Source organism: Actinopolyspora lacussalsi, from assembly GCA_030803735.1.
Lineage (GTDB): Bacteria > Actinomycetota > Actinomycetes > Mycobacteriales > Pseudonocardiaceae > Actinopolyspora > Actinopolyspora lacussalsi.
Genome location: JAURUC010000001.1, coordinates 2,359,656 through 2,474,998, shown reverse-complemented (window position 1 = coordinate 2,474,998; position 115,343 = coordinate 2,359,656). Strand labels below are relative to the sequence as shown.

The 115,343-nt window shown below is 67.9% G+C and carries 103 protein-coding genes, 2 pseudogenes and 1 riboswitch (1 of these 106 only partly in view); of the genes and pseudogenes, 70 read left to right on the top strand and 35 right to left on the bottom strand.

Annotated elements, in window-relative coordinates; all coding sequences use genetic code 11:
- Positions 1–668: 668 nt before the first annotated feature.
- The 5 genes from J2S53_RS10985 (at position 669) to J2S53_RS10965 (ending at position 6,347) form a co-directional block, all read left to right on the top strand.
- Positions 669–1,475 carry a GNAT family N-acetyltransferase gene (locus tag J2S53_RS10985; protein ID WP_456240879.1) on the top strand — a complete coding sequence of 269 codons (807 nt, stop codon included), beginning with the start codon at positions 669–671 and terminating at the stop codon, positions 1,473–1,475.
- A 39-nt stretch (positions 1,476–1,514) separates the two neighbouring features.
- On the top strand, positions 1,515–2,960 hold the full coding sequence (locus tag J2S53_RS10980) for an FAD-binding oxidoreductase (RefSeq protein ID WP_456240878.1): 1,446 nt from the start codon (positions 1,515–1,517) through the stop codon (positions 2,958–2,960).
- Positions 2,961–3,021: 61 nt separating this feature from the next.
- Positions 3,022–4,227, top strand: a complete 1,206-nt coding sequence (locus J2S53_RS10975; protein ID WP_456240877.1) for an acyl-CoA dehydrogenase family protein — start codon at positions 3,022–3,024, stop codon at positions 4,225–4,227.
- A 290-nt stretch (positions 4,228–4,517) separates the two neighbouring features.
- Positions 4,518–5,780, top strand: a complete 1,263-nt coding sequence (locus J2S53_RS10970; protein ID WP_456240876.1) for a 3-deoxy-7-phosphoheptulonate synthase — start codon at positions 4,518–4,520, stop codon at positions 5,778–5,780.
- Between the two features lie 9 nt (positions 5,781–5,789).
- Complete coding sequence (locus tag J2S53_RS10965) at positions 5,790–6,347, top strand: flavin reductase family protein (RefSeq protein ID WP_456240875.1); 558 nt, start codon at positions 5,790–5,792, stop codon at positions 6,345–6,347.
- 452 nt (positions 6,348–6,799) lie between these two features.
- On the opposite strand, the gene J2S53_RS10960 is transcribed toward J2S53_RS10965, so the two are convergent.
- From J2S53_RS10960 to J2S53_RS10950, 3 genes are all read right to left on the bottom strand, one after another.
- On the bottom strand, positions 6,800–7,132 hold the full coding sequence (locus J2S53_RS10960; protein WP_456240874.1) for a hypothetical protein: 333 nt from the start codon (positions 7,130–7,132) through the stop codon (positions 6,800–6,802).
- Positions 7,116–7,355 (bottom strand): DUF397 domain-containing protein, encoded by a 240-nt coding sequence (locus J2S53_RS10955; RefSeq protein ID WP_092979792.1) that lies wholly within the window; start codon positions 7,353–7,355, stop codon positions 7,116–7,118. The genes J2S53_RS10960 and J2S53_RS10955 overlap by 17 nt, the downstream gene beginning before the upstream one ends.
- Positions 7,356–7,812: 457 nt before the next feature.
- Positions 7,813–8,706 (bottom strand): helix-turn-helix domain-containing protein, encoded by an 894-nt coding sequence (locus J2S53_RS10950; RefSeq protein ID WP_456240873.1) that lies wholly within the window; start codon positions 8,704–8,706, stop codon positions 7,813–7,815.
- 223 nt (positions 8,707–8,929) lie between these two features.
- Here J2S53_RS10950 and J2S53_RS10945 point away from each other — a divergent pair, with 223 nt between their 5' ends.
- Complete coding sequence (locus J2S53_RS10945; protein WP_092979795.1) at positions 8,930–9,769, top strand: SAM-dependent methyltransferase; 840 nt, start codon at positions 8,930–8,932, stop codon at positions 9,767–9,769.
- 227 nt (positions 9,770–9,996) lie between these two features.
- On the opposite strand, the gene J2S53_RS10940 is transcribed toward J2S53_RS10945, so the two are convergent.
- Positions 9,997–11,178 (bottom strand): 8-amino-7-oxononanoate synthase, encoded by a 1,182-nt coding sequence (locus J2S53_RS10940; RefSeq protein ID WP_456240872.1) that lies wholly within the window; start codon positions 11,176–11,178, stop codon positions 9,997–9,999.
- Positions 11,179–11,263: 85 nt separating this feature from the next.
- Here J2S53_RS10940 and J2S53_RS10935 point away from each other — a divergent pair, with 85 nt between their 5' ends.
- The 8 genes and pseudogenes from J2S53_RS10935 to J2S53_RS10900 all read left to right on the top strand — a co-directional run bounded on the left by J2S53_RS10935 (position 11,264) and on the right by J2S53_RS10900 (position 20,867).
- Complete coding sequence (locus J2S53_RS10935) at positions 11,264–12,619, top strand: adenosylmethionine--8-amino-7-oxononanoate transaminase (RefSeq protein ID WP_456240871.1); 1,356 nt, start codon at positions 11,264–11,266, stop codon at positions 12,617–12,619.
- A 5-nt stretch (positions 12,620–12,624) separates the two neighbouring features.
- A complete protein-coding gene (bioD, locus tag J2S53_RS10930) occupies positions 12,625–13,350 on the top strand; it encodes a dethiobiotin synthase (protein WP_456240870.1) in 726 nt (241 codons plus the stop codon).
- A 155-nt stretch (positions 13,351–13,505) separates the two neighbouring features.
- Positions 13,506–14,734 (top strand): annotated as a pseudogene (locus J2S53_RS10925) (RNA-guided endonuclease InsQ/TnpB family protein); the annotation flags it as partial.
- 147 nt (positions 14,735–14,881) lie between these two features.
- Positions 14,882–15,844 (top strand): FAD-dependent oxidoreductase, encoded by a 963-nt coding sequence (locus J2S53_RS10920; protein WP_456242770.1) that lies wholly within the window; start codon positions 14,882–14,884, stop codon positions 15,842–15,844.
- Between the two features lie 120 nt (positions 15,845–15,964).
- A riboswitch (TPP riboswitch) is annotated at positions 15,965–16,074 on the top strand.
- 34 nt (positions 16,075–16,108) lie between these two features.
- Complete coding sequence (locus J2S53_RS10915) at positions 16,109–17,164, top strand: thiamine ABC transporter substrate-binding protein (protein ID WP_456240869.1); 1,056 nt, start codon at positions 16,109–16,111, stop codon at positions 17,162–17,164.
- A gap of 107 nt (positions 17,165–17,271) precedes the next feature.
- Entirely contained in the window at positions 17,272–18,837 is a 1,566-nt protein-coding gene (locus tag J2S53_RS10910) for an ABC transporter permease (RefSeq protein WP_456242769.1), read from the top strand.
- Positions 18,837–19,973 (top strand): ABC transporter ATP-binding protein, encoded by a 1,137-nt coding sequence (locus J2S53_RS10905; RefSeq protein ID WP_456240868.1) that lies wholly within the window; start codon positions 18,837–18,839, stop codon positions 19,971–19,973. Before J2S53_RS10910 ends, J2S53_RS10905 begins: the two co-directional genes overlap by 1 nt.
- A gap of 66 nt (positions 19,974–20,039) precedes the next feature.
- The gene (locus tag J2S53_RS10900) at positions 20,040–20,867 is read left to right on the top strand and encodes a class I SAM-dependent methyltransferase (RefSeq protein WP_092978408.1); all 828 of its coding nucleotides are present in this window, start codon (positions 20,040–20,042) and stop codon (positions 20,865–20,867) included.
- A 68-nt stretch (positions 20,868–20,935) separates the two neighbouring features.
- On the opposite strand, the gene J2S53_RS10895 is transcribed toward J2S53_RS10900, so the two are convergent.
- The 4 genes from J2S53_RS10895 to J2S53_RS10880 all read right to left on the bottom strand — a co-directional run bounded on the left by J2S53_RS10895 (position 20,936) and on the right by J2S53_RS10880 (position 26,454).
- Positions 20,936–23,158: a terpene synthase family protein gene (locus tag J2S53_RS10895; protein WP_456240867.1), complete on the bottom strand. Its 2,223-nt coding sequence runs from the start codon at positions 23,156–23,158 to the stop codon at positions 20,936–20,938.
- A 310-nt stretch (positions 23,159–23,468) separates the two neighbouring features.
- Positions 23,469–24,329, bottom strand: a complete 861-nt coding sequence (locus J2S53_RS10890; protein ID WP_092978416.1) for an ABC transporter permease — start codon at positions 24,327–24,329, stop codon at positions 23,469–23,471.
- A complete protein-coding gene (locus tag J2S53_RS10885; RefSeq protein WP_456240866.1) occupies positions 24,326–25,306 on the bottom strand; it encodes an ABC transporter ATP-binding protein in 981 nt (326 codons plus the stop codon). The genes J2S53_RS10890 and J2S53_RS10885 overlap by 4 nt, the downstream gene beginning before the upstream one ends.
- On the bottom strand, positions 25,306–26,454 hold the full coding sequence (locus J2S53_RS10880; RefSeq protein ID WP_456240865.1) for a LolA family protein: 1,149 nt from the start codon (positions 26,452–26,454) through the stop codon (positions 25,306–25,308). Before J2S53_RS10880 ends, J2S53_RS10885 begins: the two co-directional genes overlap by 1 nt.
- Before the next feature lie 218 nt (positions 26,455–26,672).
- On the opposite strand from J2S53_RS10880, the gene J2S53_RS10875 reads away from it, so the two are divergent.
- The 4 genes from J2S53_RS10875 (at position 26,673) to J2S53_RS10860 (ending at position 30,220) form a co-directional block, all read left to right on the top strand.
- Entirely contained in the window at positions 26,673–27,380 is a 708-nt protein-coding gene (locus J2S53_RS10875) for a response regulator transcription factor (protein ID WP_456240864.1), read from the top strand.
- A 63-nt stretch (positions 27,381–27,443) separates the two neighbouring features.
- Positions 27,444–28,838: a sensor histidine kinase gene (locus tag J2S53_RS10870; protein WP_456240863.1), complete on the top strand. Its 1,395-nt coding sequence runs from the start codon at positions 27,444–27,446 to the stop codon at positions 28,836–28,838.
- Between the two features lie 98 nt (positions 28,839–28,936).
- Positions 28,937–29,794, top strand: a complete 858-nt coding sequence (locus J2S53_RS10865; RefSeq protein ID WP_456240862.1) for a (deoxy)nucleoside triphosphate pyrophosphohydrolase — start codon at positions 28,937–28,939, stop codon at positions 29,792–29,794.
- Positions 29,795–29,914: 120 nt separating this feature from the next.
- Positions 29,915–30,220, top strand: coding sequence for a YciI family protein (locus J2S53_RS10860; RefSeq protein WP_092922188.1), 306 nt, complete (start codon positions 29,915–29,917; stop codon positions 30,218–30,220).
- A gap of 282 nt (positions 30,221–30,502) precedes the next feature.
- Here J2S53_RS10860 and J2S53_RS10855 read toward each other — a convergent pair whose 3' ends face one another.
- Positions 30,503–30,691: a hypothetical protein gene (locus J2S53_RS10855; protein ID WP_130468088.1), complete on the bottom strand. Its 189-nt coding sequence runs from the start codon at positions 30,689–30,691 to the stop codon at positions 30,503–30,505.
- A 288-nt stretch (positions 30,692–30,979) separates the two neighbouring features.
- Between J2S53_RS10855 and typA the strand changes: the two genes are divergently transcribed.
- From typA to dapC, 8 genes are all read left to right on the top strand, one after another.
- Complete coding sequence (gene typA, locus J2S53_RS10850; protein ID WP_092978423.1) at positions 30,980–32,887, top strand: translational GTPase TypA; 1,908 nt, start codon at positions 30,980–30,982, stop codon at positions 32,885–32,887.
- A 282-nt stretch (positions 32,888–33,169) separates the two neighbouring features.
- On the top strand, positions 33,170–34,885 hold the full coding sequence (locus tag J2S53_RS10845; RefSeq protein ID WP_456240861.1) for an ABC transporter family substrate-binding protein: 1,716 nt from the start codon (positions 33,170–33,172) through the stop codon (positions 34,883–34,885).
- 106 nt (positions 34,886–34,991) lie between these two features.
- Complete coding sequence (locus tag J2S53_RS10840; RefSeq protein WP_456242768.1) at positions 34,992–36,212, top strand: threonine synthase; 1,221 nt, start codon at positions 34,992–34,994, stop codon at positions 36,210–36,212.
- A 74-nt stretch (positions 36,213–36,286) separates the two neighbouring features.
- Positions 36,287–37,222: an N-acetyl-1-D-myo-inositol-2-amino-2-deoxy-alpha-D-glucopyranoside deacetylase gene (mshB, locus tag J2S53_RS10835; RefSeq protein ID WP_456240860.1), complete on the top strand. Its 936-nt coding sequence runs from the start codon at positions 36,287–36,289 to the stop codon at positions 37,220–37,222.
- Positions 37,212–37,598, top strand: coding sequence for a hypothetical protein (locus tag J2S53_RS10830; protein ID WP_092978427.1), 387 nt, complete (start codon positions 37,212–37,214; stop codon positions 37,596–37,598). The genes mshB and J2S53_RS10830 overlap by 11 nt, the downstream gene beginning before the upstream one ends.
- A gap of 6 nt (positions 37,599–37,604) precedes the next feature.
- The gene (locus J2S53_RS10825) at positions 37,605–38,474 is read left to right on the top strand and encodes a hypothetical protein (protein WP_456240859.1); all 870 of its coding nucleotides are present in this window, start codon (positions 37,605–37,607) and stop codon (positions 38,472–38,474) included.
- A 180-nt stretch (positions 38,475–38,654) separates the two neighbouring features.
- A complete protein-coding gene (gene fdxA / locus J2S53_RS10820; RefSeq protein WP_092625686.1) occupies positions 38,655–38,975 on the top strand; it encodes a ferredoxin in 321 nt (106 codons plus the stop codon).
- Positions 38,972–40,117 (top strand): succinyldiaminopimelate transaminase, encoded by a 1,146-nt coding sequence (gene dapC, locus J2S53_RS10815; RefSeq protein ID WP_456240858.1) that lies wholly within the window; start codon positions 38,972–38,974, stop codon positions 40,115–40,117. The genes fdxA and dapC overlap by 4 nt, the downstream gene beginning before the upstream one ends.
- A 184-nt stretch (positions 40,118–40,301) precedes the next feature.
- Here the strand turns inward: dapC and J2S53_RS10810 are convergent, their stop codons facing one another.
- Positions 40,302–41,282 carry a CHAD domain-containing protein gene (locus tag J2S53_RS10810; RefSeq protein ID WP_456240857.1) on the bottom strand — a complete coding sequence of 327 codons (981 nt, stop codon included), beginning with the start codon at positions 41,280–41,282 and terminating at the stop codon, positions 40,302–40,304.
- A gap of 91 nt (positions 41,283–41,373) precedes the next feature.
- Positions 41,374–42,363 carry a 2,3,4,5-tetrahydropyridine-2,6-dicarboxylate N-succinyltransferase gene (gene dapD, locus J2S53_RS10805; protein ID WP_130468082.1) on the bottom strand — a complete coding sequence of 330 codons (990 nt, stop codon included), beginning with the start codon at positions 42,361–42,363 and terminating at the stop codon, positions 41,374–41,376.
- A 139-nt stretch (positions 42,364–42,502) separates the two neighbouring features.
- On the opposite strand from dapD, the gene dapE reads away from it, so the two are divergent.
- Positions 42,503–43,594: a succinyl-diaminopimelate desuccinylase gene (gene dapE / locus J2S53_RS10800; RefSeq protein ID WP_456240856.1), complete on the top strand. Its 1,092-nt coding sequence runs from the start codon at positions 42,503–42,505 to the stop codon at positions 43,592–43,594.
- A 90-nt stretch (positions 43,595–43,684) separates the two neighbouring features.
- Here dapE and J2S53_RS10795 read toward each other — a convergent pair whose 3' ends face one another.
- Entirely contained in the window at positions 43,685–44,689 is a 1,005-nt protein-coding gene (locus tag J2S53_RS10795) for a slipin family protein (RefSeq protein ID WP_456240855.1), read from the bottom strand.
- Between the two features lie 255 nt (positions 44,690–44,944).
- On the opposite strand from J2S53_RS10795, the gene J2S53_RS10790 reads away from it, so the two are divergent.
- The 6 genes and pseudogenes from J2S53_RS10790 (at position 44,945) to J2S53_RS10765 (ending at position 48,401) form a co-directional block, all read left to right on the top strand.
- A complete protein-coding gene (locus tag J2S53_RS10790; protein ID WP_456240854.1) occupies positions 44,945–45,814 on the top strand; it encodes an LOG family protein in 870 nt (289 codons plus the stop codon).
- Positions 45,815–45,837: 23 nt separating this feature from the next.
- Positions 45,838–46,407: an LOG family protein gene (locus tag J2S53_RS10785; RefSeq protein WP_456240853.1), complete on the top strand. Its 570-nt coding sequence runs from the start codon at positions 45,838–45,840 to the stop codon at positions 46,405–46,407.
- Between the two features lie 132 nt (positions 46,408–46,539).
- Positions 46,540–46,875, top strand: coding sequence for a PadR family transcriptional regulator (locus J2S53_RS10780; RefSeq protein WP_092922166.1), 336 nt, complete (start codon positions 46,540–46,542; stop codon positions 46,873–46,875).
- A 35-nt stretch (positions 46,876–46,910) separates the two neighbouring features.
- Positions 46,911–47,240: pseudogene (locus tag J2S53_RS10775) on the top strand (DivIVA domain-containing protein); the annotation flags it as partial.
- Between the two features lie 133 nt (positions 47,241–47,373).
- Positions 47,374–47,835 carry an SRPBCC family protein gene (locus J2S53_RS10770; RefSeq protein ID WP_456240852.1) on the top strand — a complete coding sequence of 154 codons (462 nt, stop codon included), beginning with the start codon at positions 47,374–47,376 and terminating at the stop codon, positions 47,833–47,835.
- Positions 47,832–48,401 (top strand): DNA-3-methyladenine glycosylase I, encoded by a 570-nt coding sequence (locus tag J2S53_RS10765; protein ID WP_456240851.1) that lies wholly within the window; start codon positions 47,832–47,834, stop codon positions 48,399–48,401. The genes J2S53_RS10770 and J2S53_RS10765 overlap by 4 nt, the downstream gene beginning before the upstream one ends.
- Before the next feature lie 85 nt (positions 48,402–48,486).
- Here J2S53_RS10765 and J2S53_RS10760 read toward each other — a convergent pair whose 3' ends face one another.
- Positions 48,487–49,275, bottom strand: a complete 789-nt coding sequence (locus J2S53_RS10760) for an enoyl-CoA hydratase-related protein (RefSeq protein ID WP_092978452.1) — start codon at positions 49,273–49,275, stop codon at positions 48,487–48,489.
- Positions 49,276–49,724: 449 nt separating this feature from the next.
- Here J2S53_RS10760 and J2S53_RS10755 point away from each other — a divergent pair, with 449 nt between their 5' ends.
- Positions 49,725–49,892, top strand: coding sequence for a DUF3117 domain-containing protein (locus J2S53_RS10755; protein ID WP_019853228.1), 168 nt, complete (start codon positions 49,725–49,727; stop codon positions 49,890–49,892).
- 195 nt (positions 49,893–50,087) lie between these two features.
- Positions 50,088–51,662: a leucyl aminopeptidase gene (locus tag J2S53_RS10750; protein WP_456240850.1), complete on the top strand. Its 1,575-nt coding sequence runs from the start codon at positions 50,088–50,090 to the stop codon at positions 51,660–51,662.
- Positions 51,663–52,025: 363 nt separating this feature from the next.
- On the opposite strand, the gene J2S53_RS10745 is transcribed toward J2S53_RS10750, so the two are convergent.
- The 4 genes from J2S53_RS10745 to sigE all read right to left on the bottom strand — a co-directional run bounded on the left by J2S53_RS10745 (position 52,026) and on the right by sigE (position 55,736).
- A complete protein-coding gene (locus tag J2S53_RS10745) occupies positions 52,026–52,433 on the bottom strand; it encodes a sec-independent translocase (protein WP_456240849.1) in 408 nt (135 codons plus the stop codon).
- A 90-nt stretch (positions 52,434–52,523) separates the two neighbouring features.
- Positions 52,524–54,113, bottom strand: coding sequence for a S1C family serine protease (locus J2S53_RS10740; protein WP_456240848.1), 1,590 nt, complete (start codon positions 54,111–54,113; stop codon positions 52,524–52,526).
- A 208-nt stretch (positions 54,114–54,321) separates the two neighbouring features.
- Complete coding sequence (locus tag J2S53_RS10735; RefSeq protein ID WP_456240847.1) at positions 54,322–55,065, bottom strand: zf-HC2 domain-containing protein; 744 nt, start codon at positions 55,063–55,065, stop codon at positions 54,322–54,324.
- Positions 55,062–55,736, bottom strand: coding sequence for an RNA polymerase sigma factor SigE (gene sigE / locus J2S53_RS10730; RefSeq protein ID WP_456240846.1), 675 nt, complete (start codon positions 55,734–55,736; stop codon positions 55,062–55,064). The genes J2S53_RS10735 and sigE overlap by 4 nt, the downstream gene beginning before the upstream one ends.
- Before the next feature lie 560 nt (positions 55,737–56,296).
- On the opposite strand from sigE, the gene J2S53_RS10725 reads away from it, so the two are divergent.
- Positions 56,297–56,842, top strand: a complete 546-nt coding sequence (locus J2S53_RS10725; protein WP_456240845.1) for an O-methyltransferase — start codon at positions 56,297–56,299, stop codon at positions 56,840–56,842.
- A gap of 324 nt (positions 56,843–57,166) precedes the next feature.
- Here J2S53_RS10725 and J2S53_RS10720 read toward each other — a convergent pair whose 3' ends face one another.
- The 3 genes from J2S53_RS10720 to J2S53_RS10710 form a co-directional block, all read right to left on the bottom strand.
- Positions 57,167–58,306: an Mrp/NBP35 family ATP-binding protein gene (locus J2S53_RS10720; protein WP_456240844.1), complete on the bottom strand. Its 1,140-nt coding sequence runs from the start codon at positions 58,304–58,306 to the stop codon at positions 57,167–57,169.
- A 96-nt stretch (positions 58,307–58,402) separates the two neighbouring features.
- The gene (locus J2S53_RS10715; protein ID WP_456240843.1) at positions 58,403–58,951 is read right to left on the bottom strand and encodes a DUF1003 domain-containing protein; all 549 of its coding nucleotides are present in this window, start codon (positions 58,949–58,951) and stop codon (positions 58,403–58,405) included.
- On the bottom strand, positions 58,944–60,242 hold the full coding sequence (locus J2S53_RS10710; protein WP_456240842.1) for a magnesium transporter MgtE N-terminal domain-containing protein: 1,299 nt from the start codon (positions 60,240–60,242) through the stop codon (positions 58,944–58,946). The genes J2S53_RS10715 and J2S53_RS10710 overlap by 8 nt, the downstream gene beginning before the upstream one ends.
- 248 nt (positions 60,243–60,490) lie before the next feature.
- Between J2S53_RS10710 and J2S53_RS10705 the strand changes: the two genes are divergently transcribed.
- The 6 genes from J2S53_RS10705 (at position 60,491) to pstB (ending at position 66,840) form a co-directional block, all read left to right on the top strand.
- The gene (locus J2S53_RS10705) at positions 60,491–61,450 is read left to right on the top strand and encodes an HpcH/HpaI aldolase/citrate lyase family protein (protein WP_456240841.1); all 960 of its coding nucleotides are present in this window, start codon (positions 60,491–60,493) and stop codon (positions 61,448–61,450) included.
- Between the two features lie 373 nt (positions 61,451–61,823).
- On the top strand, positions 61,824–62,303 hold the full coding sequence (locus J2S53_RS10700; protein WP_456240840.1) for an HAD family hydrolase: 480 nt from the start codon (positions 61,824–61,826) through the stop codon (positions 62,301–62,303).
- A gap of 421 nt (positions 62,304–62,724) precedes the next feature.
- Positions 62,725–63,819 carry a phosphate ABC transporter substrate-binding protein PstS gene (locus J2S53_RS10695; protein ID WP_456240839.1) on the top strand — a complete coding sequence of 365 codons (1,095 nt, stop codon included), beginning with the start codon at positions 62,725–62,727 and terminating at the stop codon, positions 63,817–63,819.
- 115 nt (positions 63,820–63,934) lie between these two features.
- Entirely contained in the window at positions 63,935–64,882 is a 948-nt protein-coding gene (gene pstC / locus J2S53_RS10690; protein WP_456240838.1) for a phosphate ABC transporter permease subunit PstC, read from the top strand.
- Positions 64,882–65,970 (top strand): phosphate ABC transporter permease PstA, encoded by a 1,089-nt coding sequence (gene pstA, locus J2S53_RS10685; RefSeq protein ID WP_456240837.1) that lies wholly within the window; start codon positions 64,882–64,884, stop codon positions 65,968–65,970. Before pstC ends, pstA begins: the two co-directional genes overlap by 1 nt.
- A gap of 90 nt (positions 65,971–66,060) precedes the next feature.
- Complete coding sequence (gene pstB / locus J2S53_RS10680; protein WP_130468070.1) at positions 66,061–66,840, top strand: phosphate ABC transporter ATP-binding protein PstB; 780 nt, start codon at positions 66,061–66,063, stop codon at positions 66,838–66,840.
- 141 nt (positions 66,841–66,981) lie between these two features.
- Here the strand turns inward: pstB and J2S53_RS10675 are convergent, their stop codons facing one another.
- Positions 66,982–68,457 (bottom strand): MFS transporter, encoded by a 1,476-nt coding sequence (locus J2S53_RS10675; RefSeq protein ID WP_456240836.1) that lies wholly within the window; start codon positions 68,455–68,457, stop codon positions 66,982–66,984.
- A gap of 124 nt (positions 68,458–68,581) precedes the next feature.
- On the opposite strand from J2S53_RS10675, the gene J2S53_RS10670 reads away from it, so the two are divergent.
- The 5 genes from J2S53_RS10670 to J2S53_RS10650 all read left to right on the top strand — a co-directional run bounded on the left by J2S53_RS10670 (position 68,582) and on the right by J2S53_RS10650 (position 73,238).
- Positions 68,582–69,802 carry a cytochrome P450 gene (locus tag J2S53_RS10670; RefSeq protein WP_456240835.1) on the top strand — a complete coding sequence of 407 codons (1,221 nt, stop codon included), beginning with the start codon at positions 68,582–68,584 and terminating at the stop codon, positions 69,800–69,802.
- A gap of 5 nt (positions 69,803–69,807) precedes the next feature.
- Positions 69,808–70,455: a TetR/AcrR family transcriptional regulator gene (locus J2S53_RS10665; protein WP_456240834.1), complete on the top strand. Its 648-nt coding sequence runs from the start codon at positions 69,808–69,810 to the stop codon at positions 70,453–70,455.
- A 62-nt stretch (positions 70,456–70,517) separates the two neighbouring features.
- Entirely contained in the window at positions 70,518–70,718 is a 201-nt protein-coding gene (locus J2S53_RS10660) for a ferredoxin (RefSeq protein ID WP_456240833.1), read from the top strand.
- A complete protein-coding gene (locus J2S53_RS10655) occupies positions 70,715–71,902 on the top strand; it encodes an NAD(P)/FAD-dependent oxidoreductase (protein ID WP_456240832.1) in 1,188 nt (395 codons plus the stop codon). Before J2S53_RS10660 ends, J2S53_RS10655 begins: the two co-directional genes overlap by 4 nt.
- 94 nt (positions 71,903–71,996) lie before the next feature.
- Positions 71,997–73,238: a cytochrome P450 gene (locus tag J2S53_RS10650; RefSeq protein WP_456240831.1), complete on the top strand. Its 1,242-nt coding sequence runs from the start codon at positions 71,997–71,999 to the stop codon at positions 73,236–73,238.
- A gap of 202 nt (positions 73,239–73,440) precedes the next feature.
- Here the strand turns inward: J2S53_RS10650 and J2S53_RS10645 are convergent, their stop codons facing one another.
- On the bottom strand, positions 73,441–74,103 hold the full coding sequence (locus tag J2S53_RS10645) for a pentapeptide repeat-containing protein (protein WP_456240830.1): 663 nt from the start codon (positions 74,101–74,103) through the stop codon (positions 73,441–73,443).
- Between the two features lie 258 nt (positions 74,104–74,361).
- Here J2S53_RS10645 and J2S53_RS10640 point away from each other — a divergent pair, with 258 nt between their 5' ends.
- From J2S53_RS10640 to J2S53_RS10630, 3 genes are all read left to right on the top strand, one after another.
- Entirely contained in the window at positions 74,362–77,937 is a 3,576-nt protein-coding gene (locus J2S53_RS10640; RefSeq protein ID WP_456240829.1) for a patatin-like protein, read from the top strand.
- Positions 77,938–78,018: 81 nt separating this feature from the next.
- Complete coding sequence (locus J2S53_RS10635; RefSeq protein WP_456240828.1) at positions 78,019–79,059, top strand: CPBP family intramembrane glutamic endopeptidase; 1,041 nt, start codon at positions 78,019–78,021, stop codon at positions 79,057–79,059.
- 324 nt (positions 79,060–79,383) lie between these two features.
- The gene (locus tag J2S53_RS10630; protein ID WP_092922102.1) at positions 79,384–79,908 is read left to right on the top strand and encodes a general stress protein; all 525 of its coding nucleotides are present in this window, start codon (positions 79,384–79,386) and stop codon (positions 79,906–79,908) included.
- Between the two features lie 327 nt (positions 79,909–80,235).
- Here the strand turns inward: J2S53_RS10630 and J2S53_RS10625 are convergent, their stop codons facing one another.
- From J2S53_RS10625 to J2S53_RS10615, 3 genes are all read right to left on the bottom strand, one after another.
- On the bottom strand, positions 80,236–81,072 hold the full coding sequence (locus J2S53_RS10625) for a CAP domain-containing protein (protein ID WP_456240827.1): 837 nt from the start codon (positions 81,070–81,072) through the stop codon (positions 80,236–80,238).
- A 953-nt stretch (positions 81,073–82,025) separates the two neighbouring features.
- On the bottom strand, positions 82,026–83,111 hold the full coding sequence (corA, locus tag J2S53_RS10620) for a magnesium/cobalt transporter CorA (protein WP_456240826.1): 1,086 nt from the start codon (positions 83,109–83,111) through the stop codon (positions 82,026–82,028).
- A 569-nt stretch (positions 83,112–83,680) separates the two neighbouring features.
- A complete protein-coding gene (locus J2S53_RS10615) occupies positions 83,681–84,109 on the bottom strand; it encodes an NUDIX hydrolase (protein WP_456240825.1) in 429 nt (142 codons plus the stop codon).
- A 145-nt stretch (positions 84,110–84,254) separates the two neighbouring features.
- Here J2S53_RS10615 and J2S53_RS10610 point away from each other — a divergent pair, with 145 nt between their 5' ends.
- From J2S53_RS10610 to J2S53_RS10590, 5 genes are all read left to right on the top strand, one after another.
- Positions 84,255–84,416 (top strand): hypothetical protein, encoded by a 162-nt coding sequence (locus tag J2S53_RS10610; protein WP_175530102.1) that lies wholly within the window; start codon positions 84,255–84,257, stop codon positions 84,414–84,416.
- 156 nt (positions 84,417–84,572) lie between these two features.
- Entirely contained in the window at positions 84,573–85,145 is a 573-nt protein-coding gene (locus J2S53_RS10605) for a PH domain-containing protein (RefSeq protein ID WP_092922096.1), read from the top strand.
- 222 nt (positions 85,146–85,367) lie between these two features.
- Positions 85,368–86,228, top strand: a complete 861-nt coding sequence (locus J2S53_RS10600) for a PHP domain-containing protein (protein WP_456242767.1) — start codon at positions 85,368–85,370, stop codon at positions 86,226–86,228.
- An 80-nt stretch (positions 86,229–86,308) separates the two neighbouring features.
- Positions 86,309–87,142, top strand: a complete 834-nt coding sequence (locus J2S53_RS10595; RefSeq protein ID WP_456240824.1) for a RecB family exonuclease — start codon at positions 86,309–86,311, stop codon at positions 87,140–87,142.
- A 3-nt stretch (positions 87,143–87,145) separates the two neighbouring features.
- Complete coding sequence (locus J2S53_RS10590; RefSeq protein ID WP_245780187.1) at positions 87,146–87,583, top strand: hypothetical protein; 438 nt, start codon at positions 87,146–87,148, stop codon at positions 87,581–87,583.
- A gap of 455 nt (positions 87,584–88,038) precedes the next feature.
- Here the strand turns inward: J2S53_RS10590 and J2S53_RS10585 are convergent, their stop codons facing one another.
- Both J2S53_RS10585 and J2S53_RS10580 read right to left on the bottom strand, forming a co-directional pair.
- The gene (locus J2S53_RS10585; RefSeq protein ID WP_456240823.1) at positions 88,039–89,247 is read right to left on the bottom strand and encodes an Rv3212 family protein; all 1,209 of its coding nucleotides are present in this window, start codon (positions 89,245–89,247) and stop codon (positions 88,039–88,041) included.
- Between the two features lie 181 nt (positions 89,248–89,428).
- Positions 89,429–91,057 (bottom strand): DEAD/DEAH box helicase, encoded by a 1,629-nt coding sequence (locus J2S53_RS10580; RefSeq protein ID WP_456240822.1) that lies wholly within the window; start codon positions 91,055–91,057, stop codon positions 89,429–89,431.
- Between the two features lie 744 nt (positions 91,058–91,801).
- On the opposite strand from J2S53_RS10580, the gene J2S53_RS10575 reads away from it, so the two are divergent.
- Both J2S53_RS10575 and J2S53_RS10570 read left to right on the top strand, forming a co-directional pair.
- Positions 91,802–92,521, top strand: a complete 720-nt coding sequence (locus tag J2S53_RS10575; RefSeq protein WP_456240821.1) for a ferritin-like fold-containing protein — start codon at positions 91,802–91,804, stop codon at positions 92,519–92,521.
- Positions 92,522–92,775: 254 nt separating this feature from the next.
- Positions 92,776–93,000: a DUF3107 domain-containing protein gene (locus tag J2S53_RS10570; RefSeq protein WP_092922084.1), complete on the top strand. Its 225-nt coding sequence runs from the start codon at positions 92,776–92,778 to the stop codon at positions 92,998–93,000.
- Positions 93,001–93,147: 147 nt separating this feature from the next.
- Here J2S53_RS10570 and J2S53_RS10565 read toward each other — a convergent pair whose 3' ends face one another.
- The gene (locus J2S53_RS10565; protein WP_092978517.1) at positions 93,148–93,501 is read right to left on the bottom strand and encodes a DUF4873 domain-containing protein; all 354 of its coding nucleotides are present in this window, start codon (positions 93,499–93,501) and stop codon (positions 93,148–93,150) included.
- 226 nt (positions 93,502–93,727) lie between these two features.
- Positions 93,728–94,459, bottom strand: coding sequence for a TetR/AcrR family transcriptional regulator (locus tag J2S53_RS10560; RefSeq protein WP_092978521.1), 732 nt, complete (start codon positions 94,457–94,459; stop codon positions 93,728–93,730).
- 76 nt (positions 94,460–94,535) lie between these two features.
- On the opposite strand from J2S53_RS10560, the gene J2S53_RS10555 reads away from it, so the two are divergent.
- The 3 genes from J2S53_RS10555 (at position 94,536) to J2S53_RS10545 (ending at position 96,918) form a co-directional block, all read left to right on the top strand.
- Positions 94,536–95,435, top strand: coding sequence for an AurF N-oxygenase family protein (locus J2S53_RS10555; RefSeq protein WP_456240820.1), 900 nt, complete (start codon positions 94,536–94,538; stop codon positions 95,433–95,435).
- Positions 95,432–96,343, top strand: a complete 912-nt coding sequence (locus J2S53_RS10550) for an alpha/beta fold hydrolase (RefSeq protein WP_456240819.1) — start codon at positions 95,432–95,434, stop codon at positions 96,341–96,343. Before J2S53_RS10555 ends, J2S53_RS10550 begins: the two co-directional genes overlap by 4 nt.
- A 215-nt stretch (positions 96,344–96,558) precedes the next feature.
- Entirely contained in the window at positions 96,559–96,918 is a 360-nt protein-coding gene (locus J2S53_RS10545; protein ID WP_092922069.1) for a hypothetical protein, read from the top strand.
- A gap of 80 nt (positions 96,919–96,998) precedes the next feature.
- Here J2S53_RS10545 and J2S53_RS10540 read toward each other — a convergent pair whose 3' ends face one another.
- On the bottom strand, positions 96,999–97,634 hold the full coding sequence (locus tag J2S53_RS10540; RefSeq protein WP_092922066.1) for a TetR/AcrR family transcriptional regulator: 636 nt from the start codon (positions 97,632–97,634) through the stop codon (positions 96,999–97,001).
- 452 nt (positions 97,635–98,086) lie between these two features.
- On the opposite strand from J2S53_RS10540, the gene J2S53_RS10535 reads away from it, so the two are divergent.
- The 4 genes from J2S53_RS10535 to J2S53_RS10520 all read left to right on the top strand — a co-directional run bounded on the left by J2S53_RS10535 (position 98,087) and on the right by J2S53_RS10520 (position 102,754).
- On the top strand, positions 98,087–99,067 hold the full coding sequence (locus J2S53_RS10535; RefSeq protein ID WP_456240818.1) for a DUF3152 domain-containing protein: 981 nt from the start codon (positions 98,087–98,089) through the stop codon (positions 99,065–99,067).
- Between the two features lie 328 nt (positions 99,068–99,395).
- Complete coding sequence (gene moeZ / locus J2S53_RS10530) at positions 99,396–100,598, top strand: adenylyltransferase/sulfurtransferase MoeZ (RefSeq protein WP_130468055.1); 1,203 nt, start codon at positions 99,396–99,398, stop codon at positions 100,596–100,598.
- A gap of 477 nt (positions 100,599–101,075) precedes the next feature.
- Positions 101,076–101,882: a TIGR02569 family protein gene (locus tag J2S53_RS10525; RefSeq protein WP_456240817.1), complete on the top strand. Its 807-nt coding sequence runs from the start codon at positions 101,076–101,078 to the stop codon at positions 101,880–101,882.
- Positions 101,883–101,926: 44 nt separating this feature from the next.
- Positions 101,927–102,754, top strand: a complete 828-nt coding sequence (locus J2S53_RS10520) for a uroporphyrinogen-III synthase (RefSeq protein WP_456240816.1) — start codon at positions 101,927–101,929, stop codon at positions 102,752–102,754.
- A gap of 94 nt (positions 102,755–102,848) precedes the next feature.
- Here J2S53_RS10520 and J2S53_RS10515 read toward each other — a convergent pair whose 3' ends face one another.
- Positions 102,849–103,148 carry an MGMT family protein gene (locus tag J2S53_RS10515; protein ID WP_456240815.1) on the bottom strand — a complete coding sequence of 100 codons (300 nt, stop codon included), beginning with the start codon at positions 103,146–103,148 and terminating at the stop codon, positions 102,849–102,851.
- Between the two features lie 91 nt (positions 103,149–103,239).
- On the opposite strand from J2S53_RS10515, the gene J2S53_RS10510 reads away from it, so the two are divergent.
- The 3 genes from J2S53_RS10510 (at position 103,240) to J2S53_RS10500 (ending at position 110,719) form a co-directional block, all read left to right on the top strand.
- Positions 103,240–106,464: an ATP-dependent helicase gene (locus tag J2S53_RS10510; protein ID WP_456240814.1), complete on the top strand. Its 3,225-nt coding sequence runs from the start codon at positions 103,240–103,242 to the stop codon at positions 106,462–106,464.
- Positions 106,461–109,955 (top strand): ATP-dependent helicase, encoded by a 3,495-nt coding sequence (locus tag J2S53_RS10505; protein ID WP_456240813.1) that lies wholly within the window; start codon positions 106,461–106,463, stop codon positions 109,953–109,955. Before J2S53_RS10510 ends, J2S53_RS10505 begins: the two co-directional genes overlap by 4 nt.
- 149 nt (positions 109,956–110,104) lie before the next feature.
- The gene (locus J2S53_RS10500; RefSeq protein WP_092978545.1) at positions 110,105–110,719 is read left to right on the top strand and encodes a hypothetical protein; all 615 of its coding nucleotides are present in this window, start codon (positions 110,105–110,107) and stop codon (positions 110,717–110,719) included.
- A gap of 16 nt (positions 110,720–110,735) precedes the next feature.
- Here J2S53_RS10500 and J2S53_RS10495 read toward each other — a convergent pair whose 3' ends face one another.
- From J2S53_RS10495 to J2S53_RS10485, 3 genes are all read right to left on the bottom strand, one after another.
- Positions 110,736–111,302, bottom strand: coding sequence for a hypothetical protein (locus tag J2S53_RS10495; RefSeq protein WP_092978547.1), 567 nt, complete (start codon positions 111,300–111,302; stop codon positions 110,736–110,738).
- A gap of 64 nt (positions 111,303–111,366) precedes the next feature.
- Positions 111,367–111,738: a DoxX family protein gene (locus J2S53_RS10490; protein WP_456240812.1), complete on the bottom strand. Its 372-nt coding sequence runs from the start codon at positions 111,736–111,738 to the stop codon at positions 111,367–111,369.
- A 206-nt stretch (positions 111,739–111,944) separates the two neighbouring features.
- Positions 111,945–113,111, bottom strand: a complete 1,167-nt coding sequence (locus J2S53_RS10485; RefSeq protein WP_456240811.1) for a glycoside hydrolase family 43 protein — start codon at positions 113,109–113,111, stop codon at positions 111,945–111,947.
- 455 nt (positions 113,112–113,566) lie between these two features.
- Here J2S53_RS10485 and J2S53_RS10480 point away from each other — a divergent pair, with 455 nt between their 5' ends.
- From J2S53_RS10480 to J2S53_RS10470, 3 genes are all read left to right on the top strand, one after another.
- Positions 113,567–114,553, top strand: coding sequence for a potassium channel family protein (locus J2S53_RS10480; RefSeq protein WP_456242766.1), 987 nt, complete (start codon positions 113,567–113,569; stop codon positions 114,551–114,553).
- Positions 114,554–114,727: 174 nt separating this feature from the next.
- On the top strand, positions 114,728–114,982 hold the full coding sequence (locus J2S53_RS10475; RefSeq protein WP_456240810.1) for a hypothetical protein: 255 nt from the start codon (positions 114,728–114,730) through the stop codon (positions 114,980–114,982).
- Positions 114,983–114,987: 5 nt separating this feature from the next.
- Entirely contained in the window at positions 114,988–115,221 is a 234-nt protein-coding gene (locus J2S53_RS10470; RefSeq protein WP_245780190.1) for a hypothetical protein, read from the top strand.
- An 18-nt stretch (positions 115,222–115,239) separates the two neighbouring features.
- Here J2S53_RS10470 and J2S53_RS10465 read toward each other — a convergent pair whose 3' ends face one another.
- Positions 115,240–115,343 carry the end of a neutral zinc metallopeptidase gene (locus J2S53_RS10465; protein WP_456240809.1) on the bottom strand. The gene runs 856 nt beyond the window's last position, so the window shows 104 of its 960 coding nt (coding positions 857–960); the start codon falls outside the window, past its right edge; the stop codon is at positions 115,240–115,242.

The following is a 115,343-nucleotide window of genomic DNA, read 5'->3' as shown; positions in this document are numbered from 1 at the left end:
GATCGGAGTGGTATTCATCGTGAAACTCGCATGCCGTATCCGGAGGAATGGGGAGGTTGAACGGCCGGGGGCAGTGGGATAACCCGATCTTCGGGAAGTAATCCTGAAGTAGGAAGCAGTAGGTTACTGTTGTTCCGATGTGGCCGGTGTCACGTCGGTATTTCGCCCTGTTCGGAGTGGGATGCCCGGCGGATCGCCGGAACGGACATCGCGGTAAACGAGCACTCTCGTGCTTGTCGGACAAAAAATCGAAGGTGCGTCCAGGGTGGCCCTGGGCGCACCTTTTTGTTTTTTCGCGCAGTGATTTGAAACACTTTTTCGTTGTTCTGGCTAACATGTGGAATCTCGCCGTTTGTCGAGTGGTGCGGTTCGCGTGAACGCCGTTGACAAACAAGGATGGTTGTCATCTTATGGAACTTGCGCTGATCGCGGGGTTCTCGAGGTTCCGGATATTTTTCGTTCAATTAATCGTGGAAGGTGAGAACATGAATCATGCGTATGCGGATGTGCTTGCCCAGGGTAGTGGGTCGTTTCGCCTCGACAGGTTGGTCCGCACCGCGGGAGTGTGTGAAGGCGTGGTTACTGGACCGGACGGAATAGCCGTAGGAACCGCGACTCTGCGACACCTATCGGGCCACCAACAGGCCGATACGACGCTCGTGGACTACGTGCTTGAGCACACAGCGGATCTCGGCAGTGAAGTCGCTCCGGTGCTCGGAGCACTGGTCGAGCAGGCCTTCGCGGACGGGTCACGCCGGGTTGAGCTGAGGTGCTCGCTGGAGGACGTGGAACGGGCGAGGGCAGCGCTGGGTGCCGGGATGCGCTATGAAGGGATCACGCGAGAGCCGGAAACCTTGGGAAGAGCCGTGTTCTCTCGATTATCCCACGACGTCGGTACCCCGATACCGCCCTGCTTCCCTGAGCTGCAGGCGGGTGGCTTGTCCGACGGTGTAGTACGTCTGCGTGTCACACACCCCGAGGATGCGCGAGCGCTGTACGAGGAGCAGGCGAATCCGGAGGCGAAGCGGTTCGCGCTCGTCGAACCACTCACCGAGTGGGACATCGCAGAGAAAGCCGTTCGTGCGCGAATGGAGTGGTTGACCGGCCCACAGGGATTGATGACCATCGTTGACGCGGCGACCGGTCAGCCTGCGGGGAAACTGGCCCTGCGTTCCGTTGTCCCGCCGAAGGTGGCCGACGTCGGTTACGGTGTCCTCCCCGCCTATCGGGGACGCGGATTCGCCGCACGAGCCCTCAAATTAGCGACGACGTGGGCACTTCGGGGGGCGGGTTATTCCCGACTCGAACTCGGCGTAAAGCCGGAGAATCAGGCTTCCCTGGCCGTTGCCCTGGCAGCTGGATATCTGCCGGACGGTGTCCGTAGTAACCGTCTCCGCAATCTCGACGGCACGTTCAGTGACGAGATCCATTTCGCCGCGACCGAGTCGGCACTGAATCTCGTCACATACGCCTGATACCGCCCACTTCCTCGATGACTTTGGGGGTAGCCATTCATGTCTGTCACCTCAACCACCACAACCTCCCTGATCGATATCGCCACCACGCTGTTGGGACCGGAACGCGTGTTTCACCACCAAGGAGCACAGGGTCCCAACGTGAGTTTGTTCCCTTCTCGGCAGGTGCCTGCCACCCTCCGCCCCTCATCGGTCGACGACGTTCGTCAGTTGCTGGAACGAGCGAACGACACGAGCGCACCGGCGCCCATGCATGTCGTCAGTACCGGCAGGAACTGGGGATTGGGCTCACGGGAACCCGTTGCCGACGGCACGGTCCTGCTGGACGTCGGCGAGTTGGACACCCTGCGCGCCCTTTCCACCGAGGGAGGCTGGGCGATCGTGGAACCCGGTGTTACCCAGGGCGAGCTCGCAGCGAGACTGCGCGGGACTGATCGGATGTTGAATGTCACCGCGTCCTCGGCGCACACCAGTGTGCTGGGAAACGCACTTGACCGAGGAGTGGGGCTACGCAGACAACGCGTCGCCGACCTGGTCGGCCTGGAGATCGTGCTACCGGACGGTGAGCTCGTTCGGATCGGCTGGTGGCCCGACCTGGCGGACGGCACTTCTTCGGCGATCTATCCCTACGGACTCGGTCCCTCGCTGGTGCAGCTGTTCGCCCAGTCCGACCTCGGGGTGGCTACCGCGGGGGTGGTGCGCCTGATGCCCCGCCCGGAGCGGATGAACACAGAGCGCTTCGAATTCGACCGGCAGGATCTCCTCGCGGCTGTTGACGAGCTGCGCCGATGGGTACGGCAGGGCTTGGTCAACGGGGTTGTGAAGATCTACGACGCGACGGCGAACCAGTTGTACGGTGCTGCTTCCGCAGGCTATCGGGCGCATGTGTGCATCGACGGTCTGGATACCGCGGTCGAACGCGTTTCAGAAGTAGTCGCCGCCGAGGCCGCACGGTCCAGCGTACTGACCAGGTTGCCCGAACCCGACGGCGACGACGTCGTGAGCACCATGGTCGACAATGCTTACGCTGGTGATCCCGACACGAACGACTGGCTGCTGGAAGCGACGTTCCGGCGTTCGGCATCCGAAGTGGATGAGGGTGAGTTGGGTTGGCTCTTCTTCCTCCCACTCGTGCCGTTCACGGGTGAGGATGTCGCGCACGCGTACGAGCTACTGGAATGTGTCCACCGGGAAACGGGTGTACGACCGGGGGCCACGGTGAACGCACTCGACGGTGATGTCGTCGACTTCGTCGTGTCCATGAAGTACCCACGTCGAACAGCGGAGGCGGAAGACGCACACCGTGCTCTCGACCGACTCTACGAGTTGTTCGGCACCGCCGGTTACCGCCCTTACCGTCTGGACGTCGATCACGCTGGCTGGAATGACGGCGCTCCACATACCGAGAACGCGCGATGTCTGTCCCGTCGCATCAAGGATCTCATCGATCCGAATTTCGTACTCGCTCCCGGACGCTACCGATGACCAACGACCACATCCGATGACCACCGAGCACATCCCTTCCACGAGTTCCAAGGAGCAGATCATGACCACTGTCGCCCAACACGTCTCCGAGACGAACCTTCCGGCGGAAGCGCTCACCACGGAAACGCTGCTGGAGCGTGTCCACGTACTCGCACCTACCCTGCGCGAGCGGGCGCAGGAGATCGAACAACACCGTTGCCTGCCTCGGGACATCGTCACTTCGATGCGGGAAGCAGGAGTGTTCCGGATGAACATGCCGCGCTCCTGGGGCGGCCCGGAGCTCACGTCAGCACAACAGATCGAGGTGATCGAAGCGTTGGCGAAAGCCGACGCCTCGGTGGCCTGGTGCGCGATGATCGGTGCCGACTCCGGGATCTACTCAGGATACCTCCCCGATGAGAAGGCGCGGGAAATGTTCCCGCGCCTTGACATGATCACCGCGGGCTGGATCCACCCCGAAGGCGTCGCCGAGCGCGTCGCCGGCGGGTACCGGGTCAGTGGTCGGTGGCGATTCGGAAGCGGCTGCACACACGCCGATTGGTTGGTAGCCGGGTGCAAGGTTTACTCGGATGGGGAACCGGAATCTGATCCTCGTGGAAACAGATCGGAAAATTGGCGCATCATGGTCGCGCGCCCTGAGGATTTCGAGATTCTCGATACCTGGCATACCACCGGACTGGCGGGCAGTGGTAGCCGTGATTACACCGTAGAGAACCTTTTCGTGCCGGAGGAACGGTCTTTCAGCCTGGACGAGCCGCGTCGGGATGGACCGCTCCACGCGGCCCCGGACACTATTCTTCGTAAAATGGCCGGGGTGCCGCTTGGTGTTGCCAGGGCCGCCATCGACTATGTCCGCGAGCTCGCGGAGTCCCGTGTGGATCGTGCGACTGGTGACCGTTGGGCGGATAAGGGACGAGTCCAGAATGCCGTCGCCACCGCTGAGATCCAGCTGTCGAGTGCTCGCGCCGCGGTTTTCGACTCGGTGCACCAGCAATGGGAGAAGCTCGTCTCGGGGACACCGCAAACCGCGTACGAGCGGGCTGCGGTTGCCTTGGCTCGCTACAACGCTTTCCGTGTCGCGCGGGATATTGTCAACTCGCTTTACGACCTCGTGGGCGGAGCGGCTATCTACCGGACCGCTTCCCCGCTGGACCGTTGGTTGCGCGACTGCACCACGATGTGTCAGCACGCAGTGGGACAGGAACAGATTGTCACCTCAGCGGGGCAGCTATTGCTCACCGGACATTCCGACAGCCTGTTCCTCTGATATATCGAACGCGATGACGTGAGTCCGCGTGCTCACACCACGGGGCACTATTCGGATTCGCGGGGATTGTCCGGCGAAGGTTCTTCCCCGCCCGTATCGGCTCCTTTTCCGAGCTCTTCGACCCCGAGGCCCTCATGTCGGACGAGCTCATCAGCATCTTTCGTGACAGGTTCGGCTGAGCGTGCGTCAAGCATATCCGGACGATGCCGGGGGGCCATGTCCAGAACCTCGTTACGACGCCGGTCCGGACCAAAACCGCAACACTTCTCCTGACCACCGAAGGTTGCCAAATGAACACAGAAATACTGGATGCACCTCCGATCGACACCCGAATCGATCTGGATCCGACGCTTGCCGAACAGCAGCCACCCTGGGAATTGCCGGAGACAGTCAGCGAGGTACGGGAACGTCTGAACAAAGCGTCCGCTCTGGTCACGCAGCAGGAAGTGTACTTGCTCAGGACATTGCTCGCGGGCGTGGCCGCCGGGCAGTACCAGGTTGTACAAACGGGCGACTGCTCCGAGGACCCTGCCGAATGCACGCCCGAGTACCTCTCTCGCAAGGTGGGGGTGCTGGACCTCGTCGCAGGTGTGACCGCCGCTCACTCGGGACTTCCGGTGCTGCGTGTGGGACGGTTCGCGGGGCAGTTCGCGAAACCGAGATCGCGGCCGGTCGAGACAGTCAATGGTTACGAGTTACCGGTTTACCGAGGCGAGCTCGTCAATGGCTCCGCGCCGAACGAGGAGGAGCGTCGTCCGGATCCGCGGCGGATGCTTGACTGCCATGCCGCAGCGCTCAGCGCGATGAACTACCTGCGGCAACGTTCGGGGGCGTGGAAAGCTTCGGTGGGTGCTCCCGTTTGGACGAGCCACGAAGCGCTCGTGTTGGACTACGAGCTGCCCCAGATTCGGCCCTGCGTAGGGGAGAGATCTTTGTTGACCTCGACGCACTGGCCCTGGATCGGCGAGCGCACCCGCCGAGTCGACGGAGCGCACGTGCGAATGCTCGCCAACGTGGTGAATCCGGTCGCTTGCAAGGTCGGTCCTGGTATCGACGTCGACCAATTGGTGAGACTTTGCGAAGCGCTCGACCCTTCCCGAGAGCCGGGCAGGCTGACGCTCATCGCGAGGATGGGTGCGGACCGTGTCGCCGAAGTGCTGCCCACTCTCGTAACCGCGGTTCGGCGAGCGGGTCATCCGGCGATCTGGCTGTGCGATCCGATGCACGGCAACACAACGACGGCGCCGTCGGGGTACAAGACTCGACTGCTCAGCGAGATGAGACGTGAGGTGCACGGCTTTCTCGAGGCAGTGGACGTTGGCGGTGGTGTGCCCGGCGGGTTGCACCTGGAAACCACGCCGGACGCCGCTGTCACCGAATGCGTGTCCGATGCCACTGGAATAGCCGAGGTGGGAAGGCGCTACACATCGTTGTGCGACCCGCGGCTCACTCCACGACAGGCCGTGGAGATCGCCTCGGTTTGGCGGTCGTCATCCGGCGCCCCGTCCACCGGGCCTGTTCCACCCGCTTCCGCGAGCGTTCCAACACAGTGAGGAGCACGTGTGTCCATCCACTCGACCGGTCCTCCGAGCACCTCGGACGTAACAGCGGAGGTGTTTCGTGAAACCATGGCTTCGGTTTGCGCGCCCGTCACCATCGTCACCACCATGAGCGGTGACAAGCCGTACGGCGCCACGGTGAGTGCGTTCGCTTCGCTGTCCACGACACCACCGATGGTGCTCGTTGCTCTCGACCGACGTTCCACCTTACTGATGAGACTGTGCTCTTCCCGGCGATTCGGAGTGAACGTGCTCGGGTCGAAGCAGGCGGATACCGCGATGCGGTTTACTCGACAGGAGATCGATCGCTTCGCGGGACTCGATTGGTATGTGGACCAAGAGTTGCCACGAATCGCGCATACAGCCGGTTGGTTGGCGTGCGAGCTGGCCGAGCTTGTGGAAGGCGGCGACCATCTTGTGGCATTCGGTCGTGTAACGACAGCCGACAGCACACCGCAGAGTCCGCTCACCTACCATCGCCGTTCCTTCGGCACACACCGCACTCTGGGATTGAGTGACAGGACGGGTAATCCTCATTCGGTCGGCGATGGCCCACCGTAGGAGCCTGAAAGATCGAGATGCCGAAACATCGGAGTCGCGGCGGAACCAGTTTTCCCATACCGCGCGGAAGGATCCTCCTTATGGATTGACCAGTTACGATTAGATCCTCTCGCTGCTTACGAAGCTCCCAGCAGAGCCGTTATACGTTCGAAGGCGGGGATCTCCCCCCGCCTTCGGCGAACGTACAACCAGCCAAAATTCCTTAACCGTCCAGGAAACGTGTAAAAATGTCCCTGAGTTGTCGTATCGCAACGCGGCCTTGACCGCACCCGTGGGTGCGGTCTTCCCGTGGCGATACCTAATACCCGCGAGCGGGTCTTACCGAAGTTTCCAGCGGGCTTGTTTGCCATCCCGGCGCCACTCTCCGCGGACGTCGCCGCAGCGGACGATCGAAAACTCATCAAGTGAGGTGCTACGCGACCGGTTCGGCGGAACCGGTCGACGAAGTCCGACTAGAGTCCGGCGGCGACCAGCAGGGATCCGGGAGTGTGGTCGTCGGGGAGTTCGAGCAGTCGGTCGATCACGTCGCATACCTGGCCGCTGGAATGCCACCAGGTGGTGCTCGGTTCGAAGACGTTCTCCTCGTAGCTCGGCATCCTGGTCGCCGTCACGTGGTCCTCCGATTCGAGGCGCACCACGTCGATGACGTTGTCGTGCCCACGCACGCCGACCAGCGCCCGCAGCTCGCCACGGGAATCGGTGGACTGCATGAACTGAAAACCCCGGGCCATCAGTTCGCGCAGTCGCGCGTCCGAATCGCACTGGGTGTCAGCTGATGAAGTCATCGAACTCTCCGTCCTTCGCGCCGGCCACGAACGCGGCGATCTCGGCACGGGTGTAAATGAGAGCGGTGCCTTCCGGGTCACGGGAATTGCGCATGGCGACCTCGCCGCCGTTGAGCGCGGCGACCTCCACACAGTTCCCGATCGCACCGCTGTGCCTGCTCTTGCGCCACCGCACACTCGGCAGCTCGGCAGCCGAGGTGCTGGTGCGGGTCATCTCGCTCATGTGGTCACCTTTTCTGCGTTGTGCATCTGCACGTGCACAAGATCTTGCCAACGGGGCGCCGAAAAGGCAATGCATCTGCACGTGCAGCTGCACGAATACACACGATCGTGCGAGATTGTTCAGGTTCCTGTGCAGGGTGTCACCCGGGTATACTGCTCGGAAATTTCGGCGTTCGGCCGGTTGAGCGGCGCGAGCCGCTGGTGTCGCGTGCTTCTCGATTCGATGCCCGGGGAACTCCGTTTCACGGTTCGTTTCCGTCGAGTCGCTCTGGTTCGACGACGCGACTCACCCGAATGGACGACCGAGGTGGCGGTGAGTGATCGGTGGTCCGAAGTGCGGGCCCAGTCGCCGGGAAAACCTCCCGAAGCGGGAATCAGCGGGAGGCTCCGCCCCGTAACCACCTACGAGATCCCGGCCTACGAGATCCCGGCCTGCGAGAACCCGGCCGATCCGGGAATCAGAGTTCCGCCCGCACCTTGTGCAACAGCTTCCTGGACTCCTCCGGGGTCTCGGCGTCCACGGTCAGGTGGTCGAACACCCTGCTGTACTGTTCGATCTCCTCCGGTTTGTCCAGGTGCAGCGCGCCCGCGAGATGTTCGACGTAGACCAGATTCGGAAGCTCGGGCTCCGCGAAGCGCAACATGCTGAACGAGCCCTCCGCGGCGTAACCGCTGAGCCGGTACGGGACCACCTGCAGCGTGATGGTGGAACGCTTGGTCATTTCCAGCAGGTGGTCCAACTGTTGCCGCATCACGTCGAGTCCACCGATCGGCCGGTGTAACACGGACTCGTCGATCACCGCCCACACCCGAGGGGCTTGCGGCCCGTTGAGCAGTTTCTGCCGCTGCATGCGCAGTGCCACCCTGCGCCGGACGTTCTCGTCGGCCAGCTCCGGTCTGCCGTGACTGGCGATGGCTTTGGCGTAGGGCTCGATCTGCAGCAGTCCCGGCACGAACTGGAGTTCGTAGGTCTGGATCCGCGAGGCGGACTCCTCCAGACCGACGAAGTCCTGGAACCAATCGGGCATCAGATCGCTGTAGCGGTTCCACCAGCCGGGCTGTTTGGACTCGCGCACCATTTCCAGGAACGGCTGTTGTTGCTCGTCGTCGGTGACCCCGTAGCACTTGAGCAGGTCGCGGACATCGCGTTCCTTCAGGCTGACCTTGGCGAGCTCGATCCGGCTGATTTTGGATTCGGACCCGCGAATCTCGTCCGCTGCCTGGGCGCGCGTGATGTCGGCTCTCTCGCGCAGCCTGCGCAGCTGTGCGCCCAACACGATTCGCCTGGCTGTCGGTTTCGGATGTTCCTCGACGTGTTCGTCATCGGGTTCGCCGGAATCGACGGTGGTCATCCCCACTCCTGTTCGTCGGTGTACACACCGGATTCTCGCTTTCACACTGTAGTCGGCGGTGAACTCGTTCGGGGGGAAGGCGATCCGGCATTCGTGCCAATCGAAGTTCTGCCGCACGGTTTCGTGAGATTACCTCCTTGTGCTTGCATTTACAGCATGCGCTGACACTCCTACGCCGAGTGCACCGTCCGACCCTGAACCCGACCCCCGACACGAGGTTGAGATGACCGAAGCAGGATCCCCGCCGGAGAGCGCTACTCCGGTACACATCGATACGAGCAAGGCGAGTATCGCCAGGGTCTACGACGCATTTCTCGGTGGCAAGGACAACTACGAAGTCGATCGGCAAGTCTTCGAGGGAGTCAAGCAGGCAGCGCCGGAAGCGGCTGACCTGGCCTGGGACAACCGCGAATTCCTGATTCGGACGATCCGTTTCCTGGCCAGCCAGACCGACATCTCGCAGTTCCTGGACTGCGGTTCCGGTTTACCGACCGCCGAGAACACCCATCAAGTGGCGCAGCGGCTCAACCCCGAGGCCAGGGTCGTCTACGTGGACAACGATCCGGTGGTGCTCGCCCACGGCCGTGCGTTGCTGGAGGAGAACGAGAAGACCCACTTCAGCCCGGCCGACATCTTCCAGCCGCGAACCATTCTGGAAGACCCGGTGGTCAACGCCCACATCGACTTCTCCCAGCCGCTGGCACTGCTCCAGGTCGGAACACTGCACCACTACGTCGGCGAACGCGACCCCGGCGACATCATGCGGGAGTACATCGAGGCGTTGCCCTCGGGATCGTTCGTGGTTCTGAGTCACTTCTACGATCCGCGGGACGACGACTACTACACCGCGCTGGCCAACAGGATGGACGACCGATTCACCCACAGTCCGATGGGAAGTGGGAAGTTCCGCACCGAACAACAGATCCGGAGCATGTTCCCGGGGCTGGAACTGGTGGATCCGGGGCTGGTGCGGTGCTGTGACTGGTGGCCGGACGGCCCCCGCTACAAGCAGGAGCCGGAAGTGTCGAACTGCATCGTCGGAGCCGTGGGCCGCAAGCCCTGATCGAAGTTCCGCCCACCTTTCCGGACCGATCGGCGGAGTCTTCCCGCGGAATTCCGCCGTGGCGGAACCGGTGACGCTGACGAACTCTGGAGTGCCCCTCCGGCGCTGTCGTGCCGGAGAGGCACTCCCACCGAGACGAGCCCCGCGACGAACCGTTCCGGAAGAGCTTCGGCCGCTCGAGCCGGTTCAGACGGACGGCTTCGTGGCCGTGCCCGGCGACACCCGGCTCACCCGGTGCCTTCCGGAGCGGTTTCGGCGATCACGGCTGCCACCTCGGTGAGCCGTTCCGGGCCCAGATCGGCCCGCGCCGTCAGCCGCAACCGCGCGTCACCGTCGGGAACCGAGGGCGGCCGGAAGCACCCCACTCGTACGCCGTGGCGCAGGCATGCCGCGGCCCACGCCACGGCGGCGTTCGCCCCGCCCACGGGGATGCCCAGCACCGCGGCCCCGGGCCGGGTGGCGGGCACGCCGCGTCGCACCAGTTCCCGGTGCAGTCCTTCGGCCACCTCGCGCACCCGTGCGCCACGCCCCGGCTGCTCCCGCAGCACCCCCAACGCCGCCGCTGCCGCCGCGACGGCCGGCGGGGCCAGGCCGGTGTCGAAAACGAACGTGCGGGCGGTCTGCCTGAGGTGCTCGATCACGCGGTGCGGCCCCAGCACCGCCCCGCCCTGTGCTCCCAGCGACTTGGACAGGGTCACCGTGCTCACCACGTCCGGTGCGGCGCGCATGCCGAACTCGGTCAGCGCGCCCGCCCCGCCCGCACCGAGCACGCCGAGGCCGTGCGCGTCGTCGACCAGCAGCGCCGCGCCGTTCACGCGACAGACCCGCAGCGCCTCCCGCAGCGGTGCGGTGTCACCGTCCACGGAGAACACCGACTCGGTCAGCAGCAGCCCGGACCCCGGATGCCGGGAGAGCTCGTTCGCCGCCGCGTCGGGATCGGTGTGGTCCACGATGCGCACCCCGGCCCGGGAGAGTCTGCACCCGTCGATGAGCGAGGCGTGGTTGTGGCGGTCGGAGACGAGTACCGAACGCTCGTCGGCCAACGCTGTGATCATCGCCAGGTTGGCGGTGTATCCCGAGGAGAACACCAGCGCCGATTCCGTCCCGTAGAACTCCGCGAGTTCGGTCTCCAGCTTGGCGTGCGACTCGGTTGTGCCGGTGACCAGGCGGGAACCGGTCGAGCCCGCTCCCCACAGCCGTGCGGCGTCCGCGGCCGCTCCGGTGACCGCGCGGTGGGTCGCCAGCCCGAGGTAGTCGTTGCCCGCGAGGTCCAGTGTGCTCTCCGCCGCCGATCTAGTCGGTGGTCTCCTGGTCAGCCCCGCGCGGTCACGGCGTTCGGCTTCCCGGTCCAGTCGGTCGAACACCGTTTCCGGATCCGGCTCGTCGGGAGTGGTGGTCCGAGGGGCCATGTCGTCGGAGCCTGGGGGAGTGGCGAGCCGGTGACCAGTGGCCGGGACGTACAACCGCGGTGCCGGGGATTTGTTCCCGCCGCGAATGGGGTTCCGTCCGGTGTCGCGGCAGCATTCCGGTGTGCTCAGAGCCCTGTCGGACACACCGCTGTCACCGGAAGAACTGTCCCAACTGGATAGAAATCACGTCTGGCACCCCTATTCGGAGATGCCCGCCGCCGCGGAGCCGCTGACCGTGACCGACGCCCAGGGGGTGAGGCTGCGCACCCGCTCCGAGCGGTACGGGCAGCGGGAACTCATCGACGGCATGTCCTCCTGGTGGGCGGCGATCCACGGCTACCGCCACCCCGACCTCGACGAGGCGGTTCGGCGGCAGCTCGACCGTGTGGGTCACGTGATGTTCGGCGGCCTCACCCACGAACCCGCCGTGCGGCTCGCCGCGAGCCTCGTCGAGATCACCCCCGACCCGCTGCGGCACGTCTTCCCGGCCGACTCCGGCTCGGTGGCGATCGAGGTGGCGGTCAAGATGTGTCTGCAGTACTGGCGCGGTCGGGGGCGGGCCGGGAAACGACGGTTGCTCACCTGGCGCGGCGGCTATCACGGCGACACCTGGCATCCGATGTCGGTGTGTGACCCGGAAGGCGGGATGCACCACCTGTGGCGCGGTGCGCTGCCCGAGCAGCTCTTCGCCGCGGCTCCACCCGCCGGGTTCGATGCCGAGGTCGAGCGCGACTACCTCGAGCACTTCGAGGAACTGCTGCGGCGCCACCACGAGGAACTGGCCGCCGTCGTGGTGGAACCGATCGTGCAGGGCGCGGGCGGCATGCGGTTCCACTCGCCCGAGTACCCGCGCGCGCTGCGCGAGCTGGCCGACCGTTACGAGGTGCTGCTCGTCTTCGACGAGATCGCCACCGGCTTCGGACGTACGGGCGAGCTGTTCGCCGCCGACCACTCCGGGGTCGCGCCGGACGTGATGTGCGTGGGAAAGGCGCTCACCGGTGGTTACCTCAGCATGGCCGCGACGTTGTGCACCACCCGCGTCGCCGAGGGGATAGCGCGGGGCTCGGTGCCCGTGCTGGCGCACGGACCCACCTTCATGGGCAATCCCCTCGCCGCCGCGGTGGCCTGCGCCTCGTTGCGGGCACTGTTGGAGAAGGACTGGCGCACCGAGATCGGTGCGATCGAGTCCGGGTTGCGGGACGGGCTGTCCCCGGTGCGGGAGCTGCCCGGGGTGCGCGATGTGCGAGTGCTCGGAGCGATCGGTGTCGTACAGCTCGATCACGAGGTGGACACCACCGCCGCGAGTCGTGCCGCGGTCGAGCACGGGGTGTGGCTCCGTCCGTTCCGCGACCTGATCTACACCATGCCGCCCTACGTGATCGGTCCCGAGGAGCTGGCCACGGTGACCGAGGCCGTTCGCGCGGCGGCGGCAGCGGGGTGAGCGCGATGGGCAGGACGCTTTTCGTGACCGGTACCGGCACCGGGGTCGGCAAGACCGTGGTCACCGCCGCGTTGGCCGCCACCGCCTCCGGCTCGGTGGCGGTGCTCAAACCCGCGCAGACCGGAACCGTGGGCGACGACGAGGGTGATACCGCCGCGATCGGGCGAATGACCGGTGGGGTCGAGCGAACGACGGGCGGTGTCACCACTCTGGAACTCGCGCGCCACCGCGATCCGTTGGCACCCGCCGTGGCGGCGCGACGCGAGGGGACCTCGCCGGTCACTCCGGAGCGGATCGTCGCGGCGGTCGCTCGGTTGGCCGCCTCGCACGATCTCGTGCTGGTGGAGGGAGCCGGTGGGTTGCTGGTGCCCTATGACGACCACGGCGGCACGCTCGCCGACGCGGCGGCCTCACTGGCCGCGCCGGTGCTGGTGGTGTGCCCGGCGGGACTGGGCGCGTTGAACGCGAGCACGCTGACCGTCCGGGAACTGCGCCACCGTGGGTTGGACTGCCCCGGGCTCGTGATCGGGAGCCGACCGAGTGATCCTGATCTCGCGGCGCGCTGCAACGCGGCCGACCTTCCCGCCGTGACCGGCGTTCCGCTGCTCGGGGCGCTGCCCGAGGGATCCGGGCGACTGCGGGGAGCCGAGTTCCACGCCGTCGCGGTATCGGGGCTGGCGCCCGGACTCGGCGGGGAGTGGGACGCGGTCGGGCTCGGGGCCGCACGGTGACTCCTCCCGAGCGTGGCGAACCACGTCGCGTCACCAGGCTCCGATCGTTGGAAGTTTCGGTCTTCAGGGCGGAGAGGAAAGCGATCCCGAGTGCTGTTGGGTGACCACGTACCCACATGCTTACTCATGATCGCTAGTCGTGTGAAATGATCGGTATGCGGACGGCGTATAAGTGCCGGGCCTACCCGGACTCGGACCAGGCGGCCCAGTTGGGTCGCACGTTCGGGTGCGTGCGCCTCGTGTGGAACAAGACCCTCGCCCAGCGGCACCGCGCCTACCACGCGCACGGCACGAAAACGTCCTACACCGAGACCGACGCCGCCCTGTCGCGGTGGAAGAAGACTGAGGACCTGGGGTTCCTGTCCGAGGTCTCCAGCGTGCCGCTGCAACAGACCCTGCGGCATCAGCACACCGCATTCGCGAACTTCTTCGCCGGACGCGCCAAGTACCCGAGGTTCAAGAACCGCAACGGCAAACAGTCGGCGCACTACACCCGCAGCGCGTTCCGTATGCGCGACGGGACGTTGACGTTGGCGAAACAATCCACACCGCTTGAGTTCGTGTGGTCCTGGCCCGACATCGACCCGGACACGATCGACCCCACGATGGTGGTGGTCTCTCGCGAGCAGGACGGGCGCTGGTACGTGACGTTCGCCGTCGACACCGACGACCCCGAATCCGCCGCGCCCACGGGCGAGGCCCTCGGCATCGACCTCGGCGTGAAGGACTTCGCGACGCTGTCCACTGGCGAGACCATCGCCAACCCCAAGCATCTGGACCGCAAGGAACGCGACCTCGCCCGCTACCAACGACAGATGGCCCGCAAGCAGCGTGGCTCGAACAACCGACGCAAAGCCAAACGCAAGGTCGCCCGCGCGCACCGCAAGATCCGCCACGCCCGCGCCGACTTCCTGCACCGCACCACCACGAACCTCGTGCGACGTGCCGATGTCATCGCGATCGAAGACCTCACCGTGTCCGGCATGACCAGCAGCGCGAAGGGCACCACCGACAAGCCCGGCCGCAACGTCAAAGCCAAGGCCGGGCTCAACCGGGCCGTCATGGACGCCGCGCTGGGCGAGTTCCGGCGCCAGCTGGAATACAAGACCACCCGCGCGGGCAAGACCCTGGCCGTCGTGGACCGGTGGTACCCGTCGTCGAAGACGTGCTCCGCGTGCGGACACCTGCTGCCGAGCTTGACACTCTCCACGCGGGCATGGACGTGCCCCGACTGCGGCACCCGGCACGACCGGGACCACAACGCCGCGAAGAACATCCTTGCCGCTGGTCGAGCGGTAGCCGGGCCATAGTCCGGCGAAGCCTGTGGAGCCGGTGTGAGTCCGCAAGGGTCTCCTCCCTTCGGCAGTCGGCTGTGAAGCAGGAACTACCGGGCGCGAGCCCGATGGGAATCCCCGCCCCCAGGGCAGGGAGGAAGTCAATTCGTTCGCGTCGCGCGTCCGGCGGGCGAGCGTCGGTGTCCGTGTCCGCGCGGAAGGTGTCCCGCCGACTCGTCCGGTGCTATCGTCAGTCAATGAATGGTCGATCGCCGAGGGTTCTGGTCATCGGTGCCGGCGTTTCCGGGCTCACCACGGCCGTGTTGCTCGCCGAACGCGGTTGTCAGGTGCGTATCAGAACCACGGAGTACCCCGGCGAGACCACCTCGGCGGTGGCCGGGGCGATTTGGGGGCCGATCTCGTCGGGTCCCCGTGACCGCACCGTCGCCTGGGCCCGACGCTCCCACGGTCGGTTCCTGGGACTGGCGAACGAGCCGGGCACGGGAGTTCACCTGGCTCTCGGCACTGTGGCCAGTCGGGAGCCGATCGCCGCGACACGGCCCGAGGAGACCCGGCTGATGACGGATCTGCGTGCCTGCGAGCCGGGCGAACTGCCGCACGGGTTCACGGCAGGCGCGCGGGCCACGCTCCCGCTGATCGACATGCCCCGCTATCTGGACTACCTCACCCGTCGGTTCCGCGAGGCGGGTGGTGAGCTGCTCCGCAGCCAGGTGCCGAGCCTCTCGGACGCCGCCGGGGAGAGCCGGATCGTGGTCAACTGCACCGGGGTGGGAGCACGTGAGCTGGTCGGTGACGCCGGTGTGCTGCCCGTGCTCGGGCAACACGTCGTCGTGGAGAACCCGGGGATCGCGGAGTACTTCGTCGAGCTCTCCGAGAGCGGCCGGTGGGCCAGTTACATGCCGCACGGCGATCGGCTGGTGCTCGGCGGTGTCGCGGTGCCGTACGCCTGGGACCGCGTTCCGGACAGGGAGATCACGGCGGGAATCCTGCGTCGCTGTGCCGAGATCCGACCCGAGCTGCGCGACGCGCCCGTCCGGGAGGAGATCGTCGGCCTGCGCCCCAGGAGCGAGAGCGTACGGCTCAAGGTGGAGCACTACGAAGGCGCCCGAATCGTGCACAACTACGGCCACGGCGGCGACGGGGTGGCCGTCTCCTGGGGATGCGCCCACGAGGCGGCCGAGTTGGCCACGGACGAGTAGCGGTGCGATTCTCATCGGGAGCTTCCGCGAGGTGCGTCGCCGGTAAGAGCGGGTCAACGGAGCCCAACCGGAGTGAATCGCTCTCGGGTCCCGGCCGGGATCGTGCGATGCAGTAGACTTCCGGTTCGCCACGGGAGTCCAGTGCGCTGGGCTGAGAGGAGGACACGGGGTCCTCGACCGTCCTACCTGAACCGGGTAATGCCGGCGCAGGGAGGCGTGCGATCAGCTCGGTGTCGCACTCGTGGTGTGACCACGGGAGGATCGTTGAGACGCAGTACCGCACGTCGAACGCGTGCCACGCTGGCAGTGGCAGTCACATTACTGGTGGCCGGATGCTCACTCATGGGCACCGGCCGTGACTCGCAGGCCCCCACCGTGACGCTGGTCACGCACGATTCGTTCGTGATCGGCGACGAATTACGGAAGAGGTTCCAGCGGGAGTCCGGCTACCGGCTCCGAGTCCTGCGCAAGGGAGACGCGGGCGAACTCACCAACGAGCTGGTGCTCACCAAGGACGCCCCGATCGGCGACGTCGCCTTCGGCGTCGACTCCACGTACCTCTCGCGCGCCGTCGACAACGGGGTGTTCGCCTCCTACCGCCCCGAGGGGGCGGGCCGCATCCCGATCAAGTACGGCTACGGCGCCAACGACAGCCCGACACCCGTCGACGCGGGCGACGTCTGCGTCAACATCGATCTGCGCTGGTTCGAACAGCACGACCTCGAACCGCCCGCCGAGCTCGCGGATCTGGCCGAGCCGCGCTACGCGGGCTTGTTCGCGGTTCCCGATCCGGCTACCTCCTCGCCCGGGCTGGCTTTCCTGCTCAACACCGTGTCCACGTTCGGTGAGCAGGGATGGCAGAACTACTGGCGAGAGCTGATGAACAACGACGTTCGCATCTCCTCGGGTTGGCAGCAGGCCTACAAGCAGGACTTCTCCGGCTCGTCCGGCGATGGCTCCCGTCCGATCGTGCTTTCCTACGCCTCCTCACCCGCCGCCGAAGTCGACCGGAACGGACAACCGCGCACCAAGGCACTGCTGGACACGTGCTACCGCCAGATCGAGTACGCCGGTGTCATCGACGGGGCCACGAACCCGAAGGGAGCGCGGGAGCTGATGGACTTCCTGCTCTCGTGGAAGTTCCAGCGCCGGATGCCCGAGCAGATGTACGTCTATCCGGTGCTCATGGGGGTTGAACTGCCGGAGAGCTGGCAGGGCGTCGCCCCGCGACCGTCCGAACCCACCGAGATGAGGCCGCAGCGGGTGGAGCGCGACCGCGCCGAGTGGATACGCCAGTGGCGGTCCCTGACGAACCGGTGACGGCCGACGATGCCTCGGCGAACGGGGCGACGGCGAACGGGGCGACGGCGAACAGGGCCAGGCCGGACGGCACCGCGGTTTCCGGTCCACGACCACGCGGACACGCCGTGTTCATCACCGTGGGCGCCGCGCTGGTGCTGGGGTTTCTCGGCGTCTTCTTCGCGTGGCCGGTGGTGGCGATCCTGCGCCTCGGACTGGGCTCGGGCCTCGGTGCGGTACTGACCGCTCCGGAAACCTGGCGGATCGTCGCCTTCACGCTCGGCCAGGCGGCGGCCTCCACCGTCCTGGCGATCGTGGCCGGGATGCCGCTGGCCTACCTGCTCGCGCGGGTGCCCGTGCCGGGAAAGGCCCTGCTGCGCGCCCTGATCACCGTCCCGTTCGTACTCCCCACCCTGGTGGTGGGAATGGCCTTCCGCGCTCTGCTCGGCACCGCCGAGCCGAACGCTTGGGCGATCGTGCTTGCCAACGCGTTCTTCAACGTCGCCGTGGTCGCCCGGACCGTCAGCGGACTGTGGACCCAGCTCGACCCGAGAGCGACCGACGCGGCCCGTAGCCTGGGGGCGGGGCCCTTCCGCGCTTTCCGCACCGTGACGCTACCCGCGTTGCGCCCCGCACTGTGGTCGGCCGCGGCGGTGGTCTTCCTGTTCTGCTCCACCAGTTTCGGCGTGGTGCTGGTACTGGGTGGCGGGCGGTACCGGACGCTGGAAACGGAAATCTACCTGCGCACCGTGCGGCTGCTCGACCTGTCCGGCGCGGCCGCGCTGTCGCTGCTGCAGTTCGCGGCGGTGCTGGCCGCGCTGGCCGTCGCCGCGGTTGCCCGGGGCCGCAGGGAGAACGTGCTCGCACTGCGCCGGTCACGAGCCGCCGTACGACGCCCGAGCGGCGTCGAGTGGGTACCGGTGGGCTGCGCGGTCGTCGTGCTCGGAGCTCTGGCCGCTCCGATCGTCGCCCTGCTCGTGCGTTCGGTGAACGCGCGCGGTGGTTGGAGTCTGGCCGGCTATCGGGCGTTGTCCGGCACCGGGGGAGTACTGGACGTGTCGGGGTGGCAGGCCGCGTGGAACTCGCTGCGCACCGCAACCGACGCGACGTGGATGTCGTTGCTGCTCGGTGTGCTCGCCTGCCTGGTGCTGACGAGTCTGCGCAGCCGGTGGGCGGCGGAGCTCATGGACGCCGCCCTGATGCTCCCGCTGGGAGTCTCCGCCGTCACGGTCGGGTTCGGCTACCTCGTCACGCTGCACGTGCTGCCCGGCGATCTGCGGACCTCGCCGCTGCTGGTGCCGTTCGCCCAGGCCCTGGTGATCACGCCGCTGGTGATCAGGACGATACTGCCGGTCCTGCGCTCGGTGGACCGACGGGTGCGTGCTGCCGCAGCGACGCTGGGGGCCGGACCGTGGCGGATCCGTCGCGAGGTGGACCTGCCACTGGCGGGGCGGGCGGTGGTTACCGCCGCGGGCTTCGGTTTCGTCGTCGCACTTGGCGAGTTCGGCGCCACCGGTTTCCTGGCCCGCCCGGAGGCGCCGACACTTCCGGTGGCGATCAGCACGCTGCTCAGCCGTCCCGGCGAGCTGAACACCCAGATGGCCTACGCGGCCTGTGCATTGCTGATGCTGGTCACCGCCGGGGCTGTGCTGGTCATCGAAACCCTGCGTTCCGATTCGTCGGGGGAGTTCTGATGCGTTCCGCACTCGGGTACCGGAAAACAGCGGCGGTGCCGGAAAACCGCCGTGAACCGGACGACGGCCTGCGACTGGAAGGACTGACGGTGCGCTACGGCGGCACCACGGCACTGTCCGAGGTGGATTTCAGTGTGTCCCGTGGCGAGGTGCTGGCCGTGCTGGGGCCCTCCGGCTGTGGCAAGACCACCCTGCTGCGGAGCGTGGCCGGACTGGAGCGTCCTTCGGAAGGACGGATCGCCTTCGACGGTGTCGAGCTGTCCGGCGTGCCGGTGCATCGCCGCGGTTTCGGCATGGTCTTCCAGGACGGCCAGCTCTTCGGACACCGCGACGTGGCGGGCAATGTGGACTTCGCGCTGCGGATGCGATCGGTCGGCAGGCGCGAGCGCCGCGAGACGGTGGCGCGGCTTCTCGAACTGGTCGGGCTGGCCGGTTACCAGGATCGACGAGTCACCGAGTTGTCCGGTGGGCAGGCGCAACGGGTCGCGCTGGCTCGGGCGCTGGCCGCCGAGCCCCGGTTGCTGCTGCTCGACGAACCGCTCTCCGGGCTGGACCGGATGCTGCGGGAACGGCTGGCCGTGGATCTGGCACGCGTGCTCGACCGGAATCGGATGACCGGCGTGCTGGTGACCCACGACCACGACGAGGCATTCACGCTCGCCGACCGGATAGCGGTACTCGCGGCGGGGCGGATCGAACAGCTCGATACCCCGTGGCGCCTCTGGCACCGGCCCGCCACCGAGGAAGTGGCATGCTTCCTGGGCTGCGGCACCATTCTGTCCGGTCTCGCCGATGAGGAGACGATCCGTTGTGAGCTCGGTACGCTGCCTCGCCCCTCGGACTGCCCCGTGGGGACGGTCCGGATCGGACTCCGTTCGGCGGGACTGCGGGCAGTTCCCGCCGGAGAGGAGGACCCGGCCGGGCAGCCCCGTGCTGTGGTGCGGGAACGGGTCCATCGGCACGACCACGTGCGCTTGACGGTGACCGTGCCGGACGCGCCGCGGCTCGAACCGCTGGAAGCCGTCACCTCGCTCGACGAGGTTCCCCACCTCGACGAGGAGGTGACGCTGACCCTCGAACCGAACGGCACGGCCCTGATCACCGAAGAGTTCCGGAATGAGGGGAAGATCCGTTGAGTGCGGGACGAAACGTCGTCGAAAACGGCTTGTCCGGAAGGCGCGATTCGCACGTATGATCCCGCTATGCGCGAGGCCCGTAACACTGCCGATCTGATCGACGAGAACAGACGCCACTGGGAAGAGCGGGTTCCGCTCCACACCGCGAGCACGTTCTACGACCTTGACGGCTTTCGCGCGGGAGATGAGGTCCTCGACCGGTTTCAACTCGAGGAAGTAGGTGACGTCGCCGGTCTGGAGCTGGCCCATCTGCAGTGTCACATCGGATTGGACACACTGGGATGGGCGCGTCACGGGGCTCGCGTCACCGGTCTGGATTTCTCCGCCTCGGCGATCAGCACCGCGACCGACCTCGCCACCCAGGTAGGACTCTCCCACCGGGCGCGTTTCGTAGCCGCCGATCTCTACCAAGCGGTGGACGAGCTCGGGGCTGGGGAGTTCGACATCGTCTACACCGGCAGTGGTGCCCTGATGTGGTTGCCCGACATCGCTCGGTGGGCGCGCATCGTGGCAGGGTTGCTGCGTCCCGGCGGTCGACTCCATCTGGCCGAGTTCCATCCGTTGACCGAGATTCTCGACGACGAACAGGGCCTTACCGTCAACCGCGACTACTTCACGCGTCATCCCCGTACCTACGACTCACCGGGCTCTTATGCCGACTGGGAAGCCGAGACCGCGCACAACACCGTGACCGAGTGGCACCACACCCTCGGTGACGTCGTCAGTGCCCTCGCGGGTGCCGGGTTGCGGATCGAGTTCCTGCACGAACACGACACGATTCCGTTCCAGCGCTACGCGACGCTGGTCCACGACGGTTCGCACTTCCGCTACCCCGGGCGATCGGCACGCTCGCCGCTGATGTACTCGCTGGCCGCCGCCAAACCCGCACGGTAGTCCGTTCCTGTGCGAGGATCTGCCGTCCCGGCGTTTCGGGCACCGGGACGAACAGTCCTCCCGGCCTGTCAGGCGATCCGGGCGGCGGCGGTTCCCAGGCCGGTGGGCCCGAAGCTGAAACCGAAGGGGTTCGCGACACGCCGCAGCTCGGCCTCGGTGTAGCGCACACAGCGGCGGTGCCACTCCAGGATGCCCGACATCCAGTCCTGCAGCTCCGCCACGTGACGCTCCAGCTGACGCCGCACGTCCTCGTCCAGGTCGAACTGTTCGTACAGCCCGGGCAGCTCGTTGGCGATGATGTGCTGGAACTGGGCCATCCGGGAGTTGGCCAGCTCTCCCACGACATCGCGTGCACGTTGCTGGTCGATTCCCAGGAAGTTGCGCACCACCAGCACCATGTTGTGCAGTTCGCCCTCGAACTCGATCTCCTTCTGGTAGGAGAACAGATCGTTGACGAAACAGGCGAAGTCCTGTGCGGCGGTGTCCAGTTCCCGCAGCGTGCGGGTGCGGTAGATCTCCGGCGGGATCGAGTTCTCCGCCGAGAGGCGGGACAGACTCATGGTCATGTCCGAACCGAACGTCCTACGACGCATCTCGATGTAGTCCACCGGGTCCGGTATCCGGTTGGCGGTCTGGTTGTCCAGTTCCCAGACCCAACTGGACGTCATGTTCAACACGGCCTCGCGGAACTCGCCACGGGCGGCGGGAGACAGCGGTGTGGCGGTGCGTTGCCACAGGTCGGCCAGGCCGCGTTCGACCGGGTTGCTCGGTTCCGGTGTGCCGCTCATGTCCAACGGCATGAAGGCAGGGAGCCGTGCGTCCTGGTGCTTGGCGGCCGTCAGGTTGCGGGTGGTCCCGAACACCAGCGGGTAGTAGTCGTCACCGTAGGTTCCCCAGGCCAACCAGTCCGAGGACAGCTTGAGCTGGTCCAATTCCGCGTCGGCGTGGATCATCGAGGCGCAGTGCGGCAGATCCAGATTCACGAAACGCTCTTCGTCCCAGACGCCGCCGAGTTCCACGCCGGGCACCGAGTCGAACATTCCCATACGGCGCGCCCAGTCGACCGCGTAGACGCGTGCCGTGTCGATGTGTCGACTGGTGCGGAAGGCGTAGGGCATGTCCAGCTCGGGGAGGGGAAGCGGTCCCACTCGCTCGAACGGTTGATGGGAGTGCTGCCGCGAGCGGTGCGCCATCCCGATCGTCGCGGTGGAAGTGTGGAGCCTGCTCGCCGAGGTTCCTAGCCCGTTCGGGCCTCCCAGCACCCCCAGTACCGGGCTGTCCCGGGTTTCGAGCTGTTCGTTGGTGTAGCGGCTGGACGTGGCGTGCCATTCGTGGCCGCCGGACTGCCAGTCCTGCAGTCCTTTGACGTAGGCCGCCACTCGGGCCTGCTCGTCGGGGGGTAGACCGTTGTCGGCGAACAGCGCGGGAACCTCGTGCAGCGCCGCGTTCTCGAACCGCTGCAGCCGGGAGGTCAGCAGGTCGTTGACCAGCTCGGCCGCCTGCTGGGTGGAGCAGTCCAGGAATCGTTCGAACACCAGCACCGCGTTGGAGTTCTCGCCTTCCTCGGCGACCTCCCGTTGGTAGGAGAACAGGTCGTTGCGCAGGTGCACCGCGTCCGAGAAGCTGTCGGACAGCACCTCGATCGGGCGAAGAGCGGTGATGTGGTCCGGTAGCTCCGCCCTGACGGCGCACTCCACCAGGTTGGCCGACCACGGCGCGCCACCCACCCTGCGCCGCATCTGCATGTACTCGATCGGATTCGCGATCCTGCCCCGGGTTATGTTGTCCAGCTCCCACATCGACTCGACCATCAGATTGTGGGTGCTGCGGGTGAATCGCCTGCGCCAACCGCTCGACATCGACGGTGCGGTGCGCTGCCAGAGATCGTGCAGACCCGCCTCAGCGGCGTTGGCGGGTTCCGGTGCCTGCTGGTCGTCCTCGGGCATGAACAGGTCCAGCCGGTCCAGGTACCGCTGTGCGCCGCGCAGGTCCCGGGAGTACTTGAACTGCTCGAGGAAGTCGTCGTCGAAGAAGAACACCCACACGTACCAGTCGGTGATCAGATCCAGCATCGGTCCGTCACAGTCGGGGTGGGTGTAGGCGCACATCAGCGCGTAGTCCATCTTCTCCAGCGCCTGTCGGTCCCAGATCACACCACCTCCCGGTTTGGGAGCTTCCAACATGCCCATCCGCTCCGCCCACTCGGCGCTGTGCCTCCGGGAACGTTCCAGGTGCGGATTCAGCCGGGCTGGGTGGGGCAGGTAGAACTCCGGGTAGGTGAAAGCGACCATCGGTCCGCCTACTCTGTCGACTGCGGGATGCCGAGGAGCAGGTTGGCAATTCGGAGTAGTACGTTGCTACGGCCATCCGAGCGACGCTCGTGTTCTATCGGGTGATGTCCATCAGACGATCGAACCAATCGAACGTTGCCCGTCGGCGGCCGTTCCGGCACGGTCGCCGACTCGCGGCGTCGTTGATCCCGTTCCGGCGGCGTCGATTTCTCGCGAAATGTTCGGGCAGGTTGGGCGGCAAGGCGCGGTCGTTGTCAATTTCTCGCGAAATCGCCGCGCCGTTACGGACAAACCCTCTGTCACGGTCGAGTCAGGTGTCCTTGGTGGCCATCCGTGTCACGGCCGCCGAAAAGCCCACCAGCATGTAGCAACCGGCGCGCCACAGTCCGTCCACCAGATTGTTCCAGCGGATCGGATCGCTCAGTACATCGCTGATGGAGTACCAGTCGGCGGTTATGAAGATCGGTTTGAGCCACTCCAGGGACGGAATGGCCTCCAGCACCCCGAACACGATCAAACCCCCCACCGTGGCGATGAGTACCAGCAGCGAGTGCTCCGTCGTCGCGGATATCGCCAGCGCGACCGCGCCGACCGCGGCCATCTGCACCGCGCACCAGCCCGTCGCCAGTGCGACCCTGCCCAGCGCCTCCCCCAGCGGGAGAGTGGTGCCGGACAGAGTGACGAGACCGTCGCTTCCGACGATCAGCAGTCCGGTCAGCACTCCGCTCAACGCGACGACACCGACGGCGAGTACCACCATCAGCAGCACGCCCAGTGCCTTGACCACCACCAGCCGTACCCTGCCGACCGGTGCCAGCAGCAGTCCGCGCAGCGTGCCGTTGGCCGCCTCGCCCGCCAGTCCGTCGGCGGCCACCATCGCGGTGATCAACGGCAGCAGCAGGTTCTGCGTCAGCATCAGGGCCAGCACCGGGAGGACCAGTCCGTTGCCCGCGACCGCCGAGAACAGTCCCGTTCCGCCGGAAGGACCTCCGGTTATGGCGAGCACCGTTCCGATCAGGACGGGAATCACCGCCAGCCCGAGCAGCGCGAGCAGATTGCGCGGCCGGTGCAGTATCCAACTCAGTTCGGAGCCAACCACTCGCCCGAACGGCGCCGAAGCACGCTGCCGGACGCCGGACGGCAGCTCGACTCGTGAGGCCGTTCCCGTCATGACTCCCCCTCGGTGAGTCGGGCGAAGATCTCCTCCAGGCCGGCCCGGTCCCGGCGTGCCTCGTGTACCCCGATCCCGGCGTGCACCAGTGCCGCGATGACTGCGGGTGCGTCCGTTTCGGACAGCTCCACTCGTAGCTCTCCCTCCTCCACGCGAGCCGGTATGCCGCTCTGCCGCAGCGCTTCCAGCCCCGAGTCGTTGTCGGAGACTCGGAGCAGCAGATTGGGTCCGCCGGACTCCAGCAGGGTCGCCAACTCGCCCTGGGCGATCAGCGAGCCCGCCTGCAGCACGGCCGCATGGGTGCAGGTCGCCTCCACCTCGGACAGCAGGTGTGAGGAGACCACCACCGTTGTCCCGTTCGCGTGCAGCTCCGCGATGATTCGACGTATTTCCCTGGTGCCGGCCGGATCCAGACCGTTCGTGGGTTCGTCGAGCACCACGAGGTCGCGCGGCACGAGCAACGCCGCGGCCAGCCCGAGCCGCTGCTTCATGCCCAGCGAGTAGGAGCGGTACTTGCGCTCCGCGGCCTCGACGAGCCCCACTCGTTCCAGTGCCTGCCGCACCGCCGTGGCGATGTCCGAGCCGTACAGCGCGGGCTCCATGGCGGCACAGCGGAGCAGGTTCCGCCTACCCGACATGAAGGGGTGAAACCCCGGTCCTTCCACCAGGGCTCCCACCGAAGGCAGTGCACGACCGCTCTGGTCCGGCATGCGGTGCCCGAGCAGTTCGACCGATCCGGAGGATGGCTCGGTCAGCCCCAGCAGCATCCGGATCGTGGTGGTCTTGCCCGATCCGTTCGGACCGAGCATGCCGACCACCGCACCGCGAGGTACCCACAGGTCCACATCGGCGACCGCCACTGTCCCGCCGTAGGTCTTGCGTAGCGAGCTGGTGCGCAGTGCGGGTTCCGGTTCGTCACGCCCGGAGGCGGGGGCGCTCGTGGCCCCCGCCTCGGCGGTGTCAGCGGGTCCTGTCATCAGGCGTCCCGCAGTGCCTCGATCAATACCTGCTGCGGAACCGCACCGGCGACCACCCGGCCGTCGGAGGTCAGTATCGCCGAGCCGACCGAGGTGTTGATCACCCAGCCGTGGCCCCACGATCCGCTGACCGGCGATCCCATGCGTTCGGCCATGGCGCGAACACCGGTTTCCCCGGATTCGGCGGCACCGGCTCCGGACTGTTCACCGTCACCGGCGGACGAACGCATCGCGTTCTCCGGCAGGCGGCTCAGCACCACCGTGTCCCAGCCGGTTCCCTCGGTCCTGAGGCGGTTGCCGTCGCCGGAGCCGGGGTCCTCCTCCCGGGAGGGAACGGAACTCCGCTCCTCGGGCTTTTCGGGCGTGCGCACCTTCGCGTTCTCCGGTGGGGTGAACTGGAACAGCTCCGCGTCCTGCGCGCCCGTGCTCAGTTCGGAGAACCCGGCCCGCAGCGCTGGATCGCTCGAACCGTTGGTGTTGACCTCCACCCGCAGCGGGATCCGATTCTCGGCTCCCACGGCGATCCGGACCTCCCGCAGCTTGGTGCGCTCGTTCGGTTTCGGTGTCAGCACCAGCTCGTAGGCGTCCCGTCCCGCGACGCTCGCGGTGCCGTCCACCTGTACGCTGCTGGTCTCCCGCAGTTTGCCGACGAGCCGCTGGGCGATCTCCGAGGGCTGGGCGAGCTCCGAGGGGTCCGCCGGAGTGCCCGCGTCCGGACGTTCCGTCCCGGACTCTTCCCGGGAGGAATCCCCGTGGGAGTACTTGACCACGGTGCGCTCGGCGGAGTCCCACTTCCACACCGTGTTGCCGTCGTCGACCACGGTGGTCTCGTCGCTGCCGTTGGACATCGAGATCCGTTGCCGCTGCTGACCGTCGTACCAGACCCGCATCGACTTGTCGCCACCCGAGAGCAGCTCGCCCGCCTCACCCGCTCCGGGGAGAGCGGGTAACCCGAGCTCGTTGTGCACGGTGATCCTGCCCGCGAGTGCCGGTGGATCCGACTCCATCACCGAAGCGACCAGCTCGTCGGCGGACACCTGGGGAAGCTGGGGGCTCTGCGCGCCGGCGGGAAGCGTCATCGAGGTGAGTCCGAGCGCTCCGGCGGCGACTCCGGCCGAGGCGGTAAGCGCGATGTTCCTGCGTCTCATCCGAGTCCCTTCGAATTCCTTGTGGTCGACACCCACCTTGCACCCGTCCCGCTGAGATGATCCTGAGAATACGACTCCGGGCTTTCGTTCGGGCTCGTGTGCTGGGGAATCGCACCTCGGTGGGCTGGGTCGGACACCGGTGACCCGTCAATGGTGGACCGTGCCGTCCACCGCGATGGAAACCGGGCGTGCGATGCGTTGTCGATGGTGTCGCGGGCATGCTGAGAGTCGTGAACCATGAGAACACTCCCCTCCGAGTACTGGTGGTCGACGACGAAGCGGGTGTCCGGACCGCGTTGCGTCGCGGCTTGTCCGCCGAAGGTATGGAGGTCACCGTCTGCGCGGAGGGGCACGAAGCGCTCCGGCTGGGCGTGACGGGATCGTTCGACGTCATTCTGCTGGACGTGCTGCTTCCCGGCCTGTCCGGCTACCGGGTGCTGGAACGGTTACGGCATCGCGGGGTACACACACCGGTGCTGCTGGTCTCGGCCAAGGACGGTGAGTTCGACCAGGCCGACGGGCTGGATCTGGGAGCCGACGGGTACGTGGTCAAACCGTTCTCGTTCGTGGTGCTGGCCGCGCAGGTGCGGGCGCTCGTTCGCAGAGGTGACACCCCCGCCAGGCGGGAAAGCCTCCGGGTCGGTGAACTGGAGATCGACCGCTCCGGACGCAAGGTCAGCTGGGCCGGTGACCCCATCGCGTTGTCGCCCAGGGAGTACAAACTGCTGGTGGCGTTGGCGAGTCGCCCGGGCACGGTGCTGACCAAGGAGGATCTGCTGCAGGCGGTGTGGGGCAACGACCAGGAGGTCACCCGCAACGTGGTGGAGGTCTACGTCGGTTATCTGCGGCGCAAGCTCGACGCGGTCGGTGCGGGAGAACTGGTGGAGACGGTGCGCGGCCACGGGTACCGGATGAACGATGCGTGAGGCACGACGCCGGTTCGACTCCGGCACCGCTGTTCCCGCCCGATACGAGGGGCGCGTCATCCCATGAGACGTCGTTTCCGGTTCGTGGCCGGTCGCGGCCCCCGCGCCTGGTGGCGGCGGCGGACCGTGCAGTTCCGCACCAGCGTCGCCGCCGTGTTCGCCTCGTTGCTCGGGCTGGCCGTGATCGTGTCCATCAGCGGTGCGTTCATCGGGCTGCTCTCGCTGGAGTCGGTGGACACGAGGCTTCGCACCGAGTCACGTGCCGCCGCGACGAACCTGACCGGGGGTTCCGCTCCCGGGCGGGTCGCCGGAGACGGCATCCGGGTGCTGGACACCGCGGGCAACCCGGTGGACGGACGGGGGGCCACCGCGCTGCGGCCCTGGGAGATCAACAGCCTGAAAGCGGGCAAGGGCGTCACCAGGTCCGGCGGAACCGGTGATTCCGGGGCGGGAGTGCGCTGGGTGGGTCGCGTTGTGGCCGCTCCGAGCGGCAAACCCCTGCTGGTGTTGGCCCGGACGGATCTCTCGGCCTATCGCGACGTTCGCACCACCGCGAACCGGGTGCTCGGGATCGGCTCGCTGGTCGTCGCGCTGCTCGTGGGCACGGCGACCTGGTTGGCGGTACGCGGGGCGCTTCGTCCGGTGCGCCGGATGCGGCTGGCCGCGGCGCGACTGCCGGTGGGGGAGCGACTGCCGCTGCCGGAGGCCGACGACGAGCTGCGCTCGCTCGCGCGGGCGACCAACGACATGCTCGCCCGGCGTGACGCGGACACCGAGCGACTGAGCAGGTTCACCGGGGACGCGGCGCACGAACTGCGCAATCCGGTGGGCTCGATCCGGGCACAGGCGGAGGTCGCGGTGGTTCACCCCGACCCGGAACTGGCCCAGGAGACGCTGCGGCAGATCGAACAGGAGGCCCGGCGCCTGTCCGAACTGGTGGAGGGACTGCTGGCGCTGGCGCGCTCGGACACCGCTACACCCCCCGAGGGGGAACCGGTGGAACTCGTGGCGGCGGCGCGACTGGTGGTGGACCGGTCGAACACGGCGGGCACCGGGGCCAGGGTGCGTCTGGCCACACCACTGTCCGCCGTCACCGTGTGGTCCACGCCCGCCGAGGTCGCCACCGTGCTGGACAACCTCGTCGCGAACGCGCTGCGCTACGCGCGGGCCATCGTGCGTGTCTCCGTGCTGCCGACCTCGCGGGGCGCGCGGCTGCTCGTGGACGACGACGGGCCGGGCATAGCACCGGAGCACCGCCCCCACGTGTTCGAGCGGTTCTACCGTGCCGAACCCGATCGCGCACGTGACGGTGGTGGCTCGGGGCTGGGACTGGCGCTGGTCGCCGAAGTGGTCCGACGACGCGGCGGATCGACACAGGTGGGGACTTCTCCGGAAGGGGGCGCGCGGTTCGAGGTTCGCCTTCCCGACCGGGGCGGTGACCGGAGTCGGGCGTTGTGACCGGAGCAGGGAGCGGCGGACTGCCCGGGCCGTCGGTGTTCCGGCGTGTTCTCGCCCCGGGGAAATCGCTCCGCACCGGGGCGGGCACGATTCCTGTCGTGCTGGGATCCGCTTTCGCCGTCAACGCTCCCGTCCACGTGGTCGCCGCGGCGCTGCGGCACACCCGTACCGTGACCGGATTTCTCGGCGCGACAGCGGAACGAGTGCCCGAAGCGGTGGGGGAGCTGTTGCTGGCCGGCGATCGGTTTCCAGTCGCCGTCGGTGCGGGTGACGCGGCGGACTCCGATGACGCGGGCGGTGAAAGTGGCGGGGTGGGAACCGTGCTGCGTGCCGACGAGACGGGGCTGCGGTTGCGCCTCGACTCTCCCGCGGTCGGTGGTTCGGCGCTGCTGGAGTTCAGGCCGGAGGAGCGTACGACGGGTAACCGGTCCCGTTGCGAGATTCACCTGGCGGGGGATGGCCTCCCCGAGTGGTTGTGCGGGCGAGTGAGCGCCTGTCTCGCGGCGGTGCGGGAGCTCGTCTCGGAGTGGGCGCCCCGGCCGGTCGTAGTGGGTACCGCGCTCGTCGAGGACGGGATGTTGCTCGCGCAGCAGCGGCGTTATCCCGCTCACCACGCGGGCAGCTGGGAACTACCCGGTGGCAGGGTCGAACCGGGTGAGGGCGAGCCGGAGGCGGTGGTGCGGGAGTGCCGCGAGGAGCTCGCCACCGAGGTGGTTCCGCTGGGGAGGGTGGGAACCGATATTCCGCTGTCAGCGGGGTCCGGGATGTCGCTGCGGGTTTGGCGGGCACGGCTGGCGGCGGGTGCGCGCCCGCCCGTTCCGGTGGAACACCGGGCGCTGCGCTGGATCGAACTCTCCCAGCTGGTGGGATTGGAATGGCTGGAGGCCGACCGACTGCTGCTCGACTCGCTGCGGAGGATCATGGTTGCCGAAAGCGGAAAACGTGATCCAAAATAACCCGAAGCGGATTCGCGACTAAATTTCGGATTTGTCTGAAATGTTCTTCCGGTTGGTCGAATAGTGTGGCGTTGTACGACGTTGCTCGCCTCGATTGTCGATCGGCGCTATCGTGAAAGAATGTACGTAGTTCTGGTGCATTACACGGCCCCGTTGGCGGATGTGGACGCGCTGTTGCCGGATCATTCCGAATGGCTGTCCCATCATCAAGACTCCGGAGACTTCGTGGCTTCGGGAAGGCGGCACCCCCGGACCGGCGGAGTCATCATCGCGCGGTCCATGTCGCGTGGGCAGCTGGACGCCATCCTGGCGACCGACCCGTTCGTCGTGCACAAGGTGGCCAGTCAGGAGGTGATCGAGTTCCAGGCGCTTCGAACCATCCCGGAGCTGGCCGATTACGCCGATCATCTGACCCCGGCGGAGTAGCGAGCGGGTCGCCTCGGTTCGCGGCACCGTTCGCACGGTGTCGGGTTCCGGGGTGCTCGCGGGACTGGGCCGGTCACCGGAGTGGAATGGTCGCGGACCGACAGCCCTTGGCGCACGTTCCGGAGGATGGGTGGTCCGGATGTCCCGGTGTCGGATGTCCCGGTGTCGGATGTCCCGGTGTCGGATCTCCTGGGGTCGGACGCCCCGGATTCGGATGCCGGAATTCGGGTTTCGGGACTCGGATTCGGGGAGTTCCGCGTAGTTGCGTCCTCGGGTGGGGTGTTATTGCTCGGTCGTTTCGAGAGCCGCTTTTTTCTCCTTCTTTTTCCGCTTCTTGCGGGCTTTTTCGGCTTCCGCCGCCTTCGACTCCCGGAGTGCTTCGCGTAGTACCACGATCGGGCAGGTTTTGCACGCTGATTTCGAGTGGCAGCACTTTCGTTTCACCTTGATGGTGTCTTTCTTCTTTCCCACGTGATCCTCCTGCGGGGAGCGGCGGTCAAGGGTGAGGATAGGCGAACCTAACCCCGTTGGGTCAACCGTTGGCCGATGGTGTCGAGCCACACGACCGAATGACCGCCTCGGTGCACTATCCTGGGGGAGAAGAAGCAGGCCGCCGGAAGGGGAGCACGCCGCTGGCGTGTGATCACGAATTCGATTCCGCGGTGGCCACACCCGCCGGTTCCGTCGCGGGCGAACCATCCGGGTGGTTTCCGAAACGAAGCCGTTACCACGACCCGTACGACAGCCAGGAGTTCCTGCGTGTCCGCCACCAGTGTCGCCAGCCCGAACCAGCGCACCCGTACCGATCTGCGCAACATCGCGCTCGTCGCGCACGTCGACCACGGCAAGACCACCCTGGTGGATGCCATGCTCCGGCAGTCCGGCGCGTTCTCCGAGCGCACCGAGCCCGTTGACCGCGTGATGGACTCCAATGACCTGGAGCGGGAGAAGGGCATCACGATCCTGTCCAAGAACACCGCGATCCGGCGGGTGACTCCGGAGGGGTCGACGACCATCAACGTCATCGACACCCCGGGCCACGCCGACTTCGGCGGTGAGGTGGAACGTGGCCTGTCGATGGTCGACGGCGTCATGCTGCTGGTCGACGCCAGCGAGGGGCCGCTGCCGCAGACCAGGTTCGTGCTGCGCAAAACCCTCGCGGCCGAGCTTCCGGTGATCCTGGTCGTCAACAAGGTGGACCGGCCGGACTCCAGGGTCGCCGAGGTGGTCGACGAGACCCACGAACTGTTGCTCGAACTGGCAGCCGAGGTCGGTGCCGACGAGTCGGTGCTGGACATCCCCGTCGTCTACGCCTCCGCGAAGGCCGGGCGCTCCGACATGACCGCCCCGGCGCTGGGCGAGGTCCCCGAGAGCGACCTCACACCGCTGTTCAACACCCTGCTCGAGCACGTGCCCGCTCCGAAGGGGGATCCGCAGGCTCCGCTGCGCGCGTTGGTCACCAACCTCGACGCGTCCTCGTTCCTGGGCAGGATCGGGATGTGCCGGATCCACGCCGGTGAGCTGCGCAAGGGGCAGACCGTCGGGTTGTGCCGCGAGGACGGCAGCGTGGAGAAGGTGCGGCTGACCGAGCTGATGGTCACCGAGAACCTGGAGCGGGTCAACGCCGACTACGCCTCGGCCGGTGACCTGGTCGCCATCGCGGGTATTCCCGACATCAACATCGGTGACACCCTCACGGATCCGGAGCAGCCGGATCCGTTGCCGCGCATCACGGTCGACGCCCCCGCCATCTCGTTGACGATCGGCACAAACACCTCGCCCACCGCGGGGCGCAACGGCGGCAGCAAGGTCACCGCCCGACTGGTCAAGAACCGCCTGGACTCCGAGCTCGTCGGCAACGTCAGCCTGCGTGTCGTGGACACCGAACGCCCGGACACCTGGGAGGTGCAGGGCCGTGGCGAGCTGGCTCTGGCCGTGCTGGTGGAGACCATGCGCAGAGAGGGATTCGAACTCACCGTGGGTAAGCCCGAGGTGGTCACCAAGACCATCGACGGCAAACTGCACGAGCCCTTCGAGCGCCTCTCCCTGGACATCCCGGAGGACCACCTGGGCGCGGTGACCCAGTTGCTGGCCAGTCGCAAGGGCAAGATGGAGACCATGGACGGGCACGGCACCGGCCGGATCAAGCTCGACTATGTGGTGCCCGCGCGCGGACTGATCGGTTTCCGCACCGAGTTCCTCACCGAGACCAGGGGAGCGGGGATCGCCAACCACGTCTTCGAGGGCTACTACCCGTGGGCGGGTGAACTGCGCACCCGCAACAGCGGATCGCTCGTGGCCGACCGCACCGGTCCGGTCACCAACTACGCCCTGATGCAGTTGTCCGACCGGGGGACCTTCTTCGTCGAGCCCGGTGACGAGGTCTACGAGGGAATGGTCGTGGGGGAGAACCCCAGGGCCGAGGACCTGGACCTCAACGTCACCAAGGAGAAGAAGCTCACCAACATGCGCTCGGCCGGTTCCGAGGAGCTGGAACGGCTCGCTCGCCCGCGCAAGCTGGGCCTGGAGGAGGCGCTGGAGTTCTGCTCCGCGGACGAGTGCGTCGAGGTGGGACCCAAGGCGTTGCGCATTCGCAAGGTCACCCTGGACGGCACCCAGCGCGGCAGGGAACGCTCCCGGGCCAAGTCCAGGGACTCGCAGGGCTGACCGAACGTTGCCGCCGGCCCGAACCGGTTCCGGTCCGACCCCGGGGTTTCGGGGGTGGTCGGCAGGGGACTCCGCTCCCGCACCGACCATCTCGCGGAGTCGCCGGGTGGAACCGGGTCGGAATGTGGCATGGTCGTGTCCGTTCGGAACCATGTGACGGCAGGGCGGCGGGTAGAACGACGTCGCCCGTGCGGGGGCGTCCGTGAGGGTCGTGGTTCCGGCCGGATCCGCAACGGAGGTTCGTCCAGCGTGTACCGAACTCGGCGTCGTGTGCTTCCCGTCGTGTCACTGCTGTTGGTCTCGTTGACCGTGCTCGCGGGTTGCACGAACGCGCCGCCACCACCGCTGGTCGAGTCGACCTCGCCGAGCCCCAGCTCCGAACCTCCGAGCGAACCGCCCAAACCCAAGGTCGTCGTGGCGAGCGTCGACGAACTGCGCGGTGGTTTCAATCCGCACGTGCTGGCCGACCAGTCACCGGTCACCGACGCGCTGGCCGAACTCATGCTTCCCTCGGCGTTCGTGCCCGGCAAGAACGGCGAGCGGGTGCTCAACGAGACGTTGCTGGAATCGGCCGAGGTGGTCGAGGACGCCGAGAAGTTCACCGTGCGCTACCGGATTCGCACCGCGGCGGGCTGGTCGGACGGCGCGCCGATCGCGGCGGAGGACTTCGTCTACCTCTGGGAGCAGCTCCGCAGCCAGCCCGGGGTGATCAATCCGGTGGGCTATCGGCTGATCTCGAACGTGGAGTCCCGTCAGGGCGGAAAAACCGCGCGGGTCACTTTCGACAAGCCGTATCCGGGTTGGAAATCGCTGTTCGACCACCTGCTGCCCGCGCATCTGCTCAAGGACGCTCCCGGTGGGTGGGCGGACAACCTGGACTACGGATACCCCGCTTCCGGCGGACCGTTCGCCATACGCACGTTCGACCTCGACCGTGGCGAGGTCGTGCTGATGCGCAACGAGCGCTACTGGGGCGATCCCGCCCAGTCCAACCGCATCGTGCTGCGCAAGGCGGCACGTGCCGAGAACATAACCGCGCTGCGCAGCGGGAACGTGCAGGTGGGTATGTTCTCTGCCGATGCCACCACGATGGACGCGCTGCGCGGTCTCGGTGAGGACGTCCAGCTGACCACGATGCCCCGTCCGGTGAGCAGCACACTGTTGCTGCGGCCGAACAGCCCACAGCTCGGCGACGTTCGGGTACGCCGAGCCGTGCTGGCCGCGCTGGACCGGCAGGAGCTGATCGACACCGGGACCGGTGGCGGTCCGGCCGCGAACCTTCCCGCGCACGCCCAGGTGCTGGCCCCCTCCCAGCCCGGCTACGTTCCCACCGAGCCCTCCGGCGACTACACGGAAGATCCCTCGCCGAAACGCGTCGAGCAGCTGCTCACCAAGGCGGGATACCAGCACAGTGGTGGTAGCTGGGTGCGGAACGGCTCACCGCTGAGCCTGGTCATCGCCGCCCAGTTCCGGGAGGACTCCCACGAGGCCATCGCCAACTCCGTGGCGGAACAGCTCAACGAACAGGACATCCAGACCACCGTTGTCACCCCCAAGGGTGATGAGCTCTACCGCACCATGCTCACCACGGATCCCGACGTGCAGGACCCTCCTAGTTCCGCCGGTATCGACCTCGCGGTCGTCTCCCGGCCGGTGAGCACCGATCCCGCCGCCACCCTGGCCGCACAGTGGGGTTGTCCTGCGGTCGATCCCGACACGGGACGGACGCGCCGGTTCAACATGGTCGGTTTCTGCGATCAGCTACTGCAGCCGACGATCGAGGCGGCCACGACCGGAGAGATTCCCTTCCGGCGCGCCTCCGAGCGGGTCGAGCCCGAACTGTGGTCCGAGGCGGTCGCACTGCCGCTCTACCAGGAGGCGCAGGTGCTCGCCGTGCGGCGGGAGGTCAGCGGAGTGCACGACGGTCCCGGGTTCGCGGGTCCGTTCAGCAGTGCGGGTGAGTGGGTCGGAGCACCCGGTGAGAGCTACGACTGGTGATCCGTTCAGGTCCGGCGTCGCCCGGAAATCAGGTGGTCCCGCACGGACCGGTCGGTTAGGTTGACCGGGGTCGGCACACCGAAGGGAGCGAACCGTCTTGACCGCAGTGATCCCGGGCTCGGATCCGCACGACGCCGCCGGGAACTCCTCCGGCACTCCCTTGCTCCTCGGGTTGCGCTGCGTCCGGTGCGGCGCGCGTGGCGAACCGCGCGAGGACACCGAGGGCTGTCCGGACTGCCGGGCCGAGGGCGTGCCCGCCGCGATGCTTGCCGAGCACGATCTCACCGGAACGGACGGTGCCCAACTGGCACGGCGCTGGGCGGCGAGGCGCGAGGGCATGTGGTCCTACCGCGAATTGCTGCCGGTGGCTCGCGAGCGCGCGGTTACCCTGCGTGAGGGCGGCACCCCGCTCGTCCCGCTGGCGGCGGGAGCGCACGAGGGCAGCCACCGGATGCTGCTCAAGGACGAGCGCCGCAACCCCACCGGCAGCTTCAAGGACCGGTTCTACAGCGCCGCCGTCTCCCGAGCCGCACAACACGGTTACGGCACGGTGGCGCTGGCCTCCAGCGGCAACGCCGGGGTCTCTGCCGCGGCCTATGCCGCGCTGGCCGGTCTGGACTGCGTCGTGGTCACCGCGCCCGGAATTCCCGACGTGTGGCGCGGCCTCATCGAGCTGCACGGCGGTCGAGTGCTCCGGGCAGCCGACGTCGACCAGCGGTGGGAGCTGCTTCGCGACAGGGCAGCGGTGGAAGGCTGGGCGGTGCTCACCAACACCTCGACGATCCCGGTCGCCAGCCACTGGGCGGGCATCGAAGGTTACAAGACGATGGCCTACGAGATCGTCGAGGAACTCGGTGATTCTCCCGAGGCGGTGGTGGTGCCCGTGTCCCGGGGCGACGGTTTCGCCGGACTGTGGCTGGGGTTCCGGGAGCTGCACACGCTCGGCATCGTGCGGCGCACGCCCCGCATGATCGCCGCGGAGCGCTACCCCTCGTTGTCCACCGCGTCGCGGCTGGATCTGGAACTGCCGCCCGAACAGTCGGTCGACCCCGACAGCTTCGCATCGTCGATCGGCAATCCGCAGGGCACCGTCATGTCGCTGCGAGTGCTGCGCGAGTCCGGAGGAACGGCGGTCGCCTGTTCCGAGGCGGAGCTCCGCGCGGCCACCGATCGACTCGCCGCGGCCGGTGTGGCGGCCGAACTCAGCTCCGCTGCTCCGCTGGTGGCCGCCGATCGCCTGTGGCGCGATGGCGAGTTCTCACCCGAGGACCGGGTGGTGAGCCTGATCACTTCGCACGCTTCGCACCAGCCCGCCACCCTGCCGTGACCGGTTCTAACGCCGTGATCGGTTCGGTGACCGGTTGCCTCCGGTGAACCGCCGCGGAGTCCTAACCTGGACCAGTGACATCGACGACTGAACCGAGCTTGCTGCTGGTGCACGCGCACCCGGACGACGAGACACTCTGGACCGGCGGCACCATCGCCCGCTACGCCGCCGCCGGAGTGCGGGTGACCCTGGTCACCTGCACGCTGGGTGAGGAGGGCGAGGTCATTCCCGACGAACTTCGCGGGTTGGATTCCGAGGGGGCCGACCAGCTGGGCGGTTACCGCATCGGCGAACTGCGTCGTGCCTGTGCCTCGCTGGGAGTCACGGAGCAGCGCTTCCTCGGCGGCATCGGGTGTTGGCGCGATTCCGGGATGGTGTGGCAGGAGCACGGCAAGACCGCCACCGCGGCACCGCGAAGCCACCCCCGCTCACTGGTTGCGGGCGATCCCGCCGAGCAGACCGCCCAGCTGGAAGCCGTGCTGCGCGAGGTCCGCCCCCAGGTGGTGGTCACCTACGCCTCGGACGGCGGGTACGGCCACCCGGACCACGTTCGGGCGCACGAGCTGACCGTGGCGGCGACCCAACGGGTGCCCGAGGTGCGCAGGTTGTTCTACGCGGTCCGGTCCGTGGCCGATCTCCGGGTGGGACTGGAACGGCTCGGTGAGTCCTCCGACGTGCCGTTCCCGCTGCCCGACGCCGCGGAACTACCGGCCGTCGAGCCCGACGAGATCACCACCTCGGTCGATGTCGCGGAACAGCTACCCGCCAAGCTCGCGGCGTTGCGGGCGCACCGCACCCAGGTTCGGGTCTGGACCGGCGACTCGTCCGCGGGTGTCGGAACGGCTGCCTACGCGTTGTCCAACGGGATCGGCCAGCCGGTGTCGACCACCGAGTACTACGCACTGGGCAACGGCGACGAGCCGGCACCGAGCACGGACCTGTTCGCCGGGCTGAACACGACCTCGGAGCGGGCCGCGACTTCCGAACAGGCGGGAAGCCATGACGAGTGAGCACACCACGAAACAGCCGGAGCACGGTCTGATCGCGCTGCTGGCGCTGGACGCGCTGCTACTCGCGATCCTCGAACTGTTCTTCCTGCCGTCGTACCTGGGTCCGGTGCAGTTCCCGATAACCGCTGCCGTAGCGGCCGTGACCAACCCCCTGCTGGTGGCGGTGACGGCCAAGAGCACCCCGAACGGAGCGGCCTGTTGGGTGCCGGTGCTGGTGTGGTTTCTCACCGTGTTCGTGTTGGGGGTGTTCGGCCCGGGTGGCGACGTGCTGCTGCCCGCGCAGGACTGGCGCACTTATCTGCTGATCGCGGCCGGGGTGCTGCCCGCGGCGGCCATGATCGGCATCGTGCGGAACGCTCCGCCGGGTGCGAGGTGAGCAACCGTGGCCGAGGTGATCACCGACGAGCGACTCGCCGAGGTGCTGCGGCCGTTCGTGCGTGCCTGCGATCCGGTGCTGCGCGCGCTGCGGGAGTCCGACCCGTTCCGGCTGCGCGGCAGGTTCGATCCACAACCCACCGGGGACGACCTCCGCGCCGGGGCGGACGGCGCGAGCGGCCGAGCCACCGGCGAACTCGAATCGGTGACGGACCACCGAACGGATGCGGCGGACGGTTCCCGGCGGAAGAACACCGCGGGGCTGCTGCGCAGGCTCGACGGTATGCGGGTTCCCGGCAGCTCGGCCTGGGACGCGATGACCGTCTCGCAGCGCTGCGACTGGTGGTCGCTGCGGGTGGGCAGGTTCCTCGCCGCGATCGTCGGGCTGCCCCGCTTCGGCGGGGTCGTCACTTCCAAACTGCCCCTGCGCAACGCGCTGGGAACGGTCGCGCAGGGACTCGTCCTCGTCGCCGTCGCCGGTGAACACGGACTGCACGACCGGACGGAGCAGGTCAGGATGATCGCGCACGTGATGCTCGGTCGCGATATTTCCCGCGAGGTCGCGGCCGGCGGCGGTACCGAGCAGCAGCGGGCCGAAGAGCGGCGGGCGGCCGAGCTCACCGGTGAACTGACGGACGGGCGGCGTTCCCGCTCCAGGGCGCTCGCACGGTCGGTGTGGCGAATGGCACGTGCGCTCTGGGAGGTGCACGCCGCGCTGGACGCGCGCCCGCAGGGAAGGCTGCACCATGAGGTGCTCGGTTCGCTGCCCGTGGTCGGTGTCGTGGGCGGTTACCTGGGAGAACGAGCCGCGCTGCGGGGTATCGCGCGGAAGGCGAGCAAATGGATCAACAAGCAAGGTAGGTTGTCAACCGACTGAGTACTCACGGTGTCGCCACGGCGCGTGGCCGTTTACCGACGAGTGCGGGGCCGAGTACCCTCATCGTGGCTCCCGCGCTGTGGAACCACCTATGTGTACGGGGCGCTTCCGAGGGATACTGGCGTCAGCCGCGCGGAAACCGGCGCGGGACGAGAAAACGTACCAAGCAGGAGAGCAATCGTGACCTACGTGATCGCCGAGCCCTGCGTCGACGTGCTCGACAAGGGATGCATCGAGGAATGCCCCGTCGACTGCATCTACGAGGGCGGGCGGATGCTCTACATCCATCCGGACGAGTGCGTCGACTGCGGTGCCTGTGAACCGGTCTGCCCGGTGGAGGCCATCTACTACGAGGACGACGTTCCCGACGAGTGGGCCGCCTACACGCAGGCCAACGTGGACTTCTTCGACGACCTGGGTTCACCGGGCGGCGCTGCCAAGGTGGGCAAGGTCAACAAGGACGTCGAGCCCGTGTCCAGCCTGCCCCCGCAGGGCGAATGAGTGTCGACGGTTTGTCCGGCGGTGTCGCGGTAACCGGGCAGTCATCGCCCGAGCCGCGGGGCCCCCGGCTGCCCGAGTTCCCGTGGGACTCGCTCGCCTCGGCCGGTGAGCTGGCGCGTTCGCATCCCGACGGCGTGGTCAACCTGTCGGTGGGCACCCCCGTCGACTCGGTGCCGCCCGTGCTGCGTGAAGCCCTCGCCGCCGGGGCGGACTCGCCCGGTTATCCGGCCACGCACGGCACGGCGGAACTCCGTTCCACCGCCGTCGAGACCCTGCGGCGCAGGCACGGCGTAACCGGGCTCGACCCGGAAGCCGTGCTGCCCACGGTCGGCTCCAAGGAGTTCGTCGCCTGGCTGCCCACCCTGTTGGGAGTCCGTCCCGGGGACGTGGTGGCGATTCCCGAACTGGCCTATCCCACCTACGAGGTAGGAGCCCGCCTGGCCGGTGCCGAGATCGTTCGGCTGGCTCCCGGGCAGGCCCCGCCCACCGGGACCGCCCTGGTGTGGCTGAACTCGCCGTCCAATCCCACCGGGCGGGTCGACAGTGTCGCCACGATGGCCGAATCGGTGCGCGCGGCACGCGAGGTCGGTGCCGTGGTCGCCTCCGATGAGTGCTATCTGGATCTGGGGTGGCGGAACCGCCCGGTGTCCGTACTGGACCGCGCGGTCTCCGGCGAGCGACCTGACGGGGTGCTGGCGGTTCACTCGCTGTCGAAGACCTCCAACTTCGCGGGCTACCGAGCGGGCTTCGTCACCGGTGATCCGCGGCTGGTCGGCAACCTGCTGGAAGTGCGCAAGCACGCCGGAATGATCATGCCCCGGCCCGTGCAGGAGGCCATGACCGCCGCGCTCGGCGACGACGAGCACGTGCGGCAGCAGTACGAGCGCTACCGTGCGCGGCGCGAGCGGCTGTGGAGCGCGCTGGAGGGCGCCGGGTTCCGGATCGACCACTCCGAGGCCGGGCTCTACCTGTGGGCGAGCGGCGGCACGGATGCCTGGAGCACGGTGGACTGGCTGGCTCGGCGCGGGATCCTGGTGGCCCCCGGCACGTTCTACGGCCCCTCCGGTGAGCAGCACGTGCGGGTGGCGTTGACCGCTTCCGACGAGCGGGTCGAAACCGCCACGCGGCGTCTCGCCGAGTAGCGGCTGTTCCGGGGTCGGGACGGTTCGGCGCGGCGATTTCGCGAGAAATTGACGCCCCGTCGGGGTGCCGGTTCACGTCCCTTTCCCGAGTGCCTCGAATCGGCACGCTGCCGCGAACCGGCGAGAACTCCGCACGGAATCCGGTTCTGGCGACCGGCCCGCCTCTCATCGCCGTAAGGGCCCGCTACAGCTCCAGCCGCCGCAGCTTCCGCCAGGCGGGCCACCACGCCTCGCGCTGTCGCACCCTGCGAGCCCGCGCTCGCTCGGCCAGTCGCCCCGCCACGAACACGGCCTCGGGGTCCCGGACGGGAGCCGGTTCCGAGCCGTTCTCATCGCCGTGGGTCAACCACCACAGCCACTCCTCGGTCACCACCGCGTCCTGGTGCACCCCGAGCACGTCCTGCAGCTTCTCGGCGGCGGCGAGCACCTCCCCGACGACGCCGTCGAACACCGGCACCGCCAGTTCCGCGCAGTAGCGGAGCCGTTTGACCTCGATCCGCAGCGCGTGTAGCCGCTCGTCCGTCGGCGGATCGCCCAGCCGACCGACAGCGCGCTCGACGGTCCGCACGCCGTCACGCACCAACTCGTACAGCGCGTCGGACTCGGCGGGCGGATCCGAGGCGATCGGCGGGCCGCTGTGCACCGCCTCGCCCAGCGACCACAGCAACCGCCGGTAGCGCTCGGCCCGCATCATCTCCAGCAGCTCCGTGCGGGCGGACTCGCGCCGCTCGGCCAGCTCGTCGACAAGGCGGTCGGCGGGTACTCGCTCGGCCTCGTCCAGCTCCTCGCGTTCCTCACGAAGTCCGGCCAGCTGGACGTCCAGGTCCCGAACCGGCCCCAGTCCGCGTCCCAGCCAGCCGAGCTCGGCCCGCAGCGCTCGGCACCAGTCCCGTTCGAGCCAGCTCCGCCCGGCCTTGAGCACCGCCCGCATCCGGCGAACCGACACCCGCATCCGGTGCAGGTCCTCGGGATCCGAGCCGGAACGCGTCCCCGGATCGTGTGCCAGCAGCGCCCTGGTTCTGGTGTCCAGCGCGGCGCGGATGTGCTCGACGATCGACGCGCCGTGCGCGGCGCGCACCGGCTCGGCGGGCAGCCCGATGTCGACCGGATCGGTCCCCGTCGAGGTCCGGTTACGCGCGTCGTCCCGAGCGTCGTCCGAGGACATGCCGTCATGGTAGTGCCGACACGACCTTTCCGGCCCGGTTTCCGGGGCGTGTTCGCCGTGGTCGTCGAACCGGTGCCGACCCGGCGGCGGTTCAGTCGTTGGCGTGCAGCGCGGCGTTGAGCTCCACCTTGCCGCCGGTGCGTGCCATGACCTCGACGGCGCCGGTGTTCGAGTTGCGCCGGAACAGCAACCCGTCCGCGCCGGACAGCTCCGCGGCCTTGGTCAGCTTGCCGTCCTCCAGGGCGACCTTGGTGCCCGCCGTGAGGTAAAGCCCCGCCTCCACGACGCAGTCGTCACCCAGTGAGATGCCGCAGCCACCGTTCGCGCCGATCAGGCAGCGCTCGCCGACCGAGATCACCTCACGACCGCCACCGGACAGCGTGCCCATGATCGAGGCGCCGCCCCCGACGTCCGAGCCGTCACCGACGACCACGCCCGCCGAGATACGCCCCTCCACCATGGAGGCGCCCAGCGTGCCCGCGTTGAAGTTGACGAAACCCTCGTGCATCACGGTGGTGCCGCTGGCCAGGTGGGCACCCAGCCGAACCCGGTCGGCATCGCCGATACGAACCCCCGACGGGATGACGTAGTCCACCATGCGGGGGAACTTGTCGACGCTGTAGACCGTCACCGGGCCACGCGCGCTGAGTCGCAGCCTGGTGGCCTCGAAGCCCTCCACCGGGCACGGGCCGTGGTTGGTCCAGACCGCGTTGGACAGCAGGCCGAACATGCCCTCCAGGTTCTGCCCGTGCGGGCGCACCAACCGGTGCGAGAGCAGGTGCAGCCGCAGGTAGAGATCGTGGGTGTCGGCGGGGGCGTCGGCGAGCTTGCCGATGCCCGTGCGCACGGCCACCACCTCCACACCGCGCGCCTCGTCGCGGCCGAGCAGCTCCGCTCCGGCGTCCCCCAGCGACTCGGCTGCCTCGGCAGTGGTCAGTCGGCTGCTGCCGACCTGCTCGGGCTCACCGAGCCGGACGGTCGGGAACCAGGTGTCGAGCACTGTTCCGTCGTCGGTGATCGTGGCGATTCCCACACCGTGGGCGCCGGTAACCTGCGGGTCCGGAGCGTTCGGGCTGCTCATCGTTCTCCAATCGGCTTTGAACTCGGCATTCGAGCCGAGCGGGAGAGTCTTCCCGGGACTCGTGCGGCCACACCCGGGGCCGTGAAAACGGTAATCGCCGCGCCGGTACCGTCTCGCAGTGGGCGGTAGGGTGCCGGACGTGACGCCGCGATTGGATCTCACCACCGACCCGGTCGAACTCACCGCCGCTCTGGTCGACATCCCGAGTGTTTCCGGTTCCGAGGACGAGCTGGCCGACGCCGTGGAACGGGCACTGCGCACGGACGCCCCGGGGCTGGAGGTCGTACGCAGTGGAAACGCCGTGCTGGCCCGCACGAACCTCGGTCTGGAGTCCAGGGTGGTCCTCGCCGGACACCTGGACACCGTTCCCGTCAACGACAACCTGCCGCTGCGCCGTTCCGGCAGCGCGGACGAGGAGATACTGCACGGCTGCGGGACGGTGGACATGAAGGGCGGCGACGCGGTGATGCTGCACCTCGCCGCGACGCTCGACCGGCCGAAGCACGACCTGACCTTCGTGTTCTACGACTGCGAGGAGGTCTCCGCCGACCGCAACGGGCTCAACCGGATCGAGCGTGACCTGCCCGACTGGATGGACGGTGGGCTCGCGGTGGTGTGCGAGCCGTCCAACGCGGCCGTCGAGGCGGGGTGCCAGGGGACGCTGCGGGTCGAGGTGCGAACCTGCGGGGTTCGGGCGCACTCGGCACGCGCCTGGATGGGGGAGAACGCCATCCACGCGGCCGAGCCGGTGCTGCGCAGACTCACCGAGTACACCCCGCGTGAACCCGAGATCGACGGGTTGCGTTTCCACGAAGGGCTGCAGGCGGTCGGCATCAGCGGCGGTGTGGCGGGCAACGTGGTGCCGGACGAGTGCGTGGTCACCGTCAACCACCGGTTCGCCCCGGACACCTCGTTGGCCGAGGCGGAACAGCGGGTCCGGGAGGTGTTCGAGGGGTTCGAGGTAACCGTGGTCGACGCCGCCAGGGCAGCGCACCCCGGTCTGGCCGAGGAGGCGACCAGCGAGTTGGTGCGCGCCTCCGGATCCTCGCCGGTCGCCAAACTCGGCTGGACCGATGTGGCGCGGTTCGCCGCGCGCGGCATGCCCGCCGTGAACTTCGGTCCCGGTTCGCCGACCCTGGCCCACACGCAGCAGGAGAACGTCGCCGCGGCCGACGTCCGGCACTGCGCCGAGGTGCTGCGTCGGGCGCTGGGGGACGGCGTGCGGGACTGAACCCGCCACGCGAGGTGCCTTTCCGACGGGGCGGGGTGCCGAGGCACGGGACGGCCGCCCGACCAAACGAGCACGGCTCGTGGGCGATTCCTACCCGGTGGGTCCGGCGCGTGGGGAGTCCGATTCCTCGGCCCGCTCGTAGGTGTCCCGCTGTCCCGGCACGTGCGGTGGTGACTCCGCTTCGACCCCGCTGGTTCGAACGGACACACCACCTCCGGCGTCGTCCGGCAACTCGTACCATTCCTCGGCCGTGGAACGGCGCTGCTCGGTCTCTCCGCTGCCCTCGGTCCCGGAATGGCCGTTGCCCGAGGTGTCCATCGCCTCGGAGGACTCGGCCGCGGCACCGTCCTGCGTGCGGTCCACGAAGCGCAACAGCTCGACCGGGAACGGCAGTACGAGGGTGGAGTTCTTCTCGGCGGCCACCTCGACCACGGTCTCCAGCAGCCGCAGCTGCAGCGCGGCCGGGGTCTGCCCCATCACCGCGGCGGCCTCCGAGAGCTTGCGGGAGGCCTGGAACTCGCCGTCGGCGGAGATGATCCGGGAACGGCGTTCCCGCTCCGCCTCGGCCTGTCGCGCGATCGAGCGTTTCATCGCCTCGGGCAGTGAGACGTCCTTGATCTCGACCCTGTCGATGTGCACGCCCCAGTTCAGCGCCGGGCTGTCGATCATGACCTCCAGCCCCTGATTGAGCTTCTCCCGGTCCGACAGCAGGTCGTCGAGATCGCTCTTGCCGATGATCGAGCGGAGCGAGGCCTGGGCCACCTGGCCCATGGCGAACAGGTAGTCCTCCACGTTGATGACGGCCCTGGCGGGGTCGGTGACGTTGAAGTAGACCACCGCGTCCACCTTCACCGTCACGTTGTCCCTGGTTATCCCTTCCTGGCCCGGTACGGGCATCGTGATGATCTGCATGTTGACCTTGCGCAGCCGATCGACCCCGGGCACGATCGCCGTCAGCCCAGGAGGTCTGACGGTGCGCTGCAGCCGCCCGAAGCGCAGCACCACACCGCGCTCGTACTGCCTGATGACCCGCACACTGGAAGCAGCGACGAGCGCGAGAACGACCAGTACGCCGATGAGTACTTCGATGATCATTTCCGGCTCCCTGCGGCGGCGAGATTCCGTCCCGGCCCTTCCGCCGCTCGTCGGGACGGGGAGACCACGCCGACGACTCGTGCGCGCCACCGCCGTGCGGTGGCGGTACGGGTCGCTTGCCCAGGATGTTACTCCGCTCACGGTTTTCGGGGGACCGCGAACTCCGCCGGGAGCGGCAGCGGGTTGAGCCGATCGCCCGTCCCTCGTTCCGGGGACATCATCCGGGGTTCACGCGGAGTGCATAAGCTCGGTGGCATGACGATCGACGGTCAGCGACACCACGGTCCGGAAGGCAACGGAGCACACCACCCGGAAAGCGAGGAACAGCAACCGGTGGGAGAGGTTCTCGGCGGTGACGGTGAGTATCCGAACGGGGACGAACACCCCCACGAAAAGCAGCGCGGTCCCGTAGTGCTGCGCCGCTCCAGGATGGGTGAGCCGACGACCACCGACCAACGGCTGCTCGATTCCCGGGGGCCCGCCGACTGGGTGCACACCGATCCCTGGCGGGTGATGCGGATCCAGGCCGAGTTCGTCGAGGGATTCGGCGCGCTGGCCGAGGTTCCCCGTGCCACCACCGTGTTCGGTTCTGCCCGTACGCCACGGGAGCACGAGGAGTACCGGGAGGGAGTGCGGCTGGGATCGGCCCTGGCGGGAACCGGCTCCGCCGTGATCACCGGTGGTGGGCCCGGCACCATGGAGGCGGTCAACCGAGGGGCCTCCGAGGCGGGCGGGCTGTCCATCGGACTGGGGATCGAGCTCCCCTTCGAGCAGGGGCTGAATCCGTGGGTCGATCTCGGGGTGAACTTCCGGTACTTCTTCACGCGCAAGACGATGTTCGTCAAGTACGCCCAGGCGTTCGTGTGCCTGCCCGGTGGGTTCGGGACGATGGACGAGCTGTTCGAGTCGCTGACCCTGGTGCAGACGAAGAAGGTCACCAAGTTCCCCGTGGTGATGTTCGGCCGTTCGTACTGGCGCGGGCTCTACGAGTGGATCCGCGACACCATGCACTCCAGCGGTAAGATCGGTGATCAGGAACTGGGGCTGCTCCACCTGACCGATGACGTCGACGACGCGGTGCGGGTGGTGGAGGAGGCGTACGCCGCCTGGGACGCGGCCCACTGAAAGGCTTCGCAGCCGGAGGCAGCATGACACAGCACGTCGAGGGACAGGGGGCGGCCGGGCAGGTCACCGTGTGCGTCTACTGCGCCTCGCGTCCCGTCCCGGACCGCTACGTACGCCTCGCGGGAGAGGTGGGTGCCGGGATCGCCGAACGTGGCTGGAGGCTGGTTTCCGGCGGCGGGCGGGTGTCCATGATGGGCGAAGTCGCCCGGGCCGCCCGCTCGGGCGGAGCCCGTACCGTCGGCGTCATCCCCCGTGAGCTGGTCGACCGCGAAGTGGCCGACACCGAGGCGGACGAGCTGCTGGTGGTCGACACGATGCGGGAACGCAAGGGGCTCATGGACGCGCACGCCACGGCCTTTCTCGCGCTGCCGGGCGGTATCGGTACCTGCGAGGAGCTGTTCGAGGTGTGGACATCGCGCTACATCGGCATGCACACCAAACCCGTGGTGCTGCTGGATCCGGACGGGCACTACCGCGGCCTGCTGGATTGGACCCGTGAACTCGCGGAGTCCGGCTTCGCCTCGCGGGAGTCGCTGGACGCGCTGACAGTGGTCGAGGACGTGGACTCGGCGTTACGGGCCTGTTCGGGCTGACTCCCGGAGCCCCGATCGGGATTCGAGAGTTCGCTGTGACGCAACTCATCTCCCCAAGGGTGTCGACGGGACCTAAGTCTCTTGCGGGAAATTCGGTGACAGTGTCCATCCGGGAACGTAGAGTGGCTACCTGTGAAAGCTGATGCGCTCCGCGGTCATTTGGACGGACTGCTGCTGGCCACACTGGACGGCAAACGGCTGCACGGCTACGCGATCATCGAGGCACTGCAACAGCGCAGTGGTGGCGCCGTGTCGTTGCCGACCGGGACCGTGTACCCGGCGCTGCGGCGACTCGAACGAGCGGGTTACGTGCGCAGCGAGTGGAGTACCGTCGGTGGCAGGCAGCGGCGGACGTACAGCCTGACCCCTTCCGGGATGCGAACGCTCAACGACGAACGGCGTGCCTGGCGCGAGTTCACGGCGGCCATCGACGGTGTGCTCGGGCCGCCCGCCGCATCGGTCCGATAGCGCCGCGCGGGAAGTCACGTGCCACGATCTGTGCTGTGGCAAGTGCACTCATCTACGTCGTGATCGTGCTCGCGGTGGCGGCGGTGGTCTATCTGCTGGCCGTGCTCGTGTTCGGACGCGGTGAGGAACTGGAACCGTTGCCGCCGGGGGCCACCCCGACCCGGTTGCCGCCCCCGCCGGTGACCGGGGACGATGTCCGGTCGCTGCGTTTCCAACAGGTCTTCCGCGGCTACAAGGCCTCCGAGGTCGACTGGGCGTTGGATCGGTTGGCCGACGAGCTCGACGACACGCGGCAGCGCGTCGCGTTGCTCGAACAGTCACTTCGCGAGGTCGAGAGCCGCGCGACGCGCGGCGAAGTGTCCGAACGGTCACACGGCGAAGTGTCCGAACGGCCACACGCGGAAGCGGACCGGCCACACTCGGAAGAGGGTTGGTCCGACGGCGGTGAGGACCAGCCGCACGGGGGAGAGGACTCGGCAGGCCGGGAAGGTAACAACCATGATCGAACGTGAACTGTGGTCCACGATATCGGTTCCCCACGCTCCCGAGGTGGTCTGGGCGGCGGTGACCGACTGGTCCAGGCAGGGCGAGTGGATGTTGGGAACCCGGGTGTGGATCGCGGGAGGCGGTGGGGACCGCCCCGGTTCGGAACTGGCGGCCTTCACCGGGGTCGGTTCACTGGGGGTGCTCGACACGATGCGGATCGAGGTCTGGCAACCACCCGAGAAGTGCTCCGTGCGGCACACCGGGGCGCTGGTGCGGGGCACCGGTGGTTTCGTGGTGGAGCCCGACGCTGCGGGTGGTAGCCGGTTCCGCTGGTGGGAACGCTTCGAGCTTCCCACGGTGTTCGCGGTCGGCTGGCCGCTGGCCGCACCTGCCGTCGAGTGGGGCCTGCGCCGTTCGCTGCGTTCCTTCGTCGCGTTCTGCCGGAACTACGAGAGCGAGCGGGGAAAACGGTGAGTGCGATCGTCGGCGAGGACGGCAAACCGCGTTGTTCGTGGGGTGCGGACCCGCCGGACTACCGGGAATACCACGACACCGAGTGGGGCAAGCCCGTGCACGGGCAGCACGCGTTGTTCGAGCGACTTTGTCTGGAGTCCTTCCAGTCCGGGCTTTCCTGGTTGACCATTCTGCGGAAACGCCCGGCCTTTCGGGCGGCCTTCGCGGAGTTCGATCCCCGGCGGGTCGCCGAGTTCGACGAACGAGACCGGCAGCGACTGCTCTCCGACCGTGGGATCGTGCGGAACCGGGCCAAGATCGACGCCGCCATCGGCAATGCCCGTGCCGTGCTCGAACTGGATCGACCGTTGGACGAGCTGCTCTGGTCCTTCGCACCTGACCCGGCGACGAGGACACGCCCGGCCACCACGGCGGAGGTGCCTGCCAGCACCCCGGAGTCCGCCGCGATGGCCACTCGACTGCGCGGCCGTGGCTTTCGGTTTCTCGGCCCCGTCACCTGCTACGCGTTGATGCAGGCCACAGGAATGATCGACGATCACGTCGCCGGGTGCTGGCTCGCCCGGTGAGCACCACGTGGCTCTCGGCGCGTGCGTCGGGAGCCAGGCAGCCGCGTGGGCGTTGTCGCGCGAACCCGGGGCGACGCCGGGTCGCTCACTGACCGGTGAACTCCGGGGAGCGTTTCGCCACGAAGGCGTCCACGGCCTCCCGGTGATCCCTGGTGCCGCCGCACTGGTTCTGCGCCCCCGCCTCCACGGCGAGGGCCTCGTCCAGCCCCTCGGCGGCCGCCGCCAGCATCGTTTCCTTGATCCTGGCATAGGCGCTGGTGGGGCCGGTGGCCATGCGTCCCGCCAGTTCCGTGGCGTTGTCCACCGCCTCGTCGCGGGGCACCACGCGGTTGACCATGCCCATCCGCTCCGCCGCTTCGGCGGTCACGGCCTCTCCCAACAGCAGCAGTTCCATCGCGCGTCCGTAGCCGATGAGCCGGGGGAGGGTCCAGGAGGCCCCCGAGTCGGTGGAGAGCCCCACGTCGGCGAACGACATCACGAACTTGGCGTTCTCCGCCGCGATGCGAAGGTCGCAGGCGTACGCGATCGAGGCGCCCGCTCCGGCCGCGACACCGTTGACCGCCGCGATCACCGGTTTGGGCAACGTGGTTATCGCACGGATCAACGGGTTGTAGTGCTCCTCCACCGTGTGCATCGGTGTGCTGTCGCCGGAGTCCAGCTGACTGATGTGCTCCTTGAGGTCCTGACCGGCGCAGAACGCCTTGCCCGCTCCAGTGATCACCACTGCCCGGACCGAGTCGTCGGCCGCCGCCGCTCGGAAGGCTTCGATCAACCGTTCCTTGAGCTCCACGGTGAGCGAGTTGTACGAGTCGGGCCGATTGAGTGTGATTCGGCGCACACCATCGATGTTTTCGGTCAGCAGTACCTCGGTCACGCCACATCTCCCTAGTCATCGGCGTGGACGGTGGCCCGTCCCCGGTTCGTTGTGATACTCACCACGGTGGAGTCGTTCGCCTCTTGCTCCACAGTAGACCTGGTTTCACTCGGTGAGTAGCCGTGCGTACCCGTCCGCCCCCGTCACCTCGGCAGTGTGCACCGCGGGAACACGGGCGGTGATTCGTGGTTGTGGTGGGATGTCCGCTGTGGTGCCCACCCGTCGTGGATGTGGCCGACCGGAACGGCGACGCGCCCGAAAGGTCTTCGACTCGCCGATCGGCGGGACAGGATGATGGAGTTCGCAGCCTGGGCGCATCGTTCGAGCAGCGCAGCACGGACGGAAGTTGATCGGTTCGGTTTCGCGGGTGCGTCCGGATGGGGGAGAATGTAGGACAAAGGCTGGTCCGGTGACCAGTCGGTGGGATGAGTTCACGGAGGGAGCACGCTATGGCGGCCATGAAGCCCCGGACCGGTGACGGTCCCCTCGAGGTGACCAAGGAGGGACGCGGAGTCGTGATGCGCATCCCGCTCGAGGGTGGTGGGCGTCTTGTCGTCGAAATGACGATGGAGGAGGCCACGAATCTGAGCGAGGCTCTAAACTCGGTCACCGGTTGAGGCCGCCGTGAGGTGACCGGCGAGCGTCCGCTCGCCCCGCCATGCGAGCGATCCCGGCGCCGGTGGGTGCCGGGGTCACTTTCCGGCGCGCCGGTACGGGCCGGGACGAGGCCCGGTTATTGTCTCGATCGAGTGATCGTTTTGGTCCCACGACAGCACGAACCAACCGAACAAACAGGTCAGGAAGGTGCCGCAGTGCCCGGTTCCGCTCCCGCGGCTTCGAACCCGGAAGCCGTTCTTCCCGTGATTCCGACCGCTTTGGTCGAGGTCGACGTCGTCGAACGATGGGGTGAGGGAATCCCGGCCGCGGTACCGGTGGCCGACATCGACGGCGAACCGGATCTGGAAACCGCCGCCGAGAACCTCGGTGTCGACACCGCGACTCTGCGAGCACTGGACGTCAGTGGCAAGGCGGGTGAAGTCCGCGCGGTTCCGCTTTCCGAGGGGCGACTCGGCTGGGCCGTGGGCATCGGTGACGGTGAGCCGTTCCGCTGGCGCACCGCTGGTGGTGAACTGGCCAGGGCGATTCGTGCCCGTATCGGTGACTCCGATGGTGAGGGAGCCGATCCCCGCGATCTGGGTGAGGCACTGGACGTGGAGTACGTGCAGTTCCGGCTGCCCTCCGGGGCCACCTCGGAGCTCGTCAGCGCCCTCACACTGGGCGTGGCACTGGGGGAGTACCACTTCAGGGTGAGTGCGCGTCCGACACCGCCCCGCGTGCGCAAGGTTCTGCTGGTGGCTCAGCCGGGTGAGGACGTCACGCGGCTGCGCGAGACCGCCCGACGCGCCAGGGAGTGGGCCTCGGCGACCTCGGTCGCACGCGACCTCGCCAACGCGCCCTCCAACGTCAAGAGCCCGGCGTGGCTGGCCGACACCGCCGCTGCCATGACCGGCTCCGTAACCGGACTCAACGCGAGGGTGCGGGACGAGAAGTGGCTGGCCGGGCAGGGATTCGGTGGTGTGCTCGCGGTCGGTGGTGGCTCTTCCAGGCCGCCGCGGCTCCTCGAACTCACCTGGCAGGGTTCCGGTGACGACGATTCCGGGACCCGCCATGTCGTGCTGGTGGGCAAAGGGATCACTTTCGACACCGGCGGGATCTCGTTGAAACCCGCCGAGGGCATGGAAATGATGCGCACCGACATGGCGGGTGGCGGTGCCGTGATCGGCGCCATGCTGGCCATAGCCAGGCTGGAGCTTCCCGTCCGGGTGACCGCGTTGGTCCCGATGGCCGAGAACCACGTCTCCGGGTCCGCCTACCGCCCCGGTGACGTGGTGCGTCACTACGACGGGACCACGACCGAGGTAGCCAACACCGACGCCGAGGGGCGCATGGTGATGGCTGACGCGCTCGGGTACGCCGTTCGCAACCACGAACCCGATCTGATCGTGGACGTCGCCACGTTGACCGGTGCGATGAAGGTCGCGCTCGGGCTGCGAACCGGTGGTGTGTTCAGCAGCGACGAGAAACTCGGTGAACGGGTGCGTGACGCCGGGCGGCGTGCCGGTGAGAACTGGTGGCCCATGCCGCTGTCCGAGGACCACGCCACCGACGTCCGCGGCACCACGGCCGACGTCAAGCAGGCAGCACAGGGCCCTGGTGCGCTGATGGCGGCACTGTTCCTCCGCGAGTTCACCGGCGAGTTGCCGTGGGCGCACCTCGACATCGCCGGTCCCGCGCGCGCCGACAAACCCTACGACGAGGTGGTCGCGGGGGCCACCGGGTTCGCCGCCCGAACCCTCGTCGAATTCGTCGCCGGGTTGGAGGAGTAGCTCGCGGCTCGGCTTTCGTAGCTGGTTGAAGTGGCGGAACCTCTGGCACGGCTCTCGCTGCGGGGAGGCCCGACATCGGGTAGGTACTACACAACGTCGGGGCCGTCCTCGCGAGAGCCGCACCGGAGAACCCGCGGCGGTGCTGACCGCGAGGGTGGTCGGGGCTCGACTTGCGGGAGTGGTGGGAGTTCGAGTTGCGTCGTAGCGGCGCGGCGATTTCGCGAGAAATCGACGGAGCCGGGAAACCACCACCTCACGCACCGACGGCCCACCCAACCGCGCGGCGATTTCGCGAGAAATCGACGCCGCGAATCGACGCCGCGCTACTCCCGGTGCTTGCCCGGGAGTGGGCCGTTCCGACCGTCAGGTGGCGTCGGAGTCGAACGGTGGGCGTTCGCCCGGATCCAGCGGCTTTTCCCGACGGAACGACGGGGGAGCGTCCGATCTCGGTTTGTGCCCGTTCGTACCCGAACCCCGATCGTTGGTGACCCCGTCCAGCGGGTTCTCGTCGTCGAACAGGTGCTTGTTCACCGCCCGCTTGGGGTCGAAATCGCGGATGCCGCGCAGATCCTCCAACGGCTTGCGCAGATCGTCGAACTCCGGTCCCAGCTCGGAACGCAGTTGATCCCGTGCTCCGGTGGCGTACTCGCGGACCTGACGAACCGTCTTACCCAGCCAGGCCGCCGCGGAAGGCAGCCGTTCGGGTCCGAGGATGAACAGACCGGCGACGATGAGAACCAGGATCTCACCCCAGCCGATGCTATCGAACACCTCGACTCCTTCCGGGGCGTCGCGTCGGTGCCCGCACTGTGGGGTGAGCGGGAACCGCTGTCCGGACTCAGCCTATCCAAACTCGGCGCGCTATTGGAGGGTGACGTCCAGGACGAGTTCGTTGCCATCGCGAACCACGGTCACCGGAACGACCGCACCCACGTCGTGCTCGTCCACCGCGACCTGCAACTCGTCGGCTCCGGTGATCTCACGGTCGTCCACCTTGGTGATCACGTCGCCCTCGACGACCCCGGCCTTCTCGGCGGCGCTGCCCTGCTTCACGTTCTGGACCTGGGCGCCGTCGGCGATGCCGTCGGTGACCGACTTGGTGTTCACGCCGAGCTCGGCGTGCTTTACCTCACCGGTGCGGATGAGCTGTTGGGCTATCTGGCGAACCTTGTCGATCGGTACCGCGAACCCGAGCCCGATCGATCCGCTGCTGCCGCCCGCGCCCAACGTCCTGATGGCCGTGTTGATGCCCACCACGGCTCCGTTCCCCGACACCAATGCTCCACCCGAGTTGCCCGGGTTCACGGCCGCGTCGGTCTGAATGGCGTCGATCACGGCGTTGGTGTCGGTGCCCTCACCGGCGAGTCGCATCGGCCGATCGAGCGAGCTGACGATGCCGCTGGTGACGGTGTTGTCCAGCCCCAGCGGGGAACCGATGGCCAGCACCTCGTCCCCGACGCGCAGGTCCTCCGAGGACCCCAGCTGCGCGACGGTCGGATTGCTGACCTCCACCTTGAGTACCGCGAGGTCGGTTTGCGGATCGCGTCCGACGATTCGAGCCGATGTCCTGGTGCCGTCCGAGAAAACCGTGAATATCTTCGCGTTCGGTGTGTCCGCGGCCATCGAGACCACGTGGTTGTTCGTCACGACGTAGCCGTTGCCGTCGATCACGACACCCGAACCGGTGCCCCCCTCGGAACCTATCCTCACCTCGACCGAGACCACAGCGGGCACCACGCGAGAGGCGACTCCCGAAACCGAACCCGCGGGGCGGTCGTTGCCCGGTTCCACACTGGCCAGCGTCACGTCCGGATTGGTGAGCGGATTGCCCTCCTCGGCGGTGATACGCCCCACGAATCCCCCGGCCGCTCCGAGCAGCAACACCACCAGCCCAAGGGTGAGCAGGGAACGGGGACGAACCCTGCGTCCGAACAGCACTTCCCGCGCACTGAGCAGTGGACCCTCACCGGGGGGCGTCCCCGACTCCGAGCGGTTCTCCTCCAGCGCGGGGCCACCGAGTACCGCTCCCGAGGTGGGATCGCGCCAGGGATCCTGTTCGCCCTGCTCGTTCCAGAAGACCGGTTCGTCGGTGCCGTCCTCGCCCGACTGCCGCGCTCCCGTTTCCCACGGTGCGCGTTGTAATGGTTCCGAGGCACCCGCCGGACGACCGAACGCGTGCGCCAGTGATTCCGGGGTCGGTGGCGCGTGATTCACCCGGGGAGTGCTGTCGGTACCCCGGTGGTCGAAGCTGCCTCGAACTCCCTCGGGCCTGCCGAAGACGACGGCCTCGGGCGGATGCTCTTCCGAGTCGTTCCCGGCCGAGGAGTACCGGGGCGCTGTCTCCCGGTGTGTCGTCGGCTCATCGTGCTCGACGTTCGCAGCGGGTCCATCCGTGCCCGAATGCTCTCCCGGATCCCCCTGATGCGCGGATGTCCTCGGCTGCTCGCTCATCGCTCCCCGGTTTTACGCACGTGTCGGTTCTCGGCCGGCTGCCCTGAGTGCATCACACGAAGGAGACATCGCGCTCACCGGAGTGGGATAGCCGTTCGGCGAATCCTCCGGCCGTCTCCCGCGCTCGACACTTCGGCGCACGTGCCATGTTGCCCGAGCGGGAGTGAAGTCCTCGTTGGCTTCGGCGCGTGAACTCGGTGCGTGGCGGTTACGAAGCCGGGTCGGGAGCGGGGACGGAACTCCTGTCCGGCGCGTTCGGCCGCACGGAGACACTGGCGGCCGGGGCTGTCGTCGACTCGGTCGTGGGCACCGCCGCCGCGGTACTCGGGGCGTCCTCGCTCGGCGTGGTCGAGCTGCCCGCTTCCTCGACGGCTCCGCCCGGTGACATCGGATCGGGCACCGTGTTCACCGGGTTACGTGCTCCGTCCGTCGGGGTGTTCATGAATGCCAGCGCCCCCAGCACGAGGCCGGAGAACACCACACCCGCACTCTGTTTGGCGCGACGTCCGCCGAGTCTCGACTGCTGCGTCCCCGTGTCGGTCGGGAGCGAGCCGCCCTCGGAGACGGATCCGACTCGGCCGGAACCTTTTCCCAACGGGGTACTCGTCCCTAATGGTGCGGATTTCGAGCTCCCCGGACGCCGGTTGAGCGTGACGAGCTGTCCGTCCTCGCTCAGCGCCAGGTTGTCCGGCTGCTCGGGTAGCTCGGCGGTCGCGGGGATCGACTGCAACGACTGCAGTAGTTGTGGGGAGATCGAAGGTGTCGACGCGGTTCGTACGGCCGAACGTGCCTGCCGCTGTGCGTCCGCCTCCGTGGCACAACTCGGACAGGTGGCCAGGTGCGCGGCGGCGCGGTCGTGCGCCCCCGGACTGAGCTCGCCGTCCACGAAAGCCACCAGTGCGTCCAGCGCCAGATGCTGCTCAGGCAGCCCCCACCCTCGAAGACCGGTCATGCTGTTTCCTCCCGAGTTGGCTCACGGCGAGCCTCCAGGGCCGACTTCAGCAACTGCCGCCCGCGGTGGATGCGGCTACGTACGGTTCCCAGCTTGACGCCCAGCGTGGCACCGATCTCCTCGTAGGAGAGACCTTCGACGTCGCACAGCACGATCGCCGCACGGAACTCCGGAGAGAGCTCCTCCAGGGCAGCCTGCAGGTCCGGATCCAGATGGGTGTCCTGGAAAACCTGCTCCGGGCTCGGGCCCCGTCCCGGGATGCGATCGGTGTCCTCCGGCAGTCCCTCCATGCGCAACCTGGAGCGCCTGCGTGCCATGTCCAGGAAGAGGTTGGTCGTGATGCGGTGCAGCCATCCCTCGAAAGTGCCGGGACGGTACGACGCCAGCGACCGGAACACCCGGATGAAGGTCTCCTGAGTGAGATCCTCCGCGTCGTGCTTGTTGCCGGAGAGCCGGAATGCCAACCGGTACACGCGGTCGGCGTGTTCCCGGACCACTTCCTCCCACGAGGGGGGCGTCCAGTTGGCGGCGGTCTCCTCTGGGGAAACCACGGGTTGTTCGCCGTGCTCTTCCGAATCCACCGACCGGGGGACCGTGGTTCCGCTGTCGGAACGTGCTGTCCCCGCGGTGTTCGGTGGAATCGGGCTCGGTGCTGCCGTGTGGGTGGCCATGTGGCGAGAAGGCACCTCCTGCGGGCGGTTGCGCCCGGTAGAACGATCGCCTCGGCCGGTTTGTTCCCGACACCGCGGCTTCGTGGGGACGTAGCGGCGATGCGTCGCAAATCCTGCCGACTGTCACCCTTCGAGTGTGCTTCCCGGTGATTAGGTGACCGTGATAAGAGCCTGAGAAGCTCCTGAGAACTTGTTCTCACCCGTCGGTCCGGTCCTCCGGGGCCGCGGTCGGGTTCCGCCCGTAACCGATCCCTTCCGAACTCGTTTCGCTCTGTTGTGGTTCGAACTCGGAAATTCGTGGGGCGGGAGCTGCCGGAGCGGTGCGTACGCGGACTCCCGGAGCGTTACCCGGCGGTGGGCAGAGGTTACGCGATCGTTGTACCCCACCTCGCCGAGTAGCCACTCCCACAACGATAACCTGTGCAATTGTGCAACCCGAGATTTCCTCCTCCGTGCCGATGGGTAGTGGCCCTCCGCCACCCCGCGACCGCGGCGGGGGTATGCCCGGCCGCGTCCGGAACTCCGCTCGCGCTCCCGTGGAGCTGGTCGGGGAGCCGCCGATGACCGACGGGGTCGTGGCGGAACGGTTCGGGTCACCCGAGGCGATGTTGCGTTTCCTGGCATCGGCGTTGCGCGCCAGGGCGGCGGTCGAGGTCGCCGGTTCGTCGTCCACGGCGCTCGCCCTGTGCGAGGGAATGATCCCGGAAGGCACCCTGACGTGTATCACACTCGACACCGAGGCGCAGCGGGCGACCCGCGAGGCGGTCGCCGAAGCCGGACTGTCGGGCAACAAGCTCCGGATGATCACCGGTGTGGGGGCCGATGTGCTGCCCAGGCTGGCCGAGGACGCCTACGACCTGGTGCACATCGTGGTCGGGAACTCGCCCCTGGCGGAGCTGTTGGAACTGGCCACGCCGTTGCTGCGCCCCGGTGCGACGTTGCTTCTCAACGGGGCGTTTCGGTACGCCGCTGGTGACAGGGTGTTCGATCCCGACGGCGGTCCGCAGATGCCCCGCGACATCCTGAACGCGATTCACGCCGATCCCAGGCTGGTCCCGGTCGCCCTGCCCATCGGCAGCGGGCTGCTGGCCATCGCCCGCACCTGATGGTGGATTGGTCGGGTGCCGGTTGCACAGGTGGTTGCGTAGCCGGCACGTGAGTCGGCGCCTTGCGGCGTTGGGCCGGCTCTTGAGTAGCGACCTACGCGGCGAGCGGCCCGGCCTTGCAATGCATCCGACTCACGCACCGGGGACGAGCCCGCTGCCTCGCTCACGGCTGCTTCCCCACGGCGGTCTCCGGGCGCCGCGATTTCTCGCGAAATCGCCGGGCCATCGACGCAGGTCGAGCTCCGACCACTTGCGCAGTCGGCACCGCCGCACGCGAGGTTCCGCCAAACAACGGCCCAGGCAACCGGCTGGTTCCCGATCTCCCTAAGCGGGGGAGACGGAGAGCAACTGCCCCGCCAGTCCCCGTGCCCTGGTCGACAGCTTCTTGGCGACGTCGGCCAGCACCTGGCTCGCGGGCGAGTCGGGGTCCTCCAGCACCAGTGGGAAGCCGCTGTCCCCGGCCTCGCGAAGTCGGGTGTCCAGCGGTACCTGTCCGAGCAGCGGGACGTCCGAACCGACGGAGCGGGTCAGCGAGTCCGAGACGATCTGACCGCCGCCGGTGCCGAAGACCTCCACGCGCTGGCCGTCGGGCAGCTCCATCCACGACATGTTCTCCACGACACCGGCGATGCGCTGTCGGGTCTGCATCGCGATGGCGCCCGCGCGCTCGGCCACCTCGGCCGCGGCCTGCTGTGGCGTGGTGACCACCAGGATCTCCGCGTTCGGGATCAGCTGGGCGGTGGACAGCGCGACGTCGCCCGTACCCGGTGGCAGGTCCAGCAGCAGCACGTCCAGATCCCCCCAGAAGACGTCCGAGAGGAACTGCTGCAACGCGCGGTGCAGCATCGGGCCACGCCAGACCACCGGCGTGTTTCCCGGGGTGAACATGCCGATCGAGATCAGCTTGACCCCGTGCGCCTGCGGCGGCATGATCATGTTCTCGACCTGGGTGGGCTTGCTCTCGGTCCCCAGCATTCGTGGCACCGAGTGGCCGTAGATGTCGGCGTCGACGACACCGACGGACAGGCCGCGCTCGGCCATCGAGGCCGCTAGGTTGACGGTCACGCTGGACTTGCCGACGCCGCCCTTGCCGGAGGCGACGCAGTAAACCCGGGTGAGCGACCCCGGTTCGGCGAAGGGAATGCGGGGTTCCTCGGAGTCACCGCGCAGCTGCTTGCGCAGCTCGGTGCGCTGCTCATCACTCATCACGTCGAGTTCCACCTCGACGGAGCTGACCCCGGTGACCTCGGAAACGGCTGAGTCGACCCGCTGGGTGATGGTCTCCCGCATCGGACAGCCCTGCACCGTCAGGTACACGCCGACCTTGACGTCACCCTCGGAGCCGATGGTCACGTCCTTGACCATGCCGAGATCGGTGATCGGCTTGTGGATCTCCGGGTCCTCCACCTGGGTGAGGGCCTGCCGCACCGCGTCCTCGGTGGGAGTGGGCTGCGTAGTGGTCACGGTTACGCGACACCGACCTTTCCTGAGCTGGTGTGCCGACACTTATGTTACGGACGAGTACCCGAGGATTCACAGCCCGACCGGCAATCGTTCCGTTCAACCCTGCTCCACGGCCCCGGAGCTGTCGGGTCCCTCACCCCGTGCGCTGCTTCGTCGCCGCCTGCTTTCCGGGCTCTCCGTGCCGGGGAGGTCGTCACGCAACCGATCCAGTTCGCCGCGCAGGTAGTCCCGTGTGGCGACCTCGCCGACAGCCAGTCTAAGGGCGGCGAGTTCCCGAGCGAGGTACTCGGTGTCGGCTTTGGTCCGCTCGGCCCGCGCGCGGTCCTCCTCGAGCGATACCCGGTCCCGGTCGTCCTGCCGGTTCTGCGCGAGCAGGATCAACGGTGCCGCGTAGGCGGCCTGGGTGGAGAACGCCAGGTTGAGCAGGATGAACGGGTAGGGGTCCCAGGCCAGCCGTACCGCCACGAGGTTGACCGTGATCCAGCTTACGACGAGCACGGTCTGCCAGAACAGGAACTTGCCGGTGCCGAGGAACCTCGCGATCCGTTCGGAGAACTTGCCGAACAGCTCCGGGTCGACCTCGAAGGCCGGGCGGTGGCGTCTGCGTGGCTGGTCGAGCCGTCTGCGCGGGAAGAGCTCAGGCATGGTCACCGTCCGTCCCCGGCTCGAACTCCGGGGTCCCGGCGTCGGGAAGACCTCCCTCGCGCCAGTTCTCCGGGAGCAGGTGGTCCAGCACGTCGTCGACGGTGACGGCACCGAGCAGATGTTCCTGGTCGTCCAGCACCGGTCCGCAGACCAGGTTGTAGGCGGCGAAGTAGCGGGTGATCTCGGCCAGTTTGGCTCCGGTGGTCAGGCTGGCGAGGTCGGTGTCCACCGCTCCGGCGACGAGGTTGGAGGGGGGTTCGCGCAGCAGCCGCTGGATGTGGACGCAGCCGAGGTACGGGCCCGTCGGGGTCTCCGAGGGCGGGCGGCAGACGAAGACCATGCTCGCCAGCGCGACCGGCAGTTCCGCGTTGCGCACGCGGGCGAGGGCCTCCGCGACGGTGGCGTCCGGTGCCAGCACCACCGGATCGGGGGTCATCAGACCGCCCGCGGTGTCGGCCGAGTACGCCAGCAGCCGTTTGACGGGTTCGGACTCCTCGGGGGCCATCAGGTTGAGCAGCCGTTCCTTGTCCGGTTCGGTCAGCTCGGCCAGCAGGTCGGCGGCGTCGTCCGGGTTCATCGCCTCGAGCAGGTCGGCCACCCGGTCCTCGTCGAGGTGGGCCACCAGGTCCTTCTGGTCCTCCTCGGGGAGTTCCTCGACGACGTCGGCCAACCGTTCGTCGTCCAGCGCCTCCGCGACCTCGTACCGCCGCTTCTCCGGCAGGTCGTGCAGCGCGCTGGCGACGTCGACCGCGCGCATCTCGTCGAGGACGCCGAGCAGCTCGTTGACCTCCTGCGGTTGCTCCGTCAGCTGTGCCGTGGCCGGTCCGGCGACCTGGTCCCAGGCCAGCACCTGTATCGGTCCCTTGCGCCCCAGCGGCCCGCTGCGCACGTGCACGGCCACCTTGCCGAGCTGCCACTCCCGGTTGCGCTGCTGTTCCAGTGCCGCGTCGACGAGCACGGCCGACCTGCCCGAGGGGAGCAGCGTCACCCGTGCGTCCAGCAGCTGTCCGAGCACCAGCACCTCGTTCGGACGCTGGTGGAACCGGCGCATGTTCACGCTGCCGGTGGAAAGCAGCACCGCATTGGACTCGATACCGGTGACCCGCAGCATGGGGACGAAGATGCGGCGGTGGGTGGCGACCTCGACCACGATGCCCAGCACGCGTGGTGGGTGCCGGTCCTTGCGCAGCCCCGCCACGACATCGCGCACCTTGCCGATGGACTGCCCGTCGGGTCCGAAGACGACAAGGCCGGACATGCGCGCCGCGAATACTCTGCTGCTGCCAGCCACGCCGATCAGGCTAGTTGCTCCGACCGGGCTGAGCAGCGGCGAAACGCGGTGCGGACCGCGTGCCGGTCGCCTCGTGGTAGACAAAACCCGGCTCGCGGCGGTTCGTGGTGACACCTCGCCCGGAATCGCCGACGTGACCACTCGATGCCTCCGCCCGTCCACATGGTGGGGCCGGGCCGCTTCCGCCCGGTGACCCCGCCGGGGCGGAGGATCGGACAGCAGTGTTCCCGCGCGAAGGAGTGCCCGACGTGGCCGATCCGCAACGTTCCCGCCGCAGCTGTCTCGCGGTGCCCGGCTCCAGCCCGAAGATGATCGACAAGGCCAGGGGGCTGGGGTCGGACCAGTTCTTCCTCGATCTGGAGGACGCGGTCGCCCCGTTGGCCAAGGCCCAGGCACGCGAGAACGTCGTCGCCGCGCTGAACGAGGGAGGCTGGGGAGACCGGATCCGCACCGTCCGGGTCAACGATTCGGAAAGCCAGTGGGCCTATCGTGACGTGGTGGACGTGGTGGAGGGGGCGGGCCGGTCGCTGGACACCGTCATGCTCCCCAAGGTCACCGGTCCCGAGCAGGTGAGTTGGCTCGACCTCACGATTACCCAGATCGAACGGGCACTGGGACTCGCCGTGGGGTCGATCGGTATCGAGGCGCAGATCGAGGACGCCAAGGGGCTGACCTCGGTCGACTCGATAGCCGCCGCCTCGGCCCGGCTGTGTGCGCTGGTGTTCGGCCCGGCCGACTTCATGGCCTCCATCAACATGCCCTCGCTCGTGGTCGGTGAGCAGCCTCCCGGATACGACGTGGGTGACGCCTACCACCACGTGCTGATGCGGTTGCTCACCGCGGCTCGTGCCAACGGCCTGCAGGCCATCGACGGGCCGTACCTGCAGATCAAGGACCTCGAGGGTCTTCGCCGGGTGGCGGGTCGTTCCGCCGCGCTCGGTCTGGACGGCAAGTGGGTGCTGCACCCCGACCAGGTCGAGCCCGTCAACGCGGTGTTCTCGCCGCGACAGCGGGACTACGAGCGGGCGGAGAACATCCTCGACGCCTACGCCTGGTACACCTCGGAAGCCGGTGGCAGGCGTGGTGCCGCCATGCTGGGTGACGAGATGATCGACGAGGCCTCCCGCAAGATGGCGCTCGTGGTGGCCGCCAAGGGGCGTGCCGCCGGGCTCCCCAGGCAAGATCCCTGGCAACCTCCTGAGAGCTGAGTTCACCCGGCTCGGTTGTCGTAGGTGATCGCGTGGCGGAACCTCTGGCACGGCTCTCGCTCCGGGAGGCCCGACATCGGGTAGTTACTACACAACGTCGGGCCTTCCTCGCGAGAGCCGCACCGGAGAACCCGCGGCGGTGCCGACTGCGGGCGTGGTCGGGGCTCGACCTGCGAGGGTGGTCGGGGCTCGGCACTGCGTCGTACCGGCGCGGCGATTTCGTGGGAAATCGACGCTCGGCCGAGCCGCACCACATCCCCGTTCGGTGCGTGTAATCCAGTGTTGGGGATTCGTTAATCCGGTGCGGGTGGTTCTCCTTCCCGGCTGCGGAGCAGGCTGTGCGTATCTGCTCGTCGGGACCGGGAGCCCTTGCGTGTACGACGATCCGAATCGTGCCGTGGTGCTGGGTTGGAGCGGCACCCTCGTCCAGTACCACCGTGGCCGCGCCCGGCTGGTTCCCGGCGCCGATACCGCGCTGTCGGGGGCACGCCTCGCCTCGATCCCGGTGATCGTGCTCACCGAACAGCCGTTGCGAGAAGTAGCCTCCCAGGCACGCGGACTACGTGTCGCCGACCGGTTGTCCATTGTGATCCCGAGTAGTCGCGACAGGGTGACCGAACTGGCGAAGCTGCGCGTGGAGTACCCTCGGCTGGCTTTGGTGGGAAGCACCGAGGAGGAGATCGTCGCTGCCCGCAGTGCGGGCGTGCTCGCGTTCGGGTTCTCCGGCGGGGGCCGCGCGGGCAGACTGCTGCGTGCGGCCGGCGCGGAAGCGGTTTTGTCCAAACTGGACCGCTCGTTGGCGCTGCGGATCACCGAGCAGCGCTTGTTCACCGCTTCGGGAGATCCCGGGTAGCCGTCGCCGCGCCCGAGTCGAAGTCCGCGGCACGAACCGTCGCACGGGTGCCGTTCCCCTGGCGGGCCGGTGTGTCGGTTCCCCTCCCTCCGGGACGCGGGTTTTTCGGCTCTCCCCAGGGTGCGTGCTTTCCGGTTTTCGGTTACGCTTTGTGTCGCGTCGAAAACAGCGTGTCTCGAAAAGGGGCCACCGTGCTGTCCGGATCGGGGTCGCGGAAAACCACTGGGTGCGGCGTTACCGCAGTTTTCGCTTCGTGGTTGTTTCGTGATTCATCCGTGATGAGCGATTTCTGTGGTTCGCTATTCCCCTGCTGTTCATCTGAGTTGATTCGGCACGTCACCTTTTCGCCCTAGTGTCACTCTCGCCAGTGCAGAAGACGGCCGGTGCCCATCGGCCGCAGCAGCGTGAAAAGGGGCTACCTGTGCAGCGCAGTATTGTCAGACGTACTGCCGCCGGTGCGGCGGCAGCAGCGCTGACCGTGGTTCTCGGAGCGTGCGGCGCCGCCAACGAGTCCTCGGGCAACTCGGACCAGGGGTCGGGGCTTTCCGGAACGCTCGACGGGGCGGGAGCCAGCTCCCAGGAGGCCGCACAGCAAGCCTGGCGCGCGGCCTTTTCCGAGCAGAATCCCGATCTGACGATCAATTATTCGCCGATCGGTTCCGGTGGTGGTCGGGAGCGTTTCGTCAACGGGGCGAGCGATTTCGGTGGCACCGACGCCGCGCTGGAGGGCGAGGAACTCGAGGGCGCCAAACAGCGTTGCGGCACCCTCGTCGAGGTACCGGTCTACGTTTCGCCGGTCGCCATCGCGTTCAATCTCGACGGCATCGACGAACTGAAACTGACCCCCGACACGATCGCCAAAATCTTCAACCAGAAGATCACCAAGTGGAACGCCGAGGCGATCCAGAAAACCAATCCGGACGCCGATCTTCCCGATCTGCCCATCACGCCGGTGAACCGTTCCGACGAGTCGGGCACGACGGAGAACTTCGTGGACTACCTGTCCACCGCCGCCCCGAACGCCTGGCCACACGAGGTCAGCGGTAACTGGCCGGTTTCCGGCGGCGAGGCCGCCAAGGGAACCTCCGGTGTGAAGAGCGCCATCGATGCCGGGCAGGGAACCATCGGTTACCTCGACGCCAGTCAGGCCGGTGACCTCGGCAATGTGGCGGTCGGTGTCGGTGAGGAGTTCGTCTCCTACTCGCCCGAGGCCGCCGCCAAGGTGCTGGAGGTCTCGGAGCGCAAGACCGGCCAGGGTGAGCACGTCTACGCCTACGACCTGGCGCGGGACACCACCGAATCCGGTACTTACCCGATCGTGCTGGTTTCCTACGGCATGGCCTGCGGCAGCTACGACGACGCGAACACCGGTGAGCTCGTCCGCAACTACTTCCAGTACGTCATCAGCGAGGAAGGGCAGCAGGCCGCCGCCGACGCTGCCGGCTCGGCCCCGATCTCGGCCGGACTGCGCGAGAAGCTGCAGCCCGCCATCGAGGCGATCGGCGCGAGCAGCTGAACCACGCCAACCACGGTTCCGGGGATCACCGCGAGGGTGACCCCGGAATCTTGGTCGTCGGCGATCGAGGAATTTTCGCCCGCCCCACCACAGGTCAACCCCGAAGGGATCGCTCGTGAGCAATACCGGGCAAGGTGCCGCGACCGCCCGTCGAGTACGTAAGCGGCCCGCCGACCAGGCGTTTCGTGGGATAACCACCGGTGCCGGTGTGCTGATCCTGGTGGTGCTGGCCGGAGTAGCGGCGTTCCTGCTGATCGAGGCATGGCCTTCCTTCGTGGCGCCCGCCGAGGAGATTCCGGGTGAAGGGGGACTCGTCCTCTACATCTGGCCGCTGGTGTTCGGCACGCTGCTGGCCTCCGTGCTGGCGCTGCTGATAGCCGCCCCCTCGGCGGTGCTCATCGCCCTGTTCATCACGCACTACGCGCCGCGCAAGCTCGCACAGTTCCTCGGCTACGTCGTGGATCTGCTCGCCGCGGTACCGAGCATCATCTACGGCCTGTGGGGATTCACCGTGCTGGCGCCCGCCACCCGGGGGCCCGCCGAATGGCTGCACGAGTACCTCGGTTTCGTCCCGCTGTTCGCCGGACCCCCCTCGACCACCGGCAGGACCATGCTCACCACGGCACTGGTGCTCGCGGTGATGATCCTTCCCATCGTCACGGCCGTGATCCGCGAGGCGTTCCTGCAGACCCCCAAACTGCACGAGGAGGCCTCGCTGGCGCTGGGAGCCACCAGGCTGGAGATGATCCGCATGGCGGTGCTGCCGTTCGGCAGCTCCAGCATCATCAGTGGCTCCATGCTCGGACTCGGGCGCGCGCTGGGGGAGACGATGGCGGTGGCGATCGTGCTCTCCGCCTCCGGCGGGGTCACGTTCAACCTGATCAGCTCCGGTAACCCGGCAACGATCGCCGCCAACATCGCCCTGGAGTTCCCTGAGTCCTCCGGTGTCGCCATCGACACCCTCATCGCGTCCGGCCTGGTGCTGTTCGCCATCACGCTGGTCGTGAACATGATCGCCCGCGCGGTCATCAACCGCCGCACCGACTTCTCCGGAGCCAGTTGATGAGCACCACCACTTCTCCGCCCACCCCAACGGAAAGCGTCGAACCGTCGAACGGGACGAAGTCGCTGGTTCGGGGCACCCTACCGAGATGGGCCTCCTGGGGCGTTCTCGGCGCGGCGGCCGTGCTCGCGGCCCTGATCGCCCGGCTGCTGGGTTTCGGTGTCGCCCCGTTCGTGCTGTTGACCGCGGTGCTCTACGCGGTCGGGATCTCCGGCTGGTCGCGTTGGATCGAAGGCGGCAGGAAAGCAACCGACCGTACGTTCACCGCCGTTGTCACCTCGGCGTTCCTGCTGGCGCTCACTCCGCTGGTCTCGGTGGTCGTCACCGTCATCTCGAAGGGGATGGAACGCTTCGACGGGCGGTTCTTCACCTATTCGATGCGCGGCGTGGTGGACGATGGCGGCGGCGCGTACCACGCGATCATGGGAACGCTGATCACCAGTGGTCTCGCCACGCTGATGTCGGTGCCGATCGGGTTGGCCACCGCGATCTACCTGGTGGAGTACGGTCACGGCAGGCTCGCCCGTGCGATCACCTTCTTCGTCGACGTGATGACCGGTATTCCCTCCATCGTCGCCGGCTTGTTCGCCTACGCGCTGTTCGCGCTCGTGTTCGGCCCGGGCACCGTCAACGGGTTCGCCGGTGCCGTCGCGTTGAGCGTGCTGATGATCCCGATCGTGGTGCGCTCCAGCGAGGAAATGCTCAAGATCGTTCCGGACGATCTGCGGGAGGCCGCCTTCGCGCTGGGTACTCCGAAGTGGAAGGTGATCCTGCGGATCGTGCTACCGACCGCCGTTGCCGGTATCAGCACCGGAGTCACCCTGGCCATCGCACGTGTGGTGGGGGAAACCGCGCCATTGCTCATCGCGACGGGTGCCACCGGCAGTACCAATCTCAACCCGTTCTCGGGGCAGATGGCGACCCTTTCGGTGTTCTCCTACTACGAGTACGCCAGCCCTGGGGTCCCGATCGATCCGTCGCTGGACCGCGCGTGGACGGCGGCGCTGACGCTCATGCTCATCGTGATGGTGCTCAATCTGGTGGCCCGATCGATATCGCTGTTGTTCGCACCGAAAGCGGGGCGCTGAGTCGCCACCGACGCGCCGCGAGGGCCGGTGGCGCGGCGAGCGGCCGCGCCGACGCTTATCCGCCGTGTTACTGATAGGAGCCGAGGGGCTATGGCAAAACGTATCGACGTCAAGGATCTGGACATCTATTATGGCTCCTTCCGGGCGGTGCGCAGCGTGTCCATGACGATCCAACCGCGCGCCGTGACCGCCCTGATCGGTCCTTCCGGCTGTGGCAAGTCGACCTACCTGCGGGCGTTGAACCGGATGCACGAGCTGATCCCGTCGGCCCGGGTGGAGGGAAAGGTCGTGATGGACGATCAGGACCTCTACGCACCGGGAATGGACCCCGTGGACGTGCGCAAGCACGTCGGCATGGTGTTCCAGCGTCCCAACCCGTTTCCCACCATGTCGATCTACGACAACGTCGCGGCGGGGCTGCGGCTGAACGACAAGCGGCTGCGCAAGTCCGAAACGGACGACGTGGTCGAGGAGTCGCTGCGCGGTGCCAACCTCTGGGAGGAGGTCAAGGACCGGCTGCGCAAGCCCGGATCCGGCCTGTCCGGTGGGCAGCAGCAGCGGTTGTGCATCGCGCGTGCCATCGCCGTGCGGCCGGACGTGCTGCTGATGGACGAGCCCTGCTCCGCGCTGGACCCCATCTCCACGCACGCCGTGGAGGATCTGATGGCCCAGCTCAAGGAGAACTACACGATCGTCATCGTCACGCACAACATGCAGCAGGCCGCCCGGGTCAGCAACTACACCGGTTTCTTCAACATCGCCGGGACCGGTCAGCCCGGCGAGCTGGTGGAGATCGACGAGACACCCACCATCTTCTCGACCCCTACGCACACGGCGACCGAGGAGTACATCTCCGGTCGGTTCGGTTGATCGAACCGTACCGATCACCTCGGCGGACGGTTCTTCGGCGCTCACGGCCCCGAAGAACCATCCGCCGCTCGGCCGGCACCCGCTCGGCGGCACCTGTTCGGCCGGTACCCAACGCGGTGAATCCCGTTCGGCGAACTCCGCTCAGGTCGTGGCCTCGCCGACGGGTGCCTTCTCCTCGGCCGCTCGCGTCCCCGAGCCTTCCGAGACCGAACGCTGCCTCGGCAGGAAGGCCGCGATGAGCAGAGCGACGAGGGCCGCGCCCGCGCCGATGCCCATCACCAGCCGGAACCCGGTCTGCGAGGGAAAGCTCACCGGTCCGAACGAGACGGTCATCTGGGCGAGGATCACGCCCGCGATAGCGCTGGCGCTCGAGGTGCCGATCGAGCGCATCAGGGTGTTGAGGCTGTTCGCGGCACCCGTCTCGGAGACCGGCACCGCGGCCATGATCAACGCGGGCATGGCGCCGTAGGCCAGTCCCACCCCGACACCGATCACGCTGGAGATCAGCACCAGGTGCCAGATGGCCGACATGAGCACGATGTTGAGCGCGTATCCGAACGCGACCACCACCGCGCCGACCATCAGGGTGACCTTCGGGCCGTGCAGCTTCGAGATCCGTGCGGAAACCGGCGCCATGGCCATCATCACCAGGCCGGACGGTGCCATGACCAGCCCCACGGCCACCATGCTCCGGCCCATGCCGTAACCGGCTGCCTCCGGCAGCTGCAACAGCTGCGGGATCACCAGCGACATCGCGAACATCGCGAAGCCGAATACCGTGGAAGCCAGGTTGGTCAGCAGCACCTGACGACGCGCGCTAACGCGCAGGTCCACCAGCGGTCGCGTGGATCGGGTCTCCCACAGGCCCCACAGCAGCAGCACGATCACGGCGGCGACGAACAGGCCGACCACAGGGCCGCTGCCCCAGCCCCAGTCGCCTCCCTTGGAGATCGGCAGCAGCAGACAGATCAGCCCGATCGAGAGCCCCAGCGCCCCGAGCAGGTCGAACCGCCCGCCGGTGCGTACCGAGGACTCGGGCACCACCGCTAGTACCACGAGGGCGGCCACGGCACCGAGCGCACCGGAGGTCCAGAACAGCACGTGCCAGTCGGTGTACTCGGCCAGGAACGCCGCGGCGGGCAGCCCGAGTGCGCCGCCGATCCCCAGCGAGGCGCTCATCAGGGCGATCGCCGAGCCGAGCCGTTCGGACGGCAGTTCGTCGCGCATGATGCTGATACCCAGCGGAATGACGCCCGCTGACAGCCCCTGCAGCGCACGCCCGACGATCATCGGTGTCAGCGAGTCGCTCAGCGCTGCGATCACGGAACCGACGGTCAGCGACACCAGGCTGGCCAGTAGTACTCGCCGCTTGCCGTACATGTCGCCCAGTCGTCCGGCGGACGGGGTGGCCACGGCGGAGCCGAGCAGCGTGACGGTGACCACCCAGGCGGTTCCCGTGGCCGGGGCGTCCAGCAGCCGGGGGAGTTCGGGAACCAGCGGGATCACCAGGGTCTGCATCAGCGAGACCACGATCCCGCCGAACGCCAGCACCACCACGACGAGGTTCGTCGGTGGTGCGGCGGCGCCCCGTTCGGGGGCGGTTTCGGCATGCGACACGGTTCGTCCTTTCGGTTCGTCGCGAGTGGGGTTACGAGAAAATATAAATCAATCGATTGACTTAAGTTAACATCTGCGGTTGACTGGTCGGCAACAGAGACACGAATCACCCGGAGGGAGCGCGATGCTCAACAGCGAGGGCGAGCGGACGCTGAGCTACCCGATTCCGAATCCGGCGCCGCTGGATCCACCGGAGGAGTGGGAGCGGCTCCGCGGTGGATGCCCGGTGGCGGGCGTGCGGCTGCCCAGCGGGGACGAGGCCAAGCTGGTGACCCGCTACGAGGACGTCAAGCAGGTGCTGTCCGATCCCCGGTTCACCCGCCAGCTCGACGCCGACGACGCGGCGCGGGTCGCCGACAACGAATCCGGGGGCGTTTTCAACACCTCGATGTCCTCCGCGCTGCCGCAGACCGGTGAGGGGCACCTGCGCTGGCGGCGGATGGTCGGCAAGTGGTTCACCGCCAAGCGCATGATGGCGCTGCGGCCGGGAATCGAGGAAATGGCCGAGCGACTCATCGACGAGATGGTCGAGCAGGGGCGGCCCGGGGACCTCAAGGCGAGCCTCGGCTTCCCGCTGCCGGTCTACGTGATCTGCGATCTGCTGGGCGTGCCCGCCGCCGACCGCGACAGGTTCTCCCACTGGTCGGACACGTTGCTGAACATGACCCGCTACGGCGAGCAGGAGATCGCCGCGGCGCAGCGCGAGTTCGTCGAGTACATGGCGGCCCACGTCGAGAGCAAGCGCGCCGAACCCGGTGACGATCTGATCAGCTCACTGCTCGTCGAGACGGACTCCGAAGGGAGGGGGATGTCGAACGAGGAGCTGGTGGCAACCGGTCAGGGACTGCTGGTCGCCGGACACGAGACCACGGCCAACATGATCGGCAAGATGGTTTCCATGCTGCTGGCCGACCGGCGGCGCTGGGAACGCCTGCTGGATGACCGATCGCTCGTACGCGGCACCGTCGAGGAGGCGCTGCGGTTCGACGCCAACCCGGGGTTCGGGATGCCCCGCTACATCACCGAGGAGTCCGAGATCGGTGACACCTCACTGCCCAGGGGGACTACCGTGGTGTGCAGCATGGCCTCGGCCAACCGCGACGAGTCCGTCTTCGAGGGCGCCGACGACATGGTGCTGGACCGCGGCCCCAACCCGCACCTGGCCTTCGGCGCGGGAGCGCACTCCTGCCTGGGGCAGTCGCTGGCCCGCACCGAGCTGCAAGGAGTGCTGGAGGTGCTGCTCCGCAGGCTTCCCTCGCTCGAACTCGCCGTTCCCGCCGAGGAACTGCGGCAGGTCGAAGGGCTGGTCGTCGGCGGGTTGCGTGAAGTGCCGGTGCGATGGTGAGAGCCATGACTGGCAGAACCGTACGGGAAGAACGCATCAACGCCACGCGGCAGGCGATCCTGCTCGCGGCGGAACGGCTGTTCGCCGAGCACGGCGTACTGGCCGTGTCCAACCGGCAGATCAGCGAGGCCGCAGAACAGGGCAACAACACCGCGGTCAGCTACCACTTCGGGGCCAAGGCGGACCTGGTCCGGGCCATCGTGCGCAAGCGCAACGAACCGGTCGAGGGGCTGCGCATCGAGTGGCTGAAGGAGATCGGCGACAGTCCGCGGGTCCGGGACTGGGTCACCTGCCTGGTGCGTCCCAGCGCCGACAACCTGGCGGCGCTGGACAGCCCTACCTGGTTCGCCAGGTTCAGCGCGCAGGTGATGACCGAGCCCTCGCTCCGGGACATCGCCGTCGAGGAGTCGCTGAGCTCTCCGGCCATGCACCGCATCCTCGACGGACTGCACCGGTGTCTTCCCGAACTGCCGGACGAGGTGCGGGCCGAGCGCTCCGACATGGCCAGGCAGCTGATCGTGCACACCTACGCCGAACGGGAACGTGCCCTCGCGGAGGGAACCCCCACCCCGCGGGCCAGCTGGCAGGAGGCGGCCACCGGACTGATCGACGCCATCACCGGACTGTGGTTGGCACACGTCACCGAGTCCTGAGCACCTGCCGGGCTCCACGGTCGCGCGGCGGGCGAGACCGATACGACGAGAAGGGAGTACCAGTGAAGATCGCTGTCGACGAGGAGAAGTGCTGCGGTGCCGGGCAGTGCGTGCTGCTCGCTCCGGAGGTGTTCGACCAGCGCGACGACGACGGGGTGGTGATCCTGCTGGACGAGCAGCCCCCCGAGAACCTGTACGGCCCGGTCCGGGAGGCCGCGGACGTCTGCCCGGCCGCCGCCATCGGAGTGAGCGAGGGCGCATGAGCGAGCCGAGCAGTGTGCTGGTGGTCGGTGCCTCGGCCGCCGGGCTCGCCACGGTGGAGTCCCTGCGACGCGGTGGATACTCGGGAACGGTCACGGTGGTGGGTGAAGAGGAACACGCACCCTATGACCGACCACCCCTGTCCAAACAGGTTCTCTCCGGCAGTTGGGATCCCGAGCGCAGCAGGCTGCGCACGGAGTCCGCGCTGGTCGAAACCGGTGCCGAGTTCGTCCTCGCCGACCCGGCGGTCCGGCTGGACCCGGCCGACCGCACCGTCCACACCGCATCCGGTCGTACGCTGCGCGCCGAGGCCGTCGTGCTCGCCACGGGACTTCGGCCGAAGCGGCTGCCCGGTTGGGACGCGGCGGGTGTTCACGTGCTGCGCACTCTCGACGACTCACTGCGGCTGCGGGCAGAGCTGCCGCGGGCGCGAGGAGTCGTGGTCGTCGGCGACGGCGTGCTCGGATCGGAGATCGCCGCCACCGCCCGCGGCACGGACTCGGACGTCACCCTGGTGGGGCCGCAGGCCGCACCCATGACCGACCAGCTCGGTCCGCGTGTCGCCGGGATGCTGGGCGAGCTGCACGCCGAACGGGGCGTTCGACTCCGGCCGCGTGCCGGTGTCGAGGCGCTGGAGGCGGACCACGGCCGGGTGACGGCGGTTCGGCTGGAAACCGGCGAGACGCTGTCCGCCGACGCCGTGGTGGTGGCGATCGGCGCCGCCCCCGCCACGGACTGGCTCGCCGACAGCGGACTTCGACTCGACGACGGGGTGGTGTGCGACTCGCGTTGCCGCGCGGCGGCGGGAATCTACGCGGTCGGTGACGTGGCGCGCTGGCACCACGAGGGACTCGACGAGTCGATGCGGCTGGAGAACCGGACCAACGCCACCGAACAGGCCGCTGCCGTGGCCCGCAATCTGCTCGGTGCCGATCGTCCCTACGCGCCGGTTCCGCACTTCTGGACCGACCAGTTCGACGCCAAGATCCAGGTGCACGGCGTGCCGCACGCCGAATCCGAAGTGACCGTCGTGGAGGGCGATCCGGCCGAGCGCCGTTTCGTCGTGCGCTACACCAGGCAGGGAACTCCGGTCGCCGTGCTCGGCTGGAACAGGCCCAAACAGGTCCGTGCGCATCGCCAGCAGGTCGTCGACACCTTCGGCGTGCCCGCCCTCGAACCGAACTGATCGTGCACACCCCGTTCGCACCGTAAGGACGGAGCGGGGCTCCGTGCCGCCCCACCGCCGGGAATCCGTGTCCCGGATCTCATTGGAGGAATTGATGACCAGCACGTTGGATTCGGCCGACCAGCACGCGGCCGAGGTTCCCGAATACCCCATGAACAGGGCCGAGGGATGCCCGTTCGATCCGCCGCCGCACCTGCGGACCATGCAGCGGGAGGCTCCGTTGCGTCGGGTCCGGTTGTGGGACGGCAGCACACCCTGGCTGGTGACCCGTTACGACGAGCAGCGGAGCCTGCTGGCCGATTCCAGGATCAGTTCCGACCCGACCAACCCCGGCTATCCGGCTCCGGCACCGATCAGCGACGAGCACAGCGAGGGGTCCCCCGTCAGCTTCATCCTGATGGACGATCCCGAGCACGCGCGGCTGCGCCGCATGGTCACGGCCCCCTTCACCATCAAACGGGTGGAGGCGATGCGCCCGTTCGTGCAGCGGATCGTCGACGAGCGGATCGACGAGATGCTGACCGCCGACGAACCGGTGGACCTGGTGGAGGCCTTCGCGCTGCCGGTCCCGTCACTGGTGATCTGCGAGTTGCTCGGTGTGCCCTACTCCGGCCACGATTTCTTCCAGCGCAACAGCAAGGTCATCGTCCACCGTGACTCGACCACCGAGCAGCGCTCCGCCGCCCTCGACACACTGGCCGAGTACCTGGACGGGCTGGTGGGCGAAAAACTCACCGATCCGGGGGAGGACCTGCTCTCCGACCTGGCGGCGCGCGTCGAGTCCGGCGAGCTGCCGCGGCGGGAGGCCTCCCGCATGGGTGTGCTGCTGCTGATCGCCGGGCACGAGACCACCGCGAACATGATCGCCCTCGGCACGCTGGCCCTGCTGGAGAGCCCCGAGCAGCTGGCGGAGCTGCGCGAGCGCAGCGACGAATCCGAACTGGTCGCCTCGACCGTGGAGGAGTTGCTGCGCTACCTGCACATCACCCACAACGGTCGGCGTCGGGTGGCCCTGGAGGACATCGAGATCGCCGGTGAGGTCATCCGTGCCGGTGAAGGGGTGATCGTGCCCAACGACATCGGCAACCGCGATCCCGACGCCTTCGCCGAGCCCGACCGACTCGACATCCGGCGCGACGCCCGGCACCACATGGCTTTCGGGTTCGGGGTTCACCAGTGCCTGGGGCAGCCACTGGCCCGGATGGAGCTGCGGGTCGTCTACAGCACGCTCTACCGGCGGATCCCCACCCTCCGGTTGGCCACCGATCGGGAGAACATCCCGTTCAAACACGACGGTTCGGTCTACGGAGTATACGAGCTGCCGGTAACCTGGTGAGCCACTCCGATCGCCGCCCCCGGCCGTGCCCCGAGCTTGTCGTTGTCCCGCTCGGGGCGGTCACCCCGCGGCGGCGTCGATTTCTCGCGAAATCGTCGCGCCGCTAGGACGTGGTGCCGAACTCCCACCACTCACGCGGTCGGCACCGACACCTCCAGGTAAACCGAGCGGGCATCCGAGTCCCGTTGTGGCTCCCCGCGTCTCAGTCCCGGATCCGCAGCCCGACCTCGGTGGCCAGCAGCACCGCCGCCGAGGCGGCCTGGTCCACCGAGATCCGCGCCCCGCGCATCCGGGACAGCCCACGCGTGTTGTCCAGCGTCGATCCGCGCAGGTCGCAGCCGTTCGCACCGCTGGGATCGAACTCGGCGTCGTCCAACGCGCAATTCCGGAGAACCACGTTCGACAGATCGCCGGTGAACACGGTCTCGCGCAAGTCGCACTCGTCGAACACGAGCAGACCCTTGACTTTGTTCACGTGGATCATCGCGTAGTCGAACCGGCACTCCGCGGCGTAGACGTCCAGCGCCGATTCCAACGAGATTCGCAGTCCGACGGCCCGGCTGCGTTCGAACTCGACCCGTCTCGCGTGAACCGCCTGCCACGAGGCGTTGGACAGATCCGTGTTGCCGAACCGGATGTCGGAAAGCACCAGCCGTGCGAACCGGGATCCGGAAAGGTCGGTGTCGCGGACCAGCGCACGCGCCAGCTGTCCGCTCCCCTCGGCACCGGCGCACTCGCCGGAGGAAACCCTGATCTCCTCCTCCTCGAACTCGCCCCGGAACGTCACGTCCTTCGTCTCGAGGTGTTCTACGTCGAACTCGGGACGTCGCATCCGTCGCTCGTCCGACAGCTCGCGAAACTCCACGGCAGGATGCTATTAGGGCTTCCGCCGCCCGGTTTCCCCGGCGCTCGCTCGGCGGGGCCGCTCATGGCTCTCGCCGTGGCCGTCCCCGGACTCGGGCAGCGCCGCACACCTCGTCGGGCCGTCCTCACGAAGTCACCGTGGTTGGCGGAAACGGCGGAACACGCCATGCTCGGTTCGGCAGTTCCCGCCGGCGCCTTCCGGGGGTAGATTTCGGGAGGTGCCAATCAATCGGCCGGTCGATCGAGAGGCGAGTCCGAAGTGTCCAGTGGTGAACCCAACTCGCATTCCTCGCGGCAGTTGCGACTCGCACTGGCGTTGCGTGGTGGCGCCAGCATGGCTGTCTGGATCGGGGGAGCGGTAGCCGAGATCGATCGGTTGCGCCGCTGGGCCCCGGTGGAAAGCGCCGGAGCGAAGCGGGCGGAGGAGCACCACCCCTGGGCCGAGCTGGCCGAGCTGGCCGGTTACGAGTCCGTCGAGGTGGACGTGCTCGCCGGTACTTCGGCGGGAGGTCTCAACGCGACACTGCTCTCGGCATCGTTGGTCTACGGCATGCCGTTCACGACCACGCGCCGCGCCTGGATCCGCCTGGCCGACCTGGAGGCGATGGCCCGCACGGTTCCCCGGCCCTGGCAGCCCAAACCGGAATCGCTGCTGGAGGGCGACGAGTACTTCCGTTCGGAGCTGACCGATCTGCTCACCGAGCAGATCGGCCGCGAACGGCGGACCGAACCGGTCGAACGCGTCGAGCTCCTGCTGACAGCGACACTGCTGGATCCGGTGGCCGAGCGGCATTTCGACGCGGTGGGCAGTGAGTTCGGCAAAGCACGCAGACGAGCGATGTTCCGGTTCCGGCACCGCGGGCGACCGGGCGAACCGCTCAGCGACTTCGGTCCGGCCGAGCGGGCCCGAGCCACCGCGCGGCTGCTCGCACAGGCCGCCAGAGCCACCTCCTCGTTCCCGATGGCCTTCGAACCCGCCGTGTTCCGCGCCGACGATTCCGGCGACACGCCGGGACACCGGAACGGTGATTCCCGGGACGGTTCGGTGCCCAATCTGTACGGCCGGTTCTCCGAGATCGCCGCCTCCGAGGAGCAGCGTTTCCGGGTGATCGACGGTGGAGTGCTGGACAACATCCCCGTCACCGCGGCGGTCGATGCCATCCGGCGCGTCGAGGCCGACGCGCCGACCGAACGCTGGTTGCTCTACCTCAATCCGGAGCCGGACTCGCCCGGTGCCGAGACCCGTGGCGAACGGTTCGCCCGAGCCGTCACCGCGACGGCGCTGCGGGCGAAACTCGGTCAGGAGAGTCTGCTGACCGACATCGACAGCATCGGCAGGCACAACGACTCGGTACGCCGGGCCGTCGGCCGCAGGGACGCCGTGCTCACTGAGCTCGCCGTGACACCGCGATCCCGCCGCGCTCGCTTGCTCGGCGACCGGGTGCGGGCGGTTTCCGCCGAGTACGCCTCACGGCTCGCCGAGACCCGGGCCTTCCGGGTGCACGAGCTGCTCACCGCCCCCGAGGACACCACCGGCACCCCGTTGCTGGACCCGATCCCGAAACAGCCGCTGCTGGAGTGGCCCGCCACCGCGTGCACCGGGCTGCGCGATCGACTGACCGAGCAGTACCGCTCGCGCGCCCTGCGGCGTCCCGGTGAGGTCTTCGACGACGTGCGCACGCTGCTGTCCGCCGTGGACGAATGCCTGCGCTGGGTCCGCGAACTGGAGGCGCACCGGCGGTCCCCGCGGATCGCCGCCGTGAAGGCTTCGCTGTACCGACTGCGCACCGTCGCCGAGACCGTGTGCGGGCACACCGACCGTTGCTGGATCCACGCGGCCGGTACCGAACCCGTTTTCGTGCGGGCCGAGCTGGACGGCTGGATCGAGTGCGTGCTCGATCGGCACCACAGGTTGCAGCACACGCTGCCCTCCCCGGTGGGGGCGCTGCTCGCGCCGCTGCTGGACAGCGTCCTCGACGAGAGGGGGCTCGACGAGCGGAACCCCGATGGCGGGAGTGCCGAGCCCGGGGAGCACGGCGAGGGGAACCTCGACACCGCCTCGCTCGACAGTGGGGCCGAGCTCGGCTCGCTGTTTCGGCATCGACTGGCGGAGTTCAACGCCGAACTGTCCGCCATAGTGAACTCCTCGGGCGTGGAAGCCGCCGAGAACGACGTCGGCGTGGACGCGGTCGCCGAGAGCTGGGTCACCCTGGAGCGCCTGGTGGGTGACCTGGTGGCGGCCCTCTCCCCGGGCGATCTCGTCGAGATCGACGGGGTGACGCGCTCGCTGCTCGAACTCGCCGCCGACGTCGACCCGATGCGGCTGCTCCGCGACCTGGTCGTACTCACCACGCCCATGCAGGTCGACACCGGCGCGGATTCACACATCCTGCTGCACCGCCTGGCGGGTGACAACTCGAGCCCGTTGCCGTTCACCGCGTTACGTGACTCGGCGGGCGAGATCCCGCTGGCGGACAAAGTGCGCGGCTCCGGTCTGGGCAACTTCGGTGCCTTCCTGTCCGCCAAGTGGCGTGCCAACGACTGGATGTGGGGCAGGCTGGACGCGGTGGCCGGTCTGGTCCCCATGCTGATCGAACCGGACCGATTGGTCCGGCACAACGAGCAGTTGGGAGCCGACGGTCTGGGGGACGCGCTGCGGCGAATCCTCAGCCGGCCGACCGAGGCGGAGCTGGGAGAACTCGACGAGACCAGCGCGAGAAAGTGGCACGAGTTCCTCGCCGAGCGCTGGGCGGAGCACTCCGGCGCGGTGCGGACCGAGCTCGAGGCCCTGTTCGCCAACCCCACCGACGAGCATCCGCTGACCGTGACCCGCCGTGCGGTGGTGGAGCGGTTGCAGTGGACGGTTGCCGCCGAGGAGATCCCGTTCGTGGCCGCCGTCGACTCCGGGGCCGACCCGAACGCGGGCGACGCCCGGGCGGTGCGGGACCCCAAACTGCTGGACCAGCAGGTACGTGCCTACGACGTGGGCAAACAGCGTCCGAGTGACCTGGAAGAACGGCGGATGGCTTCCCTGTCCACCCGTTGCGCGCTGCTCGCCCACCGAGCGCTGCTGCCTGGCTGGCGGGGGTTCCGCCGGTCCCTCGCCACCGCGAGCATGATCGTTCTCAAACCGCTCTCGATGCTGCTCGCCTTCGCGCTCGCCGCTCCCCGACGGGCCGCGCTCGGCACGGCGCTGAGCGGCACGGCCGTCGCGTTGACCGAATTCATGCGTTCCCCGGTGGTCGACTCCCTGTCCAGTGGCGAGCTGTCCAATGACGAGTCATCCTCGAAAGGCACGAACGAGTTCGCGTTCATCACGATGCGCGAGGCACAACGGATCGAGGAACTCCAAACCTGGCGCTGGCTGCACGTGGTCGAGATGTCCGACTCGTGGCCCGGGGCGGTGGGTTGGATCGCCGCGCTGCTCGCGGTGGTCGCCGCGCTGCGCTGGGGATGGTTGAAGACCTCCGGTACAGCCGCCCTCACCCGAGCGTTGTCCGGGCTGGCGGCAGCCGGTCTGCTGGCCGCCGTCGGCTGCTGGTTGTTCGGTCTCGGAGTGCGGTTGGGACCGTTGGGGCTGACGCTGGTCGGGGCCGCGGTCACCTGGTACGCCGCCTTCGCCCTGCGCACGGCCGGCAGAGTGGGTGCCACTGTGCTCAGTGCGGTGGTCCCCGGCCTGCTGCTGATTCCCGCGCTGCTGCAGAACTGGTCGGTTTCGTTCTGGCTCCTGGCCGCGCTGTTCCTCACGGCCTGGGGGCAGACGATGTTGTTGAGCATCGCCGATGTGCTCGAACCGCGACCGCGTGGTTCGCTGGACACACCCTCGCGTACCTGACCAGGGGGAGGCGCTGGGCTGAGAGTGCCGCCCTCGCGCGTCGTCATGGGATGGTGAACCGAGTTCTCCTAGGATGCTGTTGTGTCCGACCCCGCTGCTTACCCCTCCCACAACAGTGGTGACGCCCGACCGGTGTCCCCACGACGCCCTCCGCCGAAGCCAGGCTTTCCGGCCCAGGTGCCGGAGGGAACGCCCTTCCACCTGCTCGCGCGCAACTCGGCCCATCGCTGGTGGCGCCCCGTCGTGGCGCTGCTGGTGTTGCTCGGCCTGACCCTGGCGGCCTCGGTGTTGGCCGCCGTGCTGCTGGTCGGGATGATCGTTTTCGCCGGGCCGTTGGGGACGCTTAACATCGTGCTGCCCCCGGGGCATCTCGTGGAAGTGCTCTCGTCGCCGTTGCCGACGCTGTTCCTGAGCTTCGCCGTGCTGATCGCGCTCATCCCTCCGGTGGCGCTGACGGCACGATGGGTGCAGCGGCGTGGCTTCGGCAGCGTGGTCGGGGTCCTCGGAACGCCCCGGGTTCGCTGGTTCGGCGAGACGATGCTCTGGGCGCTGCTGGTGTTCGGCGTGCTGTTCGCCGTGATCATCACACTGCAGCTGATGTCCGGGGCGCCGATGCCCGCTTTCCCCGGTTGGCGACGCTATCTGGCGGTGGCGCTGCTGGCCGTGCTCGTGGTGCCGGCGCAGAGTGCCGCGGAGGAACTGTTCTTCCGCGGTCTGCTGCTGCAGACGCTGACTGCCTGGTTCCGCACCCCCTGGCCGGGGATTCTGCTGTCCTCGCTGGTGTTTCTGCTGGGCCACGGCTACACCGACCCGCTCGTGTGGGTCGAGCTCTTCCTGATGGCCACGATCATGTGCTGGCTGAGCATCCGCACCGGAGGTCTGGAGGCGGCGGTGGCCATGCACACCGCCAACAACGCGCTGAGTCTGCTCATCGCCGGACTGAGCGGGGTTCCCAGTATCGAGCAGTCGGGGGACTACCCGGTGATCCAGGTGATTCCGGTGATCGTCGCGGTGCTGCTCTTCGCCTGGGTGGTCGACCGCCGAGCGGCACGTCGTGGAGTCGGGACCGTGGTCGGCGGCCGGGCTCGGATCGATCCGGTCAGCCTCGCGCCGCGTCACTGATCCGTTCGGGGCTCTCACGGTCCCGTACCGTCCCGCTCGCATCGGGGGCCATATCCAGGGGTTGGCCATGTCAGGGGCCGGCCGATTCATTACCGATCGTTCCCGAACGGCGGGGAGATCATCATGGACGCTGCCCGCCGCGGCGGGCGAGGTAGACTGGTGGTGAAGGGACATTCGGCAGGTTTCGGGCCGCGCCGCGATGCGAATCCGGCTCGTACGAGCCGGGAGCAACGTGGTCCGGTCACCGGAGCAACCGGTTGTGCCTCGTGAACAACACTGACGACGCTCCTGCGCGGGACGTCGGTCTCTACGGAGGTGTCTACGGTGAGCAGCCTGTTTCCCGGCTCCGCCCGGTCGGCTCCGGGGCTTCCCAGCTTGCCCACGCCGCCGACCGGTTGGCCGATAGGTTCCTACGGCACGTACGAGGAGGCGCAGCGTGCCGTCGATCACCTCGCCGACAACAATTTTCCGGTGCAGGAAGTAACGATCGTCGGGGTCGACCTCATGCTGGTCGAACGTGTCACGGGACGGCTGAACTGGGCAAGGGTGCTCGGCAGCGGAGCGCTCTCCGGGGGTTGGTTCGGACTGTTCATCGGGTTGGTGATCAGTATCCTGACGGTGCAGGACCCCTGGTTCGGTCCGGTGCTGGTGGTGCTGGCGGCGGGGATCGTTTTCGGTATGGTCTCGGCCGCGATCACGTACGCCTCCATGCGCGGTCGCCGTGACTTCTCCTCGTCCAGTCAGGTCGTGGCCGGACGGTACGACGTACTGAGTCAACCCAGCCACGCCGAACAGGCCCGGGACATGTTGGCTCGACTCGCCATGGGTGGCCAGGCTTCGCAGCAGTGACCCACCTACTCGACGTCGGGCCCTCGCCGGAGCGAGAGCCCGCGAGAGGTTCCGTCACGGAAACGAGTACGAGAACCGGGTCGACGAAGTACTACTACCGACTGGGCGCGAGTTTCGCACAGCTGTCGGGGAGCCGGCGGATGTGTCGGCGCGGCAGTCGACACATCCGTAGCTTCTTCCGCCGGGGCGACACTCGGCGGTCCGCCGCCTCCCGGTTCCCGCGAGGAGCCGGTCCTTGATCGTGCCGGGGTATCGGAGTGCCGGGGTATCGGAGTGCCGGGTTATCGGAGTGCTGGGACACCGGACCGAGGGCATGCCGGACCGATGTCATTCCGTTGAGTCGGTCTTACCGAACATCTGGGTCCAGTAGTGGGTCCACCTGCTTTCCCGATCGCTGGCGTATCCCACACCGAGTTCGGTGAACGAGCAGTTGAGGATGTTCTGCCGGTGTTCCGGGCTGTTCAGCCACTGCCGGAACGTCTTCACCGCGTCGGCGTTGCCCGCCGCCACGTTCTCTCCCACGTAGACCGAGGGATAGCCGGCTCGGTTGGCACGATTGATGTGATCGGCACCGTCGGCGCTCCGGTGACCGAGATAGTCCTGCCGGGCCATCTGTGCGCTGTGCCGCTCCGCGGCATCGTTCAGCGTCTCGTTCAACCGCAGGTCCGGACAATCGGCCCGGCCGCGCGCCTCGTTGGTCAACCGGAGTATCCGTTCGGCCTTGCTGAGACGGTCCGCCTCACCGGGCTCGGCAGTATCGTCTGGTTTGGTAGTGTTCCCGGGCCGCTCGACCTCGCCGGAAGAGTCGGCCTCGCCGGACGAACCCGGCTCGTCGGGCCTGCCGGTCTCACTCGGCTCGTGGGAGCTCCCGGTCTCGTCGGGCCGTTCATTCCCGCTCGTGCTCTCGGTTGTTCCGGCAGCGGCGGACTCACCGGTACCGTTCGGTCGTTCGAGCTGGTCGATCTCGTGTGGATCGTAGAGCTCGTCGTCGCTGTCGGTCCTGTCGGTCCGCTCCGGCTCGGCGACCTCCTTGGTGTGGGCGATCTCCTCGGCCTGTTTGGTTGTTTCGGCGTCGTGTTGCTCGGCCGGGGCCAACTGCCACGCACCGAGCAGCAGTGTCAGTGGTGCGGCGGCGAGCAACAACCGTGGCGGTGTCCTGACCATATACAACTTCCGTCGTTCACCTGTGCTGACAACGGAATTTGTACCGCATCCGGACGCACATACGTACTCAATCGGCTCCGCCGGGGGATAACCGACGCCGTATTTTCACCCGTCGGGGGAATGGTTGCCTTCCCGGACCGGCATACACGCGAGGCGTGTTCGCACAGCTCGGCGAGCAGCCGGACCGGCGGAGCAGCGGCTCCCTCGCGGGGTTCGCGTTTCCGCGGAATTCTTCGGCGGTGTAGTCGTGGTTCACACCGGAACGCGTCCCCGAGGAAGTTTCAGAGTTGACTCGCGATGATCACGAACAGCGTGAGAATCCAGCCGTTGATCAGCGTGAACAACAGGGCGAGTTTGTTGGTGACCAGACGGGGCATGACGGTACTCCCATTGTGCAGATCGAAACGATTTCCGCGCCCGGTATGAACCGCCGGACGAACGGGATTCGCCGCACGATGTGGCCCGTGGTGTCTCCCGGATGAATCAGTACGTCACGGATTCCCCGCGCGCGGATGTGGGAGTCACGTGCCACATCGCGCCGGGTTTTCGTTCGTGCCGGACGTTTCGCCGCTCTCGTGGCCCGAACGAAGTCGCTGCCCGCGCCGTCGCCGGCCGTGTCGGTTCCGAGATCCGTCCACACCGGATGTGTCGCACGATTCCCTCCCAACCACGATCTTCGAGTCCGTGGAACTCCACGGAACGGTTTCCCCGGGTCAGCGGCGATCCCCTCGACTCGCCGCACGCGGTGCCGTCCGCCCGGAGCCGGCGGCACCACCACTCGTCCGATACGAGCCGTCCGGGGTCTTTCAGCGGAGTACCCACCGGTGAATTACCCGCCCGCGGTCGTTCGGCGTGGCTTTCCGTATTCGCCGGCCGGGCCCGATCGGCCCCGCCCTCCGGGATTGGCCCCGCCCGGTGTGTCGTTGTCGATTCGCGATTCGTTACCGCACTGGTCACAGCCAGTTGTTCTTGCGGAATATCTTGAACAGCACCACGCAGCACACCATCATCACCAGCAGTGTCACGGGATAGCCGAACGCCCAATTCGTCTCCGGCATTCTGTCGAAGTTCATCCCGTATATGCCGGCGATCATGGTGGGGGTGGAGATGATCGCCACCCACGCGGAGATCTTGCGCATGTCGGTGTTCTGCTGCAGCGTGATCTTGGCGAGTGTCGCGTCGACCAGGGTCGTCAGCAGCTCGTCGAAGGATGCCACCCGTTCCGAGACGGTGGCGAGGTGGTCCTCGACGTCGCGGAAGTAGGACCGAACCTGATCGGCGACGTGCGGGGTGTACCCGCCCGCGAGCCGTTGCAGCGGCTGCGAAAGCGGCATGACCGCACGACGCAGTTGCATGACCTCGCGCTTCATCAGATAGATCTGTTCCGCGTCGACACTGGTGCGCGGTGCGAAGACCTCGGTCTCGATCGAATCGATGTCGTCCTGGATCGACTCGGTGACCTCGAGGTAGCTGTCCACCACGTGGTCCGCGATACCGTGCACCACGGCCGACGGCCCCAGTGCCAACTGCTCGGGTGACTCTTCGAGCTCCGTCCGCACCCGGGTGAGCGCGGCCTGGCTGCCGTGTCGCACGGTGATCACGAAGTCCCGGCCGAGGAAGATCATGAGCTCGCCGCTCTTGACGATCTCGCTGTTGGTCGCCCTGGCTCGGTCCGGTACGTACCGCACCGTTTTGAGCACCATGAACAGTGTCTCGTCGTAGCGTTCCAGTTTGGGGCGCTGGTGCGCGTGCACCGCGTCCTCCACGGCGAGCTCGTGCAGCCCGAAGGTGTCCGCGACTCCGTTGATGCGATCCTGCTCCGGCTCGTGCAGTCCGATCCAGACGAAGCCGTTCCGCCTGCTGCGGACCTCGGCCATCGCGTCCTCGTAGGACCATTCCCCGGGCAATCGCTTGCCCTCGACATAAACGGCGCAGTCCACGACAGAGGCTGGGCGAGCCGTGACGGCCGAGACGTTTCGGGAACCGCGTTCACCGCGGCTGACGCGGTTACGCAACCCCAGATTGGGCAGACTTGGCACGGTGGACCTCCGGGCGGGATTTCGTGGCTGTTCCGTGACACCCGGATCCGGTGTCACGTCTGCGCATCCCCGCCCGTTCCGGTTGATCACCGGAGTCGGCCCGGTGGATCACCCGCGAACCGCGGCACGCCCCGAGCCGTGCCGACCGAATCGCTCGGCGGGGATGCGGCCGATACTGCACGGCAGTGCGCTGTCCGCACTGCTTGAGCCGCCGGCAGCGTCTGGCACGTATCCTCACCTCCGTTCGGCTCGACTACGAGTCCTGGGTCGGTGGCCGACCACCCGTGCATCCTACTCGCCGGTCGGCGGAGTGCCCGAACCGGTGTGCTCCGCGTGTTCACTTGACCGCCGGGCGCACAACCGCTTCGGGCGGAGCGACGGTTCGACGGTGGTTCTCCCGGTTCCCGCCCGTATTGCATAGTGCGACAACCCGTCTTTTCGAGTGAGATTTGGAGGTTTCAGGGACGGGTGTCGATCAATGTGGTTACCCCCGTTGCTGGGCCGTGGTCGACAACATGTGTGCGCCAGCATCGCAACGTCCCCCGATAAGGGGTTTCTCAGGATTCGGGTCAGGCTTCGCGGGGCAGGCAGTTCCACTGCTCCAGCAGCTCCGCCAGTCCCTCGGTGAGCGCATCGGACCGGTGCAGTGTGGCGAATGTCGCATGATCCGTCCACATCGCATCACTGGCGTCGTCACCTGGGATGATGTTCGATTCTGTCACACGACAGGAGTAGTCGACTATGTCGTACGTGTAGTGTGATCCCGCTCGCGTAAGTCGTCCCACCGCCGGGCCGATCTTCACCGACAGCCCCGTCTCCTCCGCGAGCTCACGCCGCAGGGCCGCCTCGTCGTCCTCGCTCTCCTCGACCTTGCCGCCTGGAAGCGACCATTTCCCCTGACCAGGATCGTTGGCTCGTTTGATCAACAACAACCGGCCGTGCCGATCGTGCACCACCGCCCCCACGCAGCGGATCACCACGTTCCCGAAGTCCGTCATGGACACACAGGGTAGTGAATTCGATGCCGGTTCCCGCCCACTGACCCAAGTGCGCTAAAAACCTGCCGTACAGGCGATGAGTGCGGTACAACGGATCAGCAGGTGCCAGCACTAATACAGGTCAGATCAGACGGGGTGCGTGACAGTGAACATCAAGAAGATCCTCACCTGGGCCGGGATCGCGTTCCTGCTGTTTTTCCTCATCTCCGCGCCGAACGAGGCCAGTGATGTCGTCGACGGCATCCTCGACAGCCTGCGTCAGTCCGCGGAGGCGGTGATCACGTTCATGCGCAATCTGTTCCGCTGAGTGAGACGTTCTTCTCCGGGCGGGGCATCGACCGAACGGCCACGCGACCGGTGAAGAGCCGCACAAGGGCACAGCCCGGCTCGGGGCCGTGACTGGCACTGTGAACACCGTGATCGGTCCCGGGCGGGAAAGTCGAACCACGCGAGGGTGGTGGCTATGTTCGCACCACGGGATCCGGACGAGTACCTGCTGGAGACCGAGCGACGGGTTATCAGAGTGCGCAGGCACTGGGCCTGTCTCGTGTGGGACATCTTCGAGGCCGCCGGCTTGCTCGCGGGCTTCATGATGATCTCCTACCTGTTCCCCGGAGAGAACTGGCTGCTGCAGAACATCCTGTGGTACGCGGGTCTCTTCGTGCTGCTGCGATTCATCTACCAGGTGCTGGACTGGTACGTGGAGCGCATCGTGGTAACGGACAAACGATTCATGATCACCGAAGGCATCCTGATGACCTCGGTGCAGATGATGCCCGTGACCAAGGTCACCGATCTGACCTATTCCCGTAGCGTTCCCGGCCGGGTGTTCGGATACGGCACGCTGATCGTGGAGTCCGCCGGACAGATTCAGGCCCTCAACCGCATCGAGTACCTGCCCAACCCGGAAGAGGTGTTCGACGCGATCTCCTCGCTCGTGTTCGGCGAGAAGAAGGCGCAGCAGGATCGGTTCTCGATGCTCAAGGCCCGGCGTGCCGCCGTCGGCAGGGGAAGGACCAAGGTCAAGACCGAGTAGCGCGGAACACCGGGTGGTCCCTTCGGGGCTCCGCTGAGCCGGTTTCCGGGGGCGACGGACGTCTCGCCCCCGCGGCCGGGCTCGACAGCACGGCCGACGCTCCAACAGTCCGAACCGTTCCGGCGCGACGTTGCCGCTCCCGCTTTCGGTCCGGGAGAGTGATCGGACGGCCCGTGTCGAACGGAACCCGTATCGGTCACACTGGGGGACGTGCGAATCGACATGCACGTCCACTCCAGTGAATCCGACGGCACCGACACGCCCGCCGGTGTCGTGCGAACGGCGGTGGCGGCGGGACTGGACGTCGTTGCCCTGACCGATCACGACACCTCGGCGGGTTGGGCGGAAGCCGAGCAGGCGGTGCGCGAGTCCTACTCACCGGCGCTGCGACTGGTGCCCGGAGCGGAGCTCTCCTGCGAGAGTTCCGACGGGCGGGGCGGTACCGTCACCGTTCATCTGCTGGCATATCTGTTCGACCCCGATTCTCCCGCATTGCGGGACGAGCAGCTGCGATTGCGGGCGGAGCGTCGCGGACGCCTCGAACAGATGGCCCGGCGCATGGCCGACGACGGGTTCCCGGTCGATCCCGAGGCGCTGATGGCGGGGCTGCCGCCGGACTCACCGGGAGGGCGCCCCCACCTGGCGCGGGCGCTCGTCGAGGGGGGCACCGTAAGCACCGTCAGCGAGGCCTTCGACAGGTACCTGGGTACCCACGCGCCCTACTACATGCCACGCACCGACACACCGGTCGAACGCGCCATCCGCATGATCGCCGATGCGGGCGGCACCACCGTGCTGGCACACCCCTTCGCGGTCACCCGGGGGCAGACGGTCACCGCCGAAGTGATCACCGAACTCGCGGGCCACGGCCTGCGTGGTGTGGAGGTCGAGCACCCCGACCACGACGAACCGGCCAGGCACCGGCTGCGCGAGCTCGTCGCCGAACTCGATCTGGTTCCCACCGGGGGCAGCGACTACCACGGTACGAACAAGAACATCCGGATAGGCAGCGAGAACACCCCGACCGACTCGCTGGACCGACTGCTCGGCGACTGCACCGGAAGCAAGATCATCGGCCAGTAGCACTTCGTCGATCCACTTTCCCCGCCGGCACGCGACCCGTCCAGCTCGTGGCGGCGGAGCGGCTGCGTAGTGTGGAACTCGTGCAGGAGCAACTCGCTTTCGACGGGATTCCGGAACGGCTCGTGCGGGTCACGCCTGCCAAGCTGACCACTTGGTCGTCCTGCCCCCGGCGGTACCGGTTCAACTACGTGGACCGTCCCCAACCGCCGCGGGGACCCGCGATGGCGCACACCACGCTGGGGGCGGTGCTGCACAACGCGCTGCGTGCCTACTACGAGCTGCCCTCCGAACAACGCACGGCCACCCGCCTGCGCGAGCTGATCAACCGGTACTGGAAATCCGACGGATTCTCCGGAGCGGAACAGTCGGCGGATTACCTGGCACGAGCCCTGGACTGGCTGAGCGACTACGTCGAGCGGGACCACGCCCGCGGGGAGCCCGTGGGAGTCGAGAAGTGGGTCAGCGCTACGGTCGGTACGATCATCGTGCAGGGGCGAGTGGATCGCATCGACGAGCGCGACGGTGAACTGGTGATCGTCGACTACAAGGCGGGCAGGAAGCCTCCCGACGTCGACGCCGCGCGGAACTCGTTACCGCTCGCGCTGTACGCCCTGGCGACCCAGCGCATGCTGCACGCACCCTGCCCGCAGGTCGAGTTGCACCACCTCCGAACCTCGGAGATCGTGACATGGCGACACACCGCCGACTCGCTGGCCGAACACCGGCAACGAGCCGAACGGCTGGCCCGCGAATCCCGTGACGCGGCCACGTCGATCGCGGAAGGGGCCGATCCGGACCGGGTCTTTCCGGCACGGCCAGGTGCGCAGTGCGCGGGGTGTGAGTTCCGGCGGCATTGTCCGGAGGGAACGCGTGCCGTTCCCGAAACAGATCCCTGGGCCCTGCTGGGGGAGTGAATCGTGCGACCGACCGGAGCCGACGAGGACGGAGCGATGCGGGCATCGGCTGACCGAGGTGCCGACGAAGTGACCACACGCCCGCGAATCGCCGCCGGACGCTACCGGGAGAACGCGGACCGAGCGACGGACGCCTTCCACATCGTCGACGGAGCCCGCCGACCAGGAGCTGTCGGCAGGGCGTTCCGTGGTTTGACGGGAGCGCTGACCGCTGGGCTGCTAGTGCTCGCGGTCGCTCTCGTCGGCGTGCAGCTCTGGGGGAGTGGCCTGGGAGGGGTCGGCCCCGGATGGCGGATGCTGTTGGGGCACGGTCTGGCCTCCGTCGCCGCGTTGCTGCTGCAGTTCGCGGCCGACAGGGGGAGCCGACCGGTGGCGGGGTGGTGCTCCCTCGCGGCCATGCTGGTAGTGCTCGGGACCCTCACCTACTGGTGGTGGCTTTAGAACCCGCGGTACGGCTTGCCGGGGTGGTTGCGTAGCCGGCACATGAGTCGGCGCCTTGCGGCGTTGGGCCGGCTCTTGAGTAGCGACCTACGCGGCGAGCGGCCCGGCCTCGCAATGCATCCGACTCACGCACCGGAGACACCCGCGCTGCTTACGCGGCATGATGGGAAGTCTGCGGCTTGGTTCACGTAACTGGCCGCTTGGCGGAACCTCTGGCACGGCTCTCGCTGCGGGTCCGGCGACATCGGGTAGTTACACACAACGTCTCCGGCGTCCTCGCGAGAGCCGCACGGGAGAACCCGCGGCGGTGCGGGGGCGAGGGTGCTCGGAGTTCGGCCCGCGTGAGTGGCTGGAGTTCGCCCTGCGGGTGTGGTGGGGGTTCGGCTCCGCGTCACAGCGGCGCGGCGATTTCGCGAGAAATTGACGGCGGCGTTGCCGCGCCGAAGAGCATGGCGTCATCGGTAGGCGAAGACGGTGTCCCCGCGCTGTTCCAACACCACGTTTCCCACGGTCGCGACCCGGACAGGGGCCGTCGTGCTCTTCCGCTCGATCGGGATCTCGCCGAGTTTCTCACCCGTAGCGGAGTCGTGCACCGCCATACCACCCTCTATCGGGACCAGTCGATCGTCGGCCATCGCGGCGGGAGTTCCCAGGGTCTCGCGCACGGTCCAGCGCGGGCGCAGCGTGCTCTCGTCGAGCGCTATCGTATCCCGACCGGTGTACCAGTAGGTTCCCGCCGAACCCGAGGTCGCTTCCACCTGTACGGCAGACCCCCGATCCGGGGTGGCGCCGAGACGGACGTCGTAACTCGCGCGGCGCTTTCCCGACATGTCGTAGATCACCAGCGTCGCGCTGTCCCGCAGCACCACGGCGACCCGCTCCCGGTTCACCGCCACCACGCCCGCCCGCTCACCGCCGAGCAGGGTGGTCATCACTTCCTCGGGCTGTTCGCCGTCCTCGGGATTGGCCCTGAGCACGGTCAACCGGTCCCTGGCCGAACCCGCGCACTCGGCGATGACCGCGACCCTGCGATCGCCGACCGCCGTTGCCGAGTAATCGCAGTTCGGGCGGCTCAGGTTGTTGTCGGGGTTCTTGATGTCGGTGGGGGTGCCGTACTGCTGTGTACGGACCATGTCCGAGCGCCACGTCTCGAACAGTCGCTGTCCGGTGGCGGTCACGTAGCTTCCGTCGGACAGCAGCCGGGTTCCGAAGCCCACGTCGGAGTTGCGTTGCGGACCGCGTTCACCGTCGGAACCGTGCAGTGTGGTCACGGCACTGCAGTGGTCAGCCGTGCGGTAAACCGCGATCACGTTACCCCATTCGGACCCCACGGTGCACAGTTCCCGCTCCCGGCTGTAACGCCACCGGATCTCACCGGTTGTGGGGTCACGGCCAACCACCGCACCGTCGTCCCCCGTCACCACGGCCGGTCCCGCGACCACGGGGTGAGGGGTCGCCGAACTCGGCGACCGCCATACCTGGTTCAGCTCCTCCGGCACGGTTCTCGCGCTCGGCAGCGGTTCGATCGGTCGGTCGGCGGTGTGCAGCTCGGTCGCGCGGGCCGAGCTGAACCACCAGAGCGTTCCGGCGCCGCTCAGTACCGCGACGGTGAGCAACAGCGACACGGCGATGTCGCTCTTCGTGCGCCGTTCGGGCCGTACCACGTCGCTCCCGGTTGCTCGCTGCTACGACAGTTCCGTCCCCTCGAGACTAGTAGGACGTCGCCGGTTCGGTTCTCGCGGTGCACGATCGCCCGCGAGACCGCCAGTGGGCACCCGCCGCCGAGTTGGTCCCGCGGTTGTGGGCCTCGGGATCCCCGCGGCGGGTTCGTGGTGCGTAGCGGGCTCAGTGCCCTGAGGAACCCGCCACCTCCTCGGTGCGGCTCTTCGCCGGGGAACCGCGTCGCGTCCGGTTGCGCCTGCGCGCCGGTCGCTGCGAGTTCTGCTGTCCACCGTCCGCGTCGGAGGCGGACTCGGACTGGTTCACCGTCTCGTCGACCGGCTTGCCTCCCCGCGTACGACGCCGCTTCCGCCGTGCGGGCCGGTTCCCGGCATCGTCGTTGCTCTCGGCGCGGGCCGCTTGCTTCTCGGGCCGTCCCGAGCCGCGCTTCCTGCTCTTGCTCCGGTTGCCCTTGCCGCCGTCGTTTTCCTCCTCCTCGGACCCCAGACCGGTCCTGGTGCGCATCGACAGCGGCAGCCTGCCGCCCGCGTCGGAGGGAATGTCGAGATCCTCGAACAGGTGGGCCGAGGTGGAGTAGGTCTCCACGGGCTGGGGCATGTTCAACCCGAGCTCAGTGTTGATCAGCTGCCAGCGGCTCTCCTCGTCCCAGTCCACCAGCGTTACGGCCACCCCGGTGCGTCCGGCACGGCCGGTGCGCCCGATCCGGTGCACGTAGGTCTTCTCGTCCTCGGGGCACTGCAGGTTGATCACGTGGGTCACGCCCGCGACGTCGATCCCGCGCGCGGCGACGTCGGTCGCCACCAGGATGTCGATCTTTCCGCTCCGGAACGCACGCAGTGCCTTCTCCCTGGCGGTCTGCCCGAGATCACCGTGTACCGAACCCGCGGCGAAACCCCGTTCGACGAGTTCGTCCGTCAGTTTCTGGGCCGAGCGCTTGGTACGGCTGAAGATCATCGTCAGCCCGCGGTCGCGGGCCTGCAGCGTGCGAGCCAGCAGTTCCGGTTTGTCCATCGCGTGCGCTCGGTAGACGAACTGGTGGGTCCGTTCGTGTACCGCGCTCTCGTCGGCCTGCTCGGCCCGGATCTGGGTCGGCTGGTGCAGGAAGTCGCGAGCGAGTTTGATGATCGCGTCGGGCATCGTCGCGGAGAACAGCATCGTCTGACGCTGCTCGGGGACCATGCTCAGAATCCGCTCGATGTCGGGCAGAAAGCCCAGGTCGAGCATCTCGTCGGCCTCGTCGAGCACCAGGGTCTCGACCTTGCCGAGAACGAGATGTTTCTGCTCGGCGAGGTCCAGCAGTCTGCCCGGGGTGCCGATGACCACGTCCACGCCCGCTCGCAGCCCTTCGATCTGCGGTTCGTAGGGCCTGCCGCCGTAGACCGCGAGACTGCGCACCCCCAGGTAGCTCGCTGCCGCTTCCAGGTCACGTGTGACCTGCATGCACAGCTCCCTGGTGGGAACCACGACCAGTGCCTGCGGTGTTCCGTCGCCGGGCAGCTGCATCCGCTGCAGCAGGGGAACGCCGAACCCGAGGGTCTTGCCCATACCCGTTCGGGCCTGCCCGATCAGGTCCGCTCCACGCAGCGCCAGCGGTAGGGTCATCTCCTGGATCGTGAAGGTGCGTTCGATACCCGCTTCGCGCAGCGCACGCGTGATCTCCTCGTTCGCCCCCAACTCGGCGAAAGTGGGGCTGTTCGCGTTGACCGCCGCTTCCGGTTGCGTCGCTTCCCGCTGTTCGGTTGACCCCTGCTGCTCAGCAGCGTCCCCCGCACCGGAGTGATCGGGTTCGGTCACCTCGTCGCTGTTCGTCAGAATAATCGCCTCTCTCGTTCTCGCTCACACCGTGTTTCCGCAGGCTGTCGTTCCGATGCCTCGGCTACCGACGGGTGGCGATATCGGTTTGTGACCACACTCGGGCCCGGGGGTCGGGACGAGGGCCGTCTTCGGCCGCACGATTCCCGGCTCCTGTCCTGCCGAGGTGGCGAACTGTGTCGGCGCCCGGTCCGCCTCGGCCCGTTGACCCGTACGCGCCGCGCGTGTCACGGAGTGCGAGCGATCTCCGCTCGCTCTCACGTGGCCGCGTTCGCCGAGCCGCGATCGGGCCGTGTGCCCGGTGTCCCACCGGCACATCGGGCGGTGGCTGCCCACTTCGGTCCTGTAGCGAGGTGGTGGTGTCCGTGCGCGAAGTGCTCCGTCGGTCGGGCCGATAACCTCGGACCCCTGCCACCGGTGTACTGCCAACCGGGGTGGTCCACCGACGAGCGCCGTCCTCGGTCGCTCGCGGGATCGGCTGCCGCCGTGACGGTCTCCGCCTGACGCCAATAAACCTCCCTTCCCGGGAGCCTACCCGTTTTCCCATACCCTGCGGGCTCCGGATGGCGAACGCCACCTCTTGCGTAATCGGCGTGGATGCGTTAAAGGACGTCGGAGTTCTCTCGTCGTACCAGTTCGGGAGGGGTTCGGGATCGGCGCTGCTCCCGACACGGCGGAAACCGTTCCGTAATCCCGCGTCCCGGGTGGGAGCGGTACGCTCGCGGCATGAGCGAGGCTGAGCACAGCGTTGTGGCTTCCGGAGTGGCGGACTCCGAGGATGCGGCGGAGTCCGAAGAGCCGCATGCCGAGTACAGCGAAGGGGTGAAGGATCTGCTCGGCGCGTTGGCCTACGGTGAGCTCTCCGCCTTCGACAGGCTGGCCGAGGACTCCAGGGAGGCACCCACCCTGACGGGTCGAGCGGCGCTGGCGAGCATGGCCGCCGCCGAGATGGGGCACTTCCGGTTGCTGGAGGAACGGCTCGCGGACAGGGGCGTCGCGGTCGAGGAGGCGATGCGTCCGTTCGCGAGTTCCTTCGACGCGTTCAACGCCTCGACCGCACCGCACTCCTGGTTGGAGTCGTTGGTGAAGGCCTACGTCGGGGACGGGTTGGCAGCCGATTTCTATCGCGAGGTCGCCAACTGGCTCGACGAGGAGACCCGTGATCTGGTGCTGACAGTGTTGTCGGACACCGGGCACTCGGCCTTCGCGGAGCGCGAGGTCTCGGCCGCCTGCGCCGAGGACGAGACGCTGCGGGACAAACTGACCCTCTGGGGCCGCAGGCTGCTGGGGGAAGCGGTGACGAACGCGCAGTGGGTCGTGGCCGAGCGGGACGCGCTCGCCGAACTGATCATCAGGGGGTCGGGGGACCTCGCGGGGATCGGCTCGTTGTTCCGCAGGTTGCAGAATAACCACAACAAGCGGATGTCCCGGCTCGGATTGGGTTGATCGTCTGACCGGCTGCGGTTCTGACCGACTGCGGTTCTGACCGGCTGCGGGGATCGCGGAGCCGGTCTCCGGCACCGTGCCGTGCTCGTTCGGAACCCTCCGGTGGTGCCGGTGCCCGCATACCGTGCGGTTCCGCCGCGCGTCCGAGATGATCCGCGCCGGGGATCGTTCCGCCTCGTGCCCGGTCGAGCAGATAGTCTGTGGTCAACGCGGTAGACAGCTATGAGTGCACAGCTACGACAGGAGGCAGTGACGTGGAGGTCAAGGTCGGCGTCGAGGGCTCGCGCGAGCTCACGCTGAACAGTGGTCAGTCCCAGGAGGAAGTCGAGAAGCTGGTTTCCGAGGCGCTGGGCAGCACCGAGGGGAACCTGCGGATCGACGACGAGAAGGGCACGCGCTACATCGTGCCCAGCGCCAAGATCACGTACGTCGAGATCGGTGCTTCGGAGACCCACCGCGTCGGTTTCGGAGTGGGTTGATCCGGCCAGTGCCGGTGTGAACGTCGACAGCCGGTGCGTCGCGGTCGCGACGCACCGGCGTGCTCGAATGCTTTCCCGGTCTCCCGACGAGCCGTGCCGTGCCGGTCGGACCGCTTCCCGACGGGCCCCGTCGGGAAACGGCGCCGTTCAGTCCGTCTCGCCGAGCTCGACCAGTTCCGAGTCGATCGGGAACGGGGGGCGCCCCAGTCCGGTGATGCGATAGCGGTTCCACGGGTCCGGGTCGGAAAGCGTCGCCACGGCATCGCCGTGCGGGGTGCGCAGCACGACCTCTGCCTTACGGCCGTCCACGAGCTCGTCCAGCTCGCTGCCAGCCGTCGCGCGGCCGTACCAGTGGAACCTTCCGTCGATGGGCTGGAAGTTGCCCCGCAGCACCACCTCCACGTCGGCCTCTCGTTCGGCGGTGAAGACCACGGCGGAGCCGTGGTAGTCGTCGTCACCGTGCTCGTCGTCGCGCGGTGGTTCGTCGACCCGCTGTGCCATCTGATCGCCCTTCGTTCCCTTGGCTCGAACCGGTGGCCGGGCCTGTCCGGTTCCCGTGTTGCCCTCCGATGACGGTCGCGTCGTCCATCGGGCGGTGGCCGTTCGATCCCGCGGTCGCCACGGGGGCGGTCGGTGGGAGCTTTCGCCCGTGGAGTTCCGCCCGTGGAGTTCCGCCAGGTGATTTCCGCTCGCTGAGCACTCGTCGAGTGCGAGCGGGAGATGCCGGTCAGTCCGCGTCGTCCTCGACGACCCGCAGGTGCGGGACGATCTCCAGTGGTTCGTCCGGGTCGATGACGATGCCCCCCGCACGCAGCACCCCGTCGATGGCGAACCAGATGATCTTCGTCAGGTACTCGGTGAGGTCGTCCCTGCTCATCGAGTGCCGGTCCAGCCACCAGTCACCGCTGGCCTGCACCATTCCGACGAGACCGTGACTCCAGGCCTCCACGCCGCCCGAATCCAGTTCCAGGCTGCGCATGTACTCGCCCAGCAGCCGGGAGAGCGAGTTGGCTATCACCGTCTTCTCGGTGGTGACGGGATCGGTCTGTACCGGCCTGTCGGCGAAGTTGCGTCGTACGACGAAGCGGTACAGCTCCGGGTACTCCTCGATGACCCCCAGATAGGTGCCGATGATTCGGCGGATCCGTTCGCGGGCGCTGCCCTCCTGTCGCAGGGTCGGGCTGATCCGCTCCATGAGCAGGTTCGTTCCCCACTCGCCGACGGCGAGGTACAGATCGCTCTTGTCGCTGAAGTGTCGGTACAGCACGGGCTTGCTCACCCCCGCCTCGGCGGCGATGTCGTCCATACCGACTTCGGCTCCGCAGCTGCCGATGGCCCGCACGGCTGCCTCGACGAACTCGGCTCGCCTGGCCTGCCGGTGTCCGCGCCAGCGTTCCCTGCGGGCGTCGCCGTGTCCCGTTGACTGCTTGGCCTTGACAGGCCGGGAGATCTGGCTCACGCTACCCAAGGTAGCTGTTACTTGCCGTAACACGCAATTGTCCGCAGGGTTTCCCTCCGAAAGGTGACCAGCGATCATGACCAAGGCTCTCCAGGTCAACGACAGGGAAAAGACGGCTTCCCGATTACTCAAGTCATCGGCCAAGAACAGCTACGACCCCGAGGTCGACATCGACTGGGACGCGCCACTGGCGCAGGATCAGCCCTACATCCCCTTCCACCGCAGCACGCTCTACGGCACTGAGTTCTGGGATCGGCTCACCGAGCAGCAGCGCGTCGAACTCACCAAGCACGAGTTCGCCAGCATCGCCTCGAACGGTCTCTGGTTCGAGGTGCTGCTGATGCAGATGCTGCTCAAGGACTTCTACAACCGGGACCCGCGCACCAATCACGCCCAGTACGCGTTGACCGAGGTGGCCGACGAGTGCAGGCACTCCACCATGTTCGCCAAGGCCTGCGACCGCATCGGCGCCCCCGCGTACGGGCCGGTCCGGATCCTGCACGCCGGGGGGCGGGTGCTGCCCGCCATTCTGAAGGGACCTTCCGCCTATGCCTCCATCCTGGTCGCGGAGGAGATCCTGGACCGGGTGCAACGCGACCAGATGTACGACGAGGCGGTGCAGCCGTTGGTGCGGATGGTCAACCGTATCCACGTGATGGAGGAGGCGCGGCACGTCACCTTCGCCCGGGAGGAGGTCACCCGCGGGATGCGGGAGTGCAACGCCGCCCAGCGCGCCTACCACCAGTTCATGACGGCGCTGGTCGGGTTCTGCATCGTCAAGGCACTGATCAATCCCAGGATCTACAAGTCGGTCGGGCTGCGCCCCAGGGACGCCTACGCGGCTGCCATGGCCAACCCGAACTGGCGCGAGACCGTGCGCTGGAGCGGTGAGAAGATCATGTCGTTTCTGGACGAGGTCGGCCTGATCGGCAAACCCGGGATGGCCCTGTGGCGGAAGGCTGGACTGATCCGTTGACAGCACAACAACTCGAACAGGGAACACGGCTGCTGCGTACTTCCGACGGTACGCGCCTCGCGGTCGACGAGAGCGGCAGCCCGGACGCGCCGGTCACGGTTGTGCTGATACACGGCTGGACACTCACCCGGCACACTTGGGACCGGGTGACCGACCGGTTGCCCGCGGCTCTCGGGGGCCCGGTCCGGATCGTGCGGTTCGACCACCGTGGGCACGGTGACTCGGATCCCTCGCCCGAGGGAACGGCGACCATCGCGCAGTGCGCCGACGACCTCGCCGAGGTGATAGCTGATCGGGTTCCGGAGGGGCCGATCGTGCTGGCCGGTCACTCCATGGGAGGCATGACCATCATGGCGCTCGCGGAGCGGCATCCGCGGCTGTTGGCGGAGCGTGTCACCGGTGTGGCGCTGGTGGCCACTTCCAGCGGTGGGCTCTCGGCCCCGGGGCTGCGGTTGCCGGACCCGCTCGCCAGGGTGTTCAACGCGGGGGAGCGAAAGCTGCGAGCCGTGCTGGCCCGTTCGTCCGCGCGCAGGGTCAGTCCACGTTCGGGGTGGATGCGCCCCGGGCTGCGCTGGCTGCTGTTCGGCAGCGGTCCCGCCGCGGCCGATGTCGCCGAGAGCGCGGACTGGGTGGCCGGTTGTCATCCGGCCAGTTTCGCCGGTTTCCGGCAGTCCCTGGCCGAACACGAACGGGGAGCCGCGCTGGCAGAACTGCCCGCGGTGCCGACCGTGATCCTGGCCGGGCTGTCCGACAGGCTGTGTCCGCTGCCGCACGCTCGTCGCATGTCGGAGCGACTGCCCGAAGCGGGGTTCTACCTCTACGGCGGTGCCGGGCACATGCTCCCGATGGAGCGGGCCGACGAGGTCACCGACCGCATCGCCGACGTCACGCGCTCCGTGCCGGGCTGATCCGCACCGGACGGTTCCCACGGTTTCCCGCCCGCCCGGGAGCACCGACAAGCCGGGCGGTTCACCGCCCCGCCGCGGTCGTGATCGGGTGATTCCGGTCCGACGTTCGGTACGGTGGCCAACGGCGGTACCCGTCGGTGGGGCGACCCGTCGCTCGAACCGAGCGACGGGTCGCCCCACCGTTCGGACGGAACCAACCGGCTGAAAGGACTTCCGTGGGACAGCACACCAGCGGTACTCATCATCACGGCTACGTCGAGGACGCACCGTTGAACCAGGCGATGTCCGCCCACGAGCGGTTGTCCCGGCTCGACGCCGTGGAAATCCTGCACACTCCGGACGAGGTGGCGCAGTGGTTGGCCAGCACGCTGCGCGCCGCGATGGGTAAGTCCGAGGACGAGGTCGCGTTCAAGGACGAGTGGGACCAGTGGGTCAAATACGCCCATTCGGGCGAAACCATCACCACCGGCCTGCTGCGCGGCCCCACCATCAGCGCCGTGTCCGTTCCCGAGGCGGACTGTCGTTGCGCGTCCACCCCGTTGGTGCCTGTCGGGGGTAAGAAGCGCAGTCGGTGACAACGACCGGGTGTGTGGGGAACCACCGGGCGCTGTTCCGCTGACCCGGTACCCCACCACACGATCCCGGCGGAACTCGATCAACCCTGTTGCAGCGGGAAGCCCGCCAGCCCCTTCCACGCCAGGGTGGACATCAGGTGCACGGCTTCTTCCCTGGAGATGGAGCTGTTCGAGTCCAGCCAGTCGCGGGCCGTCACCTGGCTGAGGCCGACCAGCCCGACGGCCAGCAGCCGCGCCCGCTCGTTGTCCAGTCCCGCGTCGGCGGTGACTGCCTCGGCCACCGCGTCTATGCACCCGGAGGAGGCCTTCTCGACCGCCCGTTCCACCGCGGGTTCACCGCGCAGGTCCGATTCGAAGACCAGTCTGAAAGCCTGATCGTCCCGGTCGACGAACTCGTAGAGCGCCGCTACCGAGGCGCGCACCCGCTGCTTGTTCTCGGAGTTGGACTCGATGGCTTCCCTGACCCGATTGACCAGCTCGGCACCGTGGGTCTCCAGCAACGCGAGGTAGAGCTCCAGCTTGCCGGGGAAGTGCTGGTACAACACCGGTTTGCTCACGCCCGCGCGTTCGGCGATGTCGTCCATCGCCGCCGCGTGGTAGCCGTTGTTGACGAACACTTCCTGAGCCGCGGAGAGCAGCTGGGCCCGCCGCGCGTCGCGCGGAAGCCGCACCCCCCGAGCGGGCTGATCGGTGCTCTGCTGCGCGGTCTCGGTCATTTGAAAGCCTCCACCGAAGGATGTCGACCCGGCGGTCGTGTGCGTGTCGGGCTCCCCAACTTTACTTGTCGGTAGAGCGGTTGTGCCGGTTACCTGATCGGCTTACCCGTGCTACGGGCCCCTCGAATCCACGAGGGAAAGCGTAGGTTCCCGCTGTTGAGCAGTGAATCATCGCGGGCAACCTGGCACGGCGACCGCGTCGCCGTGCCAACGGTTCGTCACTCTCCGGGCCCGGAACACGCCGAGGCACGCCGAATGTCCCGGCTTCGCAGGTCAACTCGCATAGTGTGGCAACCTGAACGGGGCAAGTACGAGTCCGGGACCGGTGGTGGTCCGGCCACGTCGGAACGGGTGATCGTGGCTGTTCGATACCCGGTCCCGCGGCGGAGACCGAAGGGATCACCGAGTGGTCACCTCGACGAACGAGGTAACGAAGTTCTACTAGGAGTTCATTGAGATCCGGGAAAGGTGGGCGGCACAGGGGGGACCCCCTGGCGGCGTCCTGGCAACCGCGGCCGGAAGAGGACACCGCTGGCGATGGGGTCCGCCGCAGGGGAGGCAGCCGCCGCGCTCGTCGCGGATGGTCGCGCTACGGCTGGGGGGTCTACGCGATTCCCGTACTGCTGGTGCTGACCGTTTTCGCGGTGCTGCGGGTTCCCGGAGACGATTCGGATCAGGACCGGCGAGCGGGGGCGGCGGGGAGCTCTTCCTCCGACGACAAGGCCGCCGTCGTCACCGAGGGGAACAAGAGCCGGGAGTACCCCGACGACATCCACTCCGCGAAGTTGCCACCGGGAGCTCCGGTACCGAAACAGGGAAGTGGAACGTTCCGGGTCGTGCCGGGCAGCACCGGTCCGGCCGGTTCGGGCGAGTTGTACCGCTACGCCGTCGAGATCGAGCAGGGAGTCCGGCTCACCGAGGGCAACGATTCCTTCGGACGGCTGGTACAGCAGACCATGTCCGATCCGCGTGGCTGGACCAACCCCAGCGGCGGCGACATCTCGGTGCAGCGGGTCGGACCGGACGGTCCCGAACCCGATTTCCGGGTGACCCTGGTCAGCCGGAACACCGCGCGCGAGGTGTGTGGCTACGGGAACGGGTTGCCCTACGACTCCTCCTGCCACATCGATGGCCGGGCCTACATCAGCGCCGCACGCTGGGTCCGGGGTGCGATCGCGTTCGACGGGGACATCGGCAGTTACCGGCGCTACGTCATCAACCACGAGGTCGGTCACTTCTTCGGCAACGGTCACGTCCCCTGCGGCGCGCAGGGCGAACTCGCCCCGGTGATGATGCAGCAGACCTTCAGTGTCTCCAACGACGTGCTGCACCGGCTCAACGAACGGGTTTCGCAGGGCACCGAGATTCCCGCCAACGGCTTCGTGTGCAAACCGAACGCGTGGCCCTTCCCGCTGGGGAACAATTCGAACTGAGACCGCGTTGGCACCCCGGGCGGAGCTCGGTCGTGAGTGCTTCCGTGGTCCGCCGCGGTGTGTGAATCCCGACGTGAATCCCGACGTGAATCCGGCGTGATTCCGGAGTGGGTACCGGGAGCCATCGGTCCCGGAGTCGTCCGTTGACGCCCCGAGTCGTCCCATTTCCTGGGAACGGTTTGGGGGCGGGAAGACCATCGGCCAGGCTTGCGTTACACGGAGCGGTGGCGCGGTTGGTACCGGCCGGGAGCTTCCGGGACGAGACAACCGCCGAACGGACACGGCCGTACGGCGCCGTACATCCAGGCAACGGAGGAGGAGCTGGGAGATGACCGGCAACACATCCCCACAGGGCTCCGACGGCGGCGGGACCACGCTCCCGCCGTTGGTGGAGCCCGCCGCGGAACTGACGAAGGACGAGGTGGCGCGCTACAGCCGTCATCTGATCATCCCGGACGTCGGGATGGTGGGGCAGAAGCGGCTCAAGAACGCCAAGGTGCTGGTTATCGGAGCGGGCGGTCTGGGCAGCCCCGCCCTGCTGTATCTCGCCGCCGCCGGGGTGGGCACGCTGGGCGTCGTGGAGTTCGACGAGGTCGACGAGTCGAACCTGCACCGCCAGATCATCCACGGCCAGTCCGACCTCGGGCGTTCCAAGGCCGAGTCGGCGCGTGACTCCATCGCCGAGGTCAATCCGTTCGTGCGGGTCAACCTGCACCAGACCAACCTGACCTCCGACAACGCGCTCGAGATCTTCGACGACTACGACCTGATCCTGGACGGCACCGACAACTTCGCGACGCGTTACCTGGTCAACGACGCGGCGGTGCTGCAGGGCAAGCCCTACGTGTGGGGCTCGATCTTCCGCTTCGAGGGCCAGGCCAGCGTGTTCTGGGAGGCCTACGGCCCGAACTACCGTGACCTCTACCCCGAACCGCCGCCGCCCGGGATGGTGCCCTCCTGCGCCGAGGGCGGTGTGCTGGGCGTGCTGTGCGCCTCCATCGGCTCGATCATGGTCAACGAGGCCATCAAGCTCATCACCGGTATCGGTGAGACCCTGCTCGGCAGGTTGATGATCTACGACGCGCTGGAGATGAGCTACCGCACGGTCAAGATCCGCAAGGACCCGAACGCGGACAAGGTAACCGAGCTGATCGACTACGAGACCTTCTGCGGAGTGGTCTCCGATGACGCGCAGCAGGCCGCCGCGGACAGCACGATCACGCCCCAGGAGCTCAAGGACAAGTTCGACTCCGAGCAGAAGTTCGAGTTGATCGACGTCCGGGAGCCGCACGAGTACGACATCGTGCACATCGAGGGGTCCAAGCTCATCCCGAAGGACCGGATCATCTCCGGTGAGGCACTGGCCGAGCTGCCGCAGGATCGCCAGATCGTGTTGCACTGCAAGTCCGGCGGACGTTCGGCCGAGGCACTGTCGGCACTGCACAAGGCGGGCTTCTCCGACGCCGTGCACGTCGGCGGCGGGGTGCTCGGGTGGGCCAATCAGGTGGATCAGAGCTTGCCGACATACTGATCGAAGGTTTTCTTCTCGCCTTGCCGAGGTGTTTCCGTGGCGGGACCTCTCGTACGGCTCTCGCTGCGGGTGCCCCGACATCGGGTAGCGGCCTACACAACGTCGGGGCCGTCCTCGCGAGAGCCGCACGGGAGAACCCGCTGGTTATTGGGTTGCGTGCGTGGTGGGAGTTCGGCACTGCCCCAGCAGCGCGGCGAGCGGCCCGGCCTCGCGATGCATCCGACTCACGCACCGGGGACGCTTCCGCTGCCTCGCTCGCGGTCGCTTCACGACGAGGGTGCCGGGGCGTCGATTTCGCGAGAAATCGACACCGCGCGGACTCCGCTCCGGAAGTGAGGAGGGGCCGGGCTTCCACATCGGGACCGCGGCGCCGCGTGAGCCGCGGCACTCCGGCGCGTCGGCTTTATCGTGTCGAATCGCGCGGTTGATCGGAGCGTCTGCGACGGTGCGAATTCGAGTACGGGTAGCGTTTGGCGCGTGAGTGCTACGGCCGAGCCACCTCCCACGCACGTGCGTGCCGCCTTCGGCGCGCCGGGGGAGGACGTCGAACTGCTCGAGGGTGGTCTCGCCTGGCGTTGCGGCGCCGACGGGGACGTGCTGATCAAGCCCGCCACGGACACCGCCGAGGCGGCCTGGGTGGCGCAGGCACTGGACACGCTCGATCCGGAGGAGACGCGGGTCGCGCGGCCGCTGCGGTCCACCGACGGCAGGTGGGTCGTTTCCGGCTGGTCGGCGCGCCGTGACATGACGGGACGTCCGGAGCCGCGACACGACGAGGTCATCGCCATGTCGCTGCGGTTGCACAGCGCGAGCAGTGTGCTCGACAGACCCAGGCTGGTGGACTCCAGGCAGGACATCTACGCCATCGCCGACCGGATGGCCTGGGGCGAGACCTACGTGTCGTTGTCACCGGAGAAGGGCGGACGGCTGTTCGACGTGCTGGCGGCCTCCCGCCGGAGCGTTTCGCTGCGGCCGCAGGTGGTGCACGGCGACCTCTTCGGAAACGTGTTGTTCTCCGGCAACGCGCCCCCGGGGCTGATCGATTTCGTGCCCTACTGGCGTCCCCCGGAGTGGGCCGCCGCCGTGGTGGTGATCGACGCGATGGCCTGGGGAGGCTCCGATCCGGCCATAGTGGAGCGCTGGTCCCACCTGTCCGAGTGGCCGCAGATGCTGCTGCGGGCGTTGCTGTTCCGACTGGCGCTGCACGCGCTGCATCCGCGGGCGACGACGACTTCCCTCGGGGGGCTGGAAACCGCCTCGCAGACCGTACTGGAAGTGCTCTAGGAGAGCACGGGAAGCCACCGGCAGTGACGTGCGAGGATGTGGGTGTGGATTCGACCGCACCGGAGCCGTTGCGCGGCTTTACCGTGGGCATAACCGCGGAACGCAAGGCTGACGAGCTGGCGTCGTTGCTGACCAGGCGGGGTGCGCGGGTGGTGCACGCTCCCGCGATGCACACCGTGCCGCTGCCGCAGGACGGCGAGCTGGCCGCTTCCACCCGCGAAGTGCTGGCAGGCGACGTGGATTTCGTGGTCGCCTCCACCGGCATGGGGTTTCGGGGTTGGATGGAGGCTGCGGACGAGACGGGCAGCGGCGAGGCGCTCCGTCGCCATCTCGCCACCGCTACGCTGCTGGCACGGGGCTCGAAGGCGACCGGAGCCATCCACGGTGCCGGGCTGCGGACCGAGTGGAGTGCGCCTTCGGAGGAGTCCGCCGAGGTGCTGCGGTACCTGCTGGATCACGAGCTCGGCGGCAGACGCGTGGTGGTGCAGGTGCACGGTGATCCCATGCTTTCGTTCCGGCAACGCCTCACCGAAGCGGGTGCCGAGGTGATTCCGGTGATGGTCTACCGCTGGACTGACCCGCTGGAACCGCACAAGCTCGACGACCTGATCGACCGCACCGTCGCCGGTGAAGTGCACGCCCTGACGTTCACCAGCGCTCCGGCCGCCGCCAACCTGCTGACCAGAGCCGAGCGTGACGGCCGCTTCGAATCGCTGCGAACCGCCGTGCTCGACGGTGTGCTGCTGGGATGTGTCGGCCCGGTCACGGCCGCCCCGGTGGAGAAGGCCGGATTGCCCTACGTGACACCGGAACGCTCCAGGACGAGTTCGTTGGTGAGGCTGCTGGCCGAACGCCTGTCCAGCGGTTCCTGACCGTTTCCTCGGGTGTGGCGGTTCCTTCGCCCGTGACGGGGCCTTCGCTCGCGGTGGGCCTTCGCCCGTGGTGGGCGGGTCGGTCACGACCGGTCTACTGCTCCGACTCGGGTTCCCATCGATAGCGGCGCATGTCGACCCTGCCGTTGTCGGCGAGAACTCCCTCGGTCCGCAGTTCCGCGAGCTGTCGGTGCCGCAACTGCTCGGCCACCGTTCCGTTCGAGCGCAGTACGCGGTGCCAGGGAAGGTCGGCACCGTCCTCGGCCAGGATTCGTCCCACCAGCCGCGCCGAACGTATTCCGGCCTGTCGGGCCACGTCGCCGTAGCCGAGCACTCTACCGGCGGGGATCCCGGCGACCACATCCCGCACCCGCTCCCACGTCCGCTCGTCCATCCGACCAGTCTCGCACGGGAACCGGTGATGTCCGCGACACGCTCCTGACCAGGTTCGCTGGGCGGTAGCTCCCACATGGTTACATCGAAGAGTGGCGACATTCTCCGCACCGACTCTCGTGCGCTCCACCGCCCCGGCGGTCGAGCAGTGTGACTGGTCCGAGGCGGGACGTCGTGTGTTACGGCACGAGGACGGTTTCCTGCGTGTTCTCGGCGGTCCCGGAACGGGGAAGACGACCCTACTGGCCGAAGTGGTCGTCGATCGGTTGGCGAGCGGCCGGGCCGACGCCGACAACACCCTCGTGCTGGCATCGAACCGCACCAACGCGGCGTTGCTGCGCAGTGCCATCAACAGCAGGTTGCTGTCCGCCGGAGTCGACATCAGCACCGGCGGGGGGCAGTTGGTACGCACCGTGCACTCCTATGCGTACGGTGTGCTGCGGTTGCTGGCGGCACGCGACGGGAAGCCGCAGCCGAAGCTGCTCAACGGCCCCGAGCAGGACCTGTGGATCCGTGAACTCCTCGCCGGTGACATCGAGGACCAGGTCGACCACTGGCCGGATTCGTTGCGTGCCGCCCTGGGTACCGAGGGTTTCGTCGGTGAGCTCAGGGATCTGCTGCTGCGTGCCGCCGAACGCGGGGTCGGGCCGGATCGGCTGGTTCGGCTCGGCAGGCACCACGAACGTCCCGAGTGGGTGGCCGCCGGTGTTTTCGGCGCGCAGTACGAACGTGTGCGGCGACTCGCAGGTGCTTCCGGTGAGACCGCCGCTCCGCTGGACGCGGCGGAACTGGTCTCCACCGCGCTGCTCGCGCTCGACAACGATCCCGACCTGCTGCGTACCGAACGGGCCAGGGTGCGGCACCTGCTGGTCGACGACGCGCAGAACCTGGATCCCCAGCAGTACCGACTCTGCCGCCGTCTCGGTGACACCGCCGCGGAGTTCCTGCTGGTCGGTGACCCGGATCAGGCGGTGTTCTCCTTCCGCGGCGCCGATCCGCGCTGTCTGTCCGAAGCCGACCCCGACGGTGACCGGACCAGCGTGCTCACCACCGGTCACCGCATGTCGCGACGTATCCGCACCGCCGTCCGAAGGTTGTTGACGAGGCTGCCGGGTGCGGGTGAGCAGCGCGGGCTGACGGGACCGGAGTCCGCCGAGACCACCGATGGCGCGGAACCGGACGGTGCCGAGCCCGACTCCGGCGGTTCGGTGCGGGTACGACTGCTGGCGTCCCAGGCGCAGCAGGCCGCGTGGGTGGCGGACCAGCTTCGCCGTGCCCACCTGCTGCGGGGAGTCGCGTGGTCGGACATGGCCGTCATCGTCAAGTCCACCGGACTGTCGCTGCCGGTGCTGCGCAGAGCGCTGCTGGCCGCCGGCGTGCCGCTGGTACTCGACGACGAGGAACTGCCGCTCGCCCAGCGTCCCACCGTGCGGCCGTTGCTCACCCTGCTGCGCTGTGCCGCGCGTCCATCCGATCTGGACTCGGAGACCGCGGAGTACCTGCTGGGCTCGATACTGGGCGGGGCCGATTCGCTCGCGCTGCGTCGGTTGCGCCGGGGTCTGCGCAGGCTGGACCAGGCCGCCGGCAACGACCGTCCCAGCGGGGAGCTGCTGGTCGAGGCGCTGTGGCAACGGGACGCGCTCACCGCGCTGCGGGACGTCGCCGCCGAGCCCGCCCGAAGAGTGGCAGCGCTGCTGGCATCGGCGACCCGCTCCTGCCAGGATCGGCGCAGCGTCGAGGAAACACTCTGGGAGGTGTGGCGCGAGAGCGGAGTGGAACGGACCCTGTTGTCCCGTTCCGAACGCGGCGGGGTGCACGGCGCGCGGGCCGATCGTGACCTCGACGCCGTGGTCGCGCTGTTCGAGGAGGCCGCCCGCTACGTCGACAGGCTGCCCGGTGCGGACGCGGCCGCCTTCGCGGATCACCTGGCCGGCCAGCGGATCTCCGGCGACTCGTTGGCGCCGCGCGCACCCACCGGGGACGGTGTGGCGGTGCTGACCGCGCACGCCTCGGTCGGCAGGGAGTGGGAAGTGGTCGCCGTTCCCGACGTGCAGGAGGGCATCTGGCCGGACCTGCGGCTGCGTGGCTCACTGTTGGGGACGGAACGGCTCGTGGACGTGCTGTCCGGGCTGGACTCCGACGAGGTGGTTTCCGCCTCGGCGCCACTGCTGGCCGAGGAACGGCGGCTGCTGCTCGTGGCGGCCAGCCGCGCCCGCGGGAGTCTGCTGGTCAGCGCGGTACGCGGTGAGGACGAGCAGCCCTCCCGGTTCCTGGACGAGCTGGACGGCCTCGCCGACGAGCCGGAAGCGGCCGAGCGCCCCGTGTCCACTCCGGAACGCGGACTGAGCCTGCCCGAGCTGGTGGGCGAACTGCGCAGGGTGGTCACCGACGGCGGGACGGAGCCCGCGCGACGCGAGCGGGCCGCCGGCCAGCTCGCCAGACTCGCGCGGGCCGGCGTGCCCGGTGCCGACCCCGACACCTGGTACGGCCTGCCCGAACCCTCCAGCACGGCTCCGCTGGTCGACGGCGCCGAACCGGTTCGGGTGACACCGTCCACGGTCGACGTACTCGCCACCTGCCCGCTACGCTGGATGATCGAGCGCCACGGCGGCAGGGACGCCGCCGAGCTGGCCTCGGTGGCGGGCACCGTGGTGCACGCCCTGGTGCAGGCGGCCGCGGAGGGAGCGGATCGCGAGCACCTGGAACAGGCACTGGATCGGGCGTGGGAATCGGTCGACGCGGGTGCCCCCTGGTACTCCCGCCGCGAACGCGAACGGGTCAGGTCCATGTTGGACTCCTTCCTGAACTGGCTGCGGCAGTCCCGCGCCGAACTCACACAGCTCGGGGTGGAACACGATCTGGACCTGAAGATCCCCGCCCGGGAGGACGGTCCGTGGCTGCGCCTGCGCGGCAGGGTCGACCGGCTCGAGGCGGACGAGCGGGGCAGACCAGTCGTCATCGACGTCAAGACGTCCAAGACCCCGGTCAGCAAGGACAGCGCCGAACAGCACACCCAGCTCGCGGTGTACCAGCTGGCGGCGGCGCTGGGCGCCTTCGGCTCGGACGGGGAGACGCAACCGGGCGGGGCGCGGTTGTTGTATGTGGCCAAACCCGACTCCCGTGACGGTGCGGCCACCGAGCGGGGCCAGAGCGGGCTCGGTGAGGAGGGCTTCCGGGTCTGGCTGGACGTGATCCACGACGCCGCGGCAGCCAGCACCGGCCCCGGGTTCCTCGCGGTGGAGAACTCCGACTGCGCCCGGTGTCCGGTGCGCACCAGCTGTCCGGTTCGTTCCGAGGGAAGGCAGGTCGGACAGTGATCACGCCGCAGCGCATCGCCCAGGCGCTCGGGATGCCCACACCCACCGAGGAACAGGCGGCAGTGGTCGGAGCGCCCGCCCGGCCCGCGCTGGTCGTGGCCGGGGCGGGGGCGGGCAAGACCGAGACGATGGCCGCCAGGGTGCTCTGGCTCGTCGCCAACCGGATCGTGACGCCCGAGCGGGTACTGGGGTTGACGTTCACCCGCAAGGCGGCACGACAGCTCTCCGACCGGGTGCGGGCCAGGCTGCGGCGACTGGCGGGATCCGGGCTGCTGGAGGAGGTGGACCCCTCGGGAACGCTGCGCTCGGTGGTGCTGGCCGAGGAGCCCACGGTGCTCACCTACCACTCCTACGCGGGCAGAATCGTCTCCGAGCACGGGCTGCGTGTTCCCGTGGAGCCGGGTGCCAGGCTGCTTCCCGGCACGGCCTCCTGGCAGCTGGCGCACAGTGTCGTCTCGAACTGGACCGAGGACCTCGACACCGACCGGGTTCCGTCCACCGTGACCGCGAACGTGCTCTCGTTGGCGGGGGAACTGGCCGAGCATCTGGTCGAACCGGAGCGGGTACGCGACCACGCGGAGCTGCTCACCGGAATACTGGACAACGCGCCCCGCGAGAAGGGACAGCGGACCGACCCGCCGCAGGAACTGCGACGGATCCGCTCCGCCCAGCAGCTGCGTGCCGCGCTGTTGCCGCTGGTCGAGGCTTACACCAGGCGAAAGCGCACCGACGGCGCCATGGATTTCTCCGACCAGATGTCGCTGGCGGCCCTGTTGGCGCGGCGCCACCCGGAAGTGGCGCTCGGCGAGCGCGAGCGGTTCGCGGCCGTGCTGCTGGACGAGTACCAGGACACCGGGCACTCGCAACGTGTGATGCTGCGCTCGCTGTTCGGCGACTCCGCGAGCACGCCCCCACTGCCGGTCACCGCGGTGGGAGACCCCGCGCAGGCCATCTACGGTTGGCGCGGCGCCAGTGCGGCGAACCTGCCCAGATTCACTACCGATTTCCCCGACCGGGATGACGAGAAGGAGCGCGGCGGGGAGCACAGCGGTGTTCACGACGGAGAGCACGGCGGCGACCGGGAGGGGGACCGACAGGACTCCGCCGAGCCGGACGCCACATCCTCCCGGCAGACTCCCGCCGCGCGGTACGGCCTGCTGACGAGCTTCCGCAATCCGGCCGGGATCCTGCGGTTGGCCAACGTCGCCGCCGAACCGTTGCGCGAGTCGGGATTGGACGTCGAACCACTGCGTGCCAGGGACGACGCGCCACCCGCCGATGTCCGCGCCGCACTGCTCGGCGACGTGCGCGCGGAGCGTCGCTGGGTGGCGGAACGACTGGCGCTGCGTTGGCACGAGGCGGTGGCGCGGGACGGCGAGCCGCCTACCGCCGCCGTGCTGGTACGGCGCCGAGCCGACATGGCCGAGATGGCCGACGCGTTGCGCGCCGAGGGACTGCCGGTCGAGGTGGTCGGGCTCGGCGGTCTGCTGGACGAGCCGGAGGTGCGGGATCTGGTCAGTGCGCTGCGGGCGCTGGTGGACCCGCTGGCCGGAACCGCGGCCGTGCGGTTGCTGACCGGTTCCCGGTGGCGCATCGGAGCCGCGGACCTGGCAGCGCTGTCGGCTCGGGCGAGCGAGCTCGGGGCGCGTACTGCTCCGGGTGAGGAGGGCGGTGACGTCGACGAAGCGCTCGCCGCCGCCCTTCCCGGCGAACAGTCCGAACAGGCCGGTCTGGTGGACGCGATCGACGATCCGGGTGAGCACACGCGCTACTCGGCCGAGGGGTATCGCCGTATCGCCAGACTGGGCAGCGAGCTCGCCTCGCTGCGGCAGCGGCTGGAGCAGCCCCTGCCGGAGTTGGTGGCCGACGTGGAGCGCACCCTGCTGCTGGACATCGAGAGCATGTCCCGGACCGACGGGGTCGGCAGGGCCCACCTGGACGCCTTCTCGCGGGTGGTGACCGAGTTCGCCACCGCGACTCCCACGGCGACGCTTCCGGCGCTGTTGGACTATCTCACCACGGCAGAACACGCCGAGGACGGCTTGGAGCCGGGCGAGGTCGAGGTGGCGGAAGGCCGTGTCCAGTTGCTGACCGTCCATTCGGCCAAGGGGCTGGAGTGGCAGTTGGTGGCCCTGCCGCACCTGGTGGCCGATGTGTTTCCCGGCAAACGCAAGTCCTCCTGCTGGTTGCGCTCGGTCCCCGAACTTCCCCCCGAACTGCGCGGTGACGGGGCCGATCTGCCCGTGCTGGACGCGCAGCGGCTCGCCGGTATGACCCGCAAGGAACTGCAGCGGGAGCTGCGTGAGCACGACGAGGAGTTCGAGCAGCGGCGTCTGACCGAGGAGCGCCGGTTGTTCTACGTGGCGCTGACCCGTTCGGAGCGGACGCTGTTGCTCTCCGGGCACTGGTGGGCCGAGAGCGGACGCGAACCAAAGGGACCGTCCACCTTCCTCACCGAGGCGGCACGGCAGCTGGGCGGTTCCCCGGCGGAACTCGCGGGCAGCGAGCTGGGGCACAGCGAGTTGGAGCACTGGGAGCCCGAGCCGGACGAGACGGCGGAGAACCCGCTCGCCGAGATCGAGCGCAGTGTGCGATGGCCCGTCGACCCGCTGGGGAGCCGCCGGGGCGAGGTCGCCGAAGGAGCCGACCTGGTTCGTCGCGCGATGGTGGAAGCAGCGGCGGAGAGCGCCGCCTCGGCTTCCGAGGCGGGGGAAGCGGAACGACTCACCGAGGCCGAACCGGACGGCGAGGCCCCGGTGGACGACTCGTCGGCGGAAGAGCCGCCGTCGGACGAGCGGCGGTTCGATGACGAGGAGACGGCGCGGTGGCGGCGCGACGTCGACGTGCTGCTAGCGGAACGCGACCGTGCCGCGCGGGGTGAACGGGTGCTGTTGCCGGAACAGCTCTCGGTGAGTCAGTTGGTGGAGCTCGCCGATTCCCCCGAGGCGTTCGCGCGGAAACTGCGTCGCCCGTTGCCCACCCGTCCCAATCCGGTCACGCGGCGCGGCACCGCCTTTCACACGTGGCTGGAGCGACGGTTCACCTCCGACGCGTTGCTGGAGGTGGACGAGCTGCCAGGTGCGGGGGACGACTCGGCACCGCCGGAGGAGGATCTGGAACGGCTGCGCGCGGCTTTCCTGGACAGCGAATGGGCCGAGCGTACTCCCCACCGGATCGAGGTTCCGTTCGAGACGCGTATCGCCGGGGTGGTCGTACGCGGGCGGATGGACGCCGTGTTCGCGGATGCGGACGGGGGTTGGACCGTGGTCGACTGGAAGACCGGCGCGGTGCCGGACGAGCACCGGATGCCCACCGCGGCGGTGCAGCTGGCAGCCTACCGACTGGCCTGGTCGGAGATGACCGGTGTTCCGCTGGAGCGGGTTCGCGCGGCCATGCACTACGTACGCCACGACCGCACGTTGTATCCCGCCGACCAGCACGACGCGGAAGGACTCCGCAAGCTCATCCTGACGGTGCCGTCCGAGAGTTGACCGGGGCCCGCCCCGATGCCGCGAGGAGCGCCACCGGGCCGGGAAGAAACCCCGATCGGGATGGAACCTCCCCGGTCAACGATTCGAAAACCACACTTTCGAGTGGCTCAGCTTGTCTCGGGTGTGGATCACGCAGGAATATGCCCGCGATGGCGCAGAACACGGAGAACAGGCTGGACGCCTCCATGCAGCAAGAGGTGTCCGTGGACGAGGACGTCCTCGCGTTGCGCGCACCGCTGGTGCTGGTGCGGCGGAACGATCAGGGTGAGTGGATCTTCGAGGGGCCGGGCGAGTCCCCCCGGCCCACGGTGCGAACCGTGCTCGGTGCCGTGGTCAACGCATGGCCGCACGTCTCGGCGCTGGCCGAGTTGGAACCGGGGTCCGCCGCGGTGTGGTCCTGGGACAACCACGGCTGGACGAGCGAGTTCGAGTGCACCTGCGGCGAGTGCGAGCAGCCGGTGGCCACGGATCTGGATCGCCGTACCTGGCCCGGTGAGCTGGATCCCGAGGATCTCGTCAGCGTGGAGGAGACGGCGCTCTCGGGGCAGGAGGTGCTCACCAACATCCTCTACACCTCCGGCAGGATCGCGATGCTCGGTCCCGGCGAGCAGCACCGCACCAGTGACCAACTGGCCTCGGTGGCGATGGCCAACGTGATTCGCCGTTGGCCCCACACCATGCGTGCGCTGTGCTCGGTGCGCTCCGGCTATCTGCTGCGGTGGAACGCGGAGAGCCTCAACTGGCACGAGTACGAGGCGGTCTGATCACCCGGCGTCGATTTCACGGGAAATCGGCGCCCCCACCCTCGGTGGTGTTGGAGGTGCTCTCGGTGCTGTGGAACTCCTGCCGCAGCACTCGCTGGTACAGCAGTTCCAACAGCCATCTCTCGAACAGCGAGGTGCCGAACTCGGCTCTGCGGTCCTCCGGGGACAGCACGAGTCTGGCGGGGCCGTCCCGGTAGGTGGTGACGGCGCCGATGCCGTAGTAGTCCAGCTCGGTGAGTGCCCAGGGCCGGTAGGGGTGGTCCCCGGGAAGCACCGCCGCGCACGGGGCGATCGTGAGCAGTGTTCCGCACGCTCTGGTGGCTCGCCGGGCCTTCGAGACGCGCACCATCACACCGATCAGGTCGACGGCGGGCACCGGTACCTGCTCGGGACCGTCGGGTTCGGCCCAGGCGTGCACACCGGAGGGCTCCGCCTGTGGTGGCCAGTCGTGCGCGGTGCGCCACTGGTGCACATCGGGGCGAAGCCGCGTGACGGCTGTGAAACGGGAGCCGAGTACCTCCACATTCGACACGAGATGACCGTGCCAGCCCAGTACGCGGGCCGCGTGCTCGAACTGCTGCACCTATGAATGGTAAGCAGGAAGGCTCAGCGTTCAACAACTCCGCACGTGCGAGATTACGAAAGCGTTACCGACCGGTGTTCCTGCGTACGCGTAGCGACCACTGGATCAGGGGCAGCTGCAGGGGGAGCCTGGCGTAGGCCACGAAGCGTAGCGGAGTGCTCCGATCGCGGTAGTCCAGTGCCATCTTGACGTTGGCCGGGAAAACGGCCGCGAACAGGGCGCTGGTGGCCGAGGCTCCTGCCCGCCGGGTCCGGGGGTGCGCCACGGCGGCGGCGCATCCCAGTTCCGCTGCTCCGGAGAGGTAGGTCCAGCCGCGCGGCGAGCCGGGCAGGCGGCGCGGCACGATCGAGTCGAACGGGCGTGGCAGCAGGAAGTGCAGCGCCCCGGTGAGCGTGAGCGAGCCCGCCAGCACAGTTGCAGAACTTGGGCGTTTCATAACGGCTACCGTGGCACGGAATCGCGTCGTCGGCAATCAACGACGTGCGGTGATCCGGTTTCGGGTGTCGTGAATCAGTGCGGCCAACTCGTCTCCGATCGCGCGACCGGAGACGAGTTGGCCGCTTGTTCGAGCTGGATCTCAGTGTGGATGTCGGCGGGAGGTTCGCCCGTGCGTCGGCACCACGGAAACCGCGGCAACAGGTGCTACCGATTCCCGTACTCGGTGCGCAGCCGTTGCAACTCGTCGGCGGTGACCGGGAGCACGGTGCCGTGTCGCGGGCTGTCCGGCAGGTCGTAGTTCTCCGGGATGGTCCACTCGCCGGAGTCCAGGTCGGTGGTCTCGAACGGGACGTAGCCACGACCACCGAACTCGTCGATGAACATGTACCACTTGTCCTCGGTGTTGGACTCGAAAACGGTCGGCCCCTCACCGCGGCTGATTCCCGGTTCGGAACCCGATGGCTTCCCGACGCAGTCCGCGATGAGCTCGTAGTCGGTGCTGCGCAGGTTCGGTGACTTCTCCGCGGTGATGTACTTGCCGCACGGGGCGGCGCCGGAGTTGGCTCGCTCGTCCTTGGTGAACCGGTAGTAGGTGCCGTCCTCCGAGACCACGGTGGAATCGATCACCGAGTGGCCGGGGTCCTGCCACACCCTCGGCTCGCTGAAGGTGTGGAAGTCGCGGGTGGTCGCGTACATCATGCGGTTGTAGCTGTCGCCGGTGTGGTTCGGGTCGTCCGCGTCGTACAGCTTGGACGCCCAGAACACCACGTAGGCGTCGATCGACTCGTCGTAGTAGGCCTCCGGAGCCCAGGTGTTGCCCGCGTTGTCGGGTGCCACCCGGACGTGGCGCTGTTCGGACCAGTGGACCAGGTCGGTCGATTCCCAGACCTCGATGTGCTTGCTGCCGTGCCGTTGTGCCTCGTCCCAGTTCCCGTCGCCGTGCATCCTCAGGTCGGTGGCGATGAGGTAGAACTTGTCACCCTCGGGCGAGCGAATGATGAACGGGTCCCGGACCCCGTTCTCGCCCTTGGTGGAAGTCAGCACGGGGTCACCGTTGTTGAGCTCGTCCCAACGCAGCGCGTCGTTGCCCCGGCTGACGGCGAAGTGCACCTGCTCGCCGTCGGCGCTGCCCGCTCCGGTGAAGTAGGTGAACAGGTAGCCCTTCTTCGGTCTCCGCTCCGGCAGCGGCGGAGCTTTCTCACGTTCCTCGTCGGGATCGTGCGCGGTCGGCCCGTGCGCCGTCGATGTCGTCCCCTCGGCCACGCCGGTTCCGAGCGGGGCGAGTGACACTCCACCGAGCAGCGACGACAACGCCAGAGCGGTGTACGCGGACGCCGCTCGTATTCCGGTGCGAAACGAATTTCCTGGCATGCGCGAAATGTCCCCAACCTGAGTCGGTTCGACGGGTGTTTCTGTCGTGCGGTGCGATGCGCGGTCCGAAAACGCCGTGACGATCGGGGTCTGCTCCGGGATGGATTCCCGTCCTCCAACCGGGAGAATCTGTTCGGAATTCCGAACGTTGTTCGAAAATGTAATGCGCGGACCGCGTACGAGTCAACGGCGGAGCGTGTCGATATCGATCAAGCCCGTGAGGTCCACGCGAGCACGTGTTCCGCTCGGGGGAAGGATTCGGCACCGGCGAAAACGCTCCCGGGGAGCGCGAGTACCCCTTCGCCGCCGGGGCGTTACCGTTTCCGCCCGTGGACAAGCACAAGGGCCGACCCGCGCGACTCGGACGTCGTTCGCTGTCCGGACGTCGCTCCGAGGCAGCGCTGACCGACCGCCTGACGGACCGTCCGGACCACGCGCTGGTCGGGGTGGTTCGAATGCCCGCCACCGCCATCGGTCCGGTCAAATCGATCGTGCGCAGGGTGATCGGCGCCAGTCTGGCGCTCGCCGTCACCGTGCTGCTGGTGTATCTCGACCGGGGCGGTTACAGCGACACCGACGGGACCCCGTTGAGCGTGCTGGACGCGTTGTACTACGCGACGGTCTCGCTCTCCACCACCGGCTACGGGGACATCGCCCCGGTGAGCACTTCGGCGCGCCTGGTCAACGTGCTGGTCATCACGCCGCTGCGGGTGCTGTTCCTGATCGTGCTGGTCGGAACCACACTGGAAGTGCTCACCGAACGTTCCCGCCAAGCGTTCAAGATCCAACACTGGAGGTCCAGGGTGCGCGACCACGTCGTCGTGATCGGTTATGGCACCAAGGGCAGGTCCGCGGTGACGGCCCTGCTCGGAGAGGGGGCCGAAGCGGGCAACATCGTCGTGGTGGACACCGAGCCCACCGCGTTGGAGGCCGCGTCCTCACTGGGCCTGGTGACCGTCAACGGCTCCGGCACCAGATCGGACGTGCTGCGGGTCGCCGGAATCCCGCGGGCGCGTGCCGTGGTGGTGGCCCCACCGCGGGACGACACCGCCGTGCTGGTGACGCTCACCGCCAGGGAACTGGCTCCCAAGGCGCAGATCGTGGCCGCGGTGCGCGAGGCGGAGAACGTCCACCTGCTGCGGCAGTCGGGGGCCGATTCCGTGGTCATCTCCAGTGAGACCTCGGGCAGGCTGCTGGGGATAGCCACTTCCACGCCCTCGGTCGTGGAGATGTTCGAGGACCTGCTCAGCCCGGACCTCGGGCTGGCCATCGCGGAGCGCGAGGTCGAGCGCACCGAAGTGGGAGGATCGCCGCGCCATCTCTCCGACATCGTGCTCGGGTTGGTCCGTGAGGGACAGCTCTACCGGGTGGACGCTCCGGAGGCCGACGCGATCGAGGCGGGCGACCGGCTGCTCTACGTCAAGAAGGTCGCCACCGCCTGAACGGGCATCCGTCGTGGAGCGACGATTCAAGCCGACGGCTAACAAGATGCCCACTGTCGTGATCTAGTCACGGTTCGTCGATCTGCCGATACTCATGGTGATATGTGGAACAGGGGGGGCATCCCCAGGTTCGTTCCGCGTACGCCGTGGCGGAACGTGTCGGGAGGTGAAGCGGTGACCGAGTACTCGACGGAACGTCCCAGCATCTACTGGGTGAAATCGGAGGGCGACCCGAATCAGCACGCCACGATGGACATACCTCCGAGTCGGGGTGGTCCGGTGGAGCCCCTCGGCCGGCACGCCTCGGTCGATGCTCCGCCCGCCGTCGATCCCCGGCAGTACCAGATGGCCCACAACCGGCCGTTCTGCGAGGAGTGTTTCACCGCCTATCTGAAGTTGCCCACCGCTCGGCCCACTTGGAAGCACTGATCCCGATGGAGACACACCACTACTGGTTGCCCGTGAGCAGTCGTAGCTCCACTCGCCTGGTCCGTCACGCCTTCCGGGGTAAACGTTGGCAGGGCAGAGCCTCGGACACCTCGGTCTGCGGCGTGCAGTGCGCCATGGCCGAGCCCAGTGAGCTCGACTGGTTCCAGGCGCCGACATGCTGGGACTGCACGAACATCCTGATCGAGGAGCAGGAAGAGGCCGATGCCGCCCTCGAATGAGCGAAGCCGGTCGTCGGCTCAGGACACTTCGGATTCCTCGGCCCGCCATGTGTTGCACTCGGTGATCCGGTTCGTGCGGAATCCCCGGTGCGCCCAGAGCCTGTTGTGTTCCGTGCTGCCGT

Excerpts from the sequence above, each read along its gene's own strand:
- J2S53_RS10980 (WP_456240878.1), top strand. The coding sequence starts at position 1,515 with ATGTCTGTCACCTCAACCACCACAACCTCCCTGATCGATATCGCCACC.
- J2S53_RS10975 (WP_456240877.1), top strand. The coding sequence starts at position 3,022 with ATGACCACTGTCGCCCAACACGTCTCCGAGACGAACCTTCCGGCGGAA.
- J2S53_RS10970 (WP_456240876.1), top strand. The coding sequence starts at position 4,518 with ATGAACACAGAAATACTGGATGCACCTCCGATCGACACCCGAATCGAT.
- J2S53_RS10960 (WP_456240874.1), bottom strand. The coding sequence starts at position 7,132 with ATGACTTCATCAGCTGACACCCAGTGCGATTCGGACGCGCGACTGCGC.
- J2S53_RS10955 (WP_092979792.1), bottom strand. The coding sequence starts at position 7,355 with ATGAGCGAGATGACCCGCACCAGCACCTCGGCTGCCGAGCTGCCGAGT.
- J2S53_RS10950 (WP_456240873.1), bottom strand. The coding sequence starts at position 8,706 with ATGACCACCGTCGATTCCGGCGAACCCGATGACGAACACGTCGAGGAA.
- J2S53_RS10945 (WP_092979795.1), top strand. The coding sequence starts at position 8,930 with ATGACCGAAGCAGGATCCCCGCCGGAGAGCGCTACTCCGGTACACATC.
- J2S53_RS10940 (WP_456240872.1), bottom strand. The coding sequence starts at position 11,178 with ATGGCCCCTCGGACCACCACTCCCGACGAGCCGGATCCGGAAACGGTG.
- J2S53_RS10935 (WP_456240871.1), top strand. The coding sequence starts at position 11,264 with ATGGGGTTCCGTCCGGTGTCGCGGCAGCATTCCGGTGTGCTCAGAGCC.
- bioD (WP_456240870.1), top strand. The coding sequence starts at position 12,625 with ATGGGCAGGACGCTTTTCGTGACCGGTACCGGCACCGGGGTCGGCAAG.
- J2S53_RS10920 (WP_456242770.1), top strand. The coding sequence starts at position 14,882 with ATGAATGGTCGATCGCCGAGGGTTCTGGTCATCGGTGCCGGCGTTTCC.
- J2S53_RS10905 (WP_456240868.1), top strand. The coding sequence starts at position 18,837 with ATGCGTTCCGCACTCGGGTACCGGAAAACAGCGGCGGTGCCGGAAAAC.
- J2S53_RS10900 (WP_092978408.1), top strand. The coding sequence starts at position 20,040 with ATGCGCGAGGCCCGTAACACTGCCGATCTGATCGACGAGAACAGACGC.
- J2S53_RS10895 (WP_456240867.1), bottom strand. The coding sequence starts at position 23,158 with ATGGTCGCTTTCACCTACCCGGAGTTCTACCTGCCCCACCCAGCCCGG.
- J2S53_RS10890 (WP_092978416.1), bottom strand. The coding sequence starts at position 24,329 with ATGACGGGAACGGCCTCACGAGTCGAGCTGCCGTCCGGCGTCCGGCAG.
- J2S53_RS10885 (WP_456240866.1), bottom strand. The coding sequence starts at position 25,306 with ATGACAGGACCCGCTGACACCGCCGAGGCGGGGGCCACGAGCGCCCCC.
- J2S53_RS10880 (WP_456240865.1), bottom strand. The coding sequence starts at position 26,454 with ATGAGACGCAGGAACATCGCGCTTACCGCCTCGGCCGGAGTCGCCGCC.
- J2S53_RS10875 (WP_456240864.1), top strand. The coding sequence starts at position 26,673 with ATGCTGAGAGTCGTGAACCATGAGAACACTCCCCTCCGAGTACTGGTG.
- J2S53_RS10870 (WP_456240863.1), top strand. The coding sequence starts at position 27,444 with ATGAGACGTCGTTTCCGGTTCGTGGCCGGTCGCGGCCCCCGCGCCTGG.
- J2S53_RS10860 (WP_092922188.1), top strand. The coding sequence starts at position 29,915 with ATGTACGTAGTTCTGGTGCATTACACGGCCCCGTTGGCGGATGTGGAC.
- J2S53_RS10830 (WP_092978427.1), top strand. The coding sequence starts at position 37,212 with ATGACGAGTGAGCACACCACGAAACAGCCGGAGCACGGTCTGATCGCG.
- dapC (WP_456240858.1), top strand. The coding sequence starts at position 38,972 with ATGAGTGTCGACGGTTTGTCCGGCGGTGTCGCGGTAACCGGGCAGTCA.
- J2S53_RS10810 (WP_456240857.1), bottom strand. The coding sequence starts at position 41,282 with ATGTCCTCGGACGACGCTCGGGACGACGCGCGTAACCGGACCTCGACG.
- dapD (WP_130468082.1), bottom strand. The coding sequence starts at position 42,363 with ATGAGCAGCCCGAACGCTCCGGACCCGCAGGTTACCGGCGCCCACGGT.
- J2S53_RS10795 (WP_456240855.1), bottom strand. The coding sequence starts at position 44,689 with ATGATCATCGAAGTACTCATCGGCGTACTGGTCGTTCTCGCGCTCGTC.
- J2S53_RS10790 (WP_456240854.1), top strand. The coding sequence starts at position 44,945 with ATGACGATCGACGGTCAGCGACACCACGGTCCGGAAGGCAACGGAGCA.
- J2S53_RS10785 (WP_456240853.1), top strand. The coding sequence starts at position 45,838 with ATGACACAGCACGTCGAGGGACAGGGGGCGGCCGGGCAGGTCACCGTG.
- J2S53_RS10770 (WP_456240852.1), top strand. The coding sequence starts at position 47,374 with ATGATCGAACGTGAACTGTGGTCCACGATATCGGTTCCCCACGCTCCC.
- J2S53_RS10755 (WP_019853228.1), top strand. The coding sequence starts at position 49,725 with ATGGCGGCCATGAAGCCCCGGACCGGTGACGGTCCCCTCGAGGTGACC.
- J2S53_RS10740 (WP_456240848.1), bottom strand. The coding sequence starts at position 54,113 with ATGAGCGAGCAGCCGAGGACATCCGCGCATCAGGGGGATCCGGGAGAG.
- J2S53_RS10735 (WP_456240847.1), bottom strand. The coding sequence starts at position 55,065 with ATGACCGGTCTTCGAGGGTGGGGGCTGCCTGAGCAGCATCTGGCGCTG.
- sigE (WP_456240846.1), bottom strand. The coding sequence starts at position 55,736 with ATGGCCACCCACACGGCAGCACCGAGCCCGATTCCACCGAACACCGCG.
- J2S53_RS10725 (WP_456240845.1), top strand. The coding sequence starts at position 56,297 with ATGACCGACGGGGTCGTGGCGGAACGGTTCGGGTCACCCGAGGCGATG.
- J2S53_RS10715 (WP_456240843.1), bottom strand. The coding sequence starts at position 58,951 with ATGCCTGAGCTCTTCCCGCGCAGACGGCTCGACCAGCCACGCAGACGC.
- pstA (WP_456240837.1), top strand. The coding sequence starts at position 64,882 with ATGAGCACCACCACTTCTCCGCCCACCCCAACGGAAAGCGTCGAACCG.
- pstB (WP_130468070.1), top strand. The coding sequence starts at position 66,061 with ATGGCAAAACGTATCGACGTCAAGGATCTGGACATCTATTATGGCTCC.
- J2S53_RS10670 (WP_456240835.1), top strand. The coding sequence starts at position 68,582 with ATGCTCAACAGCGAGGGCGAGCGGACGCTGAGCTACCCGATTCCGAAT.
- J2S53_RS10665 (WP_456240834.1), top strand. The coding sequence starts at position 69,808 with ATGACTGGCAGAACCGTACGGGAAGAACGCATCAACGCCACGCGGCAG.
- J2S53_RS10655 (WP_456240832.1), top strand. The coding sequence starts at position 70,715 with ATGAGCGAGCCGAGCAGTGTGCTGGTGGTCGGTGCCTCGGCCGCCGGG.
- J2S53_RS10650 (WP_456240831.1), top strand. The coding sequence starts at position 71,997 with ATGACCAGCACGTTGGATTCGGCCGACCAGCACGCGGCCGAGGTTCCC.
- J2S53_RS10625 (WP_456240827.1), bottom strand. The coding sequence starts at position 81,072 with ATGGTCAGGACACCGCCACGGTTGTTGCTCGCCGCCGCACCACTGACA.
- J2S53_RS10615 (WP_456240825.1), bottom strand. The coding sequence starts at position 84,109 with ATGACGGACTTCGGGAACGTGGTGATCCGCTGCGTGGGGGCGGTGGTG.
- J2S53_RS10605 (WP_092922096.1), top strand. The coding sequence starts at position 84,573 with ATGTTCGCACCACGGGATCCGGACGAGTACCTGCTGGAGACCGAGCGA.
- J2S53_RS10600 (WP_456242767.1), top strand. The coding sequence starts at position 85,368 with ATGCACGTCCACTCCAGTGAATCCGACGGCACCGACACGCCCGCCGGT.
- J2S53_RS10575 (WP_456240821.1), top strand. The coding sequence starts at position 91,802 with ATGAGCGAGGCTGAGCACAGCGTTGTGGCTTCCGGAGTGGCGGACTCC.
- J2S53_RS10565 (WP_092978517.1), bottom strand. The coding sequence starts at position 93,501 with ATGGCACAGCGGGTCGACGAACCACCGCGCGACGACGAGCACGGTGAC.
- J2S53_RS10555 (WP_456240820.1), top strand. The coding sequence starts at position 94,536 with ATGACCAAGGCTCTCCAGGTCAACGACAGGGAAAAGACGGCTTCCCGA.
- J2S53_RS10540 (WP_092922066.1), bottom strand. The coding sequence starts at position 97,634 with ATGACCGAGACCGCGCAGCAGAGCACCGATCAGCCCGCTCGGGGGGTG.
- moeZ (WP_130468055.1), top strand. The coding sequence starts at position 99,396 with ATGACCGGCAACACATCCCCACAGGGCTCCGACGGCGGCGGGACCACG.
- J2S53_RS10515 (WP_456240815.1), bottom strand. The coding sequence starts at position 103,148 with ATGGACGAGCGGACGTGGGAGCGGGTGCGGGATGTGGTCGCCGGGATC.
- J2S53_RS10500 (WP_092978545.1), top strand. The coding sequence starts at position 110,105 with ATGGCGCAGAACACGGAGAACAGGCTGGACGCCTCCATGCAGCAAGAG.
- J2S53_RS10490 (WP_456240812.1), bottom strand. The coding sequence starts at position 111,738 with ATGAAACGCCCAAGTTCTGCAACTGTGCTGGCGGGCTCGCTCACGCTC.
- J2S53_RS10485 (WP_456240811.1), bottom strand. The coding sequence starts at position 113,111 with ATGCCAGGAAATTCGTTTCGCACCGGAATACGAGCGGCGTCCGCGTAC.
- J2S53_RS10480 (WP_456242766.1), top strand. The coding sequence starts at position 113,567 with ATGCCCGCCACCGCCATCGGTCCGGTCAAATCGATCGTGCGCAGGGTG.
- J2S53_RS10470 (WP_245780190.1), top strand. The coding sequence starts at position 114,988 with ATGGAGACACACCACTACTGGTTGCCCGTGAGCAGTCGTAGCTCCACT.